The 115,343-nt window shown below is 34.3% G+C and carries 100 protein-coding genes, 2 tRNA genes and 1 pseudogene (2 of these 103 cut by a window edge); 75 read left to right on the forward strand and 28 right to left on the reverse strand.

Features of this window, described 5'->3' with window-relative positions; all coding sequences use genetic code 11:
* The 4 genes from mscL to ES677_RS04330 form a co-directional block, all read left to right on the forward strand.
* Positions 1 to 140, forward strand: the 3' end of a protein-coding gene (gene mscL / locus ES677_RS04315) for a large conductance mechanosensitive channel protein MscL (protein WP_148369809.1). It extends 262 nt beyond the left edge of the window; the window shows 140 of its 402 coding nt (coding positions 263–402); its start codon lies beyond the left edge, outside the window; it ends in the stop codon at positions 138 to 140.
* 131 nt (positions 141 to 271) lie between these two features.
* Positions 272 to 1,261 (forward strand): aspartate-semialdehyde dehydrogenase, encoded by a 990-nt coding sequence (locus ES677_RS04320; protein ID WP_148369810.1) that lies wholly within the window; start codon positions 272 to 274, stop codon positions 1,259 to 1,261.
* A gap of 141 nt (positions 1,262 to 1,402) precedes the next feature.
* A complete protein-coding gene (locus tag ES677_RS04325) occupies positions 1,403 to 3,559 on the forward strand; it encodes a prolyl oligopeptidase family serine peptidase (RefSeq protein ID WP_148380524.1) in 2,157 nt (718 codons plus the stop codon).
* A gap of 79 nt (positions 3,560 to 3,638) precedes the next feature.
* Entirely contained in the window at positions 3,639 to 4,556 is a 918-nt protein-coding gene (locus tag ES677_RS04330; protein WP_148380525.1) for an ABC transporter ATP-binding protein, read from the forward strand.
* Here the strand turns inward: ES677_RS04330 and ES677_RS04335 are convergent.
* The 4 genes from ES677_RS04335 to ES677_RS04350 all read right to left on the reverse strand — a co-directional run bounded on the left by ES677_RS04335 (position 4,540) and on the right by ES677_RS04350 (position 9,987).
* Positions 4,540 to 5,001 carry a 3-oxoacyl-ACP synthase gene (locus ES677_RS04335; protein WP_148369813.1) on the reverse strand — a complete coding sequence of 154 codons (462 nt, stop codon included), beginning with the start codon at positions 4,999 to 5,001 and terminating at the stop codon, positions 4,540 to 4,542. The genes ES677_RS04330 and ES677_RS04335 overlap by 17 nt on opposite strands.
* A complete protein-coding gene (gene mtgA, locus ES677_RS04340; protein WP_148380526.1) occupies positions 4,988 to 5,683 on the reverse strand; it encodes a monofunctional biosynthetic peptidoglycan transglycosylase in 696 nt (231 codons plus the stop codon). Before mtgA ends, ES677_RS04335 begins: the two co-directional genes overlap by 14 nt.
* Positions 5,683 to 6,801 carry an NAD(P)/FAD-dependent oxidoreductase gene (locus ES677_RS04345; RefSeq protein ID WP_148380527.1) on the reverse strand — a complete coding sequence of 373 codons (1,119 nt, stop codon included), beginning with the start codon at positions 6,799 to 6,801 and terminating at the stop codon, positions 5,683 to 5,685. Before ES677_RS04345 ends, mtgA begins: the two co-directional genes overlap by 1 nt.
* A 93-nt stretch (positions 6,802 to 6,894) precedes the next feature.
* Positions 6,895 to 9,987, reverse strand: coding sequence for a reprolysin-like metallopeptidase (locus ES677_RS04350; protein ID WP_148380528.1), 3,093 nt, complete (start codon positions 9,985 to 9,987; stop codon positions 6,895 to 6,897).
* A gap of 75 nt (positions 9,988 to 10,062) precedes the next feature.
* Between ES677_RS04350 and ES677_RS04355 the strand changes: the two genes are divergently transcribed.
* Positions 10,063 to 10,593 carry a hypothetical protein gene (locus ES677_RS04355; protein WP_148380529.1) on the forward strand — a complete coding sequence of 177 codons (531 nt, stop codon included), beginning with the start codon at positions 10,063 to 10,065 and terminating at the stop codon, positions 10,591 to 10,593.
* A 59-nt stretch (positions 10,594 to 10,652) separates the two neighbouring features.
* Here ES677_RS04355 and accC read toward each other — a convergent pair whose 3' ends face one another.
* The 6 genes from accC to pdxA all read right to left on the reverse strand — a co-directional run bounded on the left by accC (position 10,653) and on the right by pdxA (position 15,745).
* A complete protein-coding gene (gene accC, locus ES677_RS04360) occupies positions 10,653 to 12,011 on the reverse strand; it encodes an acetyl-CoA carboxylase biotin carboxylase subunit (RefSeq protein ID WP_148369818.1) in 1,359 nt (452 codons plus the stop codon).
* A gap of 105 nt (positions 12,012 to 12,116) precedes the next feature.
* Positions 12,117 to 12,596 carry an acetyl-CoA carboxylase biotin carboxyl carrier protein gene (gene accB / locus ES677_RS04365; RefSeq protein ID WP_148369819.1) on the reverse strand — a complete coding sequence of 160 codons (480 nt, stop codon included), beginning with the start codon at positions 12,594 to 12,596 and terminating at the stop codon, positions 12,117 to 12,119.
* A 36-nt stretch (positions 12,597 to 12,632) separates the two neighbouring features.
* Positions 12,633 to 13,628 carry a beta-ketoacyl-ACP synthase III gene (locus ES677_RS04370; RefSeq protein ID WP_148380530.1) on the reverse strand — a complete coding sequence of 332 codons (996 nt, stop codon included), beginning with the start codon at positions 13,626 to 13,628 and terminating at the stop codon, positions 12,633 to 12,635.
* 180 nt (positions 13,629 to 13,808) lie between these two features.
* Positions 13,809 to 14,012, reverse strand: coding sequence for a 50S ribosomal protein L32 (rpmF, locus tag ES677_RS04375; protein ID WP_092131952.1), 204 nt, complete (start codon positions 14,010 to 14,012; stop codon positions 13,809 to 13,811).
* 8 nt (positions 14,013 to 14,020) lie between these two features.
* Positions 14,021 to 14,560, reverse strand: coding sequence for a YceD family protein (locus ES677_RS04380; RefSeq protein ID WP_148369821.1), 540 nt, complete (start codon positions 14,558 to 14,560; stop codon positions 14,021 to 14,023).
* Positions 14,561 to 14,683: 123 nt separating this feature from the next.
* Positions 14,684 to 15,745 (reverse strand): 4-hydroxythreonine-4-phosphate dehydrogenase PdxA, encoded by a 1,062-nt coding sequence (gene pdxA / locus ES677_RS04385; RefSeq protein ID WP_148380531.1) that lies wholly within the window; start codon positions 15,743 to 15,745, stop codon positions 14,684 to 14,686.
* A 66-nt stretch (positions 15,746 to 15,811) separates the two neighbouring features.
* On the opposite strand from pdxA, the gene ES677_RS04390 reads away from it, so the two are divergent.
* The gene (locus ES677_RS04390) at positions 15,812 to 16,402 is read left to right on the forward strand and encodes a riboflavin synthase (RefSeq protein WP_148380532.1); all 591 of its coding nucleotides are present in this window, start codon (positions 15,812 to 15,814) and stop codon (positions 16,400 to 16,402) included.
* Here ES677_RS04390 and ES677_RS04395 read toward each other — a convergent pair.
* Both ES677_RS04395 and ES677_RS04400 read right to left on the reverse strand, forming a co-directional pair.
* A complete protein-coding gene (locus ES677_RS04395; protein ID WP_148369824.1) occupies positions 16,399 to 16,614 on the reverse strand; it encodes a PID-CTERM protein-sorting domain-containing protein in 216 nt (71 codons plus the stop codon). The two genes, ES677_RS04390 and ES677_RS04395, sit on opposite strands and share 4 nt — an antisense overlap.
* 290 nt (positions 16,615 to 16,904) lie before the next feature.
* On the reverse strand, positions 16,905 to 17,105 hold the full coding sequence (locus ES677_RS04400; RefSeq protein WP_148380533.1) for a hypothetical protein: 201 nt from the start codon (positions 17,103 to 17,105) through the stop codon (positions 16,905 to 16,907).
* A gap of 472 nt (positions 17,106 to 17,577) precedes the next feature.
* Here ES677_RS04400 and ES677_RS04405 point away from each other — a divergent pair, with 472 nt between their 5' ends.
* From ES677_RS04405 to ES677_RS04430, 6 genes are all read left to right on the forward strand, one after another.
* Positions 17,578 to 17,892 (forward strand): DUF6150 family protein, encoded by a 315-nt coding sequence (locus ES677_RS04405; protein ID WP_148380534.1) that lies wholly within the window; start codon positions 17,578 to 17,580, stop codon positions 17,890 to 17,892.
* A 443-nt stretch (positions 17,893 to 18,335) separates the two neighbouring features.
* Positions 18,336 to 19,586: a site-specific integrase gene (locus tag ES677_RS04410; RefSeq protein ID WP_148380535.1), complete on the forward strand. Its 1,251-nt coding sequence runs from the start codon at positions 18,336 to 18,338 to the stop codon at positions 19,584 to 19,586.
* Entirely contained in the window at positions 19,586 to 20,665 is a 1,080-nt protein-coding gene (locus ES677_RS04415; protein ID WP_148380536.1) for a hypothetical protein, read from the forward strand. Before ES677_RS04410 ends, ES677_RS04415 begins: the two co-directional genes overlap by 1 nt.
* An 87-nt stretch (positions 20,666 to 20,752) precedes the next feature.
* Entirely contained in the window at positions 20,753 to 21,037 is a 285-nt protein-coding gene (locus ES677_RS04420) for a helix-turn-helix domain-containing protein (RefSeq protein WP_148380537.1), read from the forward strand.
* Positions 21,038 to 21,047: 10 nt separating this feature from the next.
* Positions 21,048 to 22,565 (forward strand): DNA primase family protein, encoded by a 1,518-nt coding sequence (locus ES677_RS04425; RefSeq protein ID WP_148380538.1) that lies wholly within the window; start codon positions 21,048 to 21,050, stop codon positions 22,563 to 22,565.
* 104 nt (positions 22,566 to 22,669) lie between these two features.
* Positions 22,670 to 23,635 carry a DUF6371 domain-containing protein gene (locus ES677_RS04430; RefSeq protein WP_148380539.1) on the forward strand — a complete coding sequence of 322 codons (966 nt, stop codon included), beginning with the start codon at positions 22,670 to 22,672 and terminating at the stop codon, positions 23,633 to 23,635.
* A 114-nt stretch (positions 23,636 to 23,749) separates the two neighbouring features.
* Here ES677_RS04430 and ES677_RS04435 read toward each other — a convergent pair whose 3' ends face one another.
* The 4 genes from ES677_RS04435 to mce form a co-directional block, all read right to left on the reverse strand.
* A complete protein-coding gene (locus ES677_RS04435; protein WP_148380540.1) occupies positions 23,750 to 26,932 on the reverse strand; it encodes a type ISP restriction/modification enzyme in 3,183 nt (1,060 codons plus the stop codon).
* Positions 26,933 to 27,321: 389 nt separating this feature from the next.
* Positions 27,322 to 27,582 (reverse strand): hypothetical protein, encoded by a 261-nt coding sequence (locus ES677_RS04440; RefSeq protein ID WP_148380541.1) that lies wholly within the window; start codon positions 27,580 to 27,582, stop codon positions 27,322 to 27,324.
* 159 nt (positions 27,583 to 27,741) lie between these two features.
* Positions 27,742 to 27,815: transfer RNA gene (locus ES677_RS04445), tRNA-Ile, on the reverse strand.
* A 61-nt stretch (positions 27,816 to 27,876) separates the two neighbouring features.
* On the reverse strand, positions 27,877 to 28,281 hold the full coding sequence (mce, locus tag ES677_RS04450) for a methylmalonyl-CoA epimerase (RefSeq protein ID WP_148380542.1): 405 nt from the start codon (positions 28,279 to 28,281) through the stop codon (positions 27,877 to 27,879).
* A 242-nt stretch (positions 28,282 to 28,523) separates the two neighbouring features.
* On the opposite strand from mce, the gene rbfA reads away from it, so the two are divergent.
* Complete coding sequence (rbfA, locus tag ES677_RS04455; RefSeq protein WP_148369828.1) at positions 28,524 to 28,919, forward strand: 30S ribosome-binding factor RbfA; 396 nt, start codon at positions 28,524 to 28,526, stop codon at positions 28,917 to 28,919.
* A 55-nt stretch (positions 28,920 to 28,974) separates the two neighbouring features.
* Complete coding sequence (locus tag ES677_RS04460; RefSeq protein ID WP_148369829.1) at positions 28,975 to 30,180, forward strand: ABC transporter permease; 1,206 nt, start codon at positions 28,975 to 28,977, stop codon at positions 30,178 to 30,180.
* 234 nt (positions 30,181 to 30,414) lie between these two features.
* Here the strand turns inward: ES677_RS04460 and dusB are convergent, their stop codons facing one another.
* A complete protein-coding gene (dusB, locus tag ES677_RS04465) occupies positions 30,415 to 31,410 on the reverse strand; it encodes a tRNA dihydrouridine synthase DusB (RefSeq protein WP_148369830.1) in 996 nt (331 codons plus the stop codon).
* 275 nt (positions 31,411 to 31,685) lie between these two features.
* Positions 31,686 to 34,109: a TonB-dependent receptor domain-containing protein gene (locus ES677_RS04470; protein ID WP_148380543.1), complete on the reverse strand. Its 2,424-nt coding sequence runs from the start codon at positions 34,107 to 34,109 to the stop codon at positions 31,686 to 31,688.
* 163 nt (positions 34,110 to 34,272) lie between these two features.
* Between ES677_RS04470 and lepA the strand changes: the two genes are divergently transcribed.
* Positions 34,273 to 36,069 (forward strand): translation elongation factor 4, encoded by a 1,797-nt coding sequence (lepA, locus tag ES677_RS04475; protein ID WP_148369832.1) that lies wholly within the window; start codon positions 34,273 to 34,275, stop codon positions 36,067 to 36,069.
* A 68-nt stretch (positions 36,070 to 36,137) separates the two neighbouring features.
* Here the strand turns inward: lepA and ES677_RS04480 are convergent, their stop codons facing one another.
* Positions 36,138 to 37,985 (reverse strand): cation:proton antiporter, encoded by a 1,848-nt coding sequence (locus tag ES677_RS04480; RefSeq protein WP_148380544.1) that lies wholly within the window; start codon positions 37,983 to 37,985, stop codon positions 36,138 to 36,140.
* A 262-nt stretch (positions 37,986 to 38,247) separates the two neighbouring features.
* Here ES677_RS04480 and ES677_RS04485 point away from each other — a divergent pair, with 262 nt between their 5' ends.
* The 7 genes from ES677_RS04485 (at position 38,248) to ES677_RS04515 (ending at position 46,512) form a co-directional block, all read left to right on the forward strand.
* The gene (locus ES677_RS04485) at positions 38,248 to 39,108 is read left to right on the forward strand and encodes an MBL fold metallo-hydrolase (RefSeq protein WP_148369834.1); all 861 of its coding nucleotides are present in this window, start codon (positions 38,248 to 38,250) and stop codon (positions 39,106 to 39,108) included.
* A 23-nt stretch (positions 39,109 to 39,131) separates the two neighbouring features.
* Positions 39,132 to 40,742 (forward strand): S8 family peptidase, encoded by a 1,611-nt coding sequence (locus ES677_RS04490; protein ID WP_148380545.1) that lies wholly within the window; start codon positions 39,132 to 39,134, stop codon positions 40,740 to 40,742.
* Positions 40,743 to 40,810: 68 nt separating this feature from the next.
* Positions 40,811 to 42,685: a M1 family metallopeptidase gene (locus ES677_RS04495; protein ID WP_148380546.1), complete on the forward strand. Its 1,875-nt coding sequence runs from the start codon at positions 40,811 to 40,813 to the stop codon at positions 42,683 to 42,685.
* An 85-nt stretch (positions 42,686 to 42,770) separates the two neighbouring features.
* The gene (rnpA, locus tag ES677_RS04500; RefSeq protein ID WP_148380547.1) at positions 42,771 to 43,133 is read left to right on the forward strand and encodes a ribonuclease P protein component; all 363 of its coding nucleotides are present in this window, start codon (positions 42,771 to 42,773) and stop codon (positions 43,131 to 43,133) included.
* Between the two features lie 10 nt (positions 43,134 to 43,143).
* The gene (locus ES677_RS04505; RefSeq protein ID WP_148380548.1) at positions 43,144 to 43,971 is read left to right on the forward strand and encodes a DUF4349 domain-containing protein; all 828 of its coding nucleotides are present in this window, start codon (positions 43,144 to 43,146) and stop codon (positions 43,969 to 43,971) included.
* Positions 43,968 to 45,611: a S41 family peptidase gene (locus tag ES677_RS04510; protein WP_148380549.1), complete on the forward strand. Its 1,644-nt coding sequence runs from the start codon at positions 43,968 to 43,970 to the stop codon at positions 45,609 to 45,611. Before ES677_RS04505 ends, ES677_RS04510 begins: the two co-directional genes overlap by 4 nt.
* A 28-nt stretch (positions 45,612 to 45,639) precedes the next feature.
* Complete coding sequence (locus ES677_RS04515) at positions 45,640 to 46,512, forward strand: OmpA family protein (protein WP_148380550.1); 873 nt, start codon at positions 45,640 to 45,642, stop codon at positions 46,510 to 46,512.
* Here the strand turns inward: ES677_RS04515 and ES677_RS04520 are convergent, their stop codons facing one another.
* The 3 genes from ES677_RS04520 to rpiB are packed head-to-tail and all read right to left on the reverse strand — an operon-like array spanning position 46,513 to position 48,309.
* Positions 46,513 to 46,959: a GNAT family N-acetyltransferase gene (locus ES677_RS04520; protein WP_148369841.1), complete on the reverse strand. Its 447-nt coding sequence runs from the start codon at positions 46,957 to 46,959 to the stop codon at positions 46,513 to 46,515.
* Positions 46,960 to 46,964: 5 nt separating this feature from the next.
* Positions 46,965 to 47,870, reverse strand: coding sequence for a cation diffusion facilitator family transporter (locus ES677_RS04525; RefSeq protein WP_148380551.1), 906 nt, complete (start codon positions 47,868 to 47,870; stop codon positions 46,965 to 46,967).
* A gap of 1 nt (position 47,871) precedes the next feature.
* The gene (rpiB, locus tag ES677_RS04530) at positions 47,872 to 48,309 is read right to left on the reverse strand and encodes a ribose 5-phosphate isomerase B (RefSeq protein ID WP_148380552.1); all 438 of its coding nucleotides are present in this window, start codon (positions 48,307 to 48,309) and stop codon (positions 47,872 to 47,874) included.
* A 756-nt stretch (positions 48,310 to 49,065) separates the two neighbouring features.
* Here rpiB and rnr point away from each other — a divergent pair.
* From rnr to ES677_RS04550, 4 genes are all read left to right on the forward strand, one after another.
* Entirely contained in the window at positions 49,066 to 51,264 is a 2,199-nt protein-coding gene (rnr, locus tag ES677_RS04535; protein WP_148369844.1) for a ribonuclease R, read from the forward strand.
* 122 nt (positions 51,265 to 51,386) lie between these two features.
* The gene (locus ES677_RS04540; protein ID WP_148369845.1) at positions 51,387 to 51,686 is read left to right on the forward strand and encodes a YbjQ family protein; all 300 of its coding nucleotides are present in this window, start codon (positions 51,387 to 51,389) and stop codon (positions 51,684 to 51,686) included.
* Positions 51,687 to 51,753: 67 nt separating this feature from the next.
* Positions 51,754 to 52,446 (forward strand): head GIN domain-containing protein, encoded by a 693-nt coding sequence (locus tag ES677_RS04545; protein WP_148369846.1) that lies wholly within the window; start codon positions 51,754 to 51,756, stop codon positions 52,444 to 52,446.
* 137 nt (positions 52,447 to 52,583) lie between these two features.
* Positions 52,584 to 53,261 carry a LysE family translocator gene (locus ES677_RS04550; protein WP_148369847.1) on the forward strand — a complete coding sequence of 226 codons (678 nt, stop codon included), beginning with the start codon at positions 52,584 to 52,586 and terminating at the stop codon, positions 53,259 to 53,261.
* Between the two features lie 740 nt (positions 53,262 to 54,001).
* On the opposite strand, the gene ES677_RS04555 is transcribed toward ES677_RS04550, so the two are convergent.
* Positions 54,002 to 54,072, reverse strand: a tRNA-Cys gene (locus tag ES677_RS04555).
* Positions 54,073 to 54,120: 48 nt separating this feature from the next.
* Positions 54,121 to 54,483 (reverse strand): dihydroneopterin aldolase, encoded by a 363-nt coding sequence (gene folB, locus ES677_RS04560; protein ID WP_148369848.1) that lies wholly within the window; start codon positions 54,481 to 54,483, stop codon positions 54,121 to 54,123.
* 268 nt (positions 54,484 to 54,751) lie between these two features.
* Here folB and ES677_RS04565 point away from each other — a divergent pair, with 268 nt between their 5' ends.
* Together ES677_RS04565 and ES677_RS04570 are read left to right on the forward strand one after the other, a co-directional pair.
* On the forward strand, positions 54,752 to 56,734 hold the full coding sequence (locus ES677_RS04565) for a glutamine--tRNA ligase/YqeY domain fusion protein (protein ID WP_148380553.1): 1,983 nt from the start codon (positions 54,752 to 54,754) through the stop codon (positions 56,732 to 56,734).
* Between the two features lie 263 nt (positions 56,735 to 56,997).
* A complete protein-coding gene (locus tag ES677_RS04570) occupies positions 56,998 to 57,210 on the forward strand; it encodes a hypothetical protein (protein WP_148380554.1) in 213 nt (70 codons plus the stop codon).
* Positions 57,211 to 57,296: 86 nt separating this feature from the next.
* Here ES677_RS04570 and ES677_RS04575 read toward each other — a convergent pair whose 3' ends face one another.
* Positions 57,297 to 58,226, reverse strand: coding sequence for an SPFH domain-containing protein (locus ES677_RS04575; RefSeq protein ID WP_148380555.1), 930 nt, complete (start codon positions 58,224 to 58,226; stop codon positions 57,297 to 57,299).
* 414 nt (positions 58,227 to 58,640) lie between these two features.
* Entirely contained in the window at positions 58,641 to 60,149 is a 1,509-nt protein-coding gene (gene gltX, locus ES677_RS04580; RefSeq protein WP_148380556.1) for a glutamate--tRNA ligase, read from the reverse strand.
* Positions 60,150 to 60,253: 104 nt separating this feature from the next.
* On the opposite strand from gltX, the gene ES677_RS04585 reads away from it, so the two are divergent.
* The 8 genes from ES677_RS04585 to ES677_RS04620 all read left to right on the forward strand — a co-directional run bounded on the left by ES677_RS04585 (position 60,254) and on the right by ES677_RS04620 (position 71,455).
* On the forward strand, positions 60,254 to 63,715 hold the full coding sequence (locus ES677_RS04585; protein WP_148380557.1) for a DUF4175 family protein: 3,462 nt from the start codon (positions 60,254 to 60,256) through the stop codon (positions 63,713 to 63,715).
* 15 nt (positions 63,716 to 63,730) lie between these two features.
* Complete coding sequence (locus ES677_RS04590; RefSeq protein WP_148380558.1) at positions 63,731 to 64,237, forward strand: hypothetical protein; 507 nt, start codon at positions 63,731 to 63,733, stop codon at positions 64,235 to 64,237.
* Positions 64,238 to 64,692: 455 nt separating this feature from the next.
* Complete coding sequence (locus ES677_RS04595) at positions 64,693 to 65,028, forward strand: hypothetical protein (RefSeq protein WP_148380559.1); 336 nt, start codon at positions 64,693 to 64,695, stop codon at positions 65,026 to 65,028.
* Positions 65,029 to 65,141: 113 nt separating this feature from the next.
* Complete coding sequence (ybeY, locus tag ES677_RS04600) at positions 65,142 to 65,552, forward strand: rRNA maturation RNase YbeY (protein ID WP_148369856.1); 411 nt, start codon at positions 65,142 to 65,144, stop codon at positions 65,550 to 65,552.
* Between the two features lie 90 nt (positions 65,553 to 65,642).
* A complete protein-coding gene (gene mnmG, locus ES677_RS04605) occupies positions 65,643 to 67,514 on the forward strand; it encodes a tRNA uridine-5-carboxymethylaminomethyl(34) synthesis enzyme MnmG (protein ID WP_148369857.1) in 1,872 nt (623 codons plus the stop codon).
* A gap of 68 nt (positions 67,515 to 67,582) precedes the next feature.
* Positions 67,583 to 68,446 carry a class I SAM-dependent methyltransferase gene (locus ES677_RS04610; protein WP_246124370.1) on the forward strand — a complete coding sequence of 288 codons (864 nt, stop codon included), beginning with the start codon at positions 67,583 to 67,585 and terminating at the stop codon, positions 68,444 to 68,446.
* A gap of 224 nt (positions 68,447 to 68,670) precedes the next feature.
* Positions 68,671 to 69,183, forward strand: coding sequence for an OmpH family outer membrane protein (locus ES677_RS04615; RefSeq protein WP_148380561.1), 513 nt, complete (start codon positions 68,671 to 68,673; stop codon positions 69,181 to 69,183).
* A 130-nt stretch (positions 69,184 to 69,313) separates the two neighbouring features.
* Positions 69,314 to 71,455 carry a hypothetical protein gene (locus tag ES677_RS04620; RefSeq protein ID WP_148380562.1) on the forward strand — a complete coding sequence of 714 codons (2,142 nt, stop codon included), beginning with the start codon at positions 69,314 to 69,316 and terminating at the stop codon, positions 71,453 to 71,455.
* A 16-nt stretch (positions 71,456 to 71,471) separates the two neighbouring features.
* Here ES677_RS04620 and ES677_RS04625 read toward each other — a convergent pair whose 3' ends face one another.
* The gene (locus tag ES677_RS04625) at positions 71,472 to 72,626 is read right to left on the reverse strand and encodes a DNA polymerase III subunit (RefSeq protein ID WP_148380563.1); all 1,155 of its coding nucleotides are present in this window, start codon (positions 72,624 to 72,626) and stop codon (positions 71,472 to 71,474) included.
* 218 nt (positions 72,627 to 72,844) lie between these two features.
* Between ES677_RS04625 and ES677_RS04630 the strand changes: the two genes are divergently transcribed.
* The 3 genes from ES677_RS04630 to ES677_RS04640 are packed head-to-tail and all read left to right on the forward strand — an operon-like array spanning position 72,845 to position 76,670.
* On the forward strand, positions 72,845 to 74,035 hold the full coding sequence (locus ES677_RS04630) for a phosphoglycerate kinase (RefSeq protein WP_148380564.1): 1,191 nt from the start codon (positions 72,845 to 72,847) through the stop codon (positions 74,033 to 74,035).
* Between the two features lie 48 nt (positions 74,036 to 74,083).
* Entirely contained in the window at positions 74,084 to 75,670 is a 1,587-nt protein-coding gene (locus tag ES677_RS04635; RefSeq protein ID WP_148380565.1) for a LysM peptidoglycan-binding domain-containing protein, read from the forward strand.
* Between the two features lie 22 nt (positions 75,671 to 75,692).
* Entirely contained in the window at positions 75,693 to 76,670 is a 978-nt protein-coding gene (locus ES677_RS04640) for a DUF4837 family protein (RefSeq protein ID WP_246124371.1), read from the forward strand.
* Positions 76,671 to 76,740: 70 nt separating this feature from the next.
* On the opposite strand, the gene tatA is transcribed toward ES677_RS04640, so the two are convergent.
* Complete coding sequence (tatA, locus tag ES677_RS04645; RefSeq protein WP_148369864.1) at positions 76,741 to 76,929, reverse strand: twin-arginine translocase TatA/TatE family subunit; 189 nt, start codon at positions 76,927 to 76,929, stop codon at positions 76,741 to 76,743.
* Positions 76,930 to 77,044: 115 nt separating this feature from the next.
* On the opposite strand from tatA, the gene ES677_RS04650 reads away from it, so the two are divergent.
* The 36 genes and pseudogenes from ES677_RS04650 to ES677_RS04825 all read left to right on the forward strand — a co-directional run.
* Positions 77,045 to 77,914 carry a M23 family metallopeptidase gene (locus tag ES677_RS04650; RefSeq protein WP_148369865.1) on the forward strand — a complete coding sequence of 290 codons (870 nt, stop codon included), beginning with the start codon at positions 77,045 to 77,047 and terminating at the stop codon, positions 77,912 to 77,914.
* 3 nt (positions 77,915 to 77,917) lie between these two features.
* Positions 77,918 to 79,417 carry a GH3 auxin-responsive promoter family protein gene (locus ES677_RS04655; protein ID WP_148369866.1) on the forward strand — a complete coding sequence of 500 codons (1,500 nt, stop codon included), beginning with the start codon at positions 77,918 to 77,920 and terminating at the stop codon, positions 79,415 to 79,417.
* Between the two features lie 28 nt (positions 79,418 to 79,445).
* A complete protein-coding gene (locus tag ES677_RS04660; RefSeq protein WP_148380566.1) occupies positions 79,446 to 81,143 on the forward strand; it encodes a DUF6909 family protein in 1,698 nt (565 codons plus the stop codon).
* 11 nt (positions 81,144 to 81,154) lie between these two features.
* The gene (locus tag ES677_RS04665) at positions 81,155 to 82,261 is read left to right on the forward strand and encodes a hypothetical protein (RefSeq protein WP_148380567.1); all 1,107 of its coding nucleotides are present in this window, start codon (positions 81,155 to 81,157) and stop codon (positions 82,259 to 82,261) included.
* Between the two features lie 9 nt (positions 82,262 to 82,270).
* Positions 82,271 to 83,338 carry a DUF2273 domain-containing protein gene (locus ES677_RS04670; protein ID WP_148380568.1) on the forward strand — a complete coding sequence of 356 codons (1,068 nt, stop codon included), beginning with the start codon at positions 82,271 to 82,273 and terminating at the stop codon, positions 83,336 to 83,338.
* A gap of 260 nt (positions 83,339 to 83,598) precedes the next feature.
* Positions 83,599 to 84,672 carry a dTDP-glucose 4,6-dehydratase gene (rfbB, locus tag ES677_RS04675; protein WP_148380569.1) on the forward strand — a complete coding sequence of 358 codons (1,074 nt, stop codon included), beginning with the start codon at positions 83,599 to 83,601 and terminating at the stop codon, positions 84,670 to 84,672.
* 19 nt (positions 84,673 to 84,691) lie between these two features.
* On the forward strand, positions 84,692 to 85,555 hold the full coding sequence (gene rfbA, locus ES677_RS04680) for a glucose-1-phosphate thymidylyltransferase RfbA (RefSeq protein ID WP_148380570.1): 864 nt from the start codon (positions 84,692 to 84,694) through the stop codon (positions 85,553 to 85,555).
* Between the two features lie 12 nt (positions 85,556 to 85,567).
* Positions 85,568 to 86,113: a dTDP-4-dehydrorhamnose 3,5-epimerase gene (rfbC, locus tag ES677_RS04685; RefSeq protein WP_148380571.1), complete on the forward strand. Its 546-nt coding sequence runs from the start codon at positions 85,568 to 85,570 to the stop codon at positions 86,111 to 86,113.
* Complete coding sequence (rfbD, locus tag ES677_RS04690) at positions 86,110 to 86,952, forward strand: dTDP-4-dehydrorhamnose reductase (protein WP_148380572.1); 843 nt, start codon at positions 86,110 to 86,112, stop codon at positions 86,950 to 86,952. The genes rfbC and rfbD overlap by 4 nt, the downstream gene beginning before the upstream one ends.
* 509 nt (positions 86,953 to 87,461) lie before the next feature.
* Positions 87,462 to 88,586 carry a non-hydrolyzing UDP-N-acetylglucosamine 2-epimerase gene (wecB, locus tag ES677_RS04695; protein WP_148380573.1) on the forward strand — a complete coding sequence of 375 codons (1,125 nt, stop codon included), beginning with the start codon at positions 87,462 to 87,464 and terminating at the stop codon, positions 88,584 to 88,586.
* 2 nt (positions 88,587 to 88,588) lie between these two features.
* Positions 88,589 to 89,803 (forward strand): UDP-N-acetyl-D-mannosamine dehydrogenase, encoded by a 1,215-nt coding sequence (gene wecC, locus ES677_RS04700; protein ID WP_148380574.1) that lies wholly within the window; start codon positions 88,589 to 88,591, stop codon positions 89,801 to 89,803.
* Positions 89,804 to 89,816: 13 nt separating this feature from the next.
* Positions 89,817 to 90,290, forward strand: a complete 474-nt coding sequence (locus ES677_RS04705) for a hypothetical protein (RefSeq protein WP_148380575.1) — start codon at positions 89,817 to 89,819, stop codon at positions 90,288 to 90,290.
* A gap of 33 nt (positions 90,291 to 90,323) precedes the next feature.
* On the forward strand, positions 90,324 to 90,767 hold the full coding sequence (locus ES677_RS04710) for a DUF2061 domain-containing protein (protein WP_246124372.1): 444 nt from the start codon (positions 90,324 to 90,326) through the stop codon (positions 90,765 to 90,767).
* A gap of 7 nt (positions 90,768 to 90,774) precedes the next feature.
* Complete coding sequence (gene cysC, locus ES677_RS04715; protein WP_148380576.1) at positions 90,775 to 91,374, forward strand: adenylyl-sulfate kinase; 600 nt, start codon at positions 90,775 to 90,777, stop codon at positions 91,372 to 91,374.
* Positions 91,371 to 92,276 (forward strand): sulfate adenylyltransferase subunit CysD, encoded by a 906-nt coding sequence (gene cysD / locus ES677_RS04720; RefSeq protein ID WP_148380577.1) that lies wholly within the window; start codon positions 91,371 to 91,373, stop codon positions 92,274 to 92,276. Before cysC ends, cysD begins: the two co-directional genes overlap by 4 nt.
* 53 nt (positions 92,277 to 92,329) lie before the next feature.
* Entirely contained in the window at positions 92,330 to 93,583 is a 1,254-nt protein-coding gene (locus ES677_RS04725; RefSeq protein WP_148380578.1) for a sulfate adenylyltransferase subunit 1, read from the forward strand.
* A gap of 11 nt (positions 93,584 to 93,594) precedes the next feature.
* Entirely contained in the window at positions 93,595 to 94,347 is a 753-nt protein-coding gene (gene cysQ, locus ES677_RS04730; RefSeq protein ID WP_148380579.1) for a 3'(2'),5'-bisphosphate nucleotidase CysQ, read from the forward strand.
* Positions 94,348 to 94,350: 3 nt separating this feature from the next.
* Positions 94,351 to 95,637 (forward strand): flippase, encoded by a 1,287-nt coding sequence (locus ES677_RS04735; protein ID WP_148380580.1) that lies wholly within the window; start codon positions 94,351 to 94,353, stop codon positions 95,635 to 95,637.
* Between the two features lie 10 nt (positions 95,638 to 95,647).
* Positions 95,648 to 96,868 carry an O-antigen polymerase gene (locus ES677_RS04740; RefSeq protein ID WP_148380581.1) on the forward strand — a complete coding sequence of 407 codons (1,221 nt, stop codon included), beginning with the start codon at positions 95,648 to 95,650 and terminating at the stop codon, positions 96,866 to 96,868.
* 314 nt (positions 96,869 to 97,182) lie between these two features.
* A complete protein-coding gene (locus ES677_RS04745) occupies positions 97,183 to 97,938 on the forward strand; it encodes a glycosyltransferase family 4 protein (protein ID WP_394349289.1) in 756 nt (251 codons plus the stop codon).
* A gap of 39 nt (positions 97,939 to 97,977) precedes the next feature.
* Positions 97,978 to 99,207 carry a phenylacetate--CoA ligase family protein gene (locus ES677_RS04750; RefSeq protein WP_148380583.1) on the forward strand — a complete coding sequence of 410 codons (1,230 nt, stop codon included), beginning with the start codon at positions 97,978 to 97,980 and terminating at the stop codon, positions 99,205 to 99,207.
* A 1-nt stretch (position 99,208) separates the two neighbouring features.
* Positions 99,209 to 99,727, forward strand: a pseudogene (locus tag ES677_RS04755) (MBOAT family O-acyltransferase); the annotation flags it as partial.
* Positions 99,728 to 99,749: 22 nt separating this feature from the next.
* Entirely contained in the window at positions 99,750 to 100,598 is an 849-nt protein-coding gene (locus ES677_RS04760; protein WP_148380585.1) for a hypothetical protein, read from the forward strand.
* 31 nt (positions 100,599 to 100,629) lie between these two features.
* Positions 100,630 to 102,501 carry an alginate lyase family protein gene (locus ES677_RS04765; RefSeq protein WP_148380586.1) on the forward strand — a complete coding sequence of 624 codons (1,872 nt, stop codon included), beginning with the start codon at positions 100,630 to 100,632 and terminating at the stop codon, positions 102,499 to 102,501.
* Between the two features lie 15 nt (positions 102,502 to 102,516).
* On the forward strand, positions 102,517 to 103,728 hold the full coding sequence (locus ES677_RS04770) for an O-antigen ligase family protein (RefSeq protein WP_148380587.1): 1,212 nt from the start codon (positions 102,517 to 102,519) through the stop codon (positions 103,726 to 103,728).
* Positions 103,725 to 104,567 carry a sulfotransferase gene (locus ES677_RS04775; RefSeq protein WP_148380588.1) on the forward strand — a complete coding sequence of 281 codons (843 nt, stop codon included), beginning with the start codon at positions 103,725 to 103,727 and terminating at the stop codon, positions 104,565 to 104,567. Before ES677_RS04770 ends, ES677_RS04775 begins: the two co-directional genes overlap by 4 nt.
* Before the next feature lie 3 nt (positions 104,568 to 104,570).
* Positions 104,571 to 105,554, forward strand: a complete 984-nt coding sequence (locus ES677_RS04780; RefSeq protein ID WP_148380589.1) for a polysaccharide deacetylase family protein — start codon at positions 104,571 to 104,573, stop codon at positions 105,552 to 105,554.
* A gap of 10 nt (positions 105,555 to 105,564) precedes the next feature.
* Positions 105,565 to 106,707: a hypothetical protein gene (locus tag ES677_RS04785; protein WP_148380590.1), complete on the forward strand. Its 1,143-nt coding sequence runs from the start codon at positions 105,565 to 105,567 to the stop codon at positions 106,705 to 106,707.
* Positions 106,685 to 107,425, forward strand: coding sequence for a WecB/TagA/CpsF family glycosyltransferase (locus tag ES677_RS04790; protein ID WP_148380591.1), 741 nt, complete (start codon positions 106,685 to 106,687; stop codon positions 107,423 to 107,425). Before ES677_RS04785 ends, ES677_RS04790 begins: the two co-directional genes overlap by 23 nt.
* A 381-nt stretch (positions 107,426 to 107,806) precedes the next feature.
* A complete protein-coding gene (locus ES677_RS04795) occupies positions 107,807 to 109,159 on the forward strand; it encodes an undecaprenyl-phosphate glucose phosphotransferase (protein ID WP_148369885.1) in 1,353 nt (450 codons plus the stop codon).
* 26 nt (positions 109,160 to 109,185) lie between these two features.
* Positions 109,186 to 109,758, forward strand: a complete 573-nt coding sequence (locus tag ES677_RS04800; RefSeq protein ID WP_148380592.1) for a sugar transferase — start codon at positions 109,186 to 109,188, stop codon at positions 109,756 to 109,758.
* Entirely contained in the window at positions 109,755 to 110,891 is a 1,137-nt protein-coding gene (locus ES677_RS04805; protein WP_148380593.1) for a DegT/DnrJ/EryC1/StrS family aminotransferase, read from the forward strand. The genes ES677_RS04800 and ES677_RS04805 overlap by 4 nt, the downstream gene beginning before the upstream one ends.
* Positions 110,892 to 110,895: 4 nt before the next feature.
* Positions 110,896 to 111,927 (forward strand): polysaccharide biosynthesis protein, encoded by a 1,032-nt coding sequence (locus ES677_RS04810; protein WP_148380594.1) that lies wholly within the window; start codon positions 110,896 to 110,898, stop codon positions 111,925 to 111,927.
* 147 nt (positions 111,928 to 112,074) lie between these two features.
* Complete coding sequence (locus ES677_RS04815) at positions 112,075 to 113,373, forward strand: UDP-glucose dehydrogenase family protein (protein ID WP_148369889.1); 1,299 nt, start codon at positions 112,075 to 112,077, stop codon at positions 113,371 to 113,373.
* Positions 113,373 to 114,365, forward strand: coding sequence for a UDP-glucuronic acid decarboxylase family protein (locus ES677_RS04820; protein ID WP_148369890.1), 993 nt, complete (start codon positions 113,373 to 113,375; stop codon positions 114,363 to 114,365). Before ES677_RS04815 ends, ES677_RS04820 begins: the two co-directional genes overlap by 1 nt.
* A 3-nt stretch (positions 114,366 to 114,368) precedes the next feature.
* Positions 114,369 to 115,343: the 5' portion of an exopolysaccharide biosynthesis polyprenyl glycosylphosphotransferase gene (locus ES677_RS04825; RefSeq protein ID WP_148380595.1), read on the forward strand. 435 nt of this gene lie beyond the right edge of the window; 975 of the gene's 1,410 nt are visible here — the first part of the coding sequence; its start codon is at positions 114,369 to 114,371; its stop codon lies beyond the right edge, outside the window.

Raw genomic sequence — 115,343 nt, forward strand, 5'->3', positions numbered from 1 at the left:
ATTTAATCATTGTTGGTTTTGTATTGTTCCTTATAGTAAAAGCTTACAATAAAACAAAAACACCACCAGCGCCTGCAGCGCCTAAAGGCCCTACAGAATTAGACATTTTGAAAGAAATTAGAGATGCTTTAAAAAAGTAATTTAAAAAGAGTTATTACCCTAAGCCGCTTTATTTGTTAGAGCGGCTTTCCTTTTATGAAAAAATTAGAACTTTTATAAATAACAAGAGTTGTAAATAGCATAAGTTTGTAAGATTAAATGTTATAAAAAAATGAAATTAGCAGTTGTTGGAGTAACCGGAATGGTTGGAGAAGTTATGCGTAAAGTTCTAGACGAGCGCCAATTTAAAATCACAGAATTTATTCCTGTGGCCTCACAAAAGTCCGTTGGAAAAACAGTCGATTTTAAAGGTAGAACATACACTATTGTTAGTTTGGCAGATGCGGTGGCTATGCAACCAGATATTGCTTTATTTTCGGCAGGCGGAGACACCTCTTTAGAATGGGCTCCAAAATTTGCCGACGTCGGCACAACGGTAATCGATAATTCTTCAGCTTGGAGAATGGACGCTTCAAAAAAATTAATTGTTCCCGAAATTAATGCCACAACCTTAACGAAAACCGATAAAATTATAGCGAATCCTAATTGCTCAACTATTCAAATGGTGATGGCATTGGCGCCGCTTCATAAAAAATATAAAATTAAACGCATTGTAGTATCGACGTACCAATCTATTTCTGGAACAGGTGTTAAGGCGGTTAAACAATTAGAAAACGAATTGGCAGGTATTAAAGGAGAAATGGCGTATCCTTATCCAATACACAAAAATGCTATTCCACATTGCGATGATTTTGAAGATAACGGTTACACGAAAGAAGAAATGAAACTGATTCGTGAAACACAAAAAATTCTAGACGATAAAACAATTGCCGTTACCGCAACAGCAGTGCGCATTCCAACTTCTGGAGGACATAGTGAAGCGGTAAATGTTGCGTTCGAAAATGACTTTGATATTTCTGAAGTTAGAAAGTTATTACACGCCACTCCCGGGATTATTGTACAAGATAATCCCGATGTAAATGTGTATCCAATGCCTATTTACGCGAATGGTAAAAACGATGTGTTTGTGGGTAGAATAAGACGCGACGGTTCGCAACCTAACACATTAAACCTTTGGGTGGTAAGTGACAATTTACGCAAAGGTGCGGCAACCAATACGGTGCAAATCGCAGAGTATTTAGTTGAAAATAATCTGGTGTAACTTCAATCTCGGACAGATTGCTGTCTTTTAAAACTATAATTCGTGAAAACGATATAACTATACTATTAAAAAAGGGTTTGTTTATCTAAAACAAGCCCTTTTTTCATTATTTTTGAGATCACTCTATAAACACATCGTATAATGAAAAAATTAGCGCTTTGCTTATTAACCCTTTCAATGCTTATGTCTTGTAAAAACGAACAGCAAGAAGAAAAAAAAGAAATCACGGTTAACTACCCGGAAACCAAAAAAGTAGATACGGTATCTAACTATTTTGGAACTGAAATAAAAGATCCATACCGTTGGTTGGAAGATGACATAAGTGCCGAAACTGGTGAATGGGTAACACAACAAAACGAAACAACTTATGGCTATTTAGATAATATTCCGTATCGTGCAGACTTAAAAAACCGCTTAGAAACACTTTGGGATTACGAAAAAGTAGGCGCGCCTTTTAAAGAAGGCAAAAATACTTATTTCTATAAAAATGATGGTATACAAAACCATTATGTAGTCTACAAAAAAGACGGCGATAAAGAGGACGTGTTTTTAGACCCTAACACGTTTTCTAAAGATGGCACAACCTCTTTAGCAGGATTAAGTTTTACTGAAGATGGTACCCTTGCCGCATATTCTATTTCTGAAGGCGGTAGCGATTGGCGCAAAGTAATCGTTATTAAAACAGAAACTAAAGAAGTTATCGAAGACACTCTTCAAGACGTGAAATTTAGTGGTGTGTCGTGGAAAGGAAACGACGGCTTTTACTATTCTAGTTACGACAAACCAAAAGGAAGCGAGTTGACTGCTAAAACAGATCAGCACAAGGTGTATTACCATAAATTAGGAACAGCCCAAAAAGAGGATGTTATTGTTTACGGTGCAACACCTGAAGAAAAACACCGTTATATTACGGCCTCAGTGACTAAAGATCAGAAATACGTAGTGTTATCGGCTGCTGTTTCCACCTCCGGAAACAAACTTTTTATAAAAGATTTAAGTAAACTCGATGCGCCTTTAGTGCCCATTATTAATAACACAGATTCTGATACGCGCTTAGTTGAAAACGTGGGTAGCACACTGTACTTATACACTAATTTAAACGCTTCAAACGGAAAAATTGTGACTGTGGACGCTTCAAATCCTTCAGCAGAAAACTGGAAAGATTTTATTCCTGAAACTAAAAACGTACTATCCATCTCTAAAGGAGGCCATAATTTCTTTGCCGAATATATGGTAGATGCCGTATCAAAAGTAACGCAATACGATTACGATGGTAAGTTAATTCGTGAGGTAGATTTACCAGGCATTGGTACTGTGGGATCTATTGGAGGAGACAAAGAAGAGACAGAATTGTACTATTCCTTTACAAATTACAATACGCCAGGAAGTATTTATAAATATAACGTGGAGACTGGAGAATCTGTAAACTACTGGAAACCATCCATAGATTTTAAAAGTGAAGACTTCGAGTCTAAACAAGTGTTTTACACCTCTAAAGATGGCACGAAAATTCCAATGATTATTACCTACAAAAAAGGTCTTAAATTGGATGGAACCAACCCAACAATGCTATACGGCTATGGCGGTTTCAACATAAGCGTACAACCTAGTTTTAGCATTACAAATGCCGTTTGGTTAGAGCAAGGTGGCGTGTATGCCGTTGCTAATTTACGTGGTGGTGGTGAATATGGTAAAGAATGGCACAAAGCGGGAACGAAAATGCAAAAGCAAAATGTATTTGACGATTTTATCGCTGCCGCGGAATACCTAATCGATAAAAAATACACAACCTCTAAACGCTTAGCGATCTCAGGCCGCTCTAATGGTGGTTTATTGGTTGGCGCTACAATGACGCAACGACCAGACTTAATGGCCGTAGCGCTACCAGGTGTTGGCGTGTTGGATATGTTACGCTACCATACGTTTACTTCAGGGGCCGGTTGGGCTTACGATTATGGAACAGCTGAAGATAGTAAAGAAATGTTCGCATATTTATTGGCATACTCTCCAGTACATAACGTTAAAGAAAACGTAGAATACCCAGCCACTATGGTGTTAACAGGCGATCACGATGATCGTGTGGTACCTGCACATAGTTTTAAATTCGCTGCCGAATTACAAGCGAAACAATTTGGAAGCAATCCGAGATTAATTAGAATTGATGTTAACGCAGGTCATGGGGCAGGAAAACCAGTAGATATGCAAATCGAAGAATGGGCAGATATTTACGGCTTTACCCTTTTTAATATGGGTTACGAAACGTTACCGAGTACACATCAAGAAAATACAAAAAGTTAAGTTTTCTTTTTTATAAATTACCAAACCGCTTGTTTTCAAGCGGTTTTTTTATTCTTATTTTTACACTTAAATTGAGACAATGCTTCAAGTACAACATCTTTCATTTGGCTATACCACAAACCCCATCTTAAAAGACATATCTTTTTCGGCGCAGGCAGGCGATTATATTGCTGTTATTGGAGAAAGTGGCTCTGGAAAAAGCACCCTTTTAAAGCTCATTTACGGAGAGTACGATTTAGATAGTGGGAATTTATCTTGGAACAATGAAGCGATCCTCGGACCAAAATACAATTTAGTAGTTGGTACTGATTTTATGAAATATGTCGCTCAAGAATTCGAACTAATGCCCTTTATTTCGGTTGAAGAAAATATAGGGAAATTCTTGTCTAATTTTTTTCCCGATGAAAAAAAAAGACGTACCGCAGCGCTTTTAGAAGTTGTAGAATTAACTGCGTTTGCCAAAACAAAAGTAAAATTATTAAGTGGCGGACAAAAACAGCGAGTGGCTTTAGCGCGAGCGTTAGCCAAAGCACCCGAAATTATACTATTAGACGAGCCATTTAGTCATATCGATAATTTTAAGAAACAATCGCTAAGACGCAATGTTTTTGAATACTTAAAGAAGCAAAATATCACCTGTATTGTGGCGACGCACGACAAAGAAGATGTTTTAGGTTTTGCCGATAGAATTTTGGTTTTAGACCACGCTAAAATTATTGCCGATAACACCCCTGAAAACCTTTACAAAGCACCAGAAACCGCTTTAATAGCTTCCTTTTTTAGTGAGTTTAGTGTTATAAACGAAAACTTTATTTACGCGCATCAATTGCACGTTGTTGCCCATTCTCCTCTCAAAGCTATAATTACTAACAGCTATTTTAAAGGTGCTTATTATTTACACCGCGCCGATATAAACGGAAACAGTGTGCTTTTCGAGCATCCTTCATCCATAACCATTGGCGAGTCTGTGTGTTTACAGATTACAAAACCTGAATAATAGTACTTTTTATATCCCTAAACACAATACTATCTCCCACTGTTTTACCCATTAATAATTGTCCCATAGGCGTACTTGGAGAAATAGCGTAAAACACCGTGTTATTCCATTCTAAACGTCCCGCACTAATGGCGATGTAGTAATTAACATTCGTTGTAATAACCATACTTCCTAACCGAATCGTAGCACCTATGATTTTTGAATCCATTTTTGAAAGGTGCTCTTGTAGTTTTTGAATTTCAGCCAACTGCTGCCCTGCTTTTTCACGTTCTATTTGAAGCATCGCTCTGCCCGTTTCGTGTTTATCGCCAGCACTACTTTTAGTTTCCGAGGTTAATGACTGCTGAATTTCGAAGATGGTATGTTGAATGGTTTGTCGTTTTGCTTCAATAAACGCGGCACATAAGTTATAAAGCGCTTGTTTAGACTCTTTATTTTGATTCATTGTCAGTTTTAAATTCAAGCCGTCCAAAATAGCCCATTTGTTTAACAATCCAATTTTTTCGTCCTTGAATGTAAGTCGATGCCGGATGTGCACGATAGCGTAACGGACTTGGTAAAATGGAAGCTATAGCAGCAGCTTCATACGTCGTTAATTTAGCAGCCGATTTTTTAAACCAATAGTTGGCGGCGGCTTCTGCACCATAAATGCCATCCCCCATTTCTATACTGTTTAAATACACTTCTAGAATGCGTTCTTTACTCCAAATAATCTCTATTAAAAAGGTGAAATAGACTTCGAAACCTTTACGCACCCAAGTTCGTTGTGGCCAAAGAAAAACGTTTTTTGCCGTTTGCTGACTTATAGAACTAGCGCCTCTACTCTGTTTTCCTTTTTGATTGCGCTCGAAGGCTTTTCCAATCGCTTTGATATCGAAACCATTATGGTTTAAAAAATTTTGGTCTTCACTACAAATTACCGCTAATTGTAACTTTTTGGATATGGCTTCCATAGGCACCCAGTCGTGTTTCCACAACGTTCTGTTAGTCTCCTCGTTTTCGAAATATCGAATAACCATTAAAGGCGTTGCGGGCACAGGCACAAATTTGTACAAAACAACACTGGCGATGGACACTACAAAACACCAAAAAATAAGCTCAAGAAAAAATCGAAATATGCGTTTCATTATGTTGTTAATTCTGCTAACTGTTTACCAATTAAACTACCAATAGCTATTCCCATTCCGCCTAATCTTACGCCGCAATATACGTTATTACTCACTTGTTTTAATAGTGGTTTTTTCTTATTTCCCACGCCCATTATTCCACTCCAACGCATATCAATTTCAAAAGCTGTTGTGGGTAAAATAACTCTTTTTAATAGGCTATCTAAGGTGTTTTGGATTAAAGGTGTTTGTCCGAATCGGGTCGTTTCTTCTGTTTTAAAATCTAAATGTCTGCCGCCGCCAAACAACACGCGATCGTTTATGGTTCTAAAATAGTAATAGCCTTTATCTATATGAAACGTGCCCTTAAAAGGCAAATTTGCTATGGGTTTAGTAATTAACACTTGTGCTCGCGCTGGTTTTACGACATCGGTTTGAAGAATTTTTGACGCAAATCCGTTTGTGGCAATACATACTTTTTGCGATGAAAACTCGAAACTATTTGTTTTTAGGTTTACCTTATTTCCGCAATCGCTTATTACTTCAACCGTAACACTATTTAAAATTTTTATGCCAGAAGCCTGTACTTTATGTAGTAATGTTGTCATTAATTTCCCGGTATTCAACTGACCTTCAAAAGCATTAAATACATAGTGATTTTTAATATTTTCAAATCCGAAGCTATTGTTCTTTACAGAAAACACGGGGGCATTAAAGAGGGGTTTTAATAAAGAATTAATGCTTTCTTTTTTCTGTAAACACGTTTCGTAAGTATTAGTTTCATTGTGCGTAAACAGCTCGTAGCCACCGTAATGTTTGTACCCAATGGCTTGCTCTCCTAACGTGTGTTTTAATAGTTTTAAACCTTCAACACGCTGTGTAATGAGTGCTACAACTTCCTCTTCACTATGGTGCTTTAAATCGTCTAATATTTCGCTTAAACTACCAAAACAAGCAAAGCCTGCATTTTTGGTACTAGCGCCTTGCGGCATTACACCTTGCTCTACAATTAAAATAGTCGCTTTTGGATACTTACTTTTTAAATGTAACGCGCAGGTTAACCCCACGATACCGCTTCCAATAATTGTAAAATCGATGTTGGATAGCCAGCTTTGTCGTTCCCAATAGGATAGATTCATAGCACTAATTTAAGGTATTATTTTTTAAAATTAGGGCATAAAAAAACTCCGAAATTGCTTTCGGAGTTTTACTGTATTACAAAGAAATAGAAATTACTCTACAATAATCTTTTTAGTAAAGGTTCTAGAACCGTCATTTACATTTAATAAATACATTCCAGACTGTACATTCCCTACGTTAATAGTTTCGTTGAATGCTCCAGAATTGTTAAATCCTTGAGTATAAACTGAACGCCCTCTAATATCGAATAACTCTAAAGATACGTTACTAGACGTTGCGTTAAACTTCACATTAAACTCACCGTTATTAGGGTTTGGATAGATTGCAAAATTATTTTCTAATGTGTAGTCGTCTGTACTTAATCCGTCTACAATTTCAATTTGAACTAATAAATTAGGTAAATCACCTCCATTACCATCGTTCATATTTACTCTAAAACCATCTGTATCCGCAACTCCTGATGTTGTTGTATAAGTTACGTCTCCAGCATCTACATTTGCTTGAGTGAATGTTCCATTTACAGCTAAAACAGTACTATTTAAATACACAGAACCTTTCGTTGGTAACTCAGAAACAGTATACATAATATCTCCTACATTTGTAGTATTAGGACTTGTTACTTTTAAATCCGCAGTAGTAATTGTTGCAGAAGATAAAAGATCTACACTAACAACCTCTTGATTTATTCTCTCTGGCGACAGCGTAGCTGCCATTCCATCTTTACAAATTTCTAATTCAACAGTATTAAAAGTCATTGTCGTTGATCCTAGATTAGCGACCATAAATCTCCAAACACCATTCATTTCTTCTCCATCTATTAAGCTCAAAGGCTCTGGTGTAGCAATGTTAGCTGGAGTTGCAGTCCCTGTTAAAGGGTCTGTTCCACATACTATTGGCCCAGCAGCCTCATCATCATATGTCACTTGTATATTAGCACTACCATCACCCCCACAAGGTCCTGCTGCATATAAATATGATCGGGTACCTGATGGACTAATAATAGCCATATGTAAATCGTCTAAAGCAGTGGTTGAAATATCGTATTTTACGTTAACATCTGTAATCGTACCGGAAGCTGATACACTATTATCCAAAAATTCAAATTCCGTAGCGTTTGGCGTTATTGTCTGGTTTAGTGTAAACGTATAAGTATTACATTCATTGCCTTGAGTCGTGTTATAACCGATACCAAAAGTAACGTCATTAATATTAAAGAAAATATTAGTAGATCCTTTAATCATTATTCTACATGATTCAGCTAGGACATCTGGAACCAAAACATCATAACTTCCTGAATTAGGGACTCCAGTTGCTAATGGTGTTGTAAATGTTAATCCTCCATCTGTAGATAACAAAATATCTACATTTTGCTCATTAATTATACCTGTATTTGTACCTGCTACATCCCAAGTTATCGTTTCTGTATTTCCAGGTGACCATGTTGTTGATGTATTTTGAGATGTAACTAAAAACGGACCTGCTGTTGTAGTAACAGTAGCCATCATTGCATCGACAGCTGTTTGTCCTCCATTAGCATCGTTATCTCTAACTGTTAATCTGAAATTCATAGCTCTTTGAACAGAAGATAATTTCTCCCAAGTAGTAGACACACCTCCACTAGCTACAATATCTTGTAATCTAGGGATGTATCGAGTAACGTTTGAAGTTCCTTCGTAAGATCTTACTAAAGGTCCCGTTGCCGTTGTCTCTGTAGGTACTCCTGCAGGTCCTAAATCGTACTGTTCCCAAGTATAAGTATGCGTACTTGTACCATCTGTATCTGTAGACGCCCCTACTAATTGATAAGGAGTAGACATTGGAATAATGTAATCTGATCCTGCACTAGACGTAGGCGCACTGTTTCCTGTAGTTGTTTCATTAGGACACGTACTACTCGCACCTCCACTAATATTATCAAAAATCATTTGTAAACTTTTCTGGTGAAAATAAGTATCACTATTCCCTTGCACGTTTTGAGGCGCACAAATTCCAGCATAGGCCATTATTGTAGATCCACTTCCTGGCTCGTAAGCGTTAGATGCCGATCTGTTATTACCTGCACAGTTACCACCATTACCATTAAATGTATGTGGTGCACCAAATTGGTGACCCATTTCGTGCGCTACATAATCTATGTCGTAAGCATCTCCAACTGGTTGAGGCGATCCGGTAATACCTCTTGCTTTACCTGTTGTACATGGAGAATTCAGTGAAGCTAAACCGCCACCACCTGTACTAAAGGTGTGGCCAATATCATAGTTAGCAGATTGTATGATGTTATCTATAACTGTTTGGCTTTCTGCAATTAATAATGAAGCATTATCATTACTGAAGTTATCATTTCCGATAAAAATAATGTCGTCATTATTAGCAACAAGCGTCATTGTTAACGATAAATCTCTTTCGTAAATTTGGTTGTTTCTGTTAATTGTAACAACAACTGCTGCAAGAACTGCTGCTTTTTTAGAAGCTTCTGAATCTCCTGCTGTTAAACCAGCTGCTTGCCAATGAAAAGCAGAGTATTCGATAGTAGTTGCAACTGCCAATCTATATTCTCTCATCATTCCATCGTTAGCATTTTTTTCTGATTGGTGGTCGAAATTTGAATCCATTTCCACTTCTTCGGAATCATTTTCAAAACCACAGATCCATGTGCTATCTAATGCTGGTAAATCGCGTTTAGCATATACAATGTAATTATCTCCATCTTTAGTAAAAGGATCGATAAACTCTACACCATTATTAATAGACATAGACATGGTGTGCAACCCTTGGTTAGTGATACTAAAACGCATAGTGGTCCCAGGGTAATTTACACTCTCTCCTATATAAGTACGAATTTCTGGGTACTTATTTTGTAAACTTTTTTCCATAACAGACGCTTCCTTTACTCTAAAAGATTCGAAAGTATTATTCGCTGTAGGGAAATCGATAATTACACTTGAAGGCGCAAACGTACTTTTTCTGCTTGGCGCATTCTGAAGTTCGTTTTTTAAAGCCTCAATGTTTAGTGTGTAGAATTGAGCTTTATTGGGCATTGTTTTTCTCAATACCTGTTCTTTCATTTTAGTCTTTGACTGTGATGTTTCATTCCAAAATCCTTTATCTTGCTGAGCAAAACTAGACAATGAAAACAAAACAATCGCTACCAAAATTAAACTATTACGTAAGTAATTGTGTTTCATGTTTTTTTTAATTATATTAATAAGTCTTAAATATACTTTGTAATTCCAAGAATACAAAGTGAAAAAAGTTAAATTATGAAACTACTCTCCTTATTACTCATCTTACTCTTTTTTTCGTGTCATTCTATGAAGAAAACAAACAACAATGAAAACAACAGACCAATTATTAGCAACGAGCAATGCCCTGAAGATGGTGTGTGTACTTTAAACGTTTTAAAACTAAAAACATTAAACGTTAAAACCGATGAATTTGGCAACTCCTATATAGAAATAGTGGATGGTAAAAACAGGCTCTTGGCTTTTGAGTACAAGCGCAACCACATAGAAAATACTGAAGACGATAACTACCAAGAGTTTGTCTATATAGAATTACAGAATACCTTAGAAAACGTTACCCTTGAAAACAGTAACTTACAAGATGTTAAAGTCACTTTTGTGAAATTGTGTTATTGTAAAGGGCAAATGGGCGCCTATAAAGTGAAGAACGGAAAACTTCAGATTAGTAAACTTGAAGCGTCAACCTATCACTTAGAACTTTCCTTTAAGGTAACTGAAGTGTCTCAAATAATAAATAGTATTACTAGAAAATTTTCAATCGCCAATTAATATTCGTTGCGTTTAAAGCAAAAAAAAAAGCGACTTAAAATTAAGTCGCTTTTTAGTTTTTACTCTTCTTCTTCTTTAGGTTTTTCCATTACAAAATCTTCCATAAATTTAGTGGTATAATTTCCAGCTAAATAATCAGGATGATCCATTAATTGTCTATGGAACGGAATGGTTGTTTTTATACCTTCGATAACGAACTCGTCTAAAGCGCGTTTCATTTTATTGATAGCCTCTTCACGAGTTTGCGCTGTTGTAATTAACTTCGCTATCATAGAGTCGTAGTTTGGCGGAATAGAATATCCAGCGTAAACGTGTGTGTCTAAACGAACGCCGTGTCCTCCTGGAGCGTGTAATGTTGTAATTCTTCCTGGCGAAGGTCTAAAATCGTTAAAAGGATCTTCAGCATTAATACGACATTCTATAGAGTGTAATTGCGGTAAATAGTTTTTACCAGAAATTGGCACTCCTGCCGCTACAAGTATTTGCTCTCTAATTAAATCGAAGTCAATAACTTGTTCTGTAATGGGGTGTTCTACTTGAATACGGGTATTCATTTCCATAAAGTAGAAGTTTCTGTGTTTATCTACAAGAAACTCTACAGTACCAGCACCTTCATACTTAATGTATTCTGCTGCCTTAACCGCAGCATCACCCATTTTTTTTCTAAGCTTATCGGTCATAAAAGGAGAAGGCACTTCTTCTGTTAACTTTTGATGACGACGTTGAATAGAACAATCACGTTCTGATAAATGGCAGGCTGTTCCAGTAGAATCGCCTACAATCTGTATTTCAATATGTCTTGGCTCTTCAATCAGTTTCTCGATATACATATCGTCGTTTCCGAAGGCCGCTTTAGATTCGTATCGCGCAGAATCCCAAGCATTTTTTAATTCTTCTTCTTTCCAAACGGCACGCATACCTTTACCACCACCACCGGCAGTAGCTTTAAGCATTATTGGGTAGCCTGTTTGTTTGGCAATTTTAATACACTCTTTAAAATCTTTAATAATGCCTTCACTTCCTGGCACACAAGGTACTCCAGCCTCTAACATTGTTGTTTTGGCCGAGGCTTTGTCTCCCATTCGCTCGATCATTTCAGATGAAGCACCAATAAATTTAATATTGTTCTCTTCACAGATTTTCGAAAACTTAGCGTTTTCAGATAAAAATCCGTACCCTGGATGAATAGCATCTGCATTAGTTATTTCGGCAGCGGCTATAATGTTAGACATTTTTAAATAAGAGTCTGCACTTGGTGGTGGCCCAATACATACAGCTTCATCTGCAAATTTAACGTGTAAACTTTCGGCATCTGCAGTAGAATAAACAGCTACAGTTTTAATCCCCATTTCTTTACAAGTTCTAATAACACGAAGTGCTATTTCCCCTCTATTTGCAATTAGTATTTTTTTAAACATAACGTTTTATATTAAAAATTTCAAATTCCAATCGTTTTTAACGACAAGATCTCATACCAAAAAATGATTTGGATTTATGGATATTGTATTGGAATTTTTAAATGGTTATGACGGATCTACTAAAAATAACGGTTGATCAAATTCTACTGGAGAAGAATCGTCTACTAATATCTTAACAACTTTACCTGATACTTCAGATTCGATTTCGTTAAATAATTTCATCGCTTCAATAATACAAAGCACATCGCCCTCTGCAATATTTTGACCTACCTCAACAAATAAAGGTTTGTCTGGCGACGGTTTTCTATAAAATGTCCCAATAATTGGAGATTTTATAGTAATATATTTAGAATCTTCCGATGGTGTTACAGGAGCTGCTTCTGCTGGAGCTGCTTGCTGTTGTGGTGCATTTGGCATTTGCATATGAGGCATTTGCGCAGACATAGGAACTTGTTGTACTATTGTTGTTTCTGAATCAGACCCTGTTTTTATAGTGATTTTAACATCGTCTAATTCTAATTTAACTTCACTTGCACCAGATTTAGCAACAAATTTGATTAAGTTTTGAATATCTTTTAAATCCATAATATTTAGCTATTAAATTTCTTGAGTTTGTTTATGTTAAGAATTGTAAGCCCATTTTAAGTAAATAGAACCCCAAGTAAATCCTCCTCCAAAGGCAGCAAAAACTAAATTATCGCCTTTTTTAAGTTGTAATTCGTAATCGTTTAGAAGTAATGGTAATGTTGCAGATGTGGTGTTACCATACTTTTGTATGTTGGTCATAACCTTTTCAGGACTTATTTCAATTCTATTTGCAGTAGCATCAATAATACGCTTATTAGCTTGATGTACCACTAACCAGTCTATATCTTCCTTGGCTAACTTTGTTTTAGCTAGAATTTTTTCTGCTGCGTCTGCCATATTAAATACGGCATTTCTAAAGACTGTTTTTCCTTCTTGAAATACAAATTGTTGCCCTTTTTCTAACGCTTCGGGCGTTGTCGGGTAAGACGATCCTCCGTAAGTAGCTTGTAAGAAATCTCTACCAGCGCCGTCGCTTCTTAAGTACTCGTCTTGAAGACCTAAACCTTCTTGATTAGGTTCGAATAAAACGGCTCCTGCGCCATCACCAAAAATAATACAAGTCGCTCTGTCTTCGTAATTAATCATAGAAGACATTTTATCTGCTCCTATTAATAAAACGCTTTTGTATTTTCCAGATTCTATGTAGGCTGATGCTGTAGACATCCCAAAAAGGAAGCTTGAACATGCGGCTTCTAAATCGTATGAAAAGGCATTAACTGCTCCAATTTCGGAGGCCGTATAAGCGGCTGTAGAAGCGGCTTTCATATCTGGAGTGGCTGTTGCTACTATTACTAAGTCGATATCTTCCGGGTTTATTCCTTTTTTATCTATTAGGTTTTGAGCGGCTTTAATAGCAAGATAGGACGTACCTAATCCTTCGCCTTTTAGAATTCTACGCTCTTTAATTCCAGTTCTCGTAGTAATCCATTCATCGTTTGTATCCACCAATGTTTCAAGAATTTTATTGGTTAACACATAGTCTGGCACATAAGCGCCTACAGCTGTAATTGCTGCTGATATTTTACTCATACTTTTTTAAGTTAATTTGACCAAATGCGTTCAAGATCGTCTAAAAGTGGCGCTATCTTAATAAAATTAATCAATTCAGGCCAATGTTACACAAATAAAGTTGTTTTTAACGCCAAAAGAAAGCTAATAACAAAAAAAACGCTCACAAGTGAGCGTTTTTCTATATGCATGCATAGTAAATTATGCCATATTTTCTTCAGAAACTGAGTTATCAATTAAAACTTGACCTCTGTGGTATAATTTACCTTCAAACCAGTGTGCTCTATGATATAAGTGAGCCTCTCCTGTAGTTGGGCAAGTCGCAACTTGTGGCGCAGTTGCTTTGTAATGTGTTCTTCTTTTATCTCTTCTTGTTTTCGAGATTTTTCTCTTAGGATGTGCCATTTTCTATTTTATTTATCCGTTAATAGTTGCTTTAATGTATTCCAGCGAGGGTCTGACTCCTCTTGGTCTTTCTTTATGTCCTTTATTTTAGGACTTAATTCTTCTAATTTATTAAGTATGTCTGAGTCTAGCGTTCCGTCTTCAACCCCTGGGTGAATTCGTTTTAAAGGCAGAGACAAAACAATTAATTCATAAATATATTGCTGAATATTAATTTCATATTCTCCGTGAGGTAGAATAAGTATATCTATATTCTCGTCGTTAAACTCTTCACCAAAATTAACTACCAAATCTAAACTGTTCTCTATTTCTTGGTCGTAAGGCTCGTTGGTAACGTCACAATTAATATTTACTGTTCCTGCTACTTCAAAGTGCAATTCTAAAAGTGTCGATTTCTTTTGAAAACCAACATCTATCTTTAAATCACTACTATTAAAGTCTTCATACTCAAAATTATCAAAGAACTCTTTTTTAATTTCATAATCAAAATGATGTCTTCCTTCTTTTAAACCTACAAATGGAATTGTAAACTCTTTCAATGTCTTCATTTTCACATCTATTTTGAGCCTGCAAATATACAATTATTTATTAATCTAGCAGACTTATAAACATTTTTTTGTTTATATCTTTCATTTTTTATTTCGTTAACAAATTTAAAACTAATCCCTAAACTAGTTTTTTGGGTTAAATCGCTTACGTTTAGAAACAGCTAACGGGTTTTTGGTTAATGTATTGTATTCGGTTCTGTTTTTAAAGATAGTAATCGCGGTAAAAACAGCCTCTTCAAACGATCCTAAATCGGCGACACCTTTTCCAGCAATCTCATAAGCCGTGCCGTGATCTGGCGATGTACGCACTCTATTTAATCCCGCTGTATAGTTTACACCTTGTCCAAAAGATAATGTTTTAAAGGGAATTAACCCTTGGTCGTGATAAGATGCTATTACCGCATCGAAACTTTTATAATTATTTGATCCAAAAAAGCTATCGGCAGCATACGGGCCAAACACCAACTTGCCGCTTTCTTTAATTTTTTGAAGTGCTGGCCTCATTACCGTGTCGTCTTCACTACCAATAACACCATTGTCTCCTGTATGCGGATTAATACCTAATACGGCTATTTTTGGCTTACTGATTTTAAAATCTTGTATTAACGATTGGTAAACGGTTTCTATTTTACTAGTGATTAATTCTTCAGTAATATGAGAGGCCACATCTTTAACCGGCACGTGGTCGGTTAATAAACCCACTCTTAAAGTATCGGTCACCATAAACATTAAGCTATTACCTTCTAATTCTTGGTTTAAATAATCGGTATGGCCAGGAAATTTAAAGGTATCAGACTGTATATTATGTTTATTTATGGGTGCTGTTACTAACACATCGATAGTTTTATCTTTTAATGCTGCTGTCGCTTCAGACAGTGATTTAATAGCATATTCTCCTATTTTTAAATCCTCTTTACCAAATTGTATAGAGACATTTTCCTTCCAACAGTTTAAGACATTTAACTTATTTGGAGCTATTTGATCGAGTGCATTTATGCTATGAAGCTGCGTTTCTAATTTAAAATGGTTTTTTACAAAACTCATTGTTTTAATGGATGCAAAAATTACTGGTGTACAAAATTCTAACATTCTAGGATCTTCGAACATCTTTAAAACAACCTCAGAACCTATACCATTTAGGTCACCTATAGATATACCCACTATAATATTTTCTTCTTCCCTCATTAGATTTGATAAGTTTTGTTTGTAATTTTACACTCGCAAATTTAACTAAATAATACTTTCAAAACTATGTTCACCGGAATTATTGAGACCATCGGTACGATTACAGATCTAAAAACCGAATTACAGAATTTACATATTACTGTTGACAGCAGTATTGCTTCCGAATTAAAAATAGACCAGAGTGTAGCACATAACGGTGTTTGCTTAACCGTAGTAAGTATTTCTGATACTAATTATACGGTTACAGCAATTAAAGAAACATTAGAAAAAACAACGCTTGGTACTTTAAAGTTAACCGATGCTGTTAATTTAGAACGCGCTATGAAATTGGGAGATCGTCTAGATGGACATCTTGTTCAAGGACATGTAGACCAAATTGCCACTTGTATTGGCGTGATAGAAACTTCTGGAAGTTGGTTGTTTACTTTTAAGTACGACAGCACTCTAAACAATATAACTATAGAAAAAGGATCGATCACTGTTAATGGTGTGAGCTTAACCGTGGTCAATTCTAAAAAAGATGAATTTAGCGTCGCCATAATTCCTTATACTTTCGAGCATACTAATTTTAACACCTTTAAAGAAGGCTCTGTGGTAAACTTAGAATTTGATGTGATTGGCAAATATGTTTCCCGTTTAAATAGCTTAAACCATTAAGTTTTAGCATTTCTAATCTTTTTAAACAGTATAACCTTATAAACACCATATACAATAGCAACGACCAATAGTATAACCAAACCGGTATCTATAGGCAAACCTGGTGGCGGTGGCGGACCGGGAGGAGGAGGTGGTGGTGGATTTTGCGCGAAACTTGTAAAAGTTATAAACACAAAGAACACTAGGGCTATTGATGTTTTTATGTGTATCATATTTAGTTTGTAAATGTACAAAAAACTACCTATTAAATAAATATTTCGTTTTTATTTAACAATTTACCGATACAATTCGTTTATTTAATTAGTAAATAAGGTTGTTTATATAAATCTATGAGATTTTATACACCCTCAAGGAAACCCAAACTTAACTAATTTTTAATTACTTTTTCGAAATTCCGTAAGAATTTAAGACGTCATTAATAATAGTTGTAGCATTAACGATACAGATGGTCTAAAACATCTAAGACTTCCAGACGCTTTATAACCCACACAAGTATCTTCTCTTAATTTTTTAGCATTACGTACCCGCCGTCTATTTTTATAAACGCTTCAATATATCGTAAGTGGATGAAAAGACTATTATAAATGCTTAAGACAGCGTACCGTTTTAGTAAAGTAGCGAAGTATCTTAATTCTTCAATAGTAATTACTCCCGTTTTAGATAGAGGTGCAATATGTTCATTAATTACCGCTATAGCACTCAATACATAACCCGTTTTTGTTTTTTGCTGTTGCAACGAAAACCTCCAAAACCATTGCCTTTAATTTGACCGTATAAAAACCCCCTTTTAGTATCTAATGAAATACTCAGTTGTCCTTTAGTGTGTTCTTTTAAATTACCGTGACACACCGCTTGTGGCATTGCGTTGCTGTAAAATCGCGGAATGTTACAGTACCAGCTAATGCATATCTCATAGCTTTAGATGCCGAAATATATTTAACTTATTTAAGAAAATTCGTTTGTAGCCATTAAAATAAGTACGGCTAGACTACTCATACCGTTCAATTATTTGAATGTTATTATTATTTTATACGCCAGATGTAACAGGACACTACAGTGTAATCGTTGTGGTTTTAGTATTCGTAAGTTATCAATTATCGTTCATTGTTTATAAAGTGTTTGGGGATGGTGAATAAAGATTGGGGTTTTTACTACATTTAATAAAAACTAAACTTATGCGTCATTATTTGTTTTTGATTCTTTTGTTGATTCTAGTTCCAACCGTATACAGTCAGGAGGTATTTATTACAGATGAAGCATCGCAAGCGGATTTCGTAATTTACATTACTGAAGATACTTCTGATGCCGATTGGGTAATACTAAAAACAGATTGGAGACATCAAGCAATGGAAGGGAAATGGTTTTTTACGGATTGGCAAAATGATGCCGATTTAGTTCTTTGTATTACTGCAGATAAATTTAAAGCTGATAAAATTGTTTTTTATACCCAATGGAGTACGGCTATTATATTTGAATGGAAAGAGGATTAGAACGAGAGTGAAGAGCTGTTCTAAAACTCTGTTTAAAAATTATTAACCTCGAGCCAAACATAATAATCGGAAAACCGTCGGAAAAAAAGCAACAAAAACAGATTTCTCTATAAGATTTGCAGCTACTGTGACACTACTTCAGAACCTCTTGACTGCACTCTATATGGACTTCTCGCCCTTTAAAATTAAGGTATAAAAAAAGACCTTAGTACAATACTAAAGTCTTTTTTATTCTAGAAAGTGGTCCCACTTGTTTCCGAACTCTTTAATTTTCAAGATGTCAATACAACCCCAAAACATTGAAAAAACCCTTTATTATTAATGCTTTCAAAAGGTTCTAATAGTTTTTTATATTAGGCTAAAGTAAGATAAATTAATATAAATTAAGTCAAAATCGGGAAAATGTCGGGAAAATAACTATTTTTGAAAGTTCAATGTAGATTATGAAAGCACGTTTTTTTACTAAAAATTCTAAAGGCACTCAAAGCGTCTACGTTCGTGTTTACCATGGTAAAGATTTTGACTCTAGTGCAAGTACTGGAATCGTTTTACCTAAAAACGAATTTAGCAACCCATACCAAAAAATTAAAGCTACATCTTTACTTAAAAACAAAGACTTAATCAACAACAGACTTTTAAAGCTAAACGAATACTTATGCGAGTGTTATAACGAAACGATGATGTTCGATAACGATTTCCATAAAGATTGGCTTAAAGATAGAATAAACACTTTTTTCAATCGAGTAAAAACAGACGATAACTATAAAAAATACTTAACGTCTTGGGCAGAGGTTTTTAATGAGACAGAAACCTTTAATAAAGAAACTGGTTTACCTTTATCTACCGGCACAATTAAAAAGTATAAAAGTGCTCTTAATTGTTTTATTTCTTTTGAGGAGCATATCAATAAAAAATTTCTTTTAAAAAATATCAATCAAGAGTTTTATAAAACCTTTGTTGATTACTGCTCTAACGTGCAAGGCTATACTAGAAATACTACTGGAGGGTATGTCAAAACTTTAAAATCGTGGCTTAAAGAAGCTAATAAAAAAGGTTTTTGCAATGTTGATTTTACAGAGTTTAAAGTAATTACAAACCTTACAAACGATGTTTATCTCAACGAAAAAGAAATAGACATAATCTACAACCATAATTTTAAAGAAAATGAGAGATTAGCAAATACCAGGGACTTATTAATTATTGGTGTTTATACTGGTTTAAGAGTTTCAGATTTTATGAGTTTAAACCCTAAAAATATTATTGATAATAATATTGAAATTCTAACACAAAAAACCAAAACAACAGTAATTATTCCTTTACATCCTAGAGTAGAAGAAATTTTAAAACGTAATAAAGGAGAGTTTCCGAGAACTATTTCAGACCAAAAATTCAACGAATATGTAAAAGAAGTTTGTAAGGAAGTAGGCATAAACGAAAAAGTAGAGGGCGGAAAAATGAACTCTGAAACCAAACGAAAAGAGTATAAGGTTTTTGAAAAACACGAATTAATATCCTCTCACACGTGTAGGCGTTCATTTGCAACCAACCTATACGGAAAACTTGACAACCTAACCATTATGGGTATTACAGGACATAAAACAGAAGCCGAGTTTTTAAAATATATTAAAATAACTCCTAGACAAAATGCTGATATGCTAAAAGCGTACTGGAACAGACAAAAAACAAATAAATAATGAGGTTTATAAATAGATATAGAGGTTTTTTAAAAGAGGATGGCTTTGATACGGTAAATCGTGAACTTTTCTATTTAATGCTAGAAAAAGAAGTCCTTTTTGAAATACATAGTTTAAAAGGAATTTATAGAAATGTTGATGCCGATAAATTCACTCTACTATATGAGGGTAAATATTATTACTTAAATCAAGATATTTTACGTGATTTATATATTATTATTGAAAACACTCTGGATAGTCGTGTTTACAGCAGAATAATATATGAGAAAATTAATGAAATTGAAAAAAAAGCTTTTGCAAAAACAACAGAAAAAGAAAAATTAAAAACATTACAAAAACAGAGAGAGAAAATAGTCAAGTCCATAGATTGTATAAAAAGCTTTAAACAATTTATAAAGAATTATGATAATCCAACATTCGATTTCAATCGAGATTGGACGGATCAAGATGTTTTTTGTTGGGTTTGTAATATTATGTATAATCTTGAACAGGATGAAAAAACTATTATAAAATATCTAACAAACAGTAAAATTTCATTTAATAAAACAAGTGATGAAAAAGATAGCTTACTTAGCATAGCACACCCTATTAATATACAATGGAAAAACTTCATTAAAACTAAGAAAATTTTAGATTTTATTGATAGAGAAATTAATAAGAATAAAATAGAAAAAACTACTCCTGTAAAGTTTAATAGAAAAGGAGATGCGGCATTGTACGAAGTACTTTTTATAGACGTTCTAAGAAAAGAAAAAAAAGAATCTCACTACTCAGACAAAAAGATGCCAACTTATTTAAATCTTTTGACTAAGAACTTCAACAAAGAAATAGAACTACAACTAGATGAATTGAAAGCCTTAGTACACCTTTCAGAAAAGGAATATTTAAGTTTTAATTATTCAGAACTTGGTAGAAAAATAAATATGATTACCGAAACTAATGAAGAAAATCTAAGAAAAGCTGCTGTAATTATTCTAAAAAAACCAAACAAAAAATTAACAAAGATTCAAGAAAAATATTTTGCTGACCATCAAGCCATTGTAACGAATATACAAGATATGATTCGGAAAGTCGGATAATACTTGGGTAAACCCTGAGTAATCCAACCCAACAAACAACATTAAGTCAAGTTAATTTTGCCTTGTAACACATAAACATACAAGGCAATGACAAAACAAATTCTACAAGTTGAAAACACCAACAATGAAGATTTTAAAAATGAAATTTTAAATGGTGTAAAAAGTATTCTTACCGATTTCCAAAAATCTACAGTAAAAGAAGACACACTTCTCACTCGCGAAGAAACAGCCAAAATGCTATCCATTTCTTTGGTTACACTTTGGAAATACACAAAAAACGATGTTCTCCCTGCCTTTCGAATAGGCTCTAAAGTACGATACAAAAAAAGTGATGTTATACTCGCATTACAACAAATGAACCAATTTGATTAATTAGCGAGCTATGAAAGAAGACAAACAAAAGGGCGCTATAAATAGCACCCACGATTTCGCCAAAAATCAAGGTAAAGATACAAATTTTGAATTATCAAATATAAATGGTATTCAGAATAATATTGAACACATTATTAATGACAAAGACAAAAGCAATCTCGCAGATGAAAATAGAATAGATATACTCGCTAATATTTTAAATGCAATTTCTCCAGTAAACTTTAGAGAATATTGTAAACTTCAGTCCGAAAAAGACAAGTTGTTTGCTAAACATTATCGTATTGCGTGTGTAGAAATTCTTTTACAAACTGCTAATAAAAAAGGCTTCAATCTTTGTCGTAAAAGCGATTTTATATACCTCTACAATACAAAATACTGGGAAAACTTAGATTCAGATAATTTCAAAGACTTTTTAGGCAAAGTAGCTCTTAAAATGAAAGTCGGTAAATTTGATGCTAAAGATTTCGATTTTAAAGAGAAGATATTTAAACAGTTTATTTCTGATGCATCATTAAAAGAATTAAAGACAAACAACACAGCCACTTTAGTCAATTTGGAAAATGGAACATTCGAAATAACTCTTAAAAAACAGTTTCTTAGAGATTTCAACAAAGAAGATTTCATAACCTATCAGTTACCTTTTAAATATGATAAAGAAGCTGAATACCCTATTTTTCAACAATTTCTAAATACAGTTTTACCTCAAAAAGAATTACAGAATATCTTAGCCGAATATATTGGTTACATATTCGTTAAAAACAGTGTATTAAAATTAGAAAAAGTTTTATTACTATATGGATCTGGAGCCAATGGTAAGAGTGTTATTTTTGAAATTATAATGGCTTTATTAGGTAGGCACAATGTTACTAACTACTCTTTACACTCCCTAACCTCTGAACAAAGCAAATCAAGAATAAACTTATCTAATAAGCTTTTAAACTACGCTAGTGAAATTAACGGAAAATTAGAAAGTAGCATTTTTAAGGCATTAGCTTCAGGAGAACCAGTAGAAGCTGATGTTTTGTATAAACAGTCTCAAATAATGACTGATTATGCTAAATTCATTTTTAATTGTAACGAACTACCTAAAGAGGTTGAAAATACAAATGCATTTTTCCGTCGATTTATAATATTACCATTCAAGGTAACCATTCCGCCCAAAGAACAAGACAAAAACCTTTCAAAGAAAATTATAGAATCTGAACTGTCAGGAGTGTTTAATTGGGTCTTAAACGGACTAGAAAGACTATTAAAACAACAAGATTTTAGTCAAAGTACTATCGTTGAAAATGAAATACTCCAGTATCAAAAAGAAAGTGATAGTGTTTTACTTTTTTTAGATGAAAAAGGCTATAAACCGTCGCACGAACATTTTAGAACACTATCTGAAATATATTCAGAATACAAATACTATTGTCAAGATAATGGTTATAGACTATGTTCAAACAAAACAGTTTCAATAAGACTCGAAAAAAGTGGGTTTATAAAAAAAAGGCAACCTATGGGACAAGTCTTTTTTATTGAATAAATAGTTTTTAATAATTGATACATTTCCGACATTACCTACATTTTTAAAAAGGGATTATGTAGGTAATGTAGATAATGCAACTACAAATTCAATCTTTATTTTTTATGATTAAATTAGAAATCAAATATACTTTTAACTCTAAAAGAAACAAAAAAATAGTGACGCCCTGCTGTGGAAAGCTTAACAAAGACGGGAAGTTTGCAAACTACAAAGAACTGCCCGAAAACTTCGGACATTGTCACTCTTGCGGAAAAACAACCTTACCACCCACTATATATATCAATGATTTGGGTGAAGAACACACTTGGAATGATGAACTTAGAAAATTTGAGCCATTAATAAATAATGCTAGCGTATTAAACCAACAAACAGCAACCAAATTAAACAACACTAGCAACCACCTTATTAACCAAAACTTTATTCCTGAAAGTATAATCTGGAAATACTATGAAAAAAAACCTGAAAACAACCTATTAAAGTATATGCGTGCAACCTACGGAAATAAGGCAACCAACCTAGTAAAAGAACAGTATGTACTAGGAACGACCAATGACGGCGGCATTATTTTCTGGAATATAAACAAGGATTTAAAAATTCAAAAAGCAAAGATTGCATATTATAAACTTAATGGAAGAAGAAAAAAGTTTTTTAAACAACCTTATAAAAATGAAAACGGATATTATTCCTGCTTATTTGGGGAACACCTCATTTTAGACAGCTATAAAGGGAAACAAATACTAATCCTAGTAGAAAGCGAAAAGACAGCTGTAATAGGCTCCCTCTTTCTACCAAAATACACTTGGCTGTCTTATGGTGGGTCGACTGGTTTAACAGAAAAGAAATATGCTTGTTTAATTGGTCACAACGTTGTAATTATACCCGATATTAGTAGTAAAGACGTTTCAATTATTAATAAGAAAATTATCGAGCTTAGAAAATTAGGTGTTAATGCTAAAATTTGGGATATGACTAAAGGCAAATCTGATGAAGAACTAGAAAGAGATGGAATTTACAACTGTGATTTAGAGGATTTTTTCAGAAAATTTAACAATTTCAACAACCTAAAATAACAGGTTGCGCAACCTTCAACCTTTAACAAATGCTTAAAAAAACCTAAATAACAACCCACAAACCAACTATAAACAACCTCCTAATTTATTTAGGAGGTTGTTTTTGCAGCAACCTTATTCTATTTCTATCTTATCGATTTCTTTCATTATTCTGTCTGTTTCTGTAAGTGCAACTATTATTTTCTGATAATGTAAAATATCTTCAAATTTCAGTTCTCTTTCTTTTCTGTCTTTCAGCCACTTTTGTGCAGGTTGATAACCTCCAATATAAAATTCCCAAGTGTTTAGTGGAATATTGTCAAAATACTGTTTCTCATTTATCCAAATTCTACCTAATTTCTTTTCGGTATCAAACAATTCCCAGTCTTTTTTGCCAACTTTTGTTGTAATAATATTATTTCCATCTTTGGGGTAACTTGTAATATATTCTTCAATTTTTGAACTTTCAAAAAGATGAATTTCTCTTATTTCTTTACCTAATTTTACGAGTTTCCAAAACGTTTTCTCATCTTTTGGAAAAGGAATTCTTGGAAAATCTATTTTTAGAAACTCTTTGTATTTCTCTCTGTAAGTTGGACTGTGTAAAACAGCATATATGTAATCCAAAACATCTACTGGTGCAAAAGTATTTTTAGTTTCTTCTTTTTCGTTGGTAAATGTTAAACCTAATTTTTCAGCAATTTGCTTAACTATTTCCTGATTTAAGTTAGGTTTTCGTTTGTCTTCTGTGAAAATACCATTTGCTTGATTTGGGTATAAATATAATGGAAATAAATAATTAATTTCTTTTAAAGAAACTGCGTGACTTTCTGTAACGCCAGTGTAAATCATTGCGTGGGCAAAATTACCTATTTCAATTTTTTTATTAGACATTAATCCAAGATTGTCATTATGTAGCATATGTTCCATAACATTTCCTCTAAATCTTTCAATAAGATTTTCATCATAATAAACTACTCTTTTGTCAAAAGGACGATATGAAAAAGAGGTTATATTTTTTTCTTCAAATTCACTATCACGTAGCACATTTTCTATTTTAAATGTCTGATTTTCTTTAACTTTCATATTGTTTTTGATAAAATCAATATCTGAATTAAAAAATTTCTTCATTCTGTTAGATAGAATTTGTTTGTCTGTACCAACAACCAACTTATCTCTTGATGTTACAACTCCAGCAGAATACGTTTCAAATAAACTACCCAAAGAAATTGCTTTTAAATAATCATCTTCTAAAGCAAAATCTTTTTGCACCATAAAATAGTTTGGTGCTTTATTTGGTAATTCAACATACTTAATAGTTTTTAGGCTATTATTCCAAAGGAAGTCATATTTGTAGTCTCGTTTACCAAAGAGGTCATAATGATAAACTTTTCCTAATTGGTTTGCTTTTTTCTTACCAGTTTTCACGAAAATATTAATAGAGACACCTTGCATAATATCAAAGATATTCTGGTCTATAGAACCATCAGGACAAGTTTCTTTCTTTTTGCTATTACCGTGTAAATCTAAAATGTAAATTTTATCATATGTTTTTAGTAAATTCCAACGCATTCCTCTAAATGTTGGATTATCTAAAAATCCGTGTGGATTAATAAACGCTAAAACTCCTTCTTCATTTTTTTCTATATAATGTTGGCTGTAACGCAAAAATTTTACATAATCATCATTAATCCATTTGGAATTTCGTTCTTTCAGTTTTTCTTTTCCGCCTGGTTCTTTTTTGTAGTCTTGCATTAAATCCATAATCCAATCTCCTTTATTGGAACTTTCACCACTATAAGGCGGATTACCGATAACACACATTACTGGTGTGTCTCGTTTTATATGGTTTGCTTCATTGGCTTCACTACTTAACCAATTAGAAAATAATGTTCCAGTATCTTTATGATGTTCTTCTAATGAATTGGTTAAGTATATATTTAACCGTTCATTTTTAGTTGATTTATAACCAGTTTCGGTTAATAACATATCTAATTTTAAATGTGCCATAGAATATGAAGCCATTAACAATTCAAAACCGTTTAATCTTGGTATTAAATGTTCTTCTACATAACCACTCCAAGCACCTTTCATTGCTTTAAAGTTCTTGTTGTAGATAAACTTTACAACTTCTGCTAAAAATGTTCCTGTACCTGTTGCTGGGTCAAGTATTTGTACTTTATGTACTTCCTTTTCTATTTGTTTGTAACCTGTCGCAGAACGTTTGTCAGGTGTTTGTGTATCTAATTTTATTTTGGTTTTACTTGTATCTGCTATACCTTGAGGTAAATTAAATTCTGTTTTTAAAATATCATCAACTGCACGAACTATAAAATTTACGACTGGTTCAGGTGTGTACCAAACACCTCTTGCTTTACGCAATTTTGGGTCGTATTCGGCCAAAAATGTTTCGTAGAAATGAATTATTGGATCGTTGGTTTGTGTACTTTTTCCAAAATTCTTTAAAAGTTGCTCAACATTTGTTGCTCTAAAAACTTCTGCAAGGTTATCAACTACGGTCACAATTCTTTCATCAATATCTGGTCCAGCGATGTAGCCAAATAGTTTACGCAAAAAAGGATTAGATTTTGGAATTAGTTCTGCTGCTTCTTGTCTGCTAAAATCATCTAAAGTTGGGTCGTGCAATCTTGCTGCAAACATTCCGTATGCTAATGTTTGAGCATAAATATCCGCAAAACCTTTAGGCTTTAAATCGTGAATTAATATTTCCTTAAAAGTATCATATTGACCTTTTATAGAAGTGTTTTCTTGTGTTTCCTCATCAGAAGTTATAGCACGTTCTAAAATATCTTGTAATAAACGTGCTTTTCCAGCCATCATTTCCGCCAATTTTTTTGACGATTTAATGGTTTGTCCAACGTGAGTGCAAAAATCTTTGATTAAATTCTCGAAATTGACGTAATTTTCTGGAAGTGGTATTAGGTTTTGGTTGTCAATTTCGGCAATTTTTATTTCGTGTACGAGTTCACCATTTTGAAAGAATTGAAACCAAACATAGTCCGTAATTATCAGATTATCGAGTGCTTTTTTGTAGCGCCCAAATTGCTCTTTGTATGATTTGCTGTTTAAGTCTTTTCCAATATCTTTTGCTTCAATATAACCAATAGGGATTTTTCCTTTAGTGATAACATAATCTGGATTTCCACAATCGGTTACGTTTGCAGGTTCATTAGTGATTTCAATTCCGCTTACTAATTCTCTTATTAGCGTTTCTAAATCTCCTCTATAAGAATGCTCTCTTGATATTCCAGACTGCAGTCTTTTGGTTACTATTTGAATGTATTCTTTTGTTGTCATTTTATTTTAATCGTTGGCGCAGGCTTTCTATTATATAAGAAAAACCTTATAAATAAACGTTGTGGTTATTTAAAATTTTCGAAAGGAAAGATAACGTTTTTATTATGGTTTGTTATTTCTTATAAGCAACTAATTTACAAAGAATAGAACTTCCCAAAAATATTCTAAGGGTCTAATACTAATTTACTTTAAGAAAACTAAGAATTATAAAACGTAAGAGATTAGGTTGCGCAACCTGCAACCACTAATAAACATATAAAAAAACCTATAAAACCACCCTATTTATAGTGGTTTAGATAAAAAAAACTATATAGCAACCTAAACAACAACCTAAAACCAAAAAGAGACGGCATATATAAACCGTCTCTTTTTTTAAAACCTTAACCCTATTAAGGTTTTGTTTGCGCCTTAAAATCGCTTGCTACTTTGAACAAATCCATTTGGGCATCATAAAAAGTAGCTAATTCATTTCTAAAATTAGTATCATCTGCAAAATCACTTCTCATAGTAATTAAAAACATCTCTTGAAACAGTTTTTTAAATTCCTCAATATCTTCATAGTTCAAAAAACCTTTAACTCCATTCAATAAGTTCAAATCACTTTGCGAATCATTTCTTTCCTCGTTTACTCTTAAATCTGCGTTTTTCATCTTAAATATTTTAAATTAATCTATTTTAATAAAACTAAAATCAAGTTTTGAAACTAAAAACGGACTGAAAATCTGAAAATTATCGGGAAAATGTCGGGAAAAAAAGCAACAAAAAACCCTTAAACAACTGATAAACAGCTATATAAGGGTTCTAAAACGTGGTCCCACTTGGGCTCGAACCAAGGACCACCTGATTATGAGTCAGGTGCTCTAACCAACTGAGCTATGGGACCGAAATCGGGTGCAATATTACTACTTCTTTTCTTTTCTAGCAAGAAATAGTAGGCCTTTATTTTATTCTTTTATCTCTTGGCACAATTCAATCAACACTCCGTTAGACGATTTTGGGTGTAAAAAAGCAACCCATTTATTATCTGCTCCGCGTTTCGGCCTGTCGTTTAACACAATAAAACCCTCCTCTTTTAGTCGTATTATTTCAGCTTCAATATCGTCCACATCAAATGCAATATGATGAATCCCCTCGCCTTTACGTGCTATAAATTTGGCTATTGGGCTATCGTCTTTTGACGCTTCCAACAATTCAATTTTATTATCACCGACTTGAAAAAAAGACGTGTTAACACCTTCACTTTCCACAGTTTCAACTTTATAATGCGGTTCTCCGAATAGTTTTCCGAATAAAGCGTTAGACTCCTTAAGATTCTTAACGGCAATACCGATATGTTCAATTTTCTTCATTCTTTACAATATTTATATAACTCCCTATTTAACCACAAAATGGCGCCTATATTTTAGTCTTTTTCACCCAAATTTAACTCTACTATAAAACCGTAACTAAAGCTATGCTTTATTATTATATTTTATCTGAAAAAAAAATAACTCAAATATAAGAATACAACATTTTGTGGTTAAATTGGCTTAGGTTACGAATTTTACTTTCAAAAGTAAGATAATCTTTAAATATCAACTATTTTTGCACTATGGAAGAAAGTCAAAGACAAAAAAAAATAGGATCTGTGATCCAAAAAGATTTAGTAGAGATCCTTCAGGGCGCTGCAACCCAAGGTGGTATGCGTGGGGTTATTATATCGGTTTCTAAAGTTAAAGTAACGGCAGATTTATTATCGGCTAAGGTATATTTAAGCATATTCCCGAATGATAAAGCTAAAGAATTGGTAACGGGCATCCGCTCGAACCAACCGTTTATAAAACACGAATTAGCGAAACGCACCAAAAACCAATTGCGCCGTGTGCCACATTTAGAGTTTTATATCGACGATTCTTTAGAGCATATTGATAAAATTGAGCAATCTTTAAAAAGAACCGACAACCCCATAAATGACCCCGATTCTTTAGGATCTAGAAAAAAATCGTAAACGATTTTAACGTATGGTTTTAACTCTTCAATGTCTTGATATGCGCGTATAATTTATGAATTTTTCTTTATACATAGCCAAACGGTATTTACGCTCTAAAAGCAGTAATAATGCAATCAATTTTATTACCCTATTAGCATTAGTTGGTATTGTTTTAGGTGCCGCATCATTATTTATTGTATTGTCCGGCTTTGCGGGGTTAAAGAATTTTACATTAGAATATACGAGCCTTATTGATCCCGATCTAAAGGCTGAAACTACCATTGGTAAATCCTTTATATTTAACGAAACTATAGAAACGAAATTGCAAGCCATTACAGGCATTGCTTCGTACTCTAGAGTTATTGAAGAGCGCGTATTTTCATCGTTTGACGGCAAACCTTATCCTGCGTATTTAAAAGGCGTCGATGAGCAATTTAACCGTGTAAATAACGTGGATTCTAATATAATTCAAGGCAGTTGGGTGACTCAGAAAACGAGTCAAATTGTGGTGGGAAGTGGTATTGCTAATAATTTATCGTTAGGTGTTTTAGATTACGGCAAACGGGTGTCGCTCTTTGTACCTAAACCTGGAAAAGGACAAATAACGTCTACTAAAGACGCTTTCAAGCAAGTGCAAACGGTTAACGTGGGTATTTTCTTTATCAATGAAAAACTAAACGATAGCTATATTTTTTCTTCAATTGATTTGGCTCGGGAATTATTAGGGTATTCTAAAAATCAGATTTCCAGTCTCGAATTCAAACTACAACCCGATGCCGATGAGGAGACTGTAAAGGCTGAAATTCAAAACATTTTAGGAGATAAAATTAGTGTTAAAAATAGAGCGCAACTTAACGATGCCCTTTACAAAATGCTAAACACAGAAAATCTGGTGGTGTATTTAATTTTTACGCTAGTGCTAATTATCGCACTGTTTAATGTTATTGGCTCTATAATTATGATGATTTTAGATAAAAAAGCCACCTTAAACACCTTATTTAATTTAGGCGCTACGGTGCGCGATATCCGTCGTATATTCTTTTTACAAGGCACACTCATGACGTTGGTTGGTGGTATTATTGGCTTAGGTATTGGTCTTTTAGTAATTGTATTACAAAGCAACTTCTCTTTAGTTATGCTAACACCTATTCTTCCCTACCCTGTGGATATTCGGTTAGAAAACGTCGTTATTGTTTTTGTAACGATTACTGTTTTAGGTATTATGGCTTCAAAAATAGCATCGGTTCGTATTTCTAAAAAACTAGTACGTACCAGCTGATTTTTAACTGCAACTCTTCAGGTTTTAGTTATCAACCGTAGTGTTTCTAGAAGCACTTATTAGTTTATACACTAAAAAGTAAAATAAAGCGGACCAGAAAATAATACTAGTCCAGCCAATAATTTTACCTGCAAGAGTCTGGGATGTGTCTAATATATAGAGACCCAAACCTATAAATAAAAGAGGTCCAATAACCGCCCATATCCGTTTTAGCTGATTTATCATATAAAAATGTTATACTGTAAACTGGTACTCTGAAAAATCCCTTAAAACGTCATCTAAAGCATTAAAAACGTCTTTAGCACCGTCGCTAGTCACCATTTTAGTACGGTATTCTTTAAAATGTGGAATACCTTTAAAATAATTGGTATAATGTCTTCTAGTTTCTAGTACGCCCAGCGTTTCACCCTTCCAATCTATTGCCATCTGTAAGTGACGTTTTGCCGCCTCTACACGTTCGGCTATGGTAATTGGTGCTAAGTGCTCACCGGTATTAAAATAGTGCTTTACCTGATTAAAAAACCAAGGATTTCCAATACTTGCGCGTCCAATCATACAACCATCTAAACCGTATTCGTCCCGCATTTTCATGGCGAGTTCTGGTGTGGTAACATCTCCATTTCCAAAAACAGGAATATGCATTCTAGGGTTGTTTTTAACCTCAGCAATGGGTGCCCAATTGGCCTCGCCTTTATACATTTGTGCTCGCGTTCTACCGTGAATAGAAATAGCTTTACAGCCAACATCTTGCAAACGCTCGGCCACCTCAAGGATGCGAATGGAATCGTTATCCCAGCCCAAACGTGTTTTTACGGTGATCGGTATATTGGTACGCTTTACCATTTCGGCTGTGAGTTGCTCCATTAAACAGACATCTTTTAAGATACCTGCTCCTGCCCCTTTAGACACGACTTTTTTTACGGGACACCCAAAGTTAATGTCGATAATATCGGGTTGCGATTTTTCTACAATATCTATGGTTTTAAGCATACTTTCTAAATTAGCTCCAAAAATTTGAATCCCTACCGGGCGTTCTTTTTCATAGATATCTAATTTCATTACACTTTTTGCGGCATCACGAATTAACCCTTCACTCGAAATAAATTCGGTATACACCACATCGGCGCCTTGTTCTTTACATAATGCTCTAAATGGCGGATCGCTAACGTCTTCCATCGGCGCTAAAAGCAATGGAAAGTTAGGAAGTTCTATGTTACCTATTTTTACCAAGTCGTTTGTTTTTTATGCAAAATTACATCTTTTTATGTAAACGCATCATTCACAGTACAATTATTGTCTTCTTAAAGCTATAAATCACTTCTATTAATCGCTTTCCCTTAAGTATTTACAGTCGTTAAGTCGTTTTCATTTTAAAGTCGTCTGTTATGCGGGGTACAAAAACCGCTAGAATAAAAGTATTCTAACGGTTGCTTATCGTTGTTATTTTAAATAAAGTATGGTACGTTATATCAATAGGCGATACTTCTCCCCCCGCTGTTCTTTAGTTATTGCTTTTCTAACCTCTCATTTTCTTTATGCTCTCTTGTACGCGCATTGGTGTTTAGTGTGGTATTACCAAATGTATAACTAAAACCTAATTTAACATACCTATTATCCACTTCTATAATGCTTCTATTGTTTTGATTGTTAAACCTGAAGGTCGCATCATAATCGTTTAAATTAAAAATATCAGATACCGCTAAAGACACGGTTCCTTTTTTATTAAGAATGGTTTTTTTAATGGATAAATCGGACGTTAAAATGTTCTCCGAAATTCTAAAACCCTGTAAGTTACGTCCAACAAAAATAAAGGAAAGATTGGCATTTAAACTTCTATCTTTTAAAAAAGTAATATCGTTGTTTAACGCGCCATAAGTAGACCAATGATCCAACTTTACTTCATTATTTTGAATGGCCGATTCGTTCTTTATATTATACACTGACGCTACAAAATATAGAAACCAGCGCTCAGTCGCATTAAAATAGGTTACAAAATCGAAACCATATTCCGTGGTATTCTCAATGTTAACTGGTGTGTAAACAATAATATTATCGGTGTTATTTTGAATAGGGAGCTCGTAGAAACTATCTTTTGTTTTTTTGTAATACGCTTCAAAGGTATATATTCCAGAAACAGTTGTTCCTACAACAAAGTGATTGGTAAATGCGGGTTGCAACGTTGGGTTACCGGTGACAATTGTGTTATCATTTAAAAAGAAATTAAACGGATTTAAGGTTTCGTAGCTTGGGCGCTCTAAACTGCGTTTAAAATTAGAATATAAACTTAAATTTTCTGAAGCTTCAACACTTAAATTAGCTGTTGGAAAAAGCTCAAAATACTCTTGAGTCACCATAGCGTTAGACGTTATAGAATGGCCTTCGCTTATAGTATGCTCGGCACGCAATCCTCCTGAAAAACTCCAGTTATCCCAACTAGTCTCAAAATTGATATAACCAGAACCGATAGACTCGTCATAATTATAAAAATCGGAATAAGCGCTTGACGGCAACGCTGTATTATCCTCTGGATTAAGGCTTATTTGATGCACGTTACTCTCTGTTTTAGTACTCGATATTTTCACCCCAGAAGAAAACGTCGATGTTTCAGAAACTGGTAAATTAAAATCTAGTTTTGAGATAAAAATATTGGTCTTTTGGCTATTATCTGTATTAAAAGCCGTCTGAAAATTGTAGGGTAAACCAGGGCCAAAAACATTGTTAGTATCAAAATAATTGCTCCGAACGTTTTGAGATCTGTTATAATCGTAATCCGTGTAATGCGCATTAAACTTAAGTGTTGCTGTGTTATCAAACTTATGTAAAAAATCTAAATCTAAAGAGATGTTTTCCTTTTCCCCGTCTGATATAATGCCTGAATTATAATTGTAAAGAGGGTCGTTATTAGTAGCTGTAATTACAGCGTTACTAAACACTCTATTATCGTACACCGGATTTAATAAGACGATGGAAGATACGTTTAATTCATTATTATCATCTATCGCATAATCTATATTAAAGTTAATGTTATGTGTTTTAGACCATTCATCTCTATCTAATTGGGTATTCCAAACCTGATCTATAGCGCCATCGTCATAATAATTTATGGTTTCATGATTATAGCGGTCTTTTTTAGAATCGGTATAACTATAGTTCACATTAAAATCCAAATTATCCTTTTTGTAAAACTGACTTATTCCTGTGTTATAACGCGGGTAAACGCCTTGAGTATAGTTAGTAAACACCTTACCACGATAGCCTGTTATCAAATTTTTAGTCATTATAATGTTTATAACGGCACCACTTTCTGCATCGTATTTTGCAGGTGGATTTGTTATGACTTCAATTTTCTGAATAGTATTGGCTGTGGAGCTTTCTAACAATTGAACCACTTCGGTAGAGGATAAGTGGACTTTTTTATTATTAATATACACCGATGGCGTACCATTTTTTACTGAAATAGAATTGTCTAAAATTAAAACACCCGGTGTGCTTTTTAAAGCACTTAACACCGTACCCTCGCTTAAAGACGTGTTTTCAATATTAAAAACCAACCGATCCACTTCTTTCTTTAGTGTGGGTTTCCGATTGTTAATCACGACTTCCGAAAGCGCTTCAGAATCTACTTCTAAAACAACGGTATCTAAAATTTGCGATTGCGACACAACCACCGCTTGTTTATAGGTTTTAAATCCTAAAAACGAAACTTTTAAGACGTAAGTATCTTGTTTCAATTTAACGAGTTTAAACGCCCCTTTATCGGTCGAACTGACTCCCGCAATGAGTGTGGAGTCCGCTGTCATCACTATAACATTGGCGTAAGCTATTGGCTGGTTAAGCGCATCTACGATTTTTCCTGAGATACTAAAATCTGCTTGGGCTAAGACATTTACCGAGGCAAACAAAATAGCGATTTTTATTAATTGCTTCAAAAATTATTGTTTTATTGAACCGCAATATACCAATGTTTTAGAACTTATATAACCCGAAACGCGGTAATTATTAGTAGTATGCAATAGAATAAAGAAAGTAAAGAAAAGCACAATAAATACTTTATATTTGCAACAATCGCTGTTAAAGTGAACATTTTAGATTATGAAGAACATTAGAAATTTTTGTATTATAGCTCATATTGATCACGGTAAAAGTACCCTTGCCGATCGATTACTTGATTTTACTGGAACGGTTACCGATCGTGAAAAACAAGATCAGCTTTTAGATAGTATGGATCTAGAGCGAGAACGTGGTATTACTATTAAATCGCACGCGATACAAATGGAATACACGTATGAAGGTGAAGATTACATTTTAAACCTTATTGACACACCTGGCCATGTTGATTTCTCTTACGAAGTATCGCGATCTATTGCGGCCTGCGAAGGGGCTTTATTAATTGTCGATGCGGCCCAAAGTATACAAGCACAAACGATTTCGAATTTATACTTAGCTTTAGAAAACGATTTAGAAATAATTCCCGTTTTAAATAAAATAGATTTACCTAGTGCCAATCCAGAAGAGGTTACAGACGATATCGTCGATTTATTAGGTTGCGACCCTTCCGATGTCATTCCTGCGAGTGCCAAAACAGGCTTAGGTATCGCGGCGATCTTAAAAGCAGTTATCGCGCGTATTCCAGCACCAAAAGGAAATCCAGACGAACCTTTACAGGCATTAATTTTCGACTCTGTGTATAATCCTTTTAGAGGGGTAGAAACGTATTTTAGAGTGATTAACGGATCCATTAAAAAGGGTCAAAACATTAAGTTTATTGCTACTGGTAAAAATTATTTTGCAGATGAAGTAGGCACGCTAAAATTAAAACAATTTCCTCGAAAAGAAATTAAAGCAGGCGATGTAGGATATGTTATTACTGGAATTAAAGACGCTAAAGAGGTTAAAGTTGGTGATACAATTACCGATGCAAAAACACCAACGACAAATCCTATTGCAGGATTTGAAGACGTTAAACCGATGGTATTTGCTGGAATTTTCCCTGTAGATACTGAAGATTATGAGGAGTTAAGAAACTCGATGGAGAAACTACAACTTAACGATGCCTCGTTAGTATTTACTCCTGAAAGTTCTGCCGCCTTAGGCTTTGGTTTCCGTTGTGGATTCTTAGGAATGTTGCATATGGAAATTATCCAAGAACGTTTAGAGCGTGAGTTTAATATGACGGTAATTACAACCGTACCCAACGTAAGTTACAACGCCTTTACTAGAAAAGATCCAGACATTGCTATTATAGTAAACAACCCCACAGATTTACCAGATCCTTCTGGATTAGATCGTGTTGAAGAACCGTATATTAAAGCATCCATTATTACTAAAGCCGACTTTGTTGGTAACGTAATGTCGTTATGTATTGAAAAACGTGGTGTTATTACTCATCAAACGTATTTAACTACCGAGCGTGTCGAATTATCGTTCGATATGCCACTTGCCGAAATTGTATTTGATTTTTACGACCGTTTAAAAACAGTGTCTAAAGGGTATGCCTCTTTCGATTATTCTCCAATTGGTATGCGTATTTCTAAATTAGTTCGTGTAGATATCTTACTAAACGCACAATCTGTAGATGCACTTTCAGCACTAATTCACGCCGATAATGCACAGCATATTGGTAAGAAAATGTGTGAAAAGCTAAAAGAATTAATTCCGAGACAACAGTTTGATATTCCTATTCAGGCTGCTATTGGTGCTAAAATTATCTCTCGAGAAACTATTAAAGCCCTACGGAAAGATGTAACGGCAAAATGTTATGGTGGAGATATTTCTCGTAAACGTAAGTTATTAGAAAAGCAGAAAAAAGGAAAGAAACGTATGCGCCAAGTGGGTAACGTAGAAATCCCTCAGGAAGCATTTATGGCGGTACTAAAATTAAATGATTAATTAATACCTGGTTTAGTTATAAAAAAAGGCTCTATTTTACAAATAGAGCCTTTTTTTATGACTTCATTTTATTGCACTGTCTCTGTATTTTCGACATCAAACGGTTTCCCTAGGTATACTAAATACCAATCTGGGCTTTCAATTGCCATCTTTTTATTGTCTGAACAGATAATCTGCAATTCGCCTTTGCCGTCTTTTATAAACAAAGGAATAATATCTTTATTTGTATTGGTAATCTCAATTAAGCTTTCGTAATGTGCCTGATCTTTCAATTCAATCTCTTGAATGCTTGGGTATTTACGGGTTACGTTTGTTAAGGTGTTATAATCGTCCGAATGAGAAAACAAACCTTCTTTGGGGTTATTGCCGTCGTCTTTCAGCTCATCGATAGTTAACAATCTAAACGCACCGTTTTCTCCAAACTGTCTAGAGAATTTACTAATGGCATATTTATTAATTTCAGCACTTGCTGTTAAGGCCATTATATAACCAATATCATTTAATTCAATATTGTCACCCAAATTATCAGAGTAAATATTAGTGGTAATGGCTTCTAAACCTAATTCCTTAGCTTTTGCAATATTTGACGGATTACTATCAATTAACACAACGTGCCTTCCGTTAGTTTCTAAATAATGCCCTAATAATCGCGACACTTTTGAAGCACCTATAATTAAAATACCACGAGAATCATTTAAAAACACACCAACCATTTTAGCAAATAGTCGCGCTGTTGTCGCGTTTAAGAGTACGGTTCCTAATACAATTACAAAGACTAATGGCGTAATATATTCGGCATAAGCCACACCATCTTTTGCTAATTTTAAACCAAATAAAGAGGCAATTCCTGCCGCAACAATACCACGTGGCCCAACCCAACTTATAAAAAGTTTTTCGTTAAGTTTTAACGATGAGCCATAGGTACTTAAAAACACACCTACTGGTCTAATAACAAAAACTATAATGCTAAATAATGCTAAGGTTTCCCATCTGTAAATAAGGTATAAGTCTTCCATATTTATATTGGCAGCCAATAGAATAAATAAGATTGAAATTAATAAAACACTTAGCGATTCTTTAAAGTATAACAGTTCTTTTAAGTAGGCAGATTTCGAATTACCTAGCACCATTCCCATAATAACTACGGCTAACAGCCCCGATTCGTGTGCAAAAACATCCGATAAAATAAAAACAGCTAAAACGGAAGCTAAAGCGAACACATTTAATAAATAATGTGGCACCCATTGTCTATTTATAATAAAATTAAGTGCATGAGCAAAGGTGTAACCAAATGTAGAACCAAAAAGAACGATTTTACCAAACTCCACGAAAGCGGTTTTGGTAAATTCACCACCACCATCGACTGAAATAAATTCAAATACCAATACGGCCACTAAGGCTCCAATGGGATCAATTAAAATACCTTCCCATTTTAACACCGCCGAAACGTCTTTCTTTAAAGGTATATTCCTTAAAATAGGAGTAATTACCGTTGGACCCGTTACAATTATAAGTCCGGCGAATAAAAAGGAAATCTCCCACGATAAATTAAAGATGAAGAAAGCCGAAACCGCCGCACCAAAAAAGGTAACCAACGATCCAATAGAAATAAGTTTGGTAATCACGGGGCCTACGTTTTTAATTTCTCCCATTCGTAGGGTTAATCCCCCTTCAAAAAGAATAATACTAATGGCTAACGAAACAAAATAGAATAAACTCTCTCCCGGGAAAAGCCCTTTGTTACCTGTCCAAATAGGTTCTATCCACTTTGTGCCATCAGAAGATAAAAATTCTGCAGCTATAGGCCCCACTAATAATCCTATAAGGATTAAAGGTAAAATTGCTGGTATTTTAAATTTCCATGCCACCCATTGTGCCAATATTCCTAAAATAATTATCCCTCCTAATTCTACCATCTTTAATATTTTGGGGTGAAATTAATAATTTAATTTTTAAGGTAGCATTAATTTTTTGGTAAATACATGCAATACAGAAGCCATAAACCCTGTCTAAACGTTTAAATGGTTGCTTTATACACTTATTTTTTCTGTTATTATAAATAAAAATACAGGCGTATTGTACAACGGTATATCCCTTCGCAGGGCAATTAAACAAGTTTCTTAATAAAATCTTAACGTCTGTTAGCATGTAAGACATATTTGTTATTTTGCATGCTATATGAAATTATATCCAATACAAGCAGGAAAATTTAAGTTAGATGGTGGCGCAATGTTTGGCGTTGTACCAAAATCACTGTGGTCAAGAACTAATCCGGCAGATGCTAATAATATGATAGATATTGCCGCACGCTGTTTATTAATTGAAGATGGCAAACGCTTAATTCTCATTGATACTGGAATGGGTAACAAGCAAAGCGATAAGTTTTTTAGCCATTATAACCTTTGGGGAGATGATAGTATCGATAAATCTTTAGCCAAATATGGTTTCCATCGCGATGATATTACGGATGTTTTTATGACGCATTTACACTTCGACCATTGTGGTGGCTGTGTAAAATGGAATGCCGACAGAACGCTTTTAGAACCTGCTTTTAAAAATGCTCACTTTTGGAGTAATAATGAACATTGGGACTGGGCAACAAAACCCAATAGGCGAGAAGTGGCTTCTTTTTTAAAGGAAAATATTTTACCAATGCAAGACAGTGGTCAACTTAAATTTACAGCACTTCCAGAAACGGATTTCTTAGAACAATCAGACTTAGGTTTCGATATCTTTTTTGCTAATGGACATACTGATAAGCAAATGATTCCTATTATAAACTACAAAGGGAAAAAAATCTGTTTTATGGCCGATTTGTTACCTACTGTAGGCCACCTACCTCTCCCTTTTGTAATGGGTTACGATACAAGACCTTTGCTTACGTTAGATGAAAAAGAAAAATTCTTGAATCTGGCAGCAGATAATAATTATTACTTATTTTTGGAGCACGATGCACATAACGAAATTATTACAGTAAAACATACCGAAAAAGGAGTACGGTTAAACGAAACCTTTACTTGCGATTCACTATTAAATTAACTTAAAACAAAACGAATACTCTTATGAAATTGATTAACAAAACACTTATTTTATCTGCATTTGCCGCAGTATTATTATCAAGTTGTGGTGGGTCTGCGATTTTATCAACACCTATCGCAAACATAGATAATACACCAATAAAAGAAACAGAACTTACACTTGCTGAAAAACAAAATTGGGGTCACTTAGATTTAGTTACCGATACTATTCCTGGAATGAGTGTTGATAAGGCCTATTCTGAAATAATTAAGGGTAAAAAAGGAAAAACTATAATCGTTGCTGTTATCGATTCTGGTATCGATATTAACCACGAAGATTTAAACGGTGTACTATGGACTAATAAAAAAGAAATTCCAGGAAACGGAATCGATGATGATAAGAATGGTTATGTCGATGATATCCACGGATGGAACTTCTTAGGTGATGGTTACGATGAGCAATTAGAATATATTCGTTTAGTGGGAAGTGGTAACACTAGCGCACCAAGATACCAAGAAGCTTTAGCTAAATATGAAGAAGATTATAAATCTGCTTTAAGTGGAAAGGAGCGTTACGACCAAATTTACCAAAAAGTGTCTGAAGCACATGACGCATTAACAAAACACTTTAACTCTGAAGAGTACACACCGGAACAAGTAAACGCAATCGAAACGGATAATACCGAATTAGCTGAAGCAGTAAAATCGGCAAAGTTTTTCTATGCTAATGGAATGACATCTTTAGTAGAGAGTAAAAAACAAATTAAAGGAGGTGTAGAATACTTTACAGACCAAGTAAACTTTAACCTTAATAAAGACTTCAACGGAAGAGTAACAGGAGATAATCCTAACGATTTTAACGACAAGCCAGGTTATGGAAACGGAAACGTTATACCAGTTAAAAAATCTGAAAGCCACGGTACGCACGTTGCAGGTATTATTGCTGCAGAACGCAACAACGGTTTAGGAGCCAATGGTGTTGCTAACAATGTAGAACTTATGAGTGTTCGTGCGGTTCCTAATGGAGATGAGTACGATAAAGATATTGCTAAAGCTATTCGTTACGCCGTAGATAACGGTGCAAAAGTTATTAACGGTAGTTTTGGTAAAAGTTTCTCTCCGCATGCACAATGGGTAAGAGATGCTATTAGATATGCTAGCGATAACGACGTGATTTTTGTTCACGCTGCTGGTAACGATGGTAAAGATGTAGATACAGAACCTAACTTCCCAGACGATAATGTAGATTTCGTAGAAATTAGTAATACATACATTAGAGTAGGTGCTTTAGCTCCAGAATATGGAACTAACATTCTTGCTGGTTTCTCTAACTACGGTAAACAAAATGTAGATGTTTTTGCTCCAGGCGCAAAAATTTACTCTACAACTCCAGAAAATGAATACGATACTAAAGGAGGAACGTCTATGGCTGCTCCTGCTGTTGCTGGTGTTGCTGCATTAGTGTGGTCTCAATATCCAAAATTAACTGCTGCTCAGGTAAAACAAATCATTATGGATTCTGGTTTAGCTGTGCCTTCAAAAGTAATTGTTGGTGGAGATGCAAAAGATATCAGACCTTTTTCTGAAGTGTCAAAATCTAAAAAAATGGTAAATACTTATAATGCTTTAATCATGGCATCACAATTATCTAAATAATTATTAATTCTATATAAAAAGCCTCAATATCATTATATTGAGGCTTTTTTATACCTAAACTTTACACAATGAAAAACTATTTTTTATTCGGTATCGCTTTGTCATTAGCTTTAATGTCTTGTAAATCGTCACAAGAGGTTAGCGCTTCAGCAAACGTTTCACCTCTACCATCTCAACCTGCAACATCAACGTATTGGCAACAACACGTCGATTATAAAATGGAAATTGATATGGATGTTAACAACTATCAATACAATGGAAAACAAAACTTAGTGTACACTAACAATTCTCCAGAAGTGTTAAAAAAAGTGTACTATCATTTGTTTTTTAACGCCTTTCAACCGGGTAGTGATATGGATGCACGTTTACAAAGTATTGACGATCCAGATGGTAGAATGACCAATAACTTAGGAACGAAAGACAACCCTATTTACGAAAGTAGAATTAGTAAATTAAAACCTAACGAAATTGGTTTTATTAAAGTTACCGACCTAAAACAAGACGGAAAAGCAATACAGTACAACGTCGCTGGAACTGTCCTTGAGGTTACTTTAGCGCAACCTATTCAACCGGGAGACAGCACTACATTAGATATGGTTTTTAATGCGCAAGTACCGGTACAAATACGCCGTTCTGGCCGTAATAGTGCAGAAGGTGTCGCGCTATCTATGACACAATGGTATCCTAAATTAGCAGAATACGATTTTGAAGGGTGGCACGCAGATCCTTACATTGGAAGAGAGTTTCACGGGGTATGGGGAGATTTCGATCTTAAATTAACAATCGATAGAAACTACATTGTTGGTGGAACAGGATACCTTCAAAATCCAAATCAAATTGGTTATGGTTACGAAAATGGTACGGTGAACAGACCAAATACAGATAAATTAACGTGGCATTTTGTGGCACCAAATGTACACGATTTCACGTGGGCTGCCGATCCTGAATATAGTCACGATACCCTACAAGTAGAGAACGGTCCATTATTACACTTCTTATATAAAAACAACCCAGAGATTAAAGAGAACTGGAAAAAACTTCAGCCAAAAACAGCTAGTTTAATGACTTATTACAGCGAAACTATAGGTAAGTATCCTTATAAGCAATATTCTGTAATACAAGGAGGCGATGGTGGTATGGAGTACGCTATGTCGACTTTAATTACAGGAGAGCGAAAATTTGGTAGCTTAGTAGGCGTAACAGCACACGAATTGGCACATACTTGGTTTCAGTTTTTATTAGCAACCAACGAAAGTAAACACGAGTGGATGGACGAAGGTTTTACAAGCTATATTAGTGAATTTGCTGTAGACGCGATAAATAATACACCTCGCGAAAACCCCATAGAAAGCGCATACCAAGGGTATAATTACTTAGCAAAATCTGGGAAAGAAAAACCACAATCAACACATTCAGATCGTTTTGAGACCAACCTTGCTTACGGTATAGCTGCTTATAATAAAGGGGCCGTATTCTTATCGCAATTAGGATATGTTATTAGTGAAGAACACTTAAAAACCACGTTAAAACAGTATTATATAGATTGGGCTTTTAAACACCCCACTCCAAACGATTTTATTCGTGTTGCCGAAAAAGTTTCTGGTTTACATTTAGGATGGTATTTAACCGATTGGACCAAAACAACAAATTCTATAGACTATGGCGTTAAAACCATTAACAACAATACCGTAAGCTTAGAGCGTATTGGGTTAATGCCGATGCCTTTAGACCTTAATGTAACGTATACTGATGGCACCACCGAAGCCTTTTATATCCCCTTACAAATGATGAGAGGTGAAAAACCAACGACTGCAACTATTATTAACGACTGGTCTTGGGCACACCCAAACTATACGTTTACCACTAAAAAAGCAGTAAAAGCTGTCGTTATAGATCCTAAAGGATTAATGGCCGATGTTAACAGAAGTAATAATACAAAATAAGACGTAATAACCTATTTAAATTAAAAAACCTCATCTGTACGATGGGGTTTTTTTATTAGCTCAGCATTATTACCTTTGGTCTCCCATGGAAAAAGAAAGATACACGTACAATAAGGCCGAAAAATTAAAGAGCCAAAAAGCTATAGAGCAATTATTTACAGAAGGTAAATCGGTTTCGGCATACCCTTTGCGATTGGTGTATTTAAAAACAGATACGAACTTAAAAGCTGGTGTTTCTGTTAGTAAACGAAATTTTAAACGCGCCGTAGATCGTATTCGAATAAAACGCTTACTGCGAGAGGCCTACCGTCTCAATAAAAATATGCTGCTTAACAACAACGTCGAGAACTATTCGTTTATGATTTTATATACTAGTAAAGATATGCCCGATTTTAGGTTTCTAGAGACTAAAATGAAAGCACTATTTACTAAGTTTTTAACGCAATAACTTCTGTATTATGAAAATGCTTATTTATTTATTTGTCCTTGTTCTACCCTTAGCCTGTTCGCAAAATAAATCTATAAGCGACACAGAATCTTACAACGAGAGTTATGAAATTCAAGAAATAGCTGAAGAATCTGAGTTCCCTACATTCCAAAATAATACGACGAAAGACACTGATTATAAAACAGATCAAAAATTAATTAAAGAATCTTATTTAGAATTCGAAACTAAAGATTTAGACCAAACTTACGCACAAATAACGCGTTTTATAACAGAAAATAAAGGCTACATTCAAGATGATACCGCTTCAAAGAATTACAATAGAATTACGCGTAGCCTTATTATTAGAGTGCCCAATACACATTTTCAGACCACAATAGACTCTATAAGCCAATCGGTAAACTATTTCGATACAAAACGTATGTCTTCAAAAGATGTCACCGAAGAATTTATAGATATTGAAGCGCGTTTAAAAGCTAAAAAAGCACTAGAAGTTCGCTATTTAAAATTGCTTTCAAAAGCAAATACAGTGATCGAAATGCTTGAAATTGAAAAAGAATTATCAAACATTAGAGAAGACATTGAAGCGACTCAAGGTCGTTTAAAATATTTAAGTCACAAAGTATCCTTAAGCACAATTCGCATTGTATTTTACAAAACCATCGTAGAAAGTAAGGTGACCGAATCGTATGGTTCTAAAATGTGGCTGGCCATAAAATCTGGTTTTAATAGCTTATCTTTATTTATGTTAGGTGTATTACAACTCTGGCCTTTTATAATAGTTATTGGTATTTCTAGCTTCTTTTTTAAACGATGGTTACATAAAAAAAGTAAAAAATGAAAACACATTTAAAACGAAAAATTCTTATCCCAATCGTTGCGCTTGGCTTATTTTTAGGAACAACTGCCTTTAAAACGTATCAAGGAGATTTCTTTGAAATCGCAAAACAAATAGAAATATTTACGACGCTTTTTAAAGAACTGAATATGAATTATGTCGATAAAACCAATCCGGCCGATTTAATGGATAATGCCATTAAAAGTATGCTAACAGAACTCGATCCGTATACCATATTTTATAACGAACAAGATGTTGAAGCGGCACGGATAAAACAAACTGGCGATTACACGGGTGTTGGCGCGAGTATAAAAACATTTAAAGATAAATTATTGGTCATTGAACCGTATAAAGGCTACCCAGCCGATCTTGCAGGCTTAAAAGCTGGAGACGAAATTACTATTGTAGAAGGGGTTGCTGTTAAAGATTACGACGACGACGCATCAAACCTTCTTAAAGGCGCTCCTAATTCGAGTTTACAAATTACCTATGTACGCCAAGGAAAAAGCAAAACAACGGCTATAAAACGCTCTGAGATTGAGATTGATGCCGTACCGCATTTTTCTATGATCGATGAGAAAACAGGCTATATCGTCTTAAAAAAGTTTAATACTAAAGCGGCTTCACAAACCAGCTATGCCCTAAAGGATTTAAAAGCGCAAGGGGCGGAAACTATTATTCTAGATTTACGCAGTAATCCTGGTGGTTTACTGCGAGAAGCTGTTTCGGTCGTTAACTTGTTTGTGCCCAAAGAGCAACTCGTAGTGAGTACAAAATCTAAAGTTAAAAAATATAACCGAACGTACTATACCAAAAGTGAACCTATAGACACCGAAATCCCTTTAGTTGTTTTAATTAACGGTAAAAGTGCTTCGGCGAGTGAGATTGTTGCAGGAACGCTTCAAGATTTAGATCGCGCGGTTATTGTAGGGTCTAGAAGTTTTGGAAAAGGCTTAGTACAACGTCCAAAAAAACTTACTTACGGCACTCAGATTAAACTTACTATTTCTCGCTATTACACGCCGTCCGGACGTTGTATACAGGCTTTAGATTACTGGAATAAAGACGATAATGGTAACGCTGTACGTGTTAAACAAAAAGATTATAATGCTTTTAAAACTAAAAATGGTAGAAAAGTGTACGATGGTGGTGGTGTATTTCCTGATGAAATTTTAGAACATTCTAAAAATTCTGCTATTACTAATGCTATTTTAAATACACAGAGTATTTTCGATTTTGCGACCTTATATTACTACAGCCATCCTGTCAAAGAGATATCAGATTTTAAATTGACGGATGCCGACTTCAAAAACTTTAAAAACTACCTAAAAGATACTAATTTCTCTTTTGAAACTGAAACTGAAAAATCGTTTGCAAAAGCCTTTGAGATTTCAAAAACAGAAAATCTAACAGATAATATTAAGAAAGATTACAACACACTTATTGCCAATTTAAACCAATATAAACAAGATGCTTTAGACGAAAATAAACCACAATTATTAAACTTATTAACAGACGAAATCGTTAAGCGTTATGTATATAGAGAAGGTTTATACGAGTACTATAAAGTGCATAATGACCAAATTAAAAAAGCTACTGAAATTTTAAATAACACTTCTAAATACAATAACTATTTAAAATAAAAAATACGTATAACGGTAAAAACGAATTATGAATAAGGTCTTATTTATACTATTTTTAGTAACGATTAGCGTGTATTCTCAAAATGAAATTACACACGATGTCTACTTCGATACCGATAAATACAATGTGCCTTTAACCGAAGAAAATAGACTCTTACTATTTATATCAGAATTAGATTCGGTAGACATTGGCAAAGTTTCTATTTACGGTTTTACAGACGATAGAGGTACGCGTGCTTACAATTTAGATCTCTCTCAGAATCGCGCCGATGCTATTAAAGAAATGTTTGCTGGTTATGGCATATACCCCGATTTAATAACAAATGTTGATGGCAAGGGGATTATACTTTTAAAGGTGCTAAATGAGAATGAAATTAACAAAATTAGAGGTTTAAACCGAAAAGTAGAAATTATAGTATCTCCTAAACTACCAGAAAAAAAAGAGCGCAAAAATAAAACTACTGAAGCGGAAGAAAAGCCGGGAAATACACTTGAAAAAACAATTGAAGATTTAACGAATGGAACGCTTAAAAAAGGCGATAAAATACGTTTGGACAAAATTTATTTTAAAACCAATTATAGTTATATCACCACTGAATCTCGTAAAACCTTAGAGAATATAGCTAAAATTTTAGTAAAGCACGATACCGTTTACTTTACCATTCAAGGACACGTCTGCTGTACACAAATGAGTAGAGATGCTATCGATAAAAAAACGAAGAAACGCAATTTATCAGTCGCTAGAGCACATTATATTTACGACTATTTAGCTAGAAAAGGAGTAGATAAAAGACGTATGAAATACGTTGGCTTACGACGGAAATTTCCATTGGGTGGCGCTCCAAAATTCGATCGTCGTGTAGAGATTATAATCACTTATGTGGCTAAAAATAAAAACTAATTATTGCTTATAAATCATTTCCATATGCGGGATACCATCTTCTAAATACTCTTTTCCCGTTGCTTTAAATCCTAGAGTATTATAGAATTTTTTGAGGTAACATTGTGCCGAAATATGAATATGAGACGTTTTGAAATGACTGTGTAAAGCGGTAATAGAAGCCGTCATAATATCGTAACCATAGCTATGTTTTCTTTCCGATTTTACCACTACAACACGACCAATACTGGCTAATTCGAAATAATCGCCCGGCGCAAAAACACGCGTGTAAGCTACAATTTTATCGTCTTTATAACCAATAATATGTAACGCCTTATCATCTTTTCCATCAATATCTTGGTAGACGCAATCTTGCTCTACAACAAAAACTTCACTTCGCAATTGTAAAATAGAGTAGAGCTGGGTAGTTGTTAATGCACTAAAAGGTTGTACTTGAATTTTAATCATAATAATTAATCTTGAACAATAATTTCTTTAGGATCTTCCTTATTATATTCTGGTTGAATCGTAATGTGATTGATATTAAATTGGTCGAATAAAAGTTTTTCAATCCGATTCAATAAGTCATTAAATTCCGACGTTGAAATATCTTCTTCTAAATCTAAATGCGCTTCCAAATGTAATTCACTATCACTTAAATGCCAAATATGAATGTGGTGGAGTTTCTTTGCTTTTGGTAAGCTATTAACGGCGTTAACAACGTCCTTTATATTAATATCGTCTGGCGTAAACAACATCAACATTTTTGTAGAGGTTTTTAGTAAACCAAAACCTACCCAAATAAGATATAAAGCAATTAAAAAAGTGAGCGCGCTATCTATCCAATACAACTGAAAATACTTCATTAAAAGGCCGCCAATTAAAACCGCTACACTTGCTAACATATCTGTTAATAAGTGAAAATAGGCACTACGCATATTAATATTATGTTTAGCATCTTTTTTTAAAAGCAAAACACTCAATCCGTTAGCTAAAATGCCTAAAATAGATAACCAAATCACTAAATCTGTACCAATAACCTCGGGAACCTTAAAACGTTTTATGGCTTCTATTATTAACAAGATAGCGACTATTATTAAGGTAAACGCATTAATAAACGCAGCGACTATTTCGGCTCTTTTGTACCCAAAAGTTTTATCTATCGAGGCTTTTTGTCGTGATAATTTTGTTGCCACATAACTTACTATTAGCGATAAAACATCGCTAAAATTATGTAAAGCATCGCTTAATAAACTTAAACTTCCAGACACCAAACCACCGACTACTTGGGCGACAGTAATTACTATATTTAAAACTATAGAAATTAAAAGATTGTTTCCTTTTAAGGGCGGAAGCGTCTGTTTGTGCAAATCATTCATATTAACAAGAAGAAGCAGGTATTTTATCTACTCTGTTTTGGTGTCTACCCCCTTCAAATTTAGTATCTAAGAACGTATCTACCATCGTTAATACTTGTTGTATAGCAGTATAACGCGCAGGAATACACATAACATTAGCATCGTTATGCTGACGCGTTAATGCTGTAATCTCGTTAATCCAGCAAATGCCAGCGCGAACGTGTTGGTATTTGTTGGCAGTAATAGCAACCCCATTGGCACTACCACAAATTAAAATACCGAAATCTACTGTCTTATTATTAATATCTAGAGCGACGGGATGTACAAAATCTGGATAATCGACACTATCGTTAGCATCTGTACCATAATTAGTAACCGTGTAACCTTTCGCTTCTAAATGCTTAATAACCGCAAATTTATAGTCTGTACCGGCGTGGTCATTTCCAATTGAAATAGTCATTATATTAAATGTTAAGGGTTATTGTTTTTTAAGCCTATAAAGTTACTATATAGATTATTAAAAGTGCTGTTTAAAAGGGCTAACTTTTAATACGGTTACAAATTACGGTGTAACAGTGGGGTTATTAACAAAAATAAACCATTGTTAACTTCTCCTGCTTTTAGTATTCATTACTTGTTAATATCTTGCGATGGTTTGTGATAACTTTAATTAGGTTTCTACCAAAAATTTTACAAACCAAAATCAACATGAGAGTACCAAAAAAGTTAGCTACTTTTTTTAGAATAATTATCCATTAAAAAAGTACACATACAAACATCAAAAAAATTAATACTTATTAAAACAAACAAGGGGATTGTAGTTATGAACAGTTGTTAACAACGAATTTAAAACCTTTAGAAATAAAGAACTTAACACAATAATAACTTGTTAATAATGTCTATTAAATAACAAATCAAACTAATTAAACTAAAAGTTATACCGCTATTAACACACTATAATAACCATCATTTTTTTTTTAAAATTTTAAAAGAAATAACTGATATCTATAATAAATGTTTACAACCTATTTTTTTAATTAACTTAAACTTAAAATTGATTTAATTATTAAAACGTAGCTTTGCAGTAATCTTAAAGGAGTGATGCTAGAATAAATTCATCTTTTCTACAAATGGTACAAAAGGTCTTCTTCTGAATTTAGTATTTGCTAGAATACAATTAATCAATACCTTTAAAAAGAATTAACGAATTAAATAAATGACAAAAAATAAAAAAAGGAAACCTTCACATAACAAGATCTCCGACCTTACAAACACAATTATAAGTATTTTAAAAGATGATAGAACCAAATCATTTAATTATAAACAAATAGCTTCTAAATTAGAACTTAACGACGCTAGTAGTCGTAACCAAATTATAAAAACACTTGCCAAGCTTAAAGCCAAAGAAGAAATTGAAGAGGTAGAACGTGGCAAATTTAAAATTGTAATTAATAACGAATATCACACTGGTAAATTCGATGCGACTGCAAAGGGTAGTGGTTATGTTATTTGCGAAGATTTTGAAAATGATATCTATATTGCTTCAAATAATGTTAATAAAGCATTACACGGTGATGAAGTGGAGTTGTATGTGTATAAACGTAGAAAACGTGGTAAGTTAGAGGGAGAAATCACTAAGGTGATAAAGCGTGCTAGAACGGAGTATGTTGGCGTAATTCAAATTCACCAGAAAAAGAATTTTGCCTTTGTAGTACCCGATTCTAATAAAATGTATACCGATATTTTCGTGCCTATTAACAAAATTAATAAAGCCGAAGATGGTGATAAAGTGGTAGTAGAATTAGAAGAATGGCCACAAAAAGCCGATTCTCCAAACGGAAGAGTGCTTAAGGTTTTAGGACGACCTGGAGAACATAATACAGAAATTCATTCCATTTTAGCCGAATATGGATTGCCATACGAGTTCCCTCATGATGTTGAAGAATTCGCAAACACTATCGACACGTCTATCAATCCAGAAGATATCGCCGAACGTCGCGATATGCGTAACGACCTTACGTTTACAATCGACCCAAGAGATGCTAAAGATTTTGATGATGCCTTGTCGTTTAAAGTGTTAGATAATAATTTATTTGAAATAGGAATTCATATTGCCGATGTGTCGCATTACGTGCAAGAAGGCACCATTTTAGATGATGAAGCCTACGAGCGGGCAACGTCTGTGTATTTAGTAGACCGAGTGGTACCAATGTTACCAGAAATTTTATCGAATAATGCGTGTTCATTACGTCCCAATGAAGAGAAATTAACTTTTTCGGCCGTTTTTACATTAAATAACAAAGGCGAAATTAAAGATGAATGGTTTGGTAGAACAGTAACGTACAGTGATGCACGATTCTCTTACGAAGAAGCGCAAGCGATTATAGAAAGTAAAACCACGCTAATTCCTGCTGATGTTTCGTTAACCGGTGAAGCTTATAATACCGATCAAACGATTGCCGATGCCGTTTTAAAAATGGACGATATAGCCAAAATAATGCGTAGTAAACGTATGGCTTCTGGAGCGTTGTCTTTCGATAAATTAGAAGTTAAATTCGAATTAGATGAAGAAGCAAATCCTATTGGAGTATTCTTTAAAACGAGTAAAGATGCGAATAAGCTAATTGAAGAATTTATGCTTTTAGCGAATCGTAAGGTATCAGAATTTATAGGAAAACAAAAACCTGAAAAAACCTTTATTTACCGTGTTCACGACGAACCAGACGAAAGTAAATTGATGGCGCTGCAAGGTGTTGTTGCTAGATTTGGACATAAACTAAATTTTAAAGATCGTAAAAGTATAGCGTCTTCTTTAAATAATTTATTGTCTGACGTTAAAGGTAAAAAAGAACAAAATTTGGTCGATACATTAACGATTCGTACTATGAGTAAAGCCGAATACACTACAGATAATATTGGTCATTACGGTTTAGCATTCGATTATTACAGTCACTTTACATCGCCAATTCGTCGTTATCCAGATGTTATTGCGCACCGTTTGTTACAACGCTATTTAGATGGCGAAAAAACAGCGAATGCCGAAATTGTTGAGGAAAAATGTAAACACGCAAGTAATATGGAATATCTGGCAACAAAAGCTGAAAGAGATTCCATTAAATATATGCAAATTCGGTTTATGCAAGATCATGAAAATGAAGAATTTGTGGGGGTTATTTCAGGGGCAACCGACTGGGGAATTTATATAGAAATTGTTTCTAATAAATGTGAAGGAATGGTAAGAACCCGCGATATAAAAGGAGACTATTACGAATTCGATCAAGAGCAGTTTGCATTAATAGGCCGTGAAACAAAAATAATGTATCAACTCGGTGATGAAGTAGTGGTAAAAGTAAAACAAGCCAATTTAGAAAAACGTCACTTAGATTTTGAATTAATAGGCAAAGTCTCAGAATAAAAAAATAGAGTAGTATTTAAAAGTTTTAAAAGAGCAGTCGAGAACGAGTTGATTATTCAATTTAGATTTCGACTGCTTTCGAATAAACAAGAATTATACATAAAAAAAAGTAGGAATAAAGAATGATAGTGACAACCACCGCCTCAGTTGAAGGTTATAAAATTATAGAATATAAAGGATTAGTTTCGGCTAGTACAGTGCATTCTAAGGTGACTTCGTTTATGTATCGTGTAGAAAAATTCTTAGAGTCTATGGAGGATAACATAGACGAAGCAAAACAAGATGCCCTCGAAAAATTACAAGTTAAAACACAGGCTATTAACGCGAATGCTATAGTCGGCGTAACAATAGACATGAAAACAGACACCAATACAGGATATATTTTACTATCGGTTACTGGAACTGCTGTTACTATTATTTAAAATAAATTTAAAACTGTAACAGTTTTGTATTTAGCAACTCTTTAAGAAGAACAAAAAATTATATATTATGAAATTAATAACGTCTTTAGCACTTATTTTTATGTGCACAATAACGTTTGCACAAGAGCCAAAAGAATTGAATGTTGGAGAATTTTCAACCGTAAAAGTTTACGATTTAATTCATATTAGTTTAATAAAATCGACAGAAAATAAAGTCATAATTTCTGGTGACGATATTCAAGATGTAAACATTGTTAATACCGGCGGTACCTTAAAAATTAAAATGGCTTTCGATAAAATTTTTAATGGTAGCAATACATTTGTTGCCGTGCATTACACGCAATTAAAAAGCATAGATGGTAATGAGGGTGCTTATATTGTGGGCAACACGCTTATTGTTCAGGATAAGATTGAATTGAGAGCTCAAGAGGGCGCTAAATTAAAAATAGGTCTAGATGTAAAGGAAGTATCAATTAGAGCCGTTTCTGGTGGTAGAATTAAGACTAATGGAAAAGCAGATACGCAAACGGTATCTTTAAATACGGGTGGCATTTACGAAGGTGAAGGGTTTCCTACCAAAAATACAACGGTAACCGTTCGTGCTGGAGGAGAAGCCGATGTTAATGCCTCAGAATCTGTAGACGCTAAGGTAACAGCTGGTGGTGATGTTTATATCTACGGAAATCCTTTACAAGTCAATAAAAAAACAACCTTTGGTGGCGATATTACCGTTAGAAAAGGAGATGTAAACACAGATTAACGCGGTTATTAATTTATTATCGTATTTTAGTACAGCGGTAAAAGGCTTCAGTTTTAATTTAACTGAAGCTTTTTTCTTGTGATAAGAAAGTTTCTATTAATAATTTCTTTACTTTGTATTAAACCCGTTTAAACACTATGATTGAAGATATCCAGGCAGCAATTCCATTAGGCTTTTTTTTAAGCTTTATGATTGGTCCTGTTTTTTTTGTACTCTTAGAAACTAGTGTAATAAAAGGGTTTAGAGCCGCCATTGCTTTCGATTTGGGTGTAATTATTGCCGATATTTTATTTATTGCTTTAGCGTATTTTTCTAGTTTTCAGTTGCTTGAGAACTTAAGTAATCAACCCGGTTTATATGTTTTTGGTGGTACTATTTTAGGGGTTTACGGACTTATTATTTTCTTTAAGAAGTCAAAAAAAGAACTAGAAACTAAGAAAGAAATTGTTATAAAACGCACCAATTATTTTAAATTATTTTTAAAAGGCTTCTTTTTAAACTTCATAAATATTGGCGTTCTCGTGTTTTGGCTGGGCGTTATTATTGTTGTTAGTCCGAACTTGGATAACGATGTCAATCGGTTTTTAACCTTTTTTGGCACAATGGTCGGGGCTTATTTTGTAACCGATGTCTTTAAAATTTTATTAGCGAAACAATTAAAAAGTAAACTAACGCCTAAAATAATCGTGAAAATTAAGAAGCTTCTAGGACTTATCTTATTGGTTTGCGGTATTATTTTAATAACAAAGGGGTTTCTACCAAAAGATCAATTCGATCCTAAAGATATCATTGAAGGTATTGAGCATAGGAGGTAGGTGCCAGTAAAGTAGTAACACATTTACAAATAAAATAATTATTCTACTGTTATTAGTAATGGTAAGTTCTTGCACGCAGCACCACGATCTGTATTATGTTGTACGCATTAATAAGTCAATAGTGTATTGAGTCTATTGAAATACTTAGAGGTCAAATTATTGAAAATGTCACAAACGATAAACTGATACATAGTATATCTACAATAGTAGACGATGGTTTAACGAGTGACTATTTAAAGTCTTTAAATAAAATTTACACTGTACTAATTAATTATATAAATTTAAGAAGTCTACTAGTTACGACTAATAATTTTCGAAAAAAGAATACGTAAATTATTACTTTTTTACGGGAGAGAATACAATAGAAAAGGAATTGAGTTTACGTCTAAAATAAAGTGCTATAGAACTCATATTCTAAAATTGATTACAGATAATAATTTAGCAAAACGTTTCGATTCAAAATAGAAAATAAAGAACAGTCAAAACAGGGAAGGAAAGAACATTAAATATTTAAATTTTATGTATCAAGATATTTCGCTAATTGGTGGTGACGCATATAAAAAATAAAGAAAGTTCAATTTTAGAATGTTAATGTGATTGCCTTAAAAACATTCAATTGTGTGAAAACAACACTAAACCTGTTTCTAGTATAAAGTAAAAGAGGCGTTTATTTAATTACGTGAAGTTGCAAAACAAGCGCATAAAAAAAGAGCTACTTAGAATATAAGTAACTCTTTTTGAGGTGTCGAGCGGATTCGAACCGCTGTAGATGGTGTTGCAGACCACTGCCTAGCCACTCGGCCACGACACCTTTTGTGACCGCAAATGTAAAAAAAAATACTATGCTTTACTATTTACTTTACGCTTTTCTTTTTTCAGAAATTTCAATAGTCACCATTTCTACATCACCACCAATTGGAGGATTCATTTTACTAAGCGCAACAGTTGCTACGGTAACTAATTTATTTTCAGCAAAAATACGATCTATTATACGCTTTGCAACGCTTTCTAAAAGGGCACTAGATATCGCCATTTCTTCAACGACAATTTTGTTTAAAAGCACGTAATCTACAGTATCTACTAAAGCATCGCTTTGCGCACTTTTTTGTAAATCGGCTTTTACTTTTAAATCGACACGGTAATCACTACCAATTTTTGTTTCCTCTTTAAGGCATCCGTGGTTGGCATACACACGAATATTTTCAACTTTAATTATTCCCAAAATATATATTTTCTGCGAAAATAGTAAAATCAAAGCAGTTTAATCTATATTTTATGGTCTAAGGCTTCATACGTAACGAAATGAGATAATTATTACTCTATTGCGCTAGTAAACGGTTCTTCATTTTTACGATAGAATTTTAATTTTCTATGTGCTGTCATATATTAAAAAGTTAATGAATAGAAATAACGCGAATTTCCTTAATTTTGTACTACTTTAAGAATGATTTTAGAGTACATACTAATGCTTTCATTTTCAAACGAGATATATGTCTGAAGAAAAAAAACCGCTTAATTTTATTGAGCATATTATTGAAGAAGATTTAAAAGACGGATTAGATGCCAACGATTTAAGGTTCCGTTTTCCGCCAGAACCTAATGGTTATTTACACATTGGGCATACCAAAGCTATTGGTATTAGTTTTGGTTTAGGAGAAAAATATAAGGCGCCAGTAAATTTGCGTTTTGACGATACAAATCCTGCAAAAGAAGAGCAGGAATATGTTGATGCGATTAAAGAGGATATCTCTTGGTTGGGTTATAAATGGGCGGAAGAACGCTATTCGTCAGACTATTTTCAGCAATTGTACGATTGGGCGATAGTACTTATTAAAGATGGTAAAGCGTATGTCGATTCGCAATCTAGCGAAGCTATGGCAGAACAAAAAGGGACGCCTACGCAACCGGGTGTAAATGGACCACATCGCAGTAGAAGCGTTGAAGAAAACTTAGAGTTATTCGAAAGAATGAAAAATGGTGAGTTTAACGAAGGTGCGCATATTTTACGTGCAAAAATAGACATGCAGCATGCTAATATGTTAATGCGCGATCCGTTAATTTATCGAATTCTTAAAAAACACCACCACCGCACCGGAAACGATTGGTGTATTTACCCTATGTACGACTGGACGCATGGTGAAAGTGATTATATAGAACACATATCGCACTCCTTATGTTCGCTCGAATTTAAGCCTCATAGAGAGTTATATGATTGGTTTTTAGACCAAGTAGTCGATACCAATAAAATACGTCCTAAACAACGTGAATTTGCCCGTTTAAACTTGAGTTATACCATAATGAGTAAGCGTAAACTTCTAAAATTAGTAGAAGAAGGCGTGGTTTCTGGATGGGACGACCCGCGTATGCCAACTATTTCTGGTTTGCGTCGCCGTGGGTACACACCAACTTCTATTAAAAAGTTTGTAGAAACGGTCGGTGTGGCGAAGCGTGAGAATAGTATCGATGTATCTCTTTTAGAATTCTGTATTCGCGAAGATTTAAACAAAAGTGCACCGCGTGTTATGGCTGTTTTAAATCCGTTAAAATTGGTGATTACCAATTACGATGCCGATAAAGAGGAGTGGTTAGAGGCCGAAAATAATCAGGAAGATGAGAGTGCAGGTTTTAGAAAAGTACCATTTTCTAGCGAAATATATATTGAAAAAGAAGATTTTAAAGAGGAAGCTTCCGATAATTTCTTCAGATTAAAACTAGGTGGTATAGTACGCCTTAAAAATGCCTATATTATTAAAGCGGAATCTGTAGTTAAAGATGCCAACGGTGAGATTACTGAAGTACACTGTACATACACAGAAGACACGACTAAAAAAGTAAAAGGAACGTTGCATTGGGTGTCTATACAACATTCTGTTACAGCCGAAGTGAGAGAATACGATCGCTTGTTTAATGATGAGGCGCCAGATAGCCACCAAGACAAAAGTTTTATGGAATTTATAAACCCGGAATCTCTTAAAATTATTGAAGCTTTTGTAGAGCCTAGTTTAGCAGATGCCGAAATAGGTCAGCAATTCCAGTTTCAACGTTTAGGGTATTTTAATGTGGATAAAGCGTCTAAATCTGGCGTATTAGTGTTTAATAAAACGGTAGGTTTAAAGGATTCTTGGGCCAAACAAAAGCCAAAAACGGAAACCAACCAACAAAAGCCACAGCAAAAGCGTCCACCAATCGAGCTTATAAAACAATACGGTAAAAAGTACGACCGTTTACCAGACGATAAGCGCGAAGAAGCAAAGAAAGATATCCAAGAATTGGCGAAACATGTTACCTACGACGATTTAGAACCGTTGTTTAATACCTCGGTTAAAAAATCGGGCACACGTATTATTACAATGATAAGTTTGGGGGTGTTGCTCGCTAATGGGTTAGTGAAAAATGAAGCCATCAATGCGTTTATCGCGAAAGCGTTAGAAGATAAAAACAAACTGCTAGTTGAAGAAGCCAGCGCTTTATAAATACAATCCACAAGCTTTAAAACTTGTGTATTTTTTATATAATGGAAGAAAGTAATAGCGGATAAATTTATAGACTGAAATGCACTAATTTATAGTGCGACGTATCTCTTTTAAAACGTATAATGGTAAATAGGTATTGTAGTTACTAAATTATTTTAGCAAACAATTAATAGTTTAATTGTGAAGAGTGCTTAAAAAATGATTATTTTTAGAGGCGTTAACACCACTTTTGAAGTGTAATTACTAAAATAAAAACAAAAAATATGGATACTAAAGCCAAAAATATACTTACTGAAATAACACGTTTAACAAACGAAATAGAAAATAAATACCCAGAAATTATAAAGTATTTAGACGAAACACGAGCGACATTGCCACAAGGGGATTTGCATAATGCTGAGATGGACGTTACTTCCCTTGAAAATTACCGCAATGGGTTAGAAGAGATGATCGAGAAATATGAAAAAGAACATTAGAGACAAAGACGTGTTAGTTTTAAATCAAAAAAGGGCTGTTACGTGAGTAACAGCCCTTTTTTTGGTAGTAACTGTAGTTCAATTTATTATTCTTCTAACTCTTTCTTGTTTCTATTCGCTTTCATAGCTTCCCCTATTTGGTTGCTAGCTGTAAAACTAGCGACCATATCGTTAAGCATTGTGCTACCGGCTTGCGGTGAATTTGGTAGTAGAATTAAATTACTGTTAGTTTCACTTCCAATTGCTTGTAACGTGTCGTAATGTTGTGTAACTACAATTAGCGCAGAAGCTTCTTGAGAGTTAATACCAACACGGTTTAATACATCTACAGATTCTTCCAAACCACGAGCAATTTCACGTCGTTGGTCGGCAATACCCTGACCTTGTAAACGTTTACTTTCTGCTTCGGCTTTTGCTTTTTCAACAATTAAAATACGTTGCGCGTCACCTTCATATTGTGCAGCAGTTTTTTCTCTATCGGCAGCATTAATACGGTTCATCGCTATTTTTACTTGCGCATCTGGGTCTATATCAGTAACTAAAGTCCTAATAATATCAAAACCATAATCCATCATCGCATCATTTAATTCTGCTTTTACGGCCAATGCAATATCATCTTTCTTAACAAAGACATCATCTAATTTCATTTTTGGCACTTCGGCACGAACCACATCAAATACATAACTTGTAATTTGTTCATGCGGATAATCGAGCTTATAAAAAGCATCATATACTTTATCTGTAACGACTTTATATTGTACCGAAACTTTTAGTTTTACAAAGACATCATCTAGCGTTTTGGTTTCTATAATAACATCTAGTTGTTGAATTTTTAAACTCAATCGGCCAGCAATACGATCGATAATAGGAATTTTTAAATGTAGTCCAGAGTGCCGGATGCTCTGAAATTTACCAAAACGCTCTACAATAGCTGCGGTTTGTTGTTTTACTGTAAAGACGGAAGAGATTAAAATAATAATTCCTAATACAATAACAATGGGAAGTAATAGATTCATAGATAATTTTTTAAATGGTTAAAATTACAACTACTAAATTAAGTTATATTATGCACTAATACCGTAATTTATACTGAAAAACACTCAGTCTATTGTATTAGTAGCACGAACTATAGGTTTCGTTACAACATTCTCAAGTGAAAAAGCAAATTGAGATACAATGGTCTAATAAAAACGTGGTGGTTTTTAAATATTATGCAATGAAATCACTAGCCATTAATGGGTTTACAATACTTTAAAGATGCTTAATAAAACCGATTTTAGTTAATAAAACAGGACATTTAAAGGATAGCAAGCGCTAGGGATTTCTAGTGGTTCGACTATATTATCACCTATTTTAAGTGCGAGAATGTAATGTATAAAAAAAGCGAGCTCTAATGCGGCTCGCTTTTCTTGTTCTATATAAGCGTAGATTTATAAAGTAGCTATCACTTTGTCTATGCGTTGTAAAGTTTCTTTTTTTCCTATCATATACATAATGTCGAAAACATCTGGGCCTTGCAAAGCACCAACTAATGCTAAACGCAACGGCATCATAATTTTTCCAAAACTAATGTCGTTACTAGTTATCCATCCTTTTATTTCCGTTTGAAGGCTCTCTACTTCAAATTCTGAAGTATTGGATATAACGTCTACCAACTGAAGCATTAAGTCTTTAGTGCCATCTTTAAAGGCTTTTTTAGAGGCTTTTTCATCATAACTTTCTGGTGCAACAAAGAAATAGCTGCTCAACGCCCATAAATCAGAAATAAACGTGGCGCGTTCTTTTACTAAACCAACCACTAAACCAATGTAATTAACGTCTATAGAAGCTAATGCTGTATGTTGTGTTTGAAACTCTTCAGCAATAGCATCGTTATCCTGTTGTTGCATATACTGGTGGTTAAACCATTTAATTTTATCGGGATCAAAACGGGCTCCGGCCTTGTTAACACGCTCTAATTCGAACGCTTCTACTAAACCATCTAAGTTAAATAACTCTTGTTCTGTACCTGGATTCCATCCTAATAATGCTAAAAAGTTGATGACCGCTTCTGCGAAATAGCCTTCTTCTTTATACCCTTTAGAAACAGCGCCCTCTGGCGAAGTATATTCTAAAGGAAATACTGGAAATCCTAATTTATCGCCATCACGCTTACTTAATTTTCCTTTACCTGTCGGTTTTAAAATGAGCGGTAAATGGGCAAATTCTGGAGCTTCCCAACCAAAAGCAGTATATAATTGACTGTGTAAGGCTAAACTAGGTAGCCATTCTTCACCTCTAATTACGTGCGAAATGTCCATTAAATGGTCATCGACAATATTAGCTAAGTGATACGTTGGCATCCCGTCGCTTTTAAATAAAACTTTATCGTCTAAAATATTAGTATCGATTTTTATATTTCCACGAATAATATCCTTTAAATGTAGGGTTTGGTCTTGTGGCGATTTAAAACGAATAACATACGCCTCGCCAGCGTTTAATTTGGCGTTAACGTCTTCGGTAGAAAGTGATAAAGAGTTACTCAGTTTCTCTCTATTATGCCAGTTATAAATAAAGGTTTTTCCGTTAGTTTCGTGGTCTTTTCTATGAAAATCTAACGCTTCGGCGCTATCGAAAGCATAGTAGGCATTGCCGCTTATAATTAAATCATCTGCATATTTTTTGTACAAATGTTTACGTTCACTTTGTTTGTAGGGTCCGCATTTCCCTTCTTTTCCAGGGCCCTCATCGTACGGAATATTGCACCAGTTTAAGGCATCGGTAATGTAATTTTCGGCACCGGCAACAAAGCGATTTTGGTCGGTATCCTCAATTCTCAAGACGAAAGTTCCGTTGAATTTTTTCGCAAATAAATAGTTAAATAAGGCAGTACGAACACCACCAATATGTAAAGGTCCTGTTGGACTTGGTGCAAAGCGCACACGAACGTTTTTAGACATTTTTCTGTGTTTAAGACTGCGAAGATACAATTAACACGCAATTATTTATTTGCTAAAAAATAAAATTGTAATTTTATAAGTTAAACCCAGTAAACAACGGCTATTTGAGTACTTTTAAAATTATACAAGACAAACTAGAGCAATTTATTAAAAAATATTATGTTAACGCACTTATAAAAGGAGTGATTTTATTTTTTAGTATCGGCTTACTTTATTTTCTAATCACCTTATCTATTGAGTCGGTGTTATGGTTAAATACGACGGCGCGTGCTATTTTGTTTTGGGTTTTTATAGTCGTAGAATGTGCCTTATTTTACCGATTTATCGCGATGCCTTTAGCACAATTGTTTAAACTACAACACGGCATTAATACGACTGATGCTTCTAAGTTAATAGGAAATCATTTTCCAGAAGTTAGTGATAAATTACTTAATGTGCTTCAATTGCATTCTGAAAAAACACAATCTGAACTCCTTTTAGCAAGTATCGACCAAAAGGCCAAAGAATTATCGCCTATTCCCTTCAAATTAGCGATTAACTTTAAGCATAATCTTCAGTATTTAAAATATGCCGTTATTCCATTGGCTATTATTTTTTGTGTCACCATTTTCGGAAAATTAAATTGGTTTAGTGATAGCTACAATCGGGTGGTAAATTATAAAACAGCGTACGAAGCGCCGGCACCGTTTCAGTTTTATGTGTTGAATACGCCCCTAAAAGCTACAGAGAATCAATCGTTTACTCTTATCGTAAAAACCGGTGGTAACGTCATTCCTGAGTCGGCTCAAATAGAATTTAATAACGAGATTTATTATTTGAAACAACAGGGCAGTGGGGCTTTCGAATTTGTATTCGAGCAACCGAAAACGGATATAACTTTTCGCTTAACCGCCAATGGTATTTATTCTAAACCCTATACGTTGCAAGTGGTGGAAGTACCGACTTTATTAAATTTTGAAATGGTCTTAGATTATCCGGCATATACGAATAAACGAGATGACGTTTTACAGAGCACTGGAAATGCCGTGGTACCGCAAGGCACGAAAGTTACGTGGACACTAACGACCAAAGCCACCGAAACTGTTACTTTGTATAGTGCCGACACGTTGACCTTTAAACCGTTTAAAACGGACGGTTTTCAAGCGAGTAAACGGCTTTTTACGGCAATGGATTACAGTATAACGACCAGCAATACTAACTTAAAAGACTACGAAAATCTTGCCTTTACTATTGCTGTTATAAACGACGAATATCCAGAATTAAATTTAGAAACTAAAGTCGATTCTTTAGACCTGCAAACGCTTTATTTCTATGGACAAGCCAGTGATGATTACGGATTATCAAAATTGCGATTGGTGTATTACAAAGCAGAAAAAAATAGTAAAAAGGAAATAAAAGTTATACCGATGGCGCGCTCAAATTATGCCGAATTTATAAGCGCTTTTCCAAGCGATTTAGACATTGAAGACGGAGTGGCTTACGAACTGTATTTTGAAGTGTTCGATAATGACGGCGCTAATGCGCCTAAAAGTACAAAAAGTACCGTTTTCACGTATAGAAAACGGACACAAATTGAAGAAGAAGAAAAACAGTTAAAAGAGCAAAATGAAACCATTAAAGCCTTAGATAAAGTTTTAGATAATTTCGACAAGCAACAAAAGGAATTAGAGCAATTGTCGAAAACCCAAAAGGAAAAATCGGAGCGTAATTTTAATGATAAGAAGAAATTCGAAAATTTTATTAAACGCCAAAAGCAGCAAGAAAATATGATGCAGGAGTTTAATAAAAAAATGAAAGATAATTTAGAAGATTTTCAAAAAGAAGACCAAAAAGAAGATTCTTTTAAGGAGGATTTAAAAGAGCGTTTACAAGAAAATGAAGCGCAATTAAAACGCGATGAAAAACTTTTGGAAGAACTTGAAAAAGTAAAAGATAAAATTTCTAAAGAAGAACTGTCTGATAAAATTGATAAACTCGCGAAGCAAAACAAAAACCAAAAACGGAGTTTGGAGCAAATGCTAGAATTAACAAAGCGCTACTACGTGACCAAAAAAATGGAAAAAATAGCGGAAGAATTGCAACAACTCGGTGAAAAGCAAGAGGAGTTATCCGAAGAGGAACAAGAGAAAAACACCAAAGAAAAACAGGAAAATTTAAATAATGAGTTTATAAAATTACAGGAGCAGTTAGACGAATTACAAAAAGATAATTCTGAATTAAAACAACCGCTTAAACTACCGCGCCAACAAAGGGAAGAGAAGGCTATTGTCCGAGAGCAACAACAAGCTACTGAAGCTTTAGAAAAAAAGAAAGCAGCAGACAATTCTGAATCTCAAAAAGAAGAACATAAAAAAGCCCAAAAGAAGCAAAAAAATGCGTCCCAAAAAATGAAGGAAATGGGTCAGCAAATGGAACAGCAAATGGGACAGTCTGGCCAAGAAGCTTTAGAGGAAGATATGGCGATGCTTCGTCAAATATTAGATAATCTAGTGGTGTTCTCCTTTGATGAAGAAGCGGTAATGAATCAGTTTAAAAGCATACAAACTAATCATAACGAATACGCCAACTACCTAAAAAAACAGAAAGAACTACGTACCCATTTCGAGCATGTAGACGATAGTTTATTTGCGTTGTCTTTGCGCCAACCTAAAATTAGCGAGCAGATAAATAAAGAAATTTATGAGGTCTATTTTAATGTGGATAAAGCCTTAGATCAATTAGCCGAAAACAATTTATATCAAGGTGTTTCTGCACAGCAATATGCAGTGACGTCGGCGAATAATTTGGCTAACTTTTTAAGTGATATGTCCGATGCTATGCAAATGCAAATGATGCCGTCTTCAGGTCAAGGTCAAGGAGGAATGCCATTACCAGATATTATTATCAGTCAGGAAGCATTGAATGAACAAATGAAACAGGGTATGAAAAAAGGGGAAAAGGGAGCGCCTAAAGAGGGCGACGGACAAAAACCAGGAGAGCAAGGTCCGAAGGGTAAAGCGGGTGAAAAAGGCAAAGAAGGAGAGGACGGGAAGTCCGGTGAAAATGGTAAAAGTGGTAAGGATGGTAAAGAAGGAAAAGATGGAGAGGGCAACGGTAATGGCGAAGGAAACGGTTCTGGAACACAAGGTTTTGATGGATTTAATGAAGATTTAAATGGTGAATTGTATAGGATATATCAGGAGCAACAGATGATACGTCAGGCGCTAGAACTACGGTTAGAAAAAGAGGGAATACGTGGTAATGGAGAGGCTAGACAATTATTAAAAGATATGGAAGGGGTAGAGTTAGACCTTATAAATGAGGGGTTTACAAACCAAACGTTATCTAAGATGATGAATCTGCAGCACCAATTATTAAAATTGGATAATGCAACGTTTCAACAAGGGCAAGATACTAAGCGTAAAGCGGATACAAACACAAAGAACTTTAATAATATCACTAAAAATCAGATGCCTAAAGCGAAACAATATTTTAATAGCATCGAAATTTTAAACAAGCAAACGCTACCTTTGCAACCGGTGTTTAGAGAAAAGGTACAAGATTATTTTAAGCAGAAAACAAACTAACCAAACCACTATATAATGAAGTATTTATTGTTATCTGTGATATTTATACTCACAAGTTTTACAACGTTACCAAAAAAGGGAGCGATTACTTTAAGTCGTAATTATAAAGTCGAAAACACGTTTTCTGGAGACACTAGTAGTGATGAAAGTTTTTATTTAATTATAGCAAAAAACAGTAAAACGAAACAGTGCGAAATTATACCCATTACTAATACAAATGGAGAATTAAGTCAGTTCAAATCCGTTTCTTTTGATAAAATGCAGAGTGTCTTATCGTATCATAATAATGAAGGAGTTCTTACTTTAATAGCGTCTACGGAAGGAAATAAAGAGGACGATTCTACAGTGGTAGATATTGATTTAACAACAGGGGAAAGTTATAAATCGGATTCTATTTCTGGTAAATATTTTAAAGCGGTAATCATAAAAAAGAATTCAAATTTATTAGTGTTTTCAAATAAAAGTAGTGTTAACCTGATTGATGTAAAGGATTCAAAAAACAGAAATAATGTTACAGGGTAATCTACTCAGAGTACAGAGGATTTATTAAAAGATTTAAATAAAAATAGTTTGTCGGCCGTTAATACCGATACGTATGTTGCTAACGGAGCTATAGCGGAGTTCAGAGCATACTTGGAAAGGAATACTTGATTTATTACGAAGGAGGATACTAAAGAAAAAGAGACTGCCGTAGTCAGGATACCCCTGGATGGAGAGGCTAGCTTCCCTATAGAAAGTAGTGTTTATAGAAGTAAAATTAATGAGGAAGGTAAAAAAGCGACGTCGTATGTTCTCAACGGGCGATTATTTCAAATGACTGTAGCGAAAAGCAACGGTGCTTTATCTATTTTTAATTTGCAAAATGATTCTGAAACGAACTTGAATTTAACCACGTTAAAAATTTTTAAAAAGTCTAAAGGTTTCGAATCCATCACTGAATTTTAAAGCAAGCAACACGTTTTAAAAACGAACCAACGGTGACTGTAAACCCTACTAAAGATGGTAATGTAACAGTATGGTTAGACTATGTGGATAAAAAGGAATACAGTTACCGTTACAATTGGTGGTGGCATCACCATTGGGCAATGCAACAGCAGATGATGATGATGATGATGCAACAAATGAGTGTAGAACAAAGTATGAGAAATAATAGTGGATTTGGACCACGTCAATATGAGGCGGTACCTTATGTTCTCAAGACGGAAAAGCACTATTTTGAGATTGTTTTAAATAGTACTAACGTTGTTATAGACGCACCAGAATCAGAGACCTTGTATACGTCTATTGATAAAAATAAAGACAGTAAAGAGTGAGATGAAAAACACCAAAGTAAAATACGCATCAGCGGTGTTTATTAATGATGAATTGAGATACTTTGGGTACCATAACAAATCAAAAAAACACACAGTAATTTATAAAGAAATAAATGATTAATTTTAACTACGAGAATGATTTTACATTAGATAACGAGCAACAATTATCCGATTGGATTGCTCGGGTGGTGGCGATAGAAAAATGTGAAATAACAGAGATTAACTATATCTTTTGTGATGATGACTATTTACATAAATTAAATGTAGAGTTTTTAGAACATGATACGCTAACGGATGTTATCGGTTTTGATTACTCCATCGGAAAAAACTTACAGGGAGATATTTACATTTCTACAGAGCGCGTGGCCGATAATGCTAAGGACTTATTGCTCCCTTTTGAAGCCGAATTGCAGCGCGTAATCGTTCACGGCATTCTTCATTTTTGTGGTTACAAAGACAAAACCGAAAGTGATGCAATGGTAATGACAACTAAGGAAAATGAGCACTTAACTCGGTTGTCGTAGAAGTCGCTAATTCGCCCTATCTTTGCAAAAAGTTTAAAAAGTATATTACAATGTTTCACGTGGAACATTTAAAAATAAAATTGCCAAATAATGTTTAATGAAGAGTATGATGTAATAGTTGTTGGTGCTGGACACGCAGGAAGTGAAGCTGCTGCCTCCGCGGCCAATATGGGAAGTAAAACGTTGTTAATTACAATGAATTTGCAAAACATTGCGCAAATGTCTTGTAATCCTGCAATGGGAGGAATTGCAAAAGGGCAAATCGTTAGAGAAATCGATGCCCTTGGGGGTTATAGTGGTATTGTCAGTGACACCTCTGCTATTCAATTTAAAATGTTGAATAAGTCTAAAGGACCTGCAATGTGGAGTCCAAGAGTTCAAAGCGACCGTATGCGTTTCGCAGAAGATTGGAGGTTGCTTTTAGAGCAAACGAAGAACTTAGATTTCTATCAAGAAATGGTTTCTGGGTTGCTAGTAGAAGGCGGAAAAGTATGTGGCGTAACAACGTCTTTAGGATTAAAAATTAAATCTAAAACGGTTGTTTTAACCAATGGAACATTTTTAAATGGATTGATTCATATAGGTAATAAAAACTTCGGTGGCGGTAGAGCAGGAGAAAGAGCGGCGACAGGGATTACTGAGCAATTGGTGCAATTAGGTTTTGAATCCGGTAGAATGAAAACCGGAACGCCGCCAAGAGTGGATGGGCGTTCATTGGATTTTTCTAAAATGGTTGAGCAGCCTGGAGATGTGTCTCCAGAGAAATTCTCTTATTTAGACACGACAAAACCATTAACGCATCAGCGGTCTTGCCATATGACGCATACAAGTGAAATTGTACACGATGTGTTGCGAGAAGGTTTCGATCGTTCGCCTATGTTCAACGGTAGGATTAAAAGTTTAGGACCCCGTTATTGTCCGTCGATAGAAGATAAAATTAATCGCTTTGCCGATAAAGATCGTCATCAATTGTTTGTTGAACCGGAAGGATGGAATACGGTAGAATATTACGTGAATGGATTTTCAACGTCCTTACCAGAGGATATTCAGTTTAAAGCAATGCGATCAATAGTGGGTTTCGAAAACGTAAAATTTTTTAGACCGGGGTATGCGATTGAATACGATTATTTTCCACCAACACAATTAAAACACACGTTAGAAACAAAGTTAGTTAGCGGACTGTATTTTGCAGGTCAAATTAACGGAACTACGGGGTATGAGGAAGCTGCGTCTCAAGGATTAATGGCGGGTATAAATGCAGCGTTAAAAGTACAAGAACGCGATCCTTTTATCCTGCAGCGTAATGAGGCGTATATTGGTGTTTTAGTCGATGATTTAATTACAAAGGGAACTGAAGAACCGTATAGAATGTTTACGTCTCGTGCAGAATACAGAACGTTATTACGTCAAGATAATGCTGATTTTAGATTAACCCCAAAGGGGTATGATTTAGGTTTGGCTAGCGAAAAACGTTTAAGACGTATGGAGCAGAAACAAGATGAGTCTGAAAAACTGGTACAGTTTTTTAGAAACACAAGTGTAACGGCAGCAGAAGCAAATCCTGTTTTGGAAGCCAAAAATTCTGCGCCTGTTACGCAACAGGGAAAAATGTTTAAGATATTCGCTAGGCCAAATATTACGATTGACGATGTGCGACAATTTGAGGCGGTCGAAGAATACATTACGTCCAATAATTTAGATAATGAAGTTATTGAACAGGCAGAAATTCAGGTAAAATATTCTGGCTATATTGATAAAGAAAAGAATAATGCAGATAAGTTAAACAGATTAGAAAATTTAAAAATTCCGGCTGACTTTGATTACTCGAAATTACAATCAATGAGTTTGGAAGCACGGGAGAAATTAAATAAAATTCAACCGGTAACTGTCTCTCAAGCGTCACGAATTAGTGGGGTGTCTCCGAGTGATATTTCGGTGCTTTTAGTTTTTATGGGACGTTAAAAGAATAGAAAATATAGGATATGTTTCACGTGGAACATATCCTTTGTTTTAATTATAAATTATTTTTGGTGGAAAAGAGTACAGCAACTTCTTTATATGAAACGGTAAAAGATTTTACAGTTTCGGGCGAAACGTTTCAATTACTTCATAATTCTCAATGGGATTATTTGCAAACTAATCCGCAACCTTCGGCAAGCAAATTACCCGATTACTATAAAAGTGAAGATTATATTTCACATACCAATACGCAAAGAAATCTTTTTGAGAAAGTGTATCACGCCGTTCGGACGATTTCGCTAAAACGGAAATTAAAGCTAATCAATAGTTTTTCGTCTTCTGAAAAAAAAATATTAGATGTAGGCTGTGGGACCGGAGATTTTTTAGCGGAAGCACAAAAAAATAAGTGGGTCATTACGGGTATAGAACCAAATGAAAAAGCGAGAACTATAGCCAATTCAAAAACTGGAAACAAAATCGTTAATACCGATGCTTTAGAAACGTTACCGTCACATAGTTTTGATGTGATTACGTTATGGCATGTTTTAGAGCATTTGCCAAATTTAGAAGAACACATTAAATTATTTAAACGCTTATTAAAAAAAGAAGGCACCTTAATTATTGCAGTTCCTAATTATAAAAGTTACGACGCAATATATTACAAACAATTTTGGGCTGCTTTTGATGTGCCAAGACATTTATGGCATTTTTCTCAAGAAGCGATTACTCGTTTGTTTAATAAAAAAGAAATGACTGTGGTAAAAACCTTACCAATGGTGTTCGATGCTTATTACGTAAGTTTGCTGTCAGAAAAATATAAAAAAAGTAAGTGGCAACCGGTTAAAGCATTATGGCGTGGTGTTATATCTAATTGGAAAGCGAAACAGTCATCGGAGTATTCATCACTGATTTATTGCATTACAAACGCTAAATAATCAATTTAGGAGCTGAATGAGCTCTGTTTGGCGCTTCAAACCTATTGGTTGTTTAGTAAAACGAGAAACAGTCTTAAAACGCTTCTAAATCGACTATTTTTGATAAATTAAGCTTATAATTTTCATAATTGCTATAGGTTTTACTTATTCCTTTAAATTTCAATTTAAAAAATAAAAAGTCGCGCCTACTTTTATACTTTTGACTAAACTTAAAACACCAACAAATGAAATATTACATAGTACTTGCATTCGCTTTCTTAGCACTAACCTCTTGCAATAAACAAAAGATTGCTTTTGTGGATAACGGAAAAGTCATTAACGAGATCCAAGAGAAAAAAGATTTAGAAGCAAAATACAAGATTAAAGAGGATGCTTTTAATGCAAAAGCAGACGGCTTAGACGAACAGATTAAATTAGAGGTAAAAGAATTTCAAGCTAAAGTAGAAAGTATGTCGCCGGCCAATCAAGAAAAAAACTATCAAGTTTTAGTGCAGAAAAAACAAACTCAAGATCAACAACTGCAATTCGAGAAACAGCAAATTACGCAAGAGTTTCGCAAAGATGTAGATAGTGTTATCGTGCGCGTTAAAACGTATGTAAAAGAATACGGTAAAAATAATGGTTATACTTATATTTTAGGAACAAGTGAGGTCGCTTCGACAGTGCTTTATGGGGCAGAAGAAAACGATTTAACCCAAACCGTAATCGCTGCTTTAGATAAAGAATACAAGAAATAAACAGTACCGCTGCAATAATTAAAAGCGTTATACGACAGTTTAACGCTTTTTTTAGTTTATAATATGCTATCTATCAATAGATTTAATTTTAATACTTATATTTAAGTGCTATTAATTATTTCTATTTAAGATGATGAAAAACTCCTTTTGGTTGTTGCTCATTTTCTTTGCCTTTTTTAACCACACGTCTGCTCAGGTTGCGTTGCCTTTTAAAGCTCAAAAAGAGTTCTTTATTTATGGTAATGCTACCGTTATTGGTAACGCTATTTTAGGCAAAGAGGCTACAGCTGCTTTTAACGATGTCTCGCTAACCAACGACGATATCGATATGGTCTATACCGATGTTGACAACGACGATACCACGTTTAGTTCTAGTTCGGCAACCTTACAATTACCCGCCAATCATTCCGAAATTAAGTATGCTGTTCTGTATTGGGCAGCAACATATAGTTACGAACAAGGCTATAGGACAGAGTCTGGCGAACAGTTTTTGTTTCAAGGAAAACGCGTAAAAAACCGGAATGCTATTAGTAAGGTAAAGTTTAAATTACCCAATGCTAAAAATTATATACCTGTTAATGGCGATGTCGTTTTTGATGGTGCTAATGACCCTGCATTCTCTCTAAACGCTCCTTATGTTTGTCAAGCAGACGTGACCAAACTTCTAAAGAACGCGAGTATTATTAATGGCGAGTACACGTTAGCGAATGTAACGGCTTCTAAAGGTTTCGTTTCGGGTGGTAGTGCTGCCGGTTGGTTGCTTTATGTTGTTTATGAGGCTCCGGTTAATACCCCACAATACATCACGATGTATAACGGGTTTGCCCACGTAGGAAATGAGGCTGTGAAGATTACTTTCGATAATTTTAAAGCCTTAGAAGAAGGCGAAATTAAGACCTCTATTACCTTATCGGCCTTAGAAGGCGATTCGGCGTTAATAGATGACGAGATTTTGATTTCGAATCCTGTTTTAAAACGAATGTCATTACTAAGTAGTAACCTCCGACCACGTAATAATTTTTTCAATAGTAAAATAACAACAAACGATTCAGAATTTACAGAACGTAATCCGGCGAGTAAAAACACGTTAGGTTTCGATATCGCAACCGTAGATATTCCAAATCAAACCCAGCCTATAATTGATAACAATACCGAAAAAGTAGATCTTATTTTCAATACTAGAGCAGATCGCTTTTATCTATTTTTTACGGCTTTTCAAACGGAGATTAGCATCGTTTTTTACGAAGAACAACAACAAGAGTATGCACTTATTGAAGACAAATTAGCACCGAAAATTACTAGCGATAAAAGTAAAAAAGAAGTTTCTAAAGCACTAGAGAAAAAAAGTAGTGAAGAACCCATTAAGGGAAGTGCGCCAAAAATACGCACGGAAATAGGTCGAGACATAATCAAAGAAGTGAGTCGTGACGAACGTAACGTTATTAATACATCAGTAGCTAAAGAGACAACAGAAGGTATTGTTGAAGATGTTAACAGCGAAACTAAGGACGGTATTACTAGTGCTAAAGGGTTAGAACAAGTGGTTAATGCTAAAGTGAAAAAGGAGAAAGTACCGAAGAAAGAAGTAGTACAAAAGGCAGAAAAGGTAACAAAAAATCAAGAGCCAATAGTTAAGGAAGTGGTTCGAGAAGAAACTAAACCGTGGAAGAGAAAACCAGAGAACACGAGCGTAGGCGGTCCAGAAAAAGAAGCTAACTCTAGCTCAATACCTAAAGCAAAGACACTAACAAATCCATTGCCAAGGGTAGACTATTCGCAATCAACAAAAGATAAAACGTTACCTGTTTGGTTAAAACAAAAGCAAGAAGTAGAGCCTAGACGCGATAATATATATCGCCCATCTGGGCAAATTATTTTACAGCAATCAGCTCAGAATTCACTGGCTTTAAATCGCGATAATTACGAAAAACTACTAACGGTGGAAGATTATATTTACGAAACCCAAACGTTTAAGCGCATTCTTAATCAAGAAACCACTTTTATAGACGGCATAGACAAAGGGTATTATATTATTGCCACCTTGGTCTACGATTTTGATGAAGCGATCGGGTACCAAAACGCCCTAAAAGGGAAGGGCGTCAACTCTAAAATATTTAAAGATAAAGGTGATTCTTATTATGTGTATTTGTATAACTCAGATAATTTTTACGACGTATTTATGCTCCGAAAGGGCTTTATAAAAGCCGAGTTTTTAAGTAAAGTTTGGATACTAAATATTAATATGAAAGCGGGCACACTCAAAAAGATATAAGGGAAGAGGTCTATTTCTATTCTGATTTTTTATGTAGTAAACGCGTTAATTTTATCGATAAATCTGTTAAAATTATTTTTGAGTTTCCGTTGCGTTCAATATGGTAAATGGCGTCTTGCAACTCTTTATAAATATCCAAAATATTGTTATTATGCACAAAAGGGGCAAAGTTTTCTAACTTAAATTTCTCCGTTTTAATGTCCATAAACACTAAATCTTGCGCACCGTAATTTAGCAATAACGCTTGTCGGAAAAAATCTATACAGAAATTAAGAAATTGCTTTTGTGTTTCTCTACCTGTTTTAGCAATGTCTTCGCTCCACGTAATTAAATCGTGAATAGCGGCTTTATTTCCTTTAGCTTTAAATGCTGCACGAATCCAGAGAATAAACCACGTTTCAAATTGAATATCCTCACTATCTTGATAGACTAAATCGCAAGCTTTATTATAATTTCCGTTAGATTGGTGTGCTATTTTCGTTGCTTCAGCATCATTTATACTATAGCTTTTAATCAACGCTTCTTTAATATCAAATTCTGCTAAGGGCGGAAAATGTAATAATTGGCATCTCGATTTAATAGTGGTAATAATCTGTTCTTCATCTTCAGCAATAAGTATAAAGACCGTCTTGCTGGGTGGCTCTTCAATCAGTTTTAACAGTTTATTTGAAGCAGAGGTATTCATCTTCTCAGCCATCCAAATAATCATAACTTTATAGCCGCCTTCGTAAGCTTTCAAACTTAACGATTTTACAATGTCTTGCGCTTCATCTACACCAATTTGTCCTTGCTTATTGTCTACGCCCAAACGCTTATACCAATCGAATAAATTACCATACGGTTGTTTCGCTAATAAATCGCGCCATTCTTCTAAAAAATGTTTAGAAACAGGATGCTTTTTAATTTTATCGTTGGTGGTAACCGGAAAAGCAAAATGCAAATCGGGGTGAGAAAACGAGTTAAATTTTAAATTACAAGAGGGGTTTCCGTTGCTGTTTTCACCCGCGGTATTTTTACACAAAATGTACTGTGCATAAGCAATCGCCATGGGTAAAGTACCAGAACCCTCTGGCCCAATAAATAATTGGGCGTGAGGAATTCTACCATTATCCACGCTTTGCGTAAGATGTTTTTTTATATGTGTTTGACCTAGAATAGTACTGAATTGCATAGCACAAATATACTTTAGATAACAAATAAAAACTATTTTTTGGTTTCAATATGTTTATGACGTTTAATTTTTAAGGCAGATGGCAAACGAGTATCATAGTATTTGTATATATTTGAAGCAATTTACACCTATTTTTACTCACTGAAAAATGGTGTAATCGGACCATTTAATCAGGTTTTGAATTTTAAATATACATTCATAATAACTACAGTAATATAATGAAGACATTACAAGATTTTAATTTTAAAGATAAAAAAGCGTTAATTCGTGTCGATTTTAACGTGCCGTTAGATGCGAATTTTAAGGTCACCGATGCGACTAGAATTGCTTCGGCAAAACCAACATTAATTAAAATTTTAGAAGATGGTGGGAGTTGTATTTTAATGTCTCATTTAGGCCGACCAAAAGGAGTTCAAGACGCGTTTTCGTTAAAACATATTATAAATACTGTTGAAGATATTATTGGTGTAGAAACAAAATTTGTCTCCAATTGTGTGGGGGTTGAAGCTGAAGAAGCAGCAGCAAACTTAAAACCGGGAGAGCTCTTAATTCTCGAAAATCTACGTTTCCACGAGGAAGAAACGGCGGGGGATAAAGACTTTGCAGAAAAACTGTCTAAATTAGGTGATATTTATGTAAATGATGCGTTTGGAACAGCACACAGAGCGCACGCTTCAACAACTGTTATTGCTCAGTTTTTTCCCGGAAAAAAATGTTTTGGTAGTCTTTTAGAAAAAGAAATTAAAAGTATTGATAAGGTATTAAAAGATGGCGAAAAGCCAGTTCTAGCTATTTTGGGAGGTGCAAAAGTATCGTCAAAAATCACAATTATCGAAAATATTTTGGATAAAATCGATCATCTTATTATTGGTGGCGGAATGGCATTTACGTTCGTGAAAGCACAAGGTGGAAACATTGGTGATTCTATCTGTGAAGATGATAAAATGGAATTAGCGTTATCGATTTTAAAACAAGCCGAAGATAAAAAAGTAAAAATTCATATTCCTAGCGATGTTGTTGCTGCCGATGCTTTTAACAACACAGCAAATACTAAAGTGGTTGCTATTTCAGCGATTCCGGAAGGGTATCAAGGTTTAGATGTAGGGCCAGAATCTATAAAACAATTTCACGACGTGGTACTGCAGTGCAAAACTATTTTATGGAATGGCCCTTTAGGAGTTTTCGAAATGGAAAACTTTTCTAAAGGCACCATTGCTTTAGGAGCGTCTATTGCAGAGGCTACAAAAAATGGCGCGTTTTCACTAGTTGGTGGCGGCGACTCTGTAGCTGCCGTGAAACAATTTGGTTTCGAGAAAAAAGTAAGCTATGTAAGTACTGGTGGTGGTGCTATGTTAGAGAGTTTAGAAGGCAAAACCTTACCAGGAATTGCTGCTATTTTAAAGGATTAGATAAGAAAATCGCTAAAGCTGCGTTAGGCTTAAAATAAAACAGTTGTAATGAAATTATATAGTATTCTATTGGGTGCTTTGTTTTGTGGTGCTCTGGCCCACGGACAAGAGACCCCACCCGTGTCGAAAAAAAAGGACACACTAAAGGTTAACACATTAAAAGTACCTGAATTATCTGCTGAAGTGCAATATGTTTTAGATACGATTATAGATGGTAAAACGTATTTTAGAAAATCGTTGAAATCAGATAAATTATGGGAACCTTCAGAGGTTTTATTAGATGATAAAATAGCCTCAGACTACGATAAAAAGTGGATGGAGGAGTTGTACAGCAATTCGTTATTCGATACTATTTATCGCGATGTTACCAACTTAAAATACGCAGTTGTAGACTATCCTGAATTATCTACCGATACACTAAAAGCGCGCTTAGAACGCTTAAATGCACGTACCCCTTTTAATGTGGAATACAATCCAGGATTAGAAAGTGTAATCAAATCATTTTTAAAAAGAAGGCACCAATCTTTGGAGCGCTTAATGGGATTAAGTCATTTTTATTTCCCGATGTTTGAGCGCGAATTAGACAATTACAATATTCCTTTAGAGATGAAGTATCTCGCTATCGTAGAATCGGCCTTGAAACCTAGAGCAAAATCTAGAGTGGGGGCAACCGGATTGTGGCAATTTATGTATGCTACCGGAAAACAATACGGATTAGAGGTGAGTAGTTATGTAGACGAACGTAGCGACCCTATAAAAGCAACCGAATCGGCGGCTAAGTATTTAGCGCGATTATACGAGATTTTTGAAGATTGGGATTTGGCGTTAGCGGCATACAATTCAGGACCCGGTAACGTTAATAAAGCGATTAGGCGTTCTGGTGGCTCAAAAAACTATTGGAATATTAGACCCAACTTGCCACGTGAAACGGCTGGTTATGTGCCTGCCTTTTTAGCGACAATGTATATTTTTGAATACGCAGACGAACACGGTTTTATTAAACATAAACCACAATTTAATTACATAGAAACCGATACTGTTAGAATTAAACAGACCATAACTTTAGGTCAGGTTTCAGAATATACTGGCGTTACTATTGAAACGCTGCAGTTTTTAAACCCGTCTTATAAATTGGACGTGATTCCATTTATTAAAGACAAAAACTACACGTTAAGACTGCCGCGAGAAGATGTGGGTACGTTTGTAAATAACGAGAAAGAGATCTATGGTTTTGTACAAAAAGAGTTAGACTCTCGCGAAAAACCGCTACCACAATTGGTAAACGCCGATACAAAAACCCGTTATAAGGTGAGAAGTGGTGATTATTTAGGTAAAATAGCTCGAAAGTTCGGAGTGCGCGTCAGTCAGATTAAGAAGTGGAATGGTTTGCGAAGTAACAACCTAAAAGTTGGTCAGCGCCTTACTATTTACGCGAGAAATCCGTCGAGTGTTACTACCTCACAAAAATCGGCTGTAAATAGCACATCTAAAACCTATAAAGTAAAAAGTGGTGACTCGTTATGGAGCATCGCTCAAAAATATTCGGGAGTTTCTGTTCAGAATATTAAAGATTGGAACGATATTAGTGGTAGTAATTTAAAACCCGGAATGACCTTAAAGGTTTCCAAAGGTTAACGCCTGTTAAAAACGAAATTTTATGATGCGAAAAGGACTTTTAATTGTTGCCATTATTGTATTTGCACTATCCTGTAAAGACGATAGCGCTAAAGGACAGCGAATTATTCCAGAATCTTCTGGAGCGCTAAATACAGTAGCCGTAGTAATAGAAAATGAAAAATGGGAAGGCCAATTAGGTCAAGCGGTTAGAAATATTCTTGCGGCACCAATAGACGGGTTGCCACAAGAAGAACCGTTGTTTTCGCTAACACAGATTCCGCCACAAGTATTTTCTGGCTTTTCTAGAACAAATAGAATTATTATAAAAATTCAAAAAGGAAAAGCAGGGACTACAATTGAAGATAATGTGTACGCAAGACCACAAAAGTTTATTGTTGTAAGCGGGCAAACTATTCAAGAGATCGAACAGCAATTGCAAACCAACGCAAAAATGATTGTTAGTGCTTTTAAAGTTGAAGAAATAGCCGAAAAGCAACGTCGTATTCGCAAATCGATGTATCCTGCAACACATTTAAAAGAGAAGTTGGGAGTCGATATTCAATACTCCACAGCGTATCGAATTTCTAAAGAAGAAGATAACTTTTTCTGGATGCGTAAAGACATTCCAACAGGATACACCAACTTATTAGTATACGAGATACCCTTAAGTAAGTTAAAAGGGTCTGATAGTGTCGTTAGCCAAATTATTAAAATTAGAGATTCCATAGGAGAAAAATACATTCCAGGACCAACCGAAGGGAGTTATATGATTACCGAAAAAGCCTACGCACCGCATTTATTTAAAACAACGTTAAACAATAAGCCAGCATGGGAAGTAAAAGGAGTTTGGGATGTTAAGAATGCGTTTATGTCTGGGCCATTCATTACGTATATTATAGAAGACAAAGCGAATAACAGATATGTTGTCGCCGAAGGATTTGCTTACGCGCCTTCCATAGCAAAAAGAGAACATATTTTTGAGCTAGAAGCGATGATAAAATCCATCAAATTAGAATAATAATAATAACATTAAGACATAAAAAAACCAACGTTTTCGCGTTGGTTTTTTTATGCTTTTAAAATACTATTTATTTAGAATCTTTAGCTTTTTCTTCTTCCTCTTCTTTACTAGCGTCTTTAAATTCTTTAATTCCGCTACCAAGTCCTCTCATTAATTCTGGTATTTTCTTACCGCCAAACAATAATAACACGAGTACTACAACAACTGCTATTTGCCATGGACCAATCATTCCTAAAAATATATTTGATGCAATCATAACTTTTAATTTAGACAGCAAAGTTAATAATTTAAGTTTAAAAACAACCTTTTATAGGTAACTTTAGCATATTGTAAAACATTTAGAGTAATTATTTTATTTACTTTTGTTTAATATGGCTGTAAAGAAGAAAAAATCCAAGAAAATATCTAAAAAGCTACTGCATAAGTACAGATTAGTTATTTTAAATGAAAATACGTTTGAAGAGCGCATATCATTCAAGCTTAATCGATTAAATGTATTCGTGCTTGGCACCTTGTCTTCTATTTTATTAATAGTATTTACTATTCTTTTAATTGCCTTTACGTCATTGCGAGAATATATTCCTGGATATTCATCAACAGCATTAAAAAAGAAAGCCATAGAGCTTAATTTTAAAACAGATTCGTTGCAAAAAGTAATTTCGTTAAACGAGCAGTATTATTCGTCGATAAAAAAAGTGTTACAAGGCGATGTAAAAACGGTTGTTTTTAATAGAGATTCTATAATCGAAGCCGCAAGTATTGAAGCTGCCGATATTAGTTTAAAATCGAGTAAAGAGGACTCTTTATTACGAGAACGGGTTGAAAAGGAAGATAAATACAACCTTTTTGAATCGGCGATTTCAAAAGCTAATTTTATACTTTTCCCCCCTGCAAACGGTATACTAAGCGATCCCTATAATGCCGAAATAAAACATTATGCCGTAGATATTATTGTGGCCAAAGACACACCAATAAAAGCAACCGCCGATGGAACTATTATTTTCTCTGAGTGGACGGCCGAAACCGGATACGTTATTATTATAGAACACAGCCACGGACTTATTTCCGTTTACAAGCATAACTCTTCGTTAATTAAAAGTCAAGGCGACTTAGTAAAAGCAGGAGAGGTTATCGCCATCTCCGGAAATACTGGAGATTATACGACAGGACCACATTTGCATTTCGAATTATGGAGTGACGGCTACCCTGTAAATCCAACTAATTTTATAGATTTCAAATAACTTATGTCGATTAAATCTTTACTCGCAAAACCGTTTGCGTATTTTACGTATCTAACCATAAAAAAGTGGGCCGGACAGCCCCTTAAAACGCAAGAAAAAGTCTTTAAAGACTTGATCCAGCAAGCGGCAAACACACAATTTGGAAAAGATCATAAGTTTTCTGAAATTACAACCTACGAGCACTTTGTAGCTCGGGTTCCTATTCGCGATTACGAAGATTTAAAACCGTATGTAGAGCGCGTTGTTGCAGGCGAATCTAATATCTTATGGCCAGAAAAACCGTTGTATTTTGCAAAAACATCGGGAACGACGTCTGGGGCGAAGTATATTCCTATTACAAAAGAAAGTATGCCGAACCATATTAAGGCCGCAAGAAATGCGATTTTAATGTATATTCACGAAACAGGGAACTCTAGTTTTGTAGAGGGTAAAATGATTTTTTTACAAGGGAGTCCCGTTTTAAAGACGGAAAACGGCGTACAGTTAGGGCGATTGTCTGGAATTGTAGCGCATTACGTCCCTAAATACCTTCAGAAAAACCGAATGCCGTCTTGGGAAACTAATTGTATCGACGATTGGGAAGCGAAAGTATCGGCTATTGTAGATGAAACTTTTTCTGAAGATTTAACGGTGATTTCAGGAATTCCGTCTTGGGTACAAATGTATTTCGAAAAACTTCAGAAGAAAACCGGAAAACCAGTAGGCGACGTCTTTAAAAACTTCAATTTATTTATATATGGCGGGGTCAATTACGAACCATATCGTGCTAAATTCGAAGATTTAATCGGAAGAAAAGTGGATAGCATAGAATTGTATCCGGCAAGCGAAGGCTTTTTTGCGTTTCAAGATTGCCAAACAGAAAAAGGAATGCTGTTGCAGCTAGATTCTGGAATGTTTTACGAATTTGTTGAAGCCGATTCGTTTTTTCATGAACAACCGAAACGCATCACAATTAAAGACGTTAAAGTGAACGTTAATTACGTAATGCTAATCTCTTCCAATGCTGGGTTATGGTGTTATAATATTGGTGATACTGTACAGTTTACAAGTATAAAACCGTATCGTATTATTGTGTCTGGGCGCATTAAACACTTCATTTCGGGGTTTGGTGAACATGTTATTGGTAAAGAAGTGGAGTGTGCGTTGCAAGAGGCGATGGCATCAGAAAATGTAAGTGTCTCAGAATTTACGGTAGCCCCTCAAATTAATCCGGAGTCCGGACTTCCGTATCACGAATGGTTTATCGAATTTGAAAAAGCACCAGAAAACGTAAGCGTGTTATCCCTAAAAATAGACCGCGCTTTACAAGAACAAAATAGTTATTATCGAGATTTAATTGAAGGAAAAGTCCTTCAGCCTCTAAAAATAACCACAGTGCAAAACAACGGGTTTCAACAGTATATGAAATCTATCGGAAAATTAGGGGGGCAAAACAAATTACCGCGTTTATCGAACGACCGAAAGATTGCCGATGCATTACAAAAACTTAGTGTTGAGAAATAATACTATATTTGCACGTTAAACAGCGTATATGAAGAAAGAAAAATTTCATGTAAGAACTAGAGCACAAGAAAGCTCTAATGCCATTGAGCGTATGTATATTACTATGCGCCATTTGTTTAATAGAGGGTTTTATAAACCAATGGGGATTTCGGGCGAAACTTTGCGCGAAGCCCTTTTGGTATTGAGACCCGAAATTTATGGCTCTATTGCCGATGAAAAAGCGGAACTGGAAGGATTGTTATATGTAATAGACAGGTTGCCTTACGGAATTGAAGAGTGTCGTTTTATAAATTTAACCAGTAACGAAGGCTATACAGACTCTCACTTTGAAGTGATTATTCCTTCAAAACGTAGACGAAACTGTTACCGTATCGATAACGAACAAATGAATATTGAAATTACCAGGGGACGCTCTGAGATTTACGATATTTTAACACACTTAACCTTTTTGTTTATAGAGTCTCATAAAATAAGTAAGCGAGTCCTTATTGACGAAAAAGGAAATACAACACGCGATTGGCAAAAACTAGAAGTTGCCGTTTTAACCGAAGATAAATTAACGCTAAAAGAGCGCGAAGTAGCTATTACACATACCGCAAATATTTTAGGTCGTACGTTCGAGCAAATTAAATTGGCGTATACAAAGTTTGCAACTCCCCAGCAACCTGAACGTTTTCTACATATTATTTATTGGTTGGGGAAACTAGCCATCGATGAGGTGGTCTTTAATAATAAACGTACGGTAACGTTTAGTCCGGTATTACGAGAGCGCTTAGGGCACCATATTCACGGAGAAATGTGGGCAAACACGATAAAAGAAACCTTAGAAAAGCATAATTTATTAGCGCGACCAATACATATTATTAGTGCAAACTTACATAGTGTTATGAACACGTTGTACGCGCCGTTAGCTTTAAAACCGACGAAGAGCGAAAAAAATATTTTTGTAACCTACGAGAACTTAAGTAATCCTGAAAATGAGTCGTTACGAAAAAAAGTAACGGTAAAAGCGTTGGAGCAAGGAATGATTTTTATTAAGGACACCTCTGGAACCAACATTGATGTCCAGATATTTGATACTGCGAAATTAGACTTAGAAGCCTTAGATCTCGGAGTTAAAAACCCCGACGCAGATAAAGAAGCACCCGTGCTTTTTGTTATGGATTATGCTTTTGGAGAGCAGGCCTACGAAACGATAGATGAACTCTTAAAGCCTTACAAGTCTCAAAAGGAGGATATTCTTTTAAATGTGGAATCCGTATCTATAATGGGGAAAGCAGGTATTTTAGAAGGAGGGAAAGGCGATATTATGATTCCGTCGGCGCACATTTTTGAAGGTACGGCCGATAATTATCCGTTTAAAAACAAATTGTGTAAATCAGATTTTGAAGGTGAAGGTCTGGACGTGTACGAAGGAACAATGATTTCTGTTTTAGGAACATCGCTTCAAAATAAAGACATTTTAAAATTCTTCCACAATTCAACATGGAATGTCATCGGACTGGAAATGGAAGGGGCGCATTACCAAAAGGCAATACAAGCCGCCTCGAAAGTAAGACGTAGCATAAACCCAGAAGTAAAAGTAAGATATGCGTATTATGCTAGTGATAATCCTTTAGTAACGGGAAGCACCTTAGCTTCTGGAGGTTTAGGAACATCGGGTGTAAAACCAACCTATTTAATAACAAGAAAAATATTACAGCAAATATTCAATAAAAGTTCTTAAACTATTAATTAATGTCTAATAATCCCAATACCCCAGTGAACTCAGGTAACAATAGTACCAACAGTAATAACGCGAACAATAACAATAACAATCAATCTGAAGAAGTCGATTTAATCGTGTTTTTCAATTTAATTGGCAATGGAATTCAAAAAGTCATTAATTTTTTTGGATCCCTATTTATAGGCCTCTACGCTTTTTTTATAGCCTGTATTAAAGTGATTTTTGTAAACATTAAAATCATTGCAATTGTGGTAATAGTAGCTTTAGCAATAGGTTTTACGTTAGATAAAGTAAAAGACCAAGTCTATTATTCTGAGATGTTTGTAGTGCCTAATTTTGAGTCTAAATATGTTTTAATAGAGAATATTAATTATTTTAATTCCCTAATTAAATTAAAAGATACTGAGGAGCTTTCACAACAATTCAATATTACTGCTAAAGAATCGGAAGCGCTTGTCGAGTTTGAAATCGAAGCAGCACCGGAGTCTAAAAATGAACAATTGAAGGAGTTTGGTTTATTTATGAAAGATTTAGATAGTGTAACGCGATCTAAAGTTGACTATGAGATTTATTTAGACAATAGAGATTTATACTCTGCTGAAATGTTTTTACTCCGTGCACGGACTAAGAATAATAAATTATTTATCAAATTAGAAAAGGGACTCTCCCAATCTATAAATAACGACTATTCAGACCTTAAAAAGCAAGAAAGAGACTCTGTTTTACGTTTAGAAAAAGAAAATTTAGAGGTGTCGTTAGCAGCGATTAGAAAAATTAAAGACACCTATTTAAGTGTTTTAGAAAAAGAATCAGAAAAAACGTCGGTCTCGTCAAACTTAGGAAACGCCTTAGGATTACAAGTGGAGAAGACGCAAACAAAAGAAGATGAGCTGTTAGCACAAGAGATTGCAACGTTACATCAGTTAAGTGAAATTAAGAGAGAGTTAGTGCTTAAAAACACAATTTTTGATAAAGTGTCGTCTTTCAGAGAAAAGGGAATTGTTGAGAATATATGGTATAAGAAGTATAAAATAATAGTACCTTTATTTGCGTTAATAGTTCTCGGTTTTTTTAGTGCGCTATTCACCTTTTATAAACATGTCATCCGTTATAACTAATTAATTTTTATGAGTGAAATAGATAAACAAGACCCTAAATCGAATACAGAGGAAGTCGATTTGGTCGTTTTTTTTAATTTAATAGGTAATGCTTTTACACGTTTATTTAACTTTATAGGGCGCATTTTAAAATCTATTTTGTCGTTTATTATTTCCATATTAAAAGTCATTATTAGCTTTTGGAAACCGGTGTTTATTATACTTATTGTTTTTGCTGGTTTAGGCTATATGTTAGAGCGCACCAATAAACCCATATACAGTTCAGAAATGTTGGTGGAGCCCTATTTTGGTTCAAAATACCAGTTGGTCTCCAATATCAATTATTTTAACGCATTAATTGCGAACAAAGATTATAACGCGCTAAATACCATTTTTGATAATGACAGCACCGATGTAGAAGTCAATAAATTAACGGCGTTTAGAATTGAACCAGGACCAGAATCAGAAAATGATAAATATTTGGCCTATCAAGCGTTTATGGTGCAGCTAGATAGCACCCGAACCACCGACCCGATAAGTTATGATGTGTTTGTAGATAACAGAAGTATTTATACCAGTAATTTACTTACAATAGTAGCAGAGTCCTCCAAAAAAGATATTTTTAAAGACTTAGAATCTGGAATTAGTTCGGCATTCTCCAATGCGTTTTCAAATGCAAAAAAGATTAAAGAAGAAAAGCTTTATGCGCTTCAACGTGATAACATTCAGGAAAACTTAAATGAAGTCGATTCCTTACAGCGCGTTTATATTAATCTTTTAAGAGAAGAAGCGGAGAGACCCAATCAAGAAGTTAAATTAGGAGCGTTGTCTTTAAGTCCGGAGCGATCAAGCACTAGGGAATACGAGCTTTTGGAGAAAGAGATCGCGTTGCGCGCAGATTTACAAGAAATTGAAGAAAAAATTATTTCAAAAGATGTGTTTGTAGATGTCATTTCTACCTTTCAATCTATTGGTAACCGAGTGAATAAAATAAGTGAAAAGTATACCATAATATTCCCTTTGGCGGCATTTGTGTTTTTATGCTTAGGGTTCGTAATTAACCGTGTCGTTATTTTTGTAAATAACTATAAGGAGTAAATGGGTTGTTATACGTGCGTTTTAAATGGCACTCATTCAATGCTTGTTTTAGAAGCACAGACATACCCAAGTATAGGTAATTACTTGGAGTGCTTTGCGGCGTTTATATCACGATCAGGGTTTAGCCTACTTCAATAATTGTCGTTTGTTTGCTTATTTGTTTGTTTGTTTCAAAAGAACGATTCTCCGTTTAAAATGCTATTTTTACGTTTTATTGTAACTCAATCGATTATTTTTTTGAACACAGACAAGCAACGCTTATGTTAGACCCACAATTAAATCAACAGAAAAAAGCTTTACTAATCACAGGCGGAGCCGGTTTTATAGGCTCTCATGTGGTACGGCTTTTTGTAAATAAATATCCGCAGTACCATATTTTCAATTTAGACGTGTTAACGTATGCGGGCAATTTAGAAAACCTTAAGGATATTGAATCTTGCGAAAACTACACGTTTTTAAAAGCGGATATCACCAACGAAGAACAGATTAACACGCTGTTTAAAACGCATCAATTCGAGGGAGTAATACATTTAGCCGCTGAAAGTCACGTTGATCGCTCTATCGCGGATCCTATGGCGTTTGCAAAAACCAATGTTTTAGGAACGATGATTTTGCTTACTGCGTTTAAAAACCTATGGCAAGATACGTGGGAAGACAAATTGTTTTATCACGTAAGTACCGATGAGGTGTATGGCTCTTTGGGCCAAACAGGATTGTTTACCGAAACAACAGCCTACGATCCTAATTCTCCATATTCCGCTTCAAAAGCAAGCTCCGACCATTTTGTGCGTGCGTACGGCGAAACCTACGGATTGCCTTATATAATAAGTAATTGCTCGAATAATTACGGCCCAAATCATTTTCCTGAAAAATTAATTCCATTATTCATCAATAATATCATTCATAATAAACCATTGCCCGTATATGGCGATGGCAATTATACTAGGGATTGGTTGTATGTATTAGACCATGCGCGTGCAATAGACATAGCATTCCATAAGGGGACAATAGGAGAAACGTATAATATTGGTGGTTTTAACGAGTGGAAAAATAGCGACTTAGTAAAATTGTTATGCAAACAAATGGATAGTGCGTTAGGAAGAACAAAAGGAACTTCTGAAGCGTTAATAACCTACGTAAAGGACCGTCCGGGTCACGATGTGCGCTACGCTATCGATGCCAATAAAATTAAAAACGAATTAGGTTGGGCCCCTTCTGTAACCTTCGAGGAAGGTTTAGAAGCAACGATAGCCTGGTATATGGCAAATGAAGAATGGTTGGAACAAGTCACCTCAGGGGCGTATAAAACCTATTATAGCAAACAATATAACTAAGTAACACAGACACTCAAGAATGAAAGGTATAGTATTAGCAGGCGGTTCAGGAACACGTTTACACCCTTTAACATTGGCGGTAAGTAAGCAATTAATGCCTATTTACGATAAACCAATGATTTATTATCCCTTATCGACTTTAATGTGGTCTGGGATAAAAGAAATCTTAATTATTTCGACACCGCAAGATGTCCCGTTGTTTAAAAAATTATTAGGCGATGGGTCACAATTCGGTTGTCGTTTTGAATATGCTGTACAAGAACATCCTAATGGTTTAGCCGAAGCGTTTATTATAGGTGAGGACTTTATCGGTGACGATAAAGTGGCGCTTATTTTAGGCGATAATATTTTTCACGGTACAGGACTAGAAAAACTATTACAAGCAAATAGCGATCCCGACGGCGGTATCATTTATGCCTACCATGTTTTAGATCCGGAACGCTACGGAGTGGCCGAATTTAATACGGAAGGGCAAGTGATTTCTATTGAAGAAAAACCAACAAAACCAAAATCTAATTACGCTGTTCCAGGGATCTATTTTTACGATAATAGCGTAATAGAAATTGCCAAAAGTATCGAGCCGAGTCACCGTGGTGAATTGGAAATTACCGATATTAATAAAGCGTATTTAGAGCAAGGCAAACTTACCGTTAGTGTTTTAGATAAAGGAACCGCTTGGTTAGATACCGGTACTTTTAATTCGTTAATGCAAGCCTCACAATTTGTACAAGTGATAGAAGAGCGTCAAGGTTTAAAAATTGGGGCACTAGAGGAAGTGGCTTACAAAATGGGGTATATCAATAAAGAACAATTAAAAACGCTTATCGAACCCCTTATAAAAAGTGGTTACGGTAAACACTTATTAAGTATTTTAGAGCAATAAAATTAAAAGGTAATGAAAGCAGTCCCAACGCAATTAGAACAGTGTTTTATTATAGAGCCAACCGTTTTTAACGATGCGCGAGGTTATTTTTTTGAAAGTTTTAATCAAGAGACCTTTAATGCGCTCATTGGGCAATCGGTGACGTTTGTTCAAGACAACGAGTCGTATTCTACAAAAGGGGTGTTGAGAGGGTTACATTTTCAAAAAGGAAATTGGGCACAAGCCAAGTTGGTAAGAGTGGTTAAAGGTCGGGTGTTGGATGTGGCCGTTGATATTAGAAAAGAGTCCCCAACCTACGGGCAGCATTTTTCGGTAGAATTAACAGAAGACAATAAGAAACAATTATTTGTCCCCCGCGGCTTTGCTCACGGTTTCGTCGTGCTTAGCGATACCGCCATATTTTCGTACAAATGCGATAATTATTACAATAAAGCATCTGAAGGCGGAATAATGTACAACGATGCGGCTTTAAATATCGATTGGCAATTACCTTCGAAAGCACTTATAATTTCTGAAAAAGATGCTATTTTGTCAACATTTGAAAATGCTATTTTATGAAAAATATTTTAGTAACAGGAGGAAACGGTCAGTTGGGCTCAACATTTAAAGACGCGAAGCACAAGGCTAACGAAGCCTTTGTTTTTGTTGATAAAGAAGCATTAGACATTACTAATAAAGAGGACCTTCAAGCATTTTTTGCCAAGCATAATTTTCAATATTGTATTAACTGTGCGGCGTATACTAATGTGGAGCACGCCGAAACAGATCGGGAGACTGCTTTTTTAATTAATGCGGAAGGGGCAAAGTATTTGGCTGAGGTATGTCGCGATTTTAAGACAACGTTAATTCATATCTCCACTGACTACGTGTTCGACGGTACTAAAACGTCACCGTATGTAGAAACGGATAGCACAGCACCGATTAATGTGTACGGCGCCTCAAAATTACTGGGTGAGCAGCACGTAAAAGAAACGCTATCTAATCATTTTATTATTCGCACGTCTTGGTTGTACTCTAAGTTTGGTAAAAATTTCTTAAAAACGATGGCTAGAAAAATGGAAGAGCATGCCGAATTAAAAATTACAACGGCCGAAGTAGGTACACCTACAAGTTGTGTAGACCTGGCAGACTTTGTACTTCATAATATCCGTACAGAGAATACAGCCTATGGGACGTACCATTTTAGTAATGAAGGAGAAGTCACGTGGTTCGATTTTGGCGTTGAAATCGCCACACATTTTAAAGACTATAATCCAGCAAATATAACCCCAGTCGACGCTTTTAAAACACAAGCACAGCGACCTAAATATAGCGTGATGCGTAAATCTAAAATCCCGGAGCGCTATTGCCATAATTGGAAAACGAGTCTTGAACGCGTTATTAATACCTTAAAATAAGGGTGATAATCGCTATTATTGGTATAGGTAATATTGAAGCCAAATAGAAGAATGCAATCTTAAATGTTGTGTTGAGACAGAATAACAGTCAATTTAAGCAGGAAGAATTTTTATTATTATTTCTGAATGGATGTTCAAATGCTTCAGAGGTAAAAAAAGAATACAATCTCGATGTAATACAAAATATAAAATCTTGACAATCAATCTATTGTGTTGATATTGAACATCATGAGTTTCTTCCTTTAGACTGGGAGTTACTCTCAAAAAATAACACGATTATTTTTGACTTAAAAAGTGTATTGCCTAAAGCCATAGCTATCTCAAGGCTAAGTAAGATATATATACTACTGGTTTACAAGTCTTTAAAAGCGGCTATAAATTCTTTATTCTTCCGAGAGAAACTAAGATACAATCAAGATTATCGGGGTCAGTCTTAGTATTTAACATTTAATATAGTACTTTTGCAAATTATATGTCAAGCTAGATAATCAATTTACTACGTTCTAATAATGAAAAAAAACCTCATCATTTTTGGTACGCGACCAGAGGCTATTAAAATGGCGCCTTTAGTTAAAGCGTTTTTAAAGCAGTCCGGTACGTTCGAAACCAGAGTCTGTATCACCGCTCAGCATCGAGAAATGTTAGATCAGGTATTGTCTTTTTTTGAGATTACACCGGATTACGATTTAGATTTGATGACACCAAACCAAAACTTGTATTCCTTAACGGCAGATATTATTACGAATCTTAAACCGATACTTGAGGAGTTTAAACCCGATTATGTGTATGTGCACGGTGATACGACAACTACAATGGCAGCGAGTATTGCAGCCTTTTACTCTGGAGCCAAAGTATGCCACGTAGAAGCAGGATTAAGAACTTTTAATAAGCGTTCTCCGTTTCCAGAGGAAGTGAATAGAAGTATTGCAGGTGCTATTGCCGATTATCATTTTTCACCAACAGCGACATCGAAACAAAATTTACTAAACGAAAACATTAAAGAAGAGGCTATTTTGGTAACCGGTAATACGGTAATCGATGCGCTTCAGTTTAGTGCGGAAAAAGTGACTTCAGAAACGTATTCAGATATCGAAATAGACGCCCTTAAAAGTGTCGTCGATAGTTCTAAAAAGTTAGTATTAGTGACGGGACACCGTAGAGAAAATCACGGTCAGGGATTTATAAATATTTGTAGTACACTAAAAGAGATCGCCTTACAGAACAAAGCGGTGCAAATTATTTATCCCGTACACTTAAACCCTAAGGTGCAAAAACCAGTATACGAATTATTAGAGGGGATCCATAATATACAGTTAATCGATCCGTTATCCTATCCAGCATTTGTTTGGTTAATGGGCCAATCGTATTTAATTATTACCGATAGTGGCGGCGTGCAAGAAGAAGCGCCAAGCTTAGGGAAACCCGTTTTAGTAATGCGTGAGACTACCGAAAGACCGGAAGCAGTAGCAGCCGGTACAGTATGCTTAGTCGGTACAGATAAAAGTAAAATAGTAACAGAAGCGAACCGTTTATTAAACAATACGGAAGCGTATTCAGAAATGAGTACGTTACACAATCCGTATGGCGATGGAACGTCGTGTCAGAAAATAGTTGAATTTATTTCAAAGTTATAATTATGAGTAAACGTCCAAGCGTTGTAATGATTGGTTTAGGGTATATTGGTTTGCCAACGGCAGCTTTAATAGCTCAAAATAAAACCTATGTACACGGTGTCGATATAAACCCTAGTGTTGTAGAAACAATTAACCAAGGTAAAATACATATTGTAGAACCAGAACTAGACACAGCTGTTGCAGAGGCGGTAAAAGAAGGTTATTTAAGGGCGGCAACAACACCTGTTGAAGCAAATACCTATTTAATAGTGGTGCCAACGCCTTTTAAGGCTAAAAACGAACCAGATATTTCTTTTGTAGAAGCGGCAACGAGAGCAGTAGTGCCTTTATTAAAGAAGGACGATTTATATATTATAGAATCGACATCTCCAGTGGGAACGACCGAAAAGATGATGCAGCTAATCTATACCGAACGCCCAGAATTAGATGGCAAAATTAACATCGCCTATTGTCCAGAACGCGTATTACCAGGAAATGTAATGTATGAGTTGGTCCATAACGATCGCGTTATTGGTGGTGTAAACGAAAAAGCGACCGAAAAAGCATTGGCGTTTTATAAGCAGTTTATAAAAGGGGCGTTACATAAAACAAATGCACGTACCGCAGAAATGTGCAAATTGGTAGAAAACGCGTCGCGAGACGTACAAATAGCCTTTGCCAACGAGCTATCGCTAATTTGTGACAAGGCAGATATTAATGTTTGGGAGTTAATAGATTTAGCAAATAAACACCCCCGTGTAAATATTTTGCAACCTGGTTGTGGTGTAGGCGGACATTGTATCGCCGTAGATCCTTATTTTATTGTAGCCGAATACCCAATGGAGTCTAAAATTATTGGTACAGCCAGAGAGATAAATAATTACAAATCGTTTTGGTGTGCCGAAAAAGTGCAAACAGCTAAATTAGAATTCGAGTTAAAACACGGCCGTAAACCAAGTATCGCCTTAATGGGCTTAGCGTTTAAACCCAATATTGACGATTTAAGAGAGTCTCCGGCCAAATATATCGCGCAAAAAGTATTACAAAACGCAAATAACGAAGCGTATTATATTGTAGAACCCAACATAACAGACCACAAAGTATTTAAATTAACACCGTATAAAGACGCTGCAAAACAAGCAGATATTATAGCATTTTTAGTCGCTCACGATGAGTTTAAAACGCTAGAAATAGCGGAAGATAAGGTGGTATTGGATTTTTGTGGGGTTTTTAAATAGGTAATTGAAAAATATGAAGAGCGTATTATTGGTATTTATTTTAGGGGTTGTTTTGGTTTCTTGTGAAAGGGATATGTTAACACATCATCTTAATACTGGATTAGAAGAATTAGAGCATTCAAGACCTATTAATGAAAAGTTAGTAAGTAATTATGAAATTAAAAAATTAGGGTTTTTTAACCTAGGGCATAACAAATATAAAATGGCTCTATTATTAAATGATAATATTGAACCTGAAATGGTTGAGGCATATACGTTAGGGATGCATATTAAAAGTGATAGTCTTCAATTATTACCCAAAGGAAAAAATTATATAAGTCTAGACACCACTGTTACTTTAAAGACTTTTAACAATCATAATTATATAATAAGAGAATTTAAAACGCCTATAAAGCAGATAACAAGCTTACGTATATTTCTTTATAACTTAGGTGTTTATAAAAAAAGAGAAGGTAATCAAGTTGTGATTAGAAATATTGGACTTTAAAATAAACTGACGAATTGAGATAAATAAAATAATTTGAAACAACAAATAAATAATCCAATAGATGTTTCTTATCGCAGACACATAGCTAAAACAATCACTTGGCGAATAGTCGGAACTATAGACACCATTATCTTATCTTGGTTAATATCGGGGGATCCACTTATCGGTTTAAAAATTGGGTTCGCGGAGGTAGTTACCAAAATGAGTTTATATTATCTTCATGAAAGAGTTTGGTTCAAAATAAACCTGTCTAAAGAAAGGGTTAGATTGGAAAGTAGGAAACGTCACTTTGCTAAAACTATAACTTGGAGAGTCATAGGTACAATGGATACGATGTTATTAGCTTGGTTGATAACAGGAGATCCATTAACTGGTTTAAAAATTGGATTGGCGGAGGTAGTTACCAAAATGGGGTTATATTATTTTCATGAACGCATTTGGTATAAGCTCAATTATGGATTAAATAGCAGAGAATAAAGAAATCATGGAAAAAAATATAAAACCTCATAGTTTTGGCTTAAAGAAAATAGATCGACAACTTCTAAATAAGCATAATTCGTTTTTAGTTTGGTTTACGGGTTTGTCGGGATCAGGAAAGTCAACAATTGCAAATGGAGTTGAACAAGAGCTTTATAAAAAAGGAGTTAAAACATATATTTTAGATGGAGATAATATTAGAAACGGTATTAATAGTGATTTAAGTTTTTCTCCTGAAGATAGAACACAAAATATTAGAAGAATTGCAGAAGTTTCAAATTTAATGATAGATGCGGGTATAGTAGTCTTAGCGGCGTTTGTGTCTCCATATAAAAAAGATAGGGATAACATTAGAAGTGTCGTTAAAGATGTTAACTTTGTTGAGGTTTATGTTAATGCTAGTATAGAAGAATGCGAAAAAAGAGATGTCAAAGGATTGTATAAGAAAGCTAGACGAGGAGAAATTAAAAATATGACTGGGATTTCGGCGCCTTATGATGCACCGGAGAACCCTGATATAGAAGTGCAAACGGAAGATGAATCGATTGAAAAAATCGTTCAAAAAATCGTTCAATATATTACACCAAAATTATTAAATAAGCAATGAGTAAGTATTATTTAAATTATTTAGATGAATTAGAGAGCGAGGCAATCTATGTTTTACGAGAAGTGTGGGCTCAATTTGAAAATCCTGTGATACTATTTTCCGGAGGAAAAGATTCTATTTTAGTAACACATTTAGCTAAGAAAGCTTTCTATCCTGCAAAAATACCTTTTCCATTACTGCATGTAGATACTGGGCATAACTTTCCTGAAACTATTGAATTTAGAGATGATATTATTGCAGATTTGGGAGCTAAACTTATTGTAGGGTCGGTTCAAGAATCTATAAATGATGGTCGTGTGGCAGAAGAGAAAGGTAAAAATGCTACGCGTAACGCCTTACAGATTACTACACTACTTGATGCTATAGAGACTAATAAGATAGATTGTGCTATTGGTGGTGCCCGTCGAGATGAAGAAAAAGCACGAGCTAAAGAACGTTTTTTTTCTCATAGAGATGATTTCGGACAATGGGACCCTAAAAACCAACGTCCAGAACTTTGGAATATCTTTAATGGAAACCATTTTGAAGGTGAGCATTTTAGAGCTTTCCCCATTAGTAACTGGACAGAAATGGATGTTTGGAATTATATTAAAAGAGAAAATATTGCAATTCCATCATTATATTTTGCACATAAAAGGGAAGTGGTTTGGAGACAAGGTTCTTGGATTCCGAATTCCGAATTTTTAATATTAGAAGATCACGAAGAAGTGGTGACCAAGAAGATCCGATTTAGAACATTAGGAGATATTACTATAACTGGTGGTATAGAATCTGATGCCGACACTTTAGAGAAAATCGCCGATGAGGTTGCAGGAATGCGCCAAACCGAAAGAGGTAACAGAAGTGATGACAAACGTTCAGAATCGGCTATGGAAGACCGTAAGCGTCAAGGTTATTTTTAATCAATTTTTAATACATTATCCTAAACTTTGTTCAGGTTTATATATATAGTTTCATGTTAGATAACAATCAATTATTACGTTTTACAACAGCGGGAAGCGTAGACGACGGTAAAAGCACATTAATAGGACGTTTATTGTACGATTCAAAGTCTATTTTTGAAGACCAATTAGAGGCCATTGAGAATACAAGTAAAAAGAAAGGACACGCAGGCGTAGATTTAGCCTTGTTTACAGATGGTTTAAGAGACGAAAGAGAGCAAGGTATTACTATAGATGTCGCTTACAGATATTTTACAACTCCTAAGCGTAAGTTTATTATCGCAGATACTCCAGGGCATATTCAATATACTAGAAATATGATTACGGGTGCTTCGACCGCAAATGTAGCAACTATTTTAATAGATGCAAGACACGGGGTTATAGAGCAAACCAAACGGCATGCGTTTATTGCTTCTCTTTTACGCATACCACACGTTATTGTTTGTGTAAACAAGATGGATTTGGTAGAGTTTTCTGAAGACGTTTTTAATACGATTGTTGCTCAATTTGAAGAAGTTGCATCTAAGCTTCTGGTTAAAGATGTGCGCTACATTCCAATGAGTGCGCTTTTAGGGGACAATGTCGTTAATAAATCTAAAAATATGGTATGGTATCAATCAGCTCCAATGTTGCATACTTTAGAGACAATGCATATTAGTAGTGATATTAATAAAGTTGATGCAAGGTTTCCTGTACAAACAGTATTGAGGCCACAAAATGATACGCACAGAGACTATAGGGGATATGCAGGAAGAATCGCTAGTGGGGTGTTAAGAACAGGAGATGAAATTACAGTAATGCCTTCCGGGTTTACGTCAAAAATAAAAACAATAGACACTTTAAATGGATCGCTAGCGGAAGCGTTTGCACCGATGTCTGTGTCCATAACCTTAGAAGACGATATCGATGTGAGTCGTGGCGATATGATTGTGCGTTCTAATAATAAACCGCAAGCATCGCAAGATATTGAAGTTATGTTGTGTTGGTTAAATAATGATCCAGCAAATCCAAGAACAAAATACAGTATTCGTCATACTTCTAACAGTCAAAAGGCAATGATAAAAGAAGTGGTTTATAAAATTGATATAAAAACATTAGGTAGAGTTACAGACGACAATCCGCTTAAAATGAATGACATTTCTAAGGTGAAAATACGAACTACGAAGCCCTTAATGGTAGATTCGTATAGAGAAAATAGAACAACAGGTAGCTTTGTTCTCGTGGATGACACAACAAATGAAACTGTTGCGGCAGGAATGATTGTTTAAATCTACATTTTATGAATTATACTGAACACTTAGAATTAATTCTCAAAGCTACTAGAGAAGCTGGAGAGGCTATTTTAGACGTTTATTATTCCAACGATTTTAATATTGCAATAAAGGGTGATGAAAGCCCTATTACAAGAGCAGATAATATAGCTCATAATATAATTGAATCGTATTTAAAACAAACCCCCTATCCAATTTTATCAGAGGAAGGAGCTAAAATACCTTTTAATAATAGAAAAGATTGGAATTTGTTTTGGATGGTCGACCCTTTAGATGGAACAAAAGAGTTTATTAAACAAAACGGAGAGTTCACTGTTAATATTGCACTAATTGAAAATGGTAACCCCATATTTGGAGTTGTATTCGCTCCCGTTTTAGATAAGCTATACTATGGGGGTGAGGGTTATGGAGCACACTTAATTTCTGAAAACGGTACAAGCAAATTAACTAATAGTAAAAATAAAATTGGAAAAACAAGGATTGTCGCCTCACGATCACATTTAAATGTAGATACAGAAAACTTTATTAATACATTTAACGAAGTGGAAATTATTTCTATGGGTAGTTCTCTTAAATTCATGATGTTAGCAGAAGGCAGGGCAGACATATACCCTAGATTTGCACCAACTATGGAGTGGGATACAGCTGCAGCTCATGCTATTTTAAAAGCTTTAGGTAAGGACGTTTTCGAGCCAACAACAAAATTTCCTCTAAGGTATAATAAAGAAAATTTATTAAACCCCTTTTTTATCGCTAAATAGTTAATGAGAAATATAAATACCAATAAAAAAGAAATTTTAGATAAAGGACTCAAAGTTTTTTCTATTAGAGTTCTTGGTTATGGCTTCGGGTTTTTGTTTACTTTAATTGTAGCTAACAAATACGGAGCTAGAGTTCAAGGTGTTTTTGCAATAGCGTTTTTATTTTTATCAATAGGAGCTATGATTTCCAAATTGGGTATGGAAACATCTTTGGTAAAGTGGATTGCTAGTACTTTAGAGATAGAAGTAAAAAAAAATTTATATATTAAATCTTTACAATTAACTATATTTAATTCTGTACTTATTGGATTTGTTTTATATTTTTTAGCACCTTCTATAGCTTTAATGTACAATAAACCTGATGTAGAGAATAGTATTAAATTAGCTGCTTTAGCCATTCCTTTCTTAGCCATATTAGATGTTAGTGGTAGCTATTTTAAGGGTGAAAAAAAAACGAATACGTTTGGAATGTATTTCCATTTTGCTAAGTTCTTATTTCCTTTTATCATCATTCTTATATTCTTATATGGTTCTATTTACATTATAGAGGCTCCAATTTTGGCTTACTTAATAGGCTTATTTATGGTTTCATTTGTAATAATGATTCACATATTTAAAATACTTAAAGGAAAGCCTAGAAAGATTAATGAGAGATTTTCTTTTAAATTTATGTTCCTGGAATCCTATCCAATGATGGTGTCTTCTGCTATTGTTATGATTATGGGGTGGAGCGATGTATTTATTTTGGGTTTTTATGCCTCAGAAGAGCAAATAGGTGTGTATAGCACAGCAATTAAGTTGGCTACGGTAGTTTCTTTTACGTATAATGCTATTGCAACTATAGCAACACCAAAAATTGCCGCATATTATCATAATAATAAGTCTGAGGAGTTAAAAGAGACCGTGGCTTTTTCCTCGAAAATGATGGTTTATTGTGGTTTTCCAATTTTTACGGTTATATTTTGTTTTCCCGAGTTTATTTTAAGTTTCTTCGGTGAAGAATATGTGGCAGGAAAAACCGTTTTAAGAATATTGCTTTTTGCTCAATTAACAAATGTAATTACGGGTCCCGTTGGTCCAATTTTTCAAATGACTGGACATCAAAAAAAATTGCAAAAAATTATAACAATGTCCTTAATTTTTAATATTGTTTTAAGTTTAGTATTAGTACGGTTTTTTAAAATGGAAGGTGTTGCATTGGCAAGTGCTGCAGGTATGATGTTATGGAATGTTTTAGGTGCGTATTATATAAGAAAAAGATTGAATATAAGAACTTGGGTGAAATTTTAAGTGGTAGGAAATGAAATGGATTAAATACATAGCACACCCGCATGCTTACATATTATTTTTTATAATAGTAAGCCTTCTTGCTTTTATTCCTAATGGATTAGGGTGGCGAGGCGATATGCTAGGCTATACTGCTAGTTATTTGGGTCTATACGTTCTGTATATTCTATTCTATTTTATAGGGTACTATTCGGCCAAAAAAGTTACTGTCGTAGAGTACAAAAAAGTTAGTCTATCAACAATAAACATATTTCACTTAATTTACCTAGTGTCTTTATTGTTTTTCATATTGAAATTTATTTACATCTCTGGTATTCCTATAATTAGTGATAACAGATTTTTGCGTATTAAACTGTCACAGTTAGGCGGATTCGTCGATTTTCCTACAAAAGCGTTGTCATTTTTAGGTATAATTGCCTATTATTTCTACGTAATACGAAAAAATAATTTATACCTAATTCAGTTTTTTATATCTATTCTTTTAAATATACTCTTTGCTGAAAGAGCATTAATAGTTTTCACCATTGTAGGCGCTTTAGTTATCTATCTTAACTACTATCAAGTCAGTTTAAAAACGTTTAAGAGAGTTTTGTTTACAGGGGTTTTAGTATTATTCTTAATCGGTTGGGTGCAAATACTGCGACACGGGGGAAAGAATCACTTAAATTTGTCGGGTGAAATGTCAACTGCAGAAGTCGCAGCTTGGGTAGTACACGGGGATTTAACAGGTTCGCAAAAATTTGGGGCCTATATAGTGGATAAGTTAGATGGCGAAAAACTAAACGGGAAATACACGTTAGGTATTTATCTGTCTTTATTTATACCTAATTATAAAGATCACGGGGCATCTTATTTGCAAAAAAATTACACAAAATCGAGAACAGCACAATCTGCGGCTATACCGTTTAGCTACTTTATGGATTTTGGTTATTATAGTTTAATTTTTCCTCTGATTATAGGTTACATTTCTAGATTTTTTTACGAACGTTTTAGAAATCTCAATTCCCCTTTTTATATCGTTATTTATACCGCTTTTTTCTTCAACTTACTGTGGAGTGTAAGAGCAGGAAACTTCCCCGTAGATCCTAAATTAGTTTATTTTATAATCGTAGCGGTATTTATATTTAATCCAAAAGCAAATAGAAAATTAAACAATCAATTAATTCAACTTATTAGAGTGTTCTTTTTACTAACACTAATAGTAAGTTTCATCGCTTTAATTATAAGATGGTAATGAATAGAAAAAATAATGTATTTAATCAGGTGCTGTACGTAGCTCCAAATTTCAAACGAAGGAAAGGAGGAATAGCTAGTGTTTTGGAATTGTATAGTCAAAAAGTGGGAATTAACTTTAATTTTTATCCATCTGCTTTTTTTCAAAACACAATATTAAACTTTCTATTTCTTCCTTTTTCTCTCTTTTATTACTGCTTTTATCTGCTTTTTAATCCAAAACTAAAAATAATTCATATCCATGGCGCTTCAAGAGGAAGCTTTTATAGAAAGTATTTTTACATTTTAATTTCTAAAACGATTTTTAAAAAAAAGATGATTTACCATATTCACGGTGCCGAGTATCATTTGTTTTATAAAAATGCTTCTTTATTTGTTAGAAAAAGAATAGAGCACATAATTGAAATGAGTGACGCCTTAATAGTGTTATCCGAAGAATGGAAAGATTATTACTTTAAAACCTTCAATAAGGAGAAAATATATGTAGTCAATAATATTGTAGAAAAAAGAGAGGTTTTTAAAAAACAAATAAACCCAATTATTAGTATTCTTTTCTTGGGAAAAATAGGGCAAAGAAAAGGCGTTTTTGATTTGTTAGAAGTATTGAAAATACATAAAAATGAATTGTTAGGTTTAGTAAATATTAATATTGGTGGCAATGGAGAAACAAGTTTATTGAAACTAAAAATAAAAGAATTTGAATTAGAGGATATTGTTAATTATGTTGGATGGGTAACTGGAGATAAAAAAGATTTATTATATAAATCAAATGATGTTATTATTTTACCATCCTATAACGAGGGTTTACCCATTTCCTTACTGGAGGCGATGAGCTATGCAATGCCTCTTATCTCTACTAATGTGGGTGGAATACCACAAATATTAGAAGATAAAGTGAATGGAATAATGATAGAACCAGGAAACAAAGAACAGATTTTTGAAGCAATCAAATTCTATGTTGATAATCCAAATAAAATAGTTAATCACGGTGCTAATTCTTATATGAGAATTACACCTTTTTTTCCTGAAGAAGTTATGAAACAATTAGAAATTATTTACAACGAAATTTAAGTGCAGCTTATGGTTTTTAAGGATTTTATAAATAACTCGATGAAATACGGTCTATTCTTTAAAAAGAGATTACGCCAAATAAAGGAATATCAAATATTGACTATAGATGAAGAGGAGGAACTAAAAAATGAATTGTTAATAAAGCATATTAAAAATGCTTATGGTAAATCTTTATTTTATAAAAACTTATATAATAGCTATGGTGTTAATTTAAATCAAATTCAAAATAAGGAAGATTTAGTAAATCTACCTATCATAACTAAAGAGTTAATAAAAGATAATGTTAATGATATTTATACAGGCAATAAATTTATAAAACATACCTCTTATACTAGCGGTACTACGGGGTCTCCCCTAAAAGTTTATTATAGTTTAAACTGTGTTTTAAATGAAGCGAGTTATAATGAGGTATTTAGAAATAATGCTGGCCATTTTTATGGAGACAGAGTAATTTCGTTACGAGGCGCTTTAAATGGAAAAGAGAAAGAATATTTTGACAAATTCAACAATACTTTGTATTTATCTAGTTATCATATAAAACCTGAAAATGCAAAATGGTATTTTGAAAAGATAAATTTATTTAAGCCAAAAACAATTTTAGCTTACCCCAGTTCACTAGAGGCTTTATCGAATGTGTTTTTGAGGCATAATCTTAAAGTTGATATACCATTAGCTTTTACTTCATCAGAAACACTATACCCACATCAACAAGATAAGATTGAAAAAACACTAGACACTAAAATTTTTGATAGATATGGGAATGCAGAACGTACAATATCATTAGTCCAGAAGACTCATAGGGGAGAGTATATTTTTCCTAAACTGTATTCAGTAAATGAGTTTATTAGCGAAGGGGAGATTTTTACCACAAACTTAATTAATAGAGAGTTTCCATTAATTAGATATCAAGTTAACGATATTATAGAGGTTAACAGAAACAATAAAGTTAAGCAAATTGGGGGTAGGGTAGACGATTGCATTATTACTAAAGATGGTCTTCAAATAGGAAGTGCCGCTATGTCTCTAGCTTTTAAACAAGTTCCTAATATATTAGTTTCTCAAATTATTCAATATACCATAGAAGAGTTAATTGTAAATATAGTTGTTAACGACAAATTCTTGGACAAAGACGAAATTTTTTTAATAAAAGAGATTCAACAACGTTTGAACAGCACAGTAAAGTTATCAATTAACAGGGTTAGGGAAGAAAATATTATTAAAACTTCAAAAAATAAGTATAAATTAATTGTAAGTCATTTAAATAAATAGTATGCTTTTTAATTCACTCGATTTTGCGATTTTTTTTCTAATAGTTTTTATTTTGTATTGGTTAGTAGCTTCAAAAATCACTTTAAGAAATCTTTTTATAATTATAGTCAGCTATCTGTTTTACGGTTGGTGGGATTGGAGATTTTTATTATTAATAGCCTTCAGTTCTTTAGTAGATTTTGTTATTGGTCAATATATTTTTAAAACCGAAGATAAAAAGAAGCGAAAGAGCTTATTGGGTATTGGCTTATTAGTAAACCTAGGCTTTTTAGCATATTTTAAATATGCTAACTTTTTTATTGATTCGTTTATTCAAAGCTTTAGTCTTTTTGGAAAAGAATTAGAGCCCACTACTCTAAACATAATTTTGCCAGTTGGCATAAGTTTTTACACATTTCAAACGCTTAGCTATACCATTGATATTTATAGAAAGCAACTAGAACCTACTAAAAATGCCTTAGCTTTTTTTGCGTTTGTATCTTTCTTTCCTCAGCTGGTAGCAGGACCAATTGAAAGGGCGATATAAAGATTATAAGATATCGTTGAGCTTTTTAAGTGATGAAGTTTCAAAACAATTTAAAGAAGGGAGTTTTGATAAGGTTCTTTCTATTAGTGATGATCAAAAAGTTTATATCGATAAAATTATAAAATTATCCAAAAAACATAATTTTGAGCTATTATTTCTAACTTTACCGATGTATAACACATATTATAATAGCAAAATTGATGATTTTAATAATATTAATAAGTATTTAAATCAATTATCTATTAGTAATAAAAATGTTAGATTTTTAGACATGAATAATCATCAAATGATTTACAGTAATGATTACATAAAAAATGAAAATTTAGGCTTTAATCAGCATTTAAATTATAAAGGACAAATAGTTGCCTCTAATATTCTTGCAAACTATGTAAATATAAATTATTCATTAAAAACAGACTCTGTTATGACGGTAAAAACAGTTGAGGATTTGATTTATAACCTCAACCTCAATGTAGACAACGCTAATCTCAAAGGAGGAATAAATATAATTAATAATAAAAAATTTAAGAGTAAAAAAGAAATTACGGTTTCGATTAACTCAGAATTAGAAATTAAAGGTTGGTTGTTTAATACAGATTTTCCATTTACAAAAGAGTCCAAGAAACATATAATATTAAAAAAAGATGATGATTTTATTTACTTTAGTGTGGACGGCCAGGTATATAATAGAGAGTCTGTTGGCAACGAAAAAAAGTTTGGTTTATCTGCTAAGAATTCAAACTTTACATTCATTATGCCAGCGAGATTGTTAGAAAAAGGAGCATATTCTGTTTTTTTGGTTTTAGAAACTGGATCAGGTGAGTTTATTATGAAGAATTCAGGTAAAAATATTAAAATTGAATAAACTAAAGTGGTACTATAATCGGTTAAAACTTATGGGTATAAAAGAAATTTTATACTTTAGGATACCTCAATTAATGCAAACTCATATTAAAGGGCGTTTTCAAGAAATAGAGGTGCCAAGAAAGCTATCCTTAAACTTAAGCTTTAAAGCGGTAAAATATAACGTAAACGATTTAAACGATTGTTTTAAAGAGACAGCATTCTCAACTCAATTTAATGTTTTTACGCAGGCAGTAGATGTCTTTAAACTTACGAACTGGAGAGAAGATGTTTTAAATAAGATAACGTCTCCTAAAAATTACTATGGTAATATAAAGCGTCAAGATTTTGAAACTAATGGAGATGTTAAGTTTGTTGCGGAGTTGTCTCGTTTTGAGTTCTTACCTTTTATAGCCTTTAAAGCAGTTTCAGACGTCTCTGTAAAAGAAGACTATTTATATAATATAGAACAAATAGTTACAAAATGGAATAAGCAGAATCCATTTTTAAACTCGATACACTGGACCTCTGGAATAGAGGTTGGTATACGTAGTGTGAATTTGGTGTATACACATATTATTTTAAAACAATTTAATAGCTTAAGTAATGCACTTGAAACTGAAATTACAAGCCAGCTTCATTTTAATTATTTGTATTTAAAGAATCATTTGTCTTTGTACTCCTCTGCTAATAATCATTTAATGGCTGAGTTAATGGGGCTTAATGTAATAGCATCATATTTTCAAGTAAACAAAAAAGAAACGGCTAAATGGAAAGCCTTGTTTTTTAAGCAAGTAGATCGGCAAGTAAATCCAGATGGCGTGCATATGGAGTTATGCACACGCTATCATGCAGAGGTAACAGATCAAATTATAATTAGTATTGAGTTTTTAAAACAAGCAGGGAATAGTATCCCAAAAGAGATTTTAGAAAAATCAAAAAGCTTATTTAATTTTACAGAACACGTTGAGTACTATAATATCGAGACCGTATTTGGGGATGACGACGGAGGCTATGTCGTAAATCCTTATTTTGATAATAAATTTTCACTATATAATTCTCAATTAGGTTCTAGTAATTACTTGTTTAATACAGATTATAAAACAATTCGAAATGTCGATTTTAGAAATTACCTAATATTTGGAAGGCAGTTTGTAAATACACTAGGCAATAAGAAACAAGAGGATATACTATTTGAGTCTTCTGGTTATAGTTTTATGTACGATCATAATACTAAAACAAAGCTTTCGTTTGATTGTGGCATTATGGGAGATCATATTTCTGCTGCTCATGGTCATTCTGATGTTTTTCATTTTAATTTAAGTGTTAATGATATTCCTTTTCTAATAGACTCAGGAACGTATCAATACCATACCAAATATTTGTCTTGGAGAGATTACTTTAGAAGCGTAAAAGCGCACAATACTATTTCGGTTAACAATAAAAATCATGCCGTTAATAATGGGCGTATGAGTTGGATTGATTGCCCTGAAACAAGAGTGATGGATAACTCTTTTTCAGAAGCTTTTTCTTTTTGTGAAGCCCAAACAAATGCCTTTTTAAGGGACGGAGTCATGCACTCTAGAAGAATTGAATTTAATAAAATTAAAAAAGAAATTATAGTCACAGATAACTTTGCATCTAACGATAATGATAGTAAAGCAATTCAATTTTATTTGCATTTTCACCCAGATGTCAATGTAGACTTAAAAAAAGAGACTGTAATACTTAAGTCAAGAAACACTTCGGTAAAAATAATCAACAAGGAATTTAAGAAAGCTAGATTACTAAAAGGAGATAAAGAAATGCCACTAGGTTGGTGTTCTAATAACTTTAATAAAAAACAAAGTACAACATCTTTGTTTTTTACCTATCAATTTATAAATGAGTTACATTTGCAAACAACTTTAATATATAACGATTAAATCAGTATACGGTAGATGCATAAAAATGAAGAACTTTTTTTACGTTTCCTTTTAATTGGTTTTTCTTCAACATTACCTTTAATTGAACATGTAAATACTTGGTTTATAATAGCTATAGCTATTTTCTCAATTTTTATAGCCGCTAAATATAAACTAAAATTTTTTTCAAAATCTAACATAGTCTTACTTTTAATTTCATCAGGACTCTTTTTAATAAAACTTGTTGGAATAAGTTATGCTTCAGATCTCGACAAGGGAATAAATGAGACAGTAAGGGCATTGCCTCTTTTAGCATTGCCTTTTTCGTTTTTAGTTTTAAGCGTTATATATAGAGGTAAAGTAGCTTTTCTAGTATTCAACTCTTTGGTTATGGGGTGCCTTATTGCAGTTACTATCTGCTGGTATAATGCTATTACAGCAGTTTTAATGAATAATGAGCCTATTTCAAATTTATTAGGATGGAAAAGGAGTAACGAATATTTAACTAGGATAATAGATATTCATCCTCCTTATTTAGGTTTTTTACTCTTAACGAGTATTTTGTTTTTATTTAAGGAATATGTTTATCGAAAAACAAATAAACGAATTAAATATCTTGCTATTTTCCTTATTTCGTTGTTTACCGTATTTACATTTCATCTTGTTGCGAGAAACACAATTATAACGTTGTTCATATTTTTTGCGGGTTTTTTATTATATAGCAGAAATTGGAAGTACTTAATATTACCTTTATTGTTTGTTGTTCCTTTTTCTGGTTTTGTTCTAAATCAAGAAAGTGATTATTTGAAGAGGAAATATTTTAAGATGTTAAATCTTAATAATGATGAAATTGGCGACAAACGGATATCTAGACTAGACGCTTCTTGGGAAGTGTTTTTGAATAACCCAATTGTTGGTCCGGGCATAGGTAATGACGATTTATTAAGGCAAGAGCAGTATAAAATTCATGGATATAAATTGGCGTATGAAAAGAAGTTAAATGCTCATAATCAATTTTTCGAATACTTAAGCACATTTGGTGTTTTGGGACTCATCATTTTTTTATTCGTTTTATATTTTTTTATTAAAACAAGTTTAGAAAATAAGAATTATTTTATGCTAGCTTTGCTAATGCTATTTTTAATGGCTTGTATGACAGAGAGTGTTTTAGAAAGAGAACTCGGAATTAAATATTTTAGCTTAATACTGGGTTTAATAATATATGATTTAAAAAGTAAAATTACGTGAACTTAATTTATTTATTAGGAGCAGGGCGAAGTGGTACAACCTTAATAGCAACAGTTTTAAATAGCAATGCTAGTATTACTACCATAGGAGAAATGCATCAATTTTATGAGTATTTAGAGGATGATAAAAAATGTTCTTGTGAAAAACCTTTAAACAAATGCAAGTTTTGGTGTGAAACATATACGTGTTTAGATTTAAAACCGGTTGAAATTTCACATAATAGAAAACTTGTTAAAATAAAGGAGGGGCATCGAAATATACCTGCATTACTTTTCAAAAAGAAAGAAGATCAAGAGTACTTAAATACCCAAACTCCAATTTTTGAGTGTTTAAAAAAGAATACAGAAACTCCTTGGTTATTAGATTCTTCTAAGTATGTTGCACGCTATTTGCTATTAAAAAGATCAAAAAAAATTAAAATTAAAGGTATTTATGTAATCAGGGATGTACGTGGTGTTATTAATTCTTTTGGTAAACAAGTGCAAACGACTAAGTCACCAATTGCTACTATTATATATTATACTTTAATAAATTTATTTGCACAATTAGTCTGTTGGCTAGACAAAGATGTAATTAAATTAAAATATGAAGATTTCGTTGACAATCCAGAAAAAGCTTTAGATTATATTTTAAAAAACACAATTAATGAAGAGGCATCGGTACAACTAGATAATGAATTCGATATGCCCCATATTATTGGAGGTAACCGGATGAAATCCAATAAACAAATTATAATTAAAAAAGATTTGAATTGGAAAAAAACAATACCGAGGAATAAACAATTATTGTACTATTTCTTAACTTTTCCATTAATGATATTGAATAAATATAAAGCTTAGAAGATGAATATTTTTGTAACTTTAGATTATGAGTTGTTTTTCGGGAATTCGGGAACTCCTGAGAAATGTATTATAGAACCTACAAATAAGTTAATTGAAATAGCAAATAAATATAATTTTAAGTGTGTGTTTTTTGTTGATTCAGGTTATTTGATAAAGTTAAAAGAATTCAAAGAAAAACATCCTAATTTGGAAAAAGATTTTAATTTGGTTAGTAATCAAATAAAAGAACTTTCTGATAACGGGCATGACATACAGTTGCATATCCATCCACACTGGGAAGATACTACATATGATGAAAACGGTTGGAATTTTGACCTCAAGAGATATAGATTAGATGCCTTTTCAGAGAGCGGGATTTTAGATATTTTTTTCAGGTACAAAAATATTTTAGAAGAAATTATAAGTAAGAAAATAAATACGTATAGAGCAGGTGGTTGGTGTATTCAACCATTTGAAAAGCTTAAAAACGCATTTATAGAATGTGATTTAAAAATTGATAGTACAGTGTTTTATAACGGTAAAAATACGACACAAACACAGTGGTTTGATTTTGAGAGTGCCAAAGATTTAGACCATTGGAGATTTTCTAATGACCCTTGTGTTGAGGATGAAAAAGGACCTTTTTTAGAAATCCCTATAGCTAGCACAAAAGTGTTTCCATTGTTTTTTTGGAAATTTGCAGTTATAAAAAAAATAGGTTTAGAAAAACATAAACCTTACGGAGATGGAAGCGCTTCACCTACCTCAAATCTACAGATAAAGAGATTGTTAACAAAACCCTCTCACTCAGTAGTATCAATGGATGGTTATAAAGCATCTTTATTAAATAAAGCTTATAAAATGTACTCTAAAGATAACAAGCAAAACTTCGTTATTATTGGTCACCCAAAAGCTTTTACTAATTTTTCCCTAAATAAATTTGATCTATTTATGAGAGATAAATTGAGAAGAAACAATGCTGTTAAAATATTTAGTGAGTTTTAGAAATTAGTAAATGAGATTAAGCTGTATTAAATATCTGCATTCCAATTTTGCTGTGTTATCACTGCTTCTATTATTCATCACAGAGGCTTTTTTTAAAATTGTTTTATTCTCTACAGGAGAGACACCAGGGATATTGCAAGTCACTAAAGGAGTTTTATTATTAGGTGTAGGTCTTTATCTTTTAATACAGCAGCCTAAGTCACTAAGGCTATTAGGACTGCTTTGCTTAACTTTTGTCTTGGGACAATTTGCCTTAGATAGCGGTGCTTATAAAGAGGCCGTAATTGCTTTTTCTAAATTAGTATACCCTGTTATTCTGTTACTATTTTTCAATAGTTACACACTCTCCATAAAACAAAGAGAAAAGTTATTTGTGATTTTTGAATATATTATGCTTTGCAATGCGTTATTCGTTTTTAGCGGTTTACTTTTCGATATTAAAATTTTTAATACGTATTTAGGTTCTCGATTTGGTTTTAACGGTTTGTTTGTTACTTCAGCTACGAGCTCTTATGTGTATAGCCTTACATTAATTTACTTAATAGCGAAGTATAAGGCTACTGTGTTTAAAAAGATTCCCAATTTAATTATTATCGGTTCGATGTTTTGTTTAGGGACGAAAGTGGGGTATCTATTTTTGGGCTGTTTTTTGGGCGTTTACATTTGGAAATATACTAGAATAAATAATAAGATAATCGCAGCTGGTGTCATTGTTTTAGGAGCGCTTACAGCTTATGTGTTTTTCTTTAAGTTCGGTATTTTTAACGAGATCCGCCTGAAAGATGGATTAGTTTCATCGGTAATGTCCTATAGAAACGAATTATTAATTGAACGGACTATACCTTACATTCAGGAACACTGGACGACGTTTAATTATATGTTTGGGGGAGTCTCAGACTTAGCCACAAAATCTCAAATTGAATTTATAGATATTTTTTATTTTTTCGGAAGTATAGGAGGTTTATTATATTATTACGTGTTTTTTAAAGCCTTTCTGGTCGTTAAACTTGAAATTTATAATGCTGTATTACTCTCGGTATTGTTCATTATCGTACTTTTGGCTGGTAATTTTTTCAGTTATCCTTCAATAGCTATATATTTAGTTGTTTTAAGAGAATACCTCAAGTACAATGAACAAAATCAACATACTTAATACGCACATTCACAATGTATCAATGCAAGAAACCTTGGCTATTGTAGACCATACTATAAGCAAAGGTGAGCAGCTACATCACGTCGTGGTTAATGCGGGGAAAATTGTAGCGATGCAATCCGATTTGCAATTACGCCAAAGCGTTAATGAAAGCGATTTAATTAATGCCGATGGGCAAGCTGTTGTGTGGGCTTCAAAAATACTAGGGAAACCGTTAAAAGAACGCGTAGCGGGTATTGATCTTATGGTTAACTTAGTTGCATTAGCACATCAAAAAAAGTATAAAGTGTTTTTCTTCGGTGCAAAAGAGGCCGTTGTTAAAGCGGTAGTAGATAACTATTCTAAAACCTATTCTCCAGATATTATTGCGGGCTATAGAAATGGGTATTTTAAAAAGGAAGAGGAGCAAGATATTGCTAGAGAAATAGCGAATAGCGGTGCTAATATGTTATTTGTAGCTATTAGCTCACCAACCAAGGAGAATTTTTTATACGACAATAAGGCATTGCTAAAAAACGTGAACTTTATTATGGGCGTTGGTGGCAGTTTTGATGTCGTTTCTGGTAAGGTGAAACGCGCACCAGAATGGATGCAAAATTCTGGTTTGGAATGGTTTTACAGATTCTCTCAAGAGCCACAAAGAATGTGGAAACGCTATTTAGTAGGAAATAGCAAGTTTATTGGTTTGGTGCTTAACGAGAAACGGAAAATTAAATAATTTTTTCGGAAGATTTTGAGTATTTTTACTTTGAGGGGTTATAGTAATGAGACGTCGAAAACATTTTAAAATCGATTTGCAGTGTTAAAATAATCTTAATTTTATGAATAGTTTATTATCTTTGTCTCGCTAAAGGCGTTAATCTGAGTTAAATCGTTATAAAATAAGTCCCTTAACCAAAATCTTAGCATATAATACAATACGTTTTTTTTGTTAAAAATGGTCCACGAACGTTTTAGAGCGTATATATAACGTGGGGCTAAAACGTACTGCGTTTTAACTCGGTTAAAATTAGTGCTATAGCATTTACGCTCAACTTAAAAATAGAGATTTTATAACTACTAATCCTAAAAATGGGACTTTATAATCCCCAACGAATAAGTGAAGTACAGACAGCATCGATTTTCAGGATTAATTAAGCCGCTAGCATGTAGTATTGATATTGCAATTATAATAGGGACTATCTTTTTGTTTCCGCTTAGTATTACAAATCTTTATATCTTTATTCTATATAGTGTTTTTTTCTGGTTATTAATTGCTCTAAAAACCGGATTTTATAATATTCAAAGACATACTCGATTGTTTCGCCTAACACGTCTGGTATGCATACAGATGGGCTTTTACGCCGTAATACTATACGCTTTTATTGGTTTTTTTAAACAGCCGGAGATTAGTCGTTCTTATTTAGCGTTGTACTTTCTAACTTGCTTCGGTTTAGTGTTCGCTTTTAAAATTACAACCTATCTACTCTTATTAAAATACCGTGCTATTTTTAAAGGTAACATTCGCTATGTCGTTGTTATTGGTAAGAATAGTAAAATGAATCAACTTTTAAAAATCTTTAAGGAGCAATCGGATTTTGGATACGAAGTAAGTAAACAATTTAATACGCGATCTGAAGCGTTTTCTCTAGAATCGTGTTTCAGCTATATTTTAGAACATAAAATTGATAAAATTTACTTTTCAGTATCAGAATTAACGAACAATCAGATTAATAAATTAATTAATTTTGCGGACAATAATTTAAGAGAACTCAAATTTATTCCTGATAATAAAGAAGTGTTTTCAAAAAAATTGAAATACGAGTACTACGATTTCATTCCGGTGTTATCATTACGCGAAATTCCTTTAGATGAACCCTTGAATTTAATTATTAAACGTGTTTTCGATATTATTTTTTCAACTTTAGTTATTGTGTTTTTATTATCGTGGTTAACACCAATCATTGCTATTCTAATTAAATTAGAGTCTAAAGGGCCTGTATTTTTTAAACAATCTAGAAGTGGGTTTAGTCACTCCCATTTTGGTTGTTATAAGTTCCGTTCTATGACGGTAAATAAGAATGCCAATGTTGAACAAGCCATAAAAAATGATGTGCGAATTACTAAAGTGGGTAAGTTTATTCGAAAAACGAGTATAGACGAGTTGCCCCAGTTTTTTAATGTATTTCTCGGCCATATGTCTGTTGCAGGCCCAAGACCGCACATGATAAGCCATACCAATATGTACTCTAAAAAAGTGGATAAGTTTATGGTGCGCCATCTGGTGAAACCGGGAATTACAGGGCTGGCACAAGTAAGTGGGTTTAGAGGGGAAATAGAAACGGATAAAGACATTATTAATCGGGTACGTTTCGATATTTTTTATGTCGAAAACTGGTCGTTGTTAATGGATATAAAAATTATACTACAGACCGCCATTAACGCGATTCGAGGAGAAGAAAAGGCGTATTAAAATACAGTTTATAGTCTATTGTTAAAATGCCAAACGAACTACAATCGTACAAACACATTAAAAGAGTCGCTGATGTATTTAGTGCTACCCTATTGTTGGTTATTTTATGGTGGTGTATTGTAGTACTCATTATAATAGCGAGTATAGACACCAAATCTTATGGTGTTTTTAAACAAACCCGAGTAGGACGTTTTAAATTGAAATTTACCATCTTTAAAATTAAAACGGTACAAAATAACGGAGAAATCTCTAAGATTGGTGCGTTTTTAAGACGCTCGAAATTAGACGAGCTGCCGCAACTATTAAATATAATTATTGGAGAGATGAGCTGTGTAGGGCCGCGACCTGATGTTCCTGGTTTTGCTGATGAGTTAATAGGCGAAGAAGAAATTATTCTTAATGTTCGCCCAGGAATTACTGGGCCCGCAACAGTCTATTTTAGAAACGAAGAAGCGCTTTTAGCAAAACAACAAGATCCAAGGCAGTATAACGCGACGGTAATCTGGCCTAAAAAAATCGAATTAAATATAAAATATGTACACGAGCTCAGTTTTAGAAAAGATATATATTACCTTGTAAACACCTTTTTTAAGCTATGATTTCTAAAATTTGGCTCTCCGCTCCCCATTTAGGCACCTCCGAAGAACAGTATGTAAAACAAGCCTTTACGGATAACTGGATAGCGCCAGTGGGGCCGCAGCTTTCTGAGTTCGAATCAGCGATAGACGTGTATTTAAATGCTTCAAGCTTTTCAACGGCGCTCTCTTCGGGGACGGCGGCAATTCACCTAGCCTTAAAATTATTAGACGTAACGATTGGCGATGAGGTAATTTGCCAAAGTTTCACTTTTTGTGCGACGGCGAATCCCATAACGTATCTAGGGGCAATCCCCGTTTTTATTGATAGCGAACCAGGGACTTGGAATATGTGTCCGGTGGTTTTAGAAGCTGCAATTAAAGACAGAATCCAACAAAACAAAAAACCGAAAGCGATTATATTTGTGGATCTCTATGGAATGCCAGCCAAAATAGAAGCCCTTTTGAAAGTCGCCTCAGCTTACGATATACCTGTAATTGAAGATGCCGCCGAAGCACTGGGATCAACTTATAAAAAGCGGAAATGTGGCACTTTTGGCCAGTTTTCAATCTTTTCATTTAATGGGAATAAAATTATAACCACGTCCGGCGGTGGCGCCTTGGTAAGTCGTACTAAAGCACTCCAAGAGCGCACGCTTTTCTATGCGACGCAAGCGAAAGAACCGGCAGCGCATTACGAGCATCAGCATATTGGTTTTAATTACCGACTCAGTAATGTGTGTGCTGCCATAGGAAAAGGGCAAATGGAGGTATTAGAGACGCGTATAGCACAACGGCAGGCCAATCATCGGTTTTACCAAGAATTCTTCAGCGGAAGCAAAGATATCAGTGTATTCACATCTCCCGATCAAAAATATCAGTCTAATTATTGGTTAAGCTGCATTCTAATCAACTCATCCGCTAGTTTTAGTCCTACAGCTCTTATAGATCATTTAGCAAAACACTCTATTGAAGCGCGACTACTATGGAAACCGTTACATTTACAGCCTGTTTTTAAAACAAACGCCTATTACGGCGGTTCCGTTTGCGAAGACTTGTTTAATCGCGGTGTTTGTTTACCTTCGGGATCAAATTTAACCCCAAGCGACCGATTACGCATCGCAGAAGTGTTATCTGAATTTCTAAAAAGGAAATAAAGCTATGTTTGAAAACAAATGTGTTTTAATTACCGGTGCGGCAGGAACGATTGGGTGGGCACTAACACATTTTATTTTACCGTTTCAGCCCAAAAAAATTATTCTGTTAGATACCGCCGAAACACCCCTTTTTAATTTAGAGCACGCTATAAATAGTGTGGTTCCTGAATCTACAACAATCCAATGTGTTCTTGGAAGTATTACCAATGTAGCGCTTATCAATAAACTATTAAGCGAAAACACGATCGATTTTTTGTTGCATACGGCAGCCTATAAACACGTTCCAACCATCGAAAAACAGCCTATTGAAGGGATTCAAGTCAATAGTTTAGGCACAAAACTACTAGCGGATGCCGCTCTAAAAAACGGCGTAAAACAGTTTGTTTTTATGTCTACAGATAAAGCGGTAAATCCATCGAGTGTCATGGGGGCCACTAAACTATTAGCCGAAAAATATATTAAAATACTAAGCGAATCGCATCCGGAGGCCACGCGCTTTATAACCGTGCGCTTCGGTAATATTATAGACTCAAATGGGTCTGTGATTCCGTTGTTTAAAGCGCAGTTAAAAGAGAACAAACCTTTAACGATTACCCATAAAAAGGCAACACGGTATTTAATTAGTGTTTCTAAAGTAGTGTCGCTGTTGGCCGAATGCTTAACATTCGCAAAAACGGGTGAGATATTGGTATTCGAAATGGGCAAACCGCAATCTATTTACGATATTGCGACAACAACTATTCAAGAATCAGGCTATAACATTCAAGATATTCAAATAGAAACCATTGGTTTGCGACCAGGGGAAAAGTTACACGAGGAATTAGTCTCTGGAAATACTAATTTAGAACCGACAAGACATCGCGATATCTTTGTGGTTAACGAACCGAACACAGTACCCTTATCAGAAATAAATAGGGCGTTTCAAAACCTTCAAAAGGCAGTAGAAACGTATGATGCTTTGGCCGCAGTAAAAGCGCTAAAAAGAACATTAAAAACCTATAAAAGCAAAAATTCGGAGTACGAAGCTTTAGATTAAACATATTGTAAGAATATAATACGCGGTTAAGCGGTTTCTTTTATATTTGCTATTACTGAAATCTAGCAGTTATACTATACGATTGATAGACCATCGTATGTCCGTTGGCAGAAGCGTAAGAGTTCGGAATAATAAGACAGTAAACAAATGAAAATAGCAGTAATAGGTACAGGATACGTAGGGTTAGTTACCGGAACATGTTTAGCAGAAACTGGTAACGACGTGCTGTGTATAGATATAGACGAAAACAAAGTAAAAAAAATGCAACAGGGTGAGGTGCCTATTTACGAGCCGCATCTTGATGTTTTATTCGAAAGAAATATAAAAGCCAACCGTTTAAAATTTTCTACGCGTTTAGAGGAAGGATTAGCACACGGTGATATTATTTTTCTAGCTTTACCAACCCCTGAAGATGAAGATGGTTCGGCCGATTTACAATATATTTTAGGCGTTGCCGATAACATCGGGAAAAGTATTAAAGACTATAAAGTCATTGTCGATAAAAGTACCGTGCCTGTAGGAACGTCCGACAAAGTGAAAGCAGCTATTGCAAAACACGCAACGGTAGATTTCGATGTGGTGTCGAACCCTGAGTTTCTAAGAGAAGGTTTTGCAGTAGACGATTTCCTTAAACCAGAACGTATCGTGATAGGAGCGCGTAGTGAGCGCGCTATTGCTTTAATGGAAAAATTATACAAACCGTATGTACGCTCTGGAAACCCGATTATTATTATGGATGAAAAATCGGCGGAATTAACAAAATACGCGTCTAATGCGTTTCTAGCAGCAAAAATTACGTTTATGAACGAGATTGCTAACTTTTGCGAAAAAGTAGGCGCCGATGTCGATAAAGTGAGAATAGGAATGGGAACCGACTCAAGAATCGGGAAACGGTTTTTATTTCCTGGCATTGGTTATGGAGGGTCTTGCTTTCCTAAAGATGTAAAAGCATTATATAAATCCGGAATAGATAATAATTACGATTTTAAAATATTAGACGCCGTTTTGGAGGTGAATAAAAAACAAAAAGTGGTGCTTATTCCTAAAATTGAGAACTATTTTAAGGGCGATCTCAAAGGAAAAAATATTGCGGTGTGGGGCTTAGCCTTTAAACCTGAAACCGACGATATTCGCGAAGCACCAGCGTTAGATGTTATAGAAAGCTTACTAAATTTAGGGTGTAATATTACCGCTTTCGATCCGGAGGCAATGGAGAACGTACAACGCAAATTAGGAGATAAAATAACCTATGCCGACGGTATGTACGACGCTTTAGAGAATGCCGATGCTTTGGTAATTTGTACCGAGTGGAGCATTTTTAGAACGCCTAATTTCGAAAGAATGAAAGCAAAAATGAAAGGCCACGTTATTTTCGACGGAAGAAATCTTTACGATGTTCCAGATGTTGAAAACGAAAATATAACCTACATTTCAATAGGAAGATAATGCAAGAGAAAACAGTTTTAATTACAGGGGCAGCAGGCTTTTTAGGATCACATTTATGCGATCGCTTTATCGCCGAAGGATACGCTGTTATTGGTATGGATAATTTTATTACAGGCGATAAAAAAAACATCGCACACGTGTTAGACCATCCCCAGTTTCAGTTTATAAAACACGATGTTACCGAGTATATTAAAATTGAACGAGATGTCGATTACATTTTACATTTTGCGTCGCCTGCAAGTCCTATCGATTATTTAAAAATCCCTATTCAAACCCTAAAAGTGGGCTCGCTAGGGACTCATAATTTATTAGGTTTAGCGAAAGCAAAAGCGGCGAGAATATTGATAGCGTCAACTTCCGAGGTGTATGGAGATCCGCTAGTGCACCCGCAACCAGAAACGTATTACGGTAACGTAAACACGATCGGCCCGCGTGGGGTGTACGACGAAGCTAAGCGTTTTCAAGAGTCGATAACAATGGCCTACCATAGGTTTCACGGATTAGAAACGAGAATCGTTCGTATTTTTAATACGTATGGACCGAGAATGCGACTTAACGATGGGCGTGTCATTCCCGCATTTATGGGGCAAGCACTGCGTGGTGAAGATTTAACCATCTTTGGCGACGGACTGCAAACGCGATCGTTTTGTTATGTAGATGACCAAATCGAAGGTATTTACAGATTGCTGTTAAGCGATTATTCATACCCCGTAAATATTGGGAATCCGCACGAAATTACTATTAAAGATTTTGCTGAAGAGATTATAAAACTAACCGAAACCACTCAGAAAATAATTTATAAAGAATTACCTGTCGACGATCCACTACAGCGCCAACCCGATATTACGTTAGCCAAAGAATTACTCGACTGGGAACCTACAGTCTCACGAACTCAAGGAATGGAAACGACCTTTAACTATTTTAAAAGTTTAAATAAAAACGAATGGTATAAAAGTGAACACAAAGACTTTTCGAGTTTTAATAGTAAGTAATTTATGGAATTTAAGCGCGGAAGATATTCATGGCTTTTAAGACCGTTTCTTATTATTTTCGACATCTCTGTTGTTAATGGTCTTGCCTTTTATTATTTCAATTTTAAAGCAAACGATCTTACGCGGTTTAGTGCCGAATATTCCGAAAATATAACTCTGATTTTCATAATCTATGCGGCTATTTTCTGGATATTTTCTTCGACTATTTTAAAATTTTATCGCGTTTTTAGGTACACGTCTGTTATTACAGTGCTGTCACTAATTATTAAGCAATTCTTAGTGTTTAGTATTATCATATTCGCTTTTGTCGGTTTATTTAGAAGTGTTAAGCTACCGGCCTCCAAAATATTCGAGTATATTGTTTTTGCCTTTTCAATTATTGGTGCGGTAAAACTATTAAGTTATTACGGATTAAAAACGGTGCGAACGTATCTTAAAGGGAACTTGCGTCGTGTCGTTATTGTAGGGAATAACGAGAGTGCCCAAGAATTAAAAGCGCTGTTTAGAAGCCAAAAGCAATTAGGATATAAAGTATTAGCGACGTTTAGTGATACGTATATTAAATCCAACACCGGAAGTATTGCCGATAGTTTTCCCTATTTAGAGAGAAATATGGGAGTAGATGAGGTGTATTGCGCTATCGACGACCTAACAGAAAAACAAGTGAATTATTTTGTAAAAATTGCGAATATCAATCACAGTAATATAAAATTTGTTCCCAATACTAAAAAGCTGTTTTCAAAGCGATTAAAAACGGACTTTTATAATTATTTACCCGTGCTTTCTATAGAAGAAGTGGCCCTGAATAGAGATTTTAATCAGCTTATAAAACGGGCGTTCGATGTTATCTTCTCATTATTTATTATTGTTTTTGTACTGTCTTGGGTAACCGCTATCCTGTTTCTTGTCATTAAATTAGAATCGAAAGGGCCTTTGTTTTATAAACACAAACGCAATGGTAAAAACTACGAAGAATTT

It is taken from the genome of Bizionia gelidisalsuginis (assembly GCF_008086185.1).
GTDB classification, from domain to species: domain Bacteria; phylum Bacteroidota; class Bacteroidia; order Flavobacteriales; family Flavobacteriaceae; genus Bizionia; species Bizionia saleffrena.

What these genes read in the sequence shown, in the direction of transcription:
- ES677_RS04575 (WP_148380555.1), bottom strand. Translation starts at nt 58,226, where the DNA reads ATGAATCTATTACTTCCCATTGTTATTGTATTAGGAATTATTATTTTA.
- ES677_RS04350 (WP_148380528.1), bottom strand. Translation starts at nt 9,987, where the DNA reads ATGAAACACAATTACTTACGTAATAGTTTAATTTTGGTAGCGATTGTT.
- ES677_RS04430 (WP_148380539.1), top strand. Translation starts at nt 22,670, where the DNA reads ATGATTAAATTAGAAATCAAATATACTTTTAACTCTAAAAGAAACAAA.
- ES677_RS04480 (WP_148380544.1), bottom strand. Translation starts at nt 37,985, where the DNA reads ATGGTAGAATTAGGAGGGATAATTATTTTAGGAATATTGGCACAATGG.
- ES677_RS04630 (WP_148380564.1), top strand. Translation starts at nt 72,845, where the DNA reads ATGAAGACATTACAAGATTTTAATTTTAAAGATAAAAAAGCGTTAATT.
- ES677_RS04735 (WP_148380580.1), top strand. Translation starts at nt 94,351, where the DNA reads ATGAGAAATATAAATACCAATAAAAAAGAAATTTTAGATAAAGGACTC.
- ES677_RS04320 (WP_148369810.1), top strand. Translation starts at nt 272, where the DNA reads ATGAAATTAGCAGTTGTTGGAGTAACCGGAATGGTTGGAGAAGTTATG.
- ES677_RS04510 (WP_148380549.1), top strand. Translation starts at nt 43,968, where the DNA reads ATGAAAACACATTTAAAACGAAAAATTCTTATCCCAATCGTTGCGCTT.
- ES677_RS04335 (WP_148369813.1), bottom strand. Translation starts at nt 5,001, where the DNA reads ATGAATCAAAATAAAGAGTCTAAACAAGCGCTTTATAACTTATGTGCC.
- ES677_RS04620 (WP_148380562.1), top strand. Translation starts at nt 69,314, where the DNA reads ATGATGAAAAACTCCTTTTGGTTGTTGCTCATTTTCTTTGCCTTTTTT.
- ES677_RS04395 (WP_148369824.1), bottom strand. Translation starts at nt 16,614, where the DNA reads ATGATACACATAAAAACATCAATAGCCCTAGTGTTCTTTGTGTTTATA.
- tatA (WP_148369864.1), bottom strand. Translation starts at nt 76,929, where the DNA reads ATGATTGCATCAAATATATTTTTAGGAATGATTGGTCCATGGCAAATA.
- ES677_RS04750 (WP_148380583.1), top strand. Translation starts at nt 97,978, where the DNA reads ATGAAATACGGTCTATTCTTTAAAAAGAGATTACGCCAAATAAAGGAA.
- ES677_RS04550 (WP_148369847.1), top strand. Translation starts at nt 52,584, where the DNA reads ATGATTGAAGATATCCAGGCAGCAATTCCATTAGGCTTTTTTTTAAGC.
- ES677_RS04635 (WP_148380565.1), top strand. Translation starts at nt 74,084, where the DNA reads ATGAAATTATATAGTATTCTATTGGGTGCTTTGTTTTGTGGTGCTCTG.
- ES677_RS04725 (WP_148380578.1), top strand. Translation starts at nt 92,330, where the DNA reads ATGTTAGATAACAATCAATTATTACGTTTTACAACAGCGGGAAGCGTA.
- ES677_RS04770 (WP_148380587.1), top strand. Translation starts at nt 102,517, where the DNA reads ATGCATAAAAATGAAGAACTTTTTTTACGTTTCCTTTTAATTGGTTTT.
- cysD (WP_148380577.1), top strand. Translation starts at nt 91,371, where the DNA reads ATGAGTAAGTATTATTTAAATTATTTAGATGAATTAGAGAGCGAGGCA.
- ES677_RS04420 (WP_148380537.1), top strand. Translation starts at nt 20,753, where the DNA reads ATGACAAAACAAATTCTACAAGTTGAAAACACCAACAATGAAGATTTT.
- ES677_RS04495 (WP_148380546.1), top strand. Translation starts at nt 40,811, where the DNA reads ATGAAAAACTATTTTTTATTCGGTATCGCTTTGTCATTAGCTTTAATG.
- ES677_RS04655 (WP_148369866.1), top strand. Translation starts at nt 77,918, where the DNA reads ATGTCGATTAAATCTTTACTCGCAAAACCGTTTGCGTATTTTACGTAT.
- ES677_RS04345 (WP_148380527.1), bottom strand. Translation starts at nt 6,801, where the DNA reads ATGAATCTATCCTATTGGGAACGACAAAGCTGGCTATCCAACATCGAT.
- ES677_RS04460 (WP_148369829.1), top strand. Translation starts at nt 28,975, where the DNA reads ATGAATTTTTCTTTATACATAGCCAAACGGTATTTACGCTCTAAAAGC.
- ES677_RS04540 (WP_148369845.1), top strand. Translation starts at nt 51,387, where the DNA reads ATGATAGTGACAACCACCGCCTCAGTTGAAGGTTATAAAATTATAGAA.
- ES677_RS04800 (WP_148380592.1), top strand. Translation starts at nt 109,186, where the DNA reads ATGCCAAACGAACTACAATCGTACAAACACATTAAAAGAGTCGCTGAT.
- ES677_RS04670 (WP_148380568.1), top strand. Translation starts at nt 82,271, where the DNA reads ATGAGTGAAATAGATAAACAAGACCCTAAATCGAATACAGAGGAAGTC.
- ES677_RS04625 (WP_148380563.1), bottom strand. Translation starts at nt 72,626, where the DNA reads ATGCAATTCAGTACTATTCTAGGTCAAACACATATAAAAAAACATCTT.
- wecC (WP_148380574.1), top strand. Translation starts at nt 88,589, where the DNA reads ATGAGTAAACGTCCAAGCGTTGTAATGATTGGTTTAGGGTATATTGGT.
- ES677_RS04740 (WP_148380581.1), top strand. Translation starts at nt 95,648, where the DNA reads ATGAAATGGATTAAATACATAGCACACCCGCATGCTTACATATTATTT.
- ES677_RS04520 (WP_148369841.1), bottom strand. Translation starts at nt 46,959, where the DNA reads ATGATTAAAATTCAAGTACAACCTTTTAGTGCATTAACAACTACCCAG.
- ES677_RS04505 (WP_148380548.1), top strand. Translation starts at nt 43,144, where the DNA reads ATGAAAATGCTTATTTATTTATTTGTCCTTGTTCTACCCTTAGCCTGT.
- ES677_RS04705 (WP_148380575.1), top strand. Translation starts at nt 89,817, where the DNA reads ATGAAGAGCGTATTATTGGTATTTATTTTAGGGGTTGTTTTGGTTTCT.
- cysQ (WP_148380579.1), top strand. Translation starts at nt 93,595, where the DNA reads ATGAATTATACTGAACACTTAGAATTAATTCTCAAAGCTACTAGAGAA.
- ES677_RS04820 (WP_148369890.1), top strand. Translation starts at nt 113,373, where the DNA reads ATGCAAGAGAAAACAGTTTTAATTACAGGGGCAGCAGGCTTTTTAGGA.
- wecB (WP_148380573.1), top strand. Translation starts at nt 87,462, where the DNA reads ATGAAAAAAAACCTCATCATTTTTGGTACGCGACCAGAGGCTATTAAA.
- ES677_RS04545 (WP_148369846.1), top strand. Translation starts at nt 51,754, where the DNA reads ATGAAATTAATAACGTCTTTAGCACTTATTTTTATGTGCACAATAACG.
- ES677_RS04425 (WP_148380538.1), top strand. Translation starts at nt 21,048, where the DNA reads ATGAAAGAAGACAAACAAAAGGGCGCTATAAATAGCACCCACGATTTC.
- ES677_RS04665 (WP_148380567.1), top strand. Translation starts at nt 81,155, where the DNA reads ATGTCTAATAATCCCAATACCCCAGTGAACTCAGGTAACAATAGTACC.
- ES677_RS04490 (WP_148380545.1), top strand. Translation starts at nt 39,132, where the DNA reads ATGAAATTGATTAACAAAACACTTATTTTATCTGCATTTGCCGCAGTA.
- accB (WP_148369819.1), bottom strand. Translation starts at nt 12,596, where the DNA reads ATGGATTTAAAAGATATTCAAAACTTAATCAAATTTGTTGCTAAATCT.
- mce (WP_148380542.1), bottom strand. Translation starts at nt 28,281, where the DNA reads ATGAAGAAAATTGAACATATCGGTATTGCCGTTAAGAATCTTAAGGAG.
- ES677_RS04330 (WP_148380525.1), top strand. Translation starts at nt 3,639, where the DNA reads ATGCTTCAAGTACAACATCTTTCATTTGGCTATACCACAAACCCCATC.
- ES677_RS04570 (WP_148380554.1), top strand. Translation starts at nt 56,998, where the DNA reads ATGGATACTAAAGCCAAAAATATACTTACTGAAATAACACGTTTAACA.
- ES677_RS04745 (WP_394349289.1), top strand. Translation starts at nt 97,183, where the DNA reads ATGATTTACCATATTCACGGTGCCGAGTATCATTTGTTTTATAAAAAT.
- cysC (WP_148380576.1), top strand. Translation starts at nt 90,775, where the DNA reads ATGGAAAAAAATATAAAACCTCATAGTTTTGGCTTAAAGAAAATAGAT.
- accC (WP_148369818.1), bottom strand. Translation starts at nt 12,011, where the DNA reads ATGTTTAAAAAAATACTAATTGCAAATAGAGGGGAAATAGCACTTCGT.
- ES677_RS04810 (WP_148380594.1), top strand. Translation starts at nt 110,896, where the DNA reads ATGTTTGAAAACAAATGTGTTTTAATTACCGGTGCGGCAGGAACGATT.
- rbfA (WP_148369828.1), top strand. Translation starts at nt 28,524, where the DNA reads ATGGAAGAAAGTCAAAGACAAAAAAAAATAGGATCTGTGATCCAAAAA.
- rnpA (WP_148380547.1), top strand. Translation starts at nt 42,771, where the DNA reads ATGGAAAAAGAAAGATACACGTACAATAAGGCCGAAAAATTAAAGAGC.
- ES677_RS04590 (WP_148380558.1), top strand. Translation starts at nt 63,731, where the DNA reads ATGAAGTATTTATTGTTATCTGTGATATTTATACTCACAAGTTTTACA.
- rfbD (WP_148380572.1), top strand. Translation starts at nt 86,110, where the DNA reads ATGAAAAATATTTTAGTAACAGGAGGAAACGGTCAGTTGGGCTCAACA.
- ES677_RS04790 (WP_148380591.1), top strand. Translation starts at nt 106,685, where the DNA reads ATGAACAAAATCAACATACTTAATACGCACATTCACAATGTATCAATG.
- rfbA (WP_148380570.1), top strand. Translation starts at nt 84,692, where the DNA reads ATGAAAGGTATAGTATTAGCAGGCGGTTCAGGAACACGTTTACACCCT.
- ES677_RS04390 (WP_148380532.1), top strand. Translation starts at nt 15,812, where the DNA reads ATGTTCACCGGAATTATTGAGACCATCGGTACGATTACAGATCTAAAA.
- lepA (WP_148369832.1), top strand. Translation starts at nt 34,273, where the DNA reads ATGAAGAACATTAGAAATTTTTGTATTATAGCTCATATTGATCACGGT.
- ES677_RS04380 (WP_148369821.1), bottom strand. Translation starts at nt 14,560, where the DNA reads ATGAAGACATTGAAAGAGTTTACAATTCCATTTGTAGGTTTAAAAGAA.
- ES677_RS04515 (WP_148380550.1), top strand. Translation starts at nt 45,640, where the DNA reads ATGAATAAGGTCTTATTTATACTATTTTTAGTAACGATTAGCGTGTAT.
- ES677_RS04415 (WP_148380536.1), top strand. Translation starts at nt 19,586, where the DNA reads ATGAGGTTTATAAATAGATATAGAGGTTTTTTAAAAGAGGATGGCTTT.
- ES677_RS04405 (WP_148380534.1), top strand. Translation starts at nt 17,578, where the DNA reads ATGCGTCATTATTTGTTTTTGATTCTTTTGTTGATTCTAGTTCCAACC.
- ES677_RS04525 (WP_148380551.1), bottom strand. Translation starts at nt 47,870, where the DNA reads ATGAATGATTTGCACAAACAGACGCTTCCGCCCTTAAAAGGAAACAAT.
- ES677_RS04565 (WP_148380553.1), top strand. Translation starts at nt 54,752, where the DNA reads ATGTCTGAAGAAAAAAAACCGCTTAATTTTATTGAGCATATTATTGAA.
- pdxA (WP_148380531.1), bottom strand. Translation starts at nt 15,745, where the DNA reads ATGAGGGAAGAAGAAAATATTATAGTGGGTATATCTATAGGTGACCTA.
- ES677_RS04765 (WP_148380586.1), top strand. Translation starts at nt 100,630, where the DNA reads ATGGGTATAAAAGAAATTTTATACTTTAGGATACCTCAATTAATGCAA.
- mnmG (WP_148369857.1), top strand. Translation starts at nt 65,643, where the DNA reads ATGTTTAATGAAGAGTATGATGTAATAGTTGTTGGTGCTGGACACGCA.
- rnr (WP_148369844.1), top strand. Translation starts at nt 49,066, where the DNA reads ATGACAAAAAATAAAAAAAGGAAACCTTCACATAACAAGATCTCCGAC.
- gltX (WP_148380556.1), bottom strand. Translation starts at nt 60,149, where the DNA reads ATGTCTAAAAACGTTCGTGTGCGCTTTGCACCAAGTCCAACAGGACCT.
- ES677_RS04370 (WP_148380530.1), bottom strand. Translation starts at nt 13,628, where the DNA reads ATGAGTAAAATATCAGCAGCAATTACAGCTGTAGGCGCTTATGTGCCA.
- rpiB (WP_148380552.1), bottom strand. Translation starts at nt 48,309, where the DNA reads ATGACTATTTCAATTGGAAATGACCACGCCGGTACAGACTATAAATTT.
- mtgA (WP_148380526.1), bottom strand. Translation starts at nt 5,683, where the DNA reads ATGAAACGCATATTTCGATTTTTTCTTGAGCTTATTTTTTGGTGTTTT.
- ES677_RS04615 (WP_148380561.1), top strand. Translation starts at nt 68,671, where the DNA reads ATGAAATATTACATAGTACTTGCATTCGCTTTCTTAGCACTAACCTCT.
- ES677_RS04640 (WP_246124371.1), top strand. Translation starts at nt 75,693, where the DNA reads ATGATGCGAAAAGGACTTTTAATTGTTGCCATTATTGTATTTGCACTA.
- rpmF (WP_092131952.1), bottom strand. Translation starts at nt 14,012, where the DNA reads ATGGCACATCCTAAGAGAAAAATCTCGAAAACAAGAAGAGATAAAAGA.
- rfbC (WP_148380571.1), top strand. Translation starts at nt 85,568, where the DNA reads ATGAAAGCAGTCCCAACGCAATTAGAACAGTGTTTTATTATAGAGCCA.
- ES677_RS04780 (WP_148380589.1), top strand. Translation starts at nt 104,571, where the DNA reads ATGAATATTTTTGTAACTTTAGATTATGAGTTGTTTTTCGGGAATTCG.
- ES677_RS04410 (WP_148380535.1), top strand. Translation starts at nt 18,336, where the DNA reads ATGAAAGCACGTTTTTTTACTAAAAATTCTAAAGGCACTCAAAGCGTC.
- rfbB (WP_148380569.1), top strand. Translation starts at nt 83,599, where the DNA reads ATGTTAGACCCACAATTAAATCAACAGAAAAAAGCTTTACTAATCACA.
- ES677_RS04660 (WP_148380566.1), top strand. Translation starts at nt 79,446, where the DNA reads ATGAAGAAAGAAAAATTTCATGTAAGAACTAGAGCACAAGAAAGCTCT.
- ybeY (WP_148369856.1), top strand. Translation starts at nt 65,142, where the DNA reads ATGATTAATTTTAACTACGAGAATGATTTTACATTAGATAACGAGCAA.
- ES677_RS04440 (WP_148380541.1), bottom strand. Translation starts at nt 27,582, where the DNA reads ATGAAAAACGCAGATTTAAGAGTAAACGAGGAAAGAAATGATTCGCAA.
- ES677_RS04325 (WP_148380524.1), top strand. Translation starts at nt 1,403, where the DNA reads ATGAAAAAATTAGCGCTTTGCTTATTAACCCTTTCAATGCTTATGTCT.
- ES677_RS04785 (WP_148380590.1), top strand. Translation starts at nt 105,565, where the DNA reads ATGAGATTAAGCTGTATTAAATATCTGCATTCCAATTTTGCTGTGTTA.
- ES677_RS04435 (WP_148380540.1), bottom strand. Translation starts at nt 26,932, where the DNA reads ATGACAACAAAAGAATACATTCAAATAGTAACCAAAAGACTGCAGTCT.
- ES677_RS04485 (WP_148369834.1), top strand. Translation starts at nt 38,248, where the DNA reads ATGAAATTATATCCAATACAAGCAGGAAAATTTAAGTTAGATGGTGGC.
- ES677_RS04355 (WP_148380529.1), top strand. Translation starts at nt 10,063, where the DNA reads ATGAAACTACTCTCCTTATTACTCATCTTACTCTTTTTTTCGTGTCAT.
- ES677_RS04815 (WP_148369889.1), top strand. Translation starts at nt 112,075, where the DNA reads ATGAAAATAGCAGTAATAGGTACAGGATACGTAGGGTTAGTTACCGGA.
- ES677_RS04805 (WP_148380593.1), top strand. Translation starts at nt 109,755, where the DNA reads ATGATTTCTAAAATTTGGCTCTCCGCTCCCCATTTAGGCACCTCCGAA.
- ES677_RS04650 (WP_148369865.1), top strand. Translation starts at nt 77,045, where the DNA reads ATGGCTGTAAAGAAGAAAAAATCCAAGAAAATATCTAAAAAGCTACTG.